108 protein-coding genes and 3 pseudogenes (2 of these 111 only partly in view) are annotated in these 111,250 nt (G+C 66.0%); 51 read left to right on the top strand and 60 right to left on the bottom strand.

Going from position 1 to position 111,250, the window contains the following annotated elements; all coding sequences use genetic code 11:
- From ACSQ3Y_RS16970 to ACSQ3Y_RS16940, 7 genes are all read right to left on the bottom strand, one after another.
- Positions 1-614: the 5' portion of a DASH family cryptochrome gene (locus ACSQ3Y_RS16970; protein WP_436178170.1), read on the bottom strand. The gene continues 745 nt to the left of window position 1, outside the view; the window shows 614 of its 1,359 coding nt (coding positions 1-614); its start codon is at positions 612-614; its stop codon lies off the left edge, out of view.
- Positions 611-784, bottom strand: a complete 174-nt coding sequence (locus ACSQ3Y_RS16965) for a DUF2256 domain-containing protein (protein WP_436178169.1) — start codon at positions 782-784, stop codon at positions 611-613. Before ACSQ3Y_RS16965 ends, ACSQ3Y_RS16970 begins: the two co-directional genes overlap by 4 nt.
- A gap of 26 nt (positions 785-810) precedes the next feature.
- A complete protein-coding gene (locus tag ACSQ3Y_RS16960) occupies positions 811-1,836 on the bottom strand; it encodes an NAD(P)/FAD-dependent oxidoreductase (protein ID WP_436178168.1) in 1,026 nt (341 codons plus the stop codon).
- Entirely contained in the window at positions 1,833-2,414 is a 582-nt protein-coding gene (locus ACSQ3Y_RS16955) for a lipocalin family protein (protein WP_436178167.1), read from the bottom strand. Before ACSQ3Y_RS16955 ends, ACSQ3Y_RS16960 begins: the two co-directional genes overlap by 4 nt.
- A gap of 85 nt (positions 2,415-2,499) precedes the next feature.
- Entirely contained in the window at positions 2,500-3,438 is a 939-nt protein-coding gene (locus ACSQ3Y_RS16950; protein ID WP_436178166.1) for a fasciclin domain-containing protein, read from the bottom strand.
- 119 nt (positions 3,439-3,557) lie between these two features.
- Positions 3,558-4,013 carry a fasciclin domain-containing protein gene (locus ACSQ3Y_RS16945; RefSeq protein WP_436178165.1) on the bottom strand — a complete coding sequence of 152 codons (456 nt, stop codon included), beginning with the start codon at positions 4,011-4,013 and terminating at the stop codon, positions 3,558-3,560.
- 136 nt (positions 4,014-4,149) lie between these two features.
- Positions 4,150-5,043, bottom strand: coding sequence for an NAD(P)/FAD-dependent oxidoreductase (locus ACSQ3Y_RS16940; RefSeq protein ID WP_436178164.1), 894 nt, complete (start codon positions 5,041-5,043; stop codon positions 4,150-4,152).
- 226 nt (positions 5,044-5,269) lie between these two features.
- Between ACSQ3Y_RS16940 and ACSQ3Y_RS16935 the strand changes: the two genes are divergently transcribed.
- A complete protein-coding gene (locus ACSQ3Y_RS16935) occupies positions 5,270-5,728 on the top strand; it encodes an Rrf2 family transcriptional regulator (RefSeq protein ID WP_057204491.1) in 459 nt (152 codons plus the stop codon).
- A gap of 137 nt (positions 5,729-5,865) precedes the next feature.
- On the opposite strand, the gene ACSQ3Y_RS16930 is transcribed toward ACSQ3Y_RS16935, so the two are convergent.
- Positions 5,866-6,669, bottom strand: a complete 804-nt coding sequence (locus tag ACSQ3Y_RS16930; RefSeq protein ID WP_436178163.1) for a hypothetical protein — start codon at positions 6,667-6,669, stop codon at positions 5,866-5,868.
- Between ACSQ3Y_RS16930 and ACSQ3Y_RS16925 the strand changes: the two genes are divergently transcribed.
- The 3 genes from ACSQ3Y_RS16925 (at position 6,652) to ACSQ3Y_RS16915 (ending at position 10,304) form a co-directional block, all read left to right on the top strand.
- Entirely contained in the window at positions 6,652-7,785 is a 1,134-nt protein-coding gene (locus tag ACSQ3Y_RS16925) for a hypothetical protein (RefSeq protein ID WP_436178162.1), read from the top strand. The two genes, ACSQ3Y_RS16930 and ACSQ3Y_RS16925, sit on opposite strands and share 18 nt — an antisense overlap.
- A 257-nt stretch (positions 7,786-8,042) precedes the next feature.
- Positions 8,043-8,411, top strand: a complete 369-nt coding sequence (locus ACSQ3Y_RS16920) for a DUF1428 domain-containing protein (protein WP_057265395.1) — start codon at positions 8,043-8,045, stop codon at positions 8,409-8,411.
- A gap of 1,365 nt (positions 8,412-9,776) precedes the next feature.
- Positions 9,777-10,304 carry a hypothetical protein gene (locus ACSQ3Y_RS16915; protein WP_157412638.1) on the top strand — a complete coding sequence of 176 codons (528 nt, stop codon included), beginning with the start codon at positions 9,777-9,779 and terminating at the stop codon, positions 10,302-10,304.
- A 310-nt stretch (positions 10,305-10,614) separates the two neighbouring features.
- Here the strand turns inward: ACSQ3Y_RS16915 and ACSQ3Y_RS16910 are convergent, their stop codons facing one another.
- Positions 10,615-12,297, bottom strand: a complete 1,683-nt coding sequence (locus ACSQ3Y_RS16910; RefSeq protein ID WP_436178161.1) for a hypothetical protein — start codon at positions 12,295-12,297, stop codon at positions 10,615-10,617.
- Positions 12,298-12,548: 251 nt separating this feature from the next.
- On the opposite strand from ACSQ3Y_RS16910, the gene ACSQ3Y_RS16905 reads away from it, so the two are divergent.
- Entirely contained in the window at positions 12,549-13,994 is a 1,446-nt protein-coding gene (locus tag ACSQ3Y_RS16905) for an IS1182 family transposase (protein WP_436178160.1), read from the top strand.
- A gap of 359 nt (positions 13,995-14,353) precedes the next feature.
- Here the strand turns inward: ACSQ3Y_RS16905 and ACSQ3Y_RS16900 are convergent, their stop codons facing one another.
- The 4 genes from ACSQ3Y_RS16900 to ACSQ3Y_RS16885 all read right to left on the bottom strand — a co-directional run bounded on the left by ACSQ3Y_RS16900 (position 14,354) and on the right by ACSQ3Y_RS16885 (position 18,000).
- Positions 14,354-15,154 (bottom strand): amino acid ABC transporter permease, encoded by an 801-nt coding sequence (locus ACSQ3Y_RS16900; protein WP_436178159.1) that lies wholly within the window; start codon positions 15,152-15,154, stop codon positions 14,354-14,356.
- Entirely contained in the window at positions 15,151-15,813 is a 663-nt protein-coding gene (locus ACSQ3Y_RS16895) for an amino acid ABC transporter permease (RefSeq protein ID WP_436178158.1), read from the bottom strand. The genes ACSQ3Y_RS16900 and ACSQ3Y_RS16895 overlap by 4 nt, the downstream gene beginning before the upstream one ends.
- Positions 15,814-15,816: 3 nt before the next feature.
- Positions 15,817-16,719: a glutamate ABC transporter substrate-binding protein gene (locus tag ACSQ3Y_RS16890; RefSeq protein WP_436178157.1), complete on the bottom strand. Its 903-nt coding sequence runs from the start codon at positions 16,717-16,719 to the stop codon at positions 15,817-15,819.
- A gap of 375 nt (positions 16,720-17,094) precedes the next feature.
- Positions 17,095-18,000 (bottom strand): LysR substrate-binding domain-containing protein, encoded by a 906-nt coding sequence (locus ACSQ3Y_RS16885; protein ID WP_436178156.1) that lies wholly within the window; start codon positions 17,998-18,000, stop codon positions 17,095-17,097.
- A 115-nt stretch (positions 18,001-18,115) separates the two neighbouring features.
- Between ACSQ3Y_RS16885 and ACSQ3Y_RS16880 the strand changes: the two genes are divergently transcribed.
- Positions 18,116-18,508 (top strand): RidA family protein, encoded by a 393-nt coding sequence (locus ACSQ3Y_RS16880; RefSeq protein WP_428001027.1) that lies wholly within the window; start codon positions 18,116-18,118, stop codon positions 18,506-18,508.
- 93 nt (positions 18,509-18,601) lie between these two features.
- Here ACSQ3Y_RS16880 and ACSQ3Y_RS16875 read toward each other — a convergent pair whose 3' ends face one another.
- Together ACSQ3Y_RS16875 and ACSQ3Y_RS16870 are read right to left on the bottom strand one after the other, a co-directional pair.
- Complete coding sequence (locus tag ACSQ3Y_RS16875; protein ID WP_436178155.1) at positions 18,602-19,246, bottom strand: NADPH-dependent F420 reductase; 645 nt, start codon at positions 19,244-19,246, stop codon at positions 18,602-18,604.
- Between the two features lie 159 nt (positions 19,247-19,405).
- Positions 19,406-19,852 (bottom strand): Rrf2 family transcriptional regulator, encoded by a 447-nt coding sequence (locus ACSQ3Y_RS16870; protein WP_436178154.1) that lies wholly within the window; start codon positions 19,850-19,852, stop codon positions 19,406-19,408.
- 444 nt (positions 19,853-20,296) lie between these two features.
- Between ACSQ3Y_RS16870 and ACSQ3Y_RS16865 the strand changes: the two genes are divergently transcribed.
- Together ACSQ3Y_RS16865 and ACSQ3Y_RS16860 are read left to right on the top strand one after the other, a co-directional pair.
- Complete coding sequence (locus ACSQ3Y_RS16865) at positions 20,297-21,265, top strand: porin (RefSeq protein ID WP_436178153.1); 969 nt, start codon at positions 20,297-20,299, stop codon at positions 21,263-21,265.
- Positions 21,266-21,445: 180 nt separating this feature from the next.
- Positions 21,446-21,988: a tetratricopeptide repeat protein gene (locus ACSQ3Y_RS16860; RefSeq protein WP_057204475.1), complete on the top strand. Its 543-nt coding sequence runs from the start codon at positions 21,446-21,448 to the stop codon at positions 21,986-21,988.
- 139 nt (positions 21,989-22,127) lie between these two features.
- On the opposite strand, the gene ACSQ3Y_RS16855 is transcribed toward ACSQ3Y_RS16860, so the two are convergent.
- Complete coding sequence (locus ACSQ3Y_RS16855) at positions 22,128-23,060, bottom strand: LysR substrate-binding domain-containing protein (RefSeq protein WP_436178152.1); 933 nt, start codon at positions 23,058-23,060, stop codon at positions 22,128-22,130.
- A gap of 127 nt (positions 23,061-23,187) precedes the next feature.
- Between ACSQ3Y_RS16855 and ACSQ3Y_RS16850 the strand changes: the two genes are divergently transcribed.
- Positions 23,188-23,775, top strand: coding sequence for an NADPH-dependent FMN reductase (locus ACSQ3Y_RS16850; protein WP_436178151.1), 588 nt, complete (start codon positions 23,188-23,190; stop codon positions 23,773-23,775).
- Positions 23,772-24,638: a pirin family protein gene (locus tag ACSQ3Y_RS16845; protein WP_436178150.1), complete on the top strand. Its 867-nt coding sequence runs from the start codon at positions 23,772-23,774 to the stop codon at positions 24,636-24,638. The genes ACSQ3Y_RS16850 and ACSQ3Y_RS16845 overlap by 4 nt, the downstream gene beginning before the upstream one ends.
- Here ACSQ3Y_RS16845 and ACSQ3Y_RS16840 read toward each other — a convergent pair.
- The 4 genes from ACSQ3Y_RS16840 to ACSQ3Y_RS16825 all read right to left on the bottom strand — a co-directional run bounded on the left by ACSQ3Y_RS16840 (position 24,635) and on the right by ACSQ3Y_RS16825 (position 28,225).
- Positions 24,635-25,207, bottom strand: a complete 573-nt coding sequence (locus ACSQ3Y_RS16840; RefSeq protein ID WP_436178149.1) for a hypothetical protein — start codon at positions 25,205-25,207, stop codon at positions 24,635-24,637. The genes ACSQ3Y_RS16845 and ACSQ3Y_RS16840 overlap by 4 nt on opposite strands.
- A 20-nt stretch (positions 25,208-25,227) precedes the next feature.
- The gene (locus tag ACSQ3Y_RS16835) at positions 25,228-26,049 is read right to left on the bottom strand and encodes a DUF899 domain-containing protein (protein WP_436178148.1); all 822 of its coding nucleotides are present in this window, start codon (positions 26,047-26,049) and stop codon (positions 25,228-25,230) included.
- Positions 26,050-26,179: 130 nt separating this feature from the next.
- A complete protein-coding gene (locus tag ACSQ3Y_RS16830; protein WP_082604344.1) occupies positions 26,180-26,878 on the bottom strand; it encodes a Vgb family protein in 699 nt (232 codons plus the stop codon).
- Positions 26,879-26,929: 51 nt separating this feature from the next.
- Positions 26,930-28,225 (bottom strand): hypothetical protein, encoded by a 1,296-nt coding sequence (locus tag ACSQ3Y_RS16825; protein ID WP_057204463.1) that lies wholly within the window; start codon positions 28,223-28,225, stop codon positions 26,930-26,932.
- An 89-nt stretch (positions 28,226-28,314) separates the two neighbouring features.
- On the opposite strand from ACSQ3Y_RS16825, the gene ACSQ3Y_RS16820 reads away from it, so the two are divergent.
- Together ACSQ3Y_RS16820 and ACSQ3Y_RS16815 are read left to right on the top strand one after the other, a co-directional pair.
- Positions 28,315-28,794, top strand: coding sequence for a MarR family winged helix-turn-helix transcriptional regulator (locus ACSQ3Y_RS16820; protein ID WP_436178147.1), 480 nt, complete (start codon positions 28,315-28,317; stop codon positions 28,792-28,794).
- Positions 28,795-28,823: 29 nt separating this feature from the next.
- Positions 28,824-29,225 carry a DUF1398 family protein gene (locus ACSQ3Y_RS16815; protein WP_436178146.1) on the top strand — a complete coding sequence of 134 codons (402 nt, stop codon included), beginning with the start codon at positions 28,824-28,826 and terminating at the stop codon, positions 29,223-29,225.
- Between the two features lie 15 nt (positions 29,226-29,240).
- Here ACSQ3Y_RS16815 and ACSQ3Y_RS16810 read toward each other — a convergent pair whose 3' ends face one another.
- The 3 genes from ACSQ3Y_RS16810 to ACSQ3Y_RS16800 all read right to left on the bottom strand — a co-directional run bounded on the left by ACSQ3Y_RS16810 (position 29,241) and on the right by ACSQ3Y_RS16800 (position 30,850).
- Entirely contained in the window at positions 29,241-29,624 is a 384-nt protein-coding gene (locus tag ACSQ3Y_RS16810; RefSeq protein WP_436178145.1) for a RidA family protein, read from the bottom strand.
- 27 nt (positions 29,625-29,651) lie between these two features.
- Positions 29,652-30,047: a VOC family protein gene (locus ACSQ3Y_RS16805; RefSeq protein ID WP_436178144.1), complete on the bottom strand. Its 396-nt coding sequence runs from the start codon at positions 30,045-30,047 to the stop codon at positions 29,652-29,654.
- Between the two features lie 146 nt (positions 30,048-30,193).
- Positions 30,194-30,850 (bottom strand): alpha/beta hydrolase, encoded by a 657-nt coding sequence (locus tag ACSQ3Y_RS16800; protein WP_436178143.1) that lies wholly within the window; start codon positions 30,848-30,850, stop codon positions 30,194-30,196.
- On the opposite strand from ACSQ3Y_RS16800, the gene ACSQ3Y_RS16795 reads away from it, so the two are divergent.
- Positions 30,836-31,111, top strand: coding sequence for a hypothetical protein (locus ACSQ3Y_RS16795; protein ID WP_436178142.1), 276 nt, complete (start codon positions 30,836-30,838; stop codon positions 31,109-31,111). The two genes, ACSQ3Y_RS16800 and ACSQ3Y_RS16795, sit on opposite strands and share 15 nt — an antisense overlap.
- Here ACSQ3Y_RS16795 and ACSQ3Y_RS16790 read toward each other — a convergent pair.
- Positions 31,104-31,496 (bottom strand): hypothetical protein, encoded by a 393-nt coding sequence (locus ACSQ3Y_RS16790; protein WP_436178141.1) that lies wholly within the window; start codon positions 31,494-31,496, stop codon positions 31,104-31,106. The two genes, ACSQ3Y_RS16795 and ACSQ3Y_RS16790, sit on opposite strands and share 8 nt — an antisense overlap.
- 184 nt (positions 31,497-31,680) lie before the next feature.
- Here ACSQ3Y_RS16790 and ACSQ3Y_RS16785 point away from each other — a divergent pair, with 184 nt between their 5' ends.
- Together ACSQ3Y_RS16785 and ACSQ3Y_RS16780 are read left to right on the top strand one after the other, a co-directional pair.
- Positions 31,681-32,721 carry a response regulator transcription factor gene (locus ACSQ3Y_RS16785; RefSeq protein ID WP_436178140.1) on the top strand — a complete coding sequence of 347 codons (1,041 nt, stop codon included), beginning with the start codon at positions 31,681-31,683 and terminating at the stop codon, positions 32,719-32,721.
- Between the two features lie 133 nt (positions 32,722-32,854).
- Positions 32,855-34,465: a tannase/feruloyl esterase family alpha/beta hydrolase gene (locus tag ACSQ3Y_RS16780; RefSeq protein WP_436178139.1), complete on the top strand. Its 1,611-nt coding sequence runs from the start codon at positions 32,855-32,857 to the stop codon at positions 34,463-34,465.
- A gap of 12 nt (positions 34,466-34,477) precedes the next feature.
- Here the strand turns inward: ACSQ3Y_RS16780 and ACSQ3Y_RS16775 are convergent, their stop codons facing one another.
- On the bottom strand, positions 34,478-36,658 hold the full coding sequence (locus tag ACSQ3Y_RS16775; RefSeq protein WP_436178138.1) for a TonB-dependent siderophore receptor: 2,181 nt from the start codon (positions 36,656-36,658) through the stop codon (positions 34,478-34,480).
- On the opposite strand from ACSQ3Y_RS16775, the gene ACSQ3Y_RS16770 reads away from it, so the two are divergent.
- The 3 genes from ACSQ3Y_RS16770 to ACSQ3Y_RS16760 all read left to right on the top strand — a co-directional run bounded on the left by ACSQ3Y_RS16770 (position 36,612) and on the right by ACSQ3Y_RS16760 (position 40,063).
- On the top strand, positions 36,612-37,421 hold the full coding sequence (locus ACSQ3Y_RS16770; RefSeq protein ID WP_436178137.1) for a hypothetical protein: 810 nt from the start codon (positions 36,612-36,614) through the stop codon (positions 37,419-37,421). The two genes, ACSQ3Y_RS16775 and ACSQ3Y_RS16770, sit on opposite strands and share 47 nt — an antisense overlap.
- 59 nt (positions 37,422-37,480) lie before the next feature.
- A complete protein-coding gene (locus ACSQ3Y_RS16765; protein ID WP_436178136.1) occupies positions 37,481-37,960 on the top strand; it encodes a hypothetical protein in 480 nt (159 codons plus the stop codon).
- 252 nt (positions 37,961-38,212) lie between these two features.
- A complete protein-coding gene (locus ACSQ3Y_RS16760; protein ID WP_436178135.1) occupies positions 38,213-40,063 on the top strand; it encodes a M48 family metallopeptidase in 1,851 nt (616 codons plus the stop codon).
- A gap of 33 nt (positions 40,064-40,096) precedes the next feature.
- Here the strand turns inward: ACSQ3Y_RS16760 and ACSQ3Y_RS16755 are convergent, their stop codons facing one another.
- From ACSQ3Y_RS16755 to ACSQ3Y_RS16720, 8 genes and pseudogenes are all read right to left on the bottom strand, one after another.
- Complete coding sequence (locus tag ACSQ3Y_RS16755; protein ID WP_436180128.1) at positions 40,097-42,358, bottom strand: fibronectin type III domain-containing protein; 2,262 nt, start codon at positions 42,356-42,358, stop codon at positions 40,097-40,099.
- A gap of 327 nt (positions 42,359-42,685) precedes the next feature.
- Positions 42,686-43,243, bottom strand: a pseudogene (locus ACSQ3Y_RS16750) (hypothetical protein); the annotation flags it as partial.
- Between the two features lie 324 nt (positions 43,244-43,567).
- Entirely contained in the window at positions 43,568-44,887 is a 1,320-nt protein-coding gene (locus ACSQ3Y_RS16745; protein WP_436178134.1) for a hypothetical protein, read from the bottom strand.
- Between the two features lie 226 nt (positions 44,888-45,113).
- Complete coding sequence (locus ACSQ3Y_RS16740) at positions 45,114-47,135, bottom strand: ATP-binding protein (protein WP_436178133.1); 2,022 nt, start codon at positions 47,133-47,135, stop codon at positions 45,114-45,116.
- Between the two features lie 7 nt (positions 47,136-47,142).
- The gene (locus tag ACSQ3Y_RS16735; protein ID WP_428001051.1) at positions 47,143-47,919 is read right to left on the bottom strand and encodes a response regulator; all 777 of its coding nucleotides are present in this window, start codon (positions 47,917-47,919) and stop codon (positions 47,143-47,145) included.
- Between the two features lie 168 nt (positions 47,920-48,087).
- Complete coding sequence (cutA, locus tag ACSQ3Y_RS16730) at positions 48,088-48,486, bottom strand: divalent-cation tolerance protein CutA (protein ID WP_436178132.1); 399 nt, start codon at positions 48,484-48,486, stop codon at positions 48,088-48,090.
- Between the two features lie 790 nt (positions 48,487-49,276).
- Complete coding sequence (locus tag ACSQ3Y_RS16725) at positions 49,277-50,377, bottom strand: IS5 family transposase (protein ID WP_436178131.1); 1,101 nt, start codon at positions 50,375-50,377, stop codon at positions 49,277-49,279.
- 183 nt (positions 50,378-50,560) lie between these two features.
- On the bottom strand, positions 50,561-51,466 hold the full coding sequence (locus tag ACSQ3Y_RS16720) for a LysR family transcriptional regulator (protein ID WP_436178130.1): 906 nt from the start codon (positions 51,464-51,466) through the stop codon (positions 50,561-50,563).
- 70 nt (positions 51,467-51,536) lie between these two features.
- On the opposite strand from ACSQ3Y_RS16720, the gene ACSQ3Y_RS16715 reads away from it, so the two are divergent.
- Together ACSQ3Y_RS16715 and ACSQ3Y_RS16710 are read left to right on the top strand one after the other, a co-directional pair.
- Positions 51,537-52,859 carry a sulfatase family protein gene (locus ACSQ3Y_RS16715; RefSeq protein WP_436178129.1) on the top strand — a complete coding sequence of 441 codons (1,323 nt, stop codon included), beginning with the start codon at positions 51,537-51,539 and terminating at the stop codon, positions 52,857-52,859.
- Positions 52,860-52,930: 71 nt separating this feature from the next.
- Positions 52,931-53,962 (top strand): Bug family tripartite tricarboxylate transporter substrate binding protein, encoded by a 1,032-nt coding sequence (locus ACSQ3Y_RS16710; protein ID WP_428001055.1) that lies wholly within the window; start codon positions 52,931-52,933, stop codon positions 53,960-53,962.
- An 836-nt stretch (positions 53,963-54,798) separates the two neighbouring features.
- Here the strand turns inward: ACSQ3Y_RS16710 and ACSQ3Y_RS16705 are convergent.
- Together ACSQ3Y_RS16705 and ACSQ3Y_RS16700 are read right to left on the bottom strand one after the other, a co-directional pair.
- Positions 54,799-55,605: a class I SAM-dependent methyltransferase gene (locus ACSQ3Y_RS16705; RefSeq protein ID WP_057265531.1), complete on the bottom strand. Its 807-nt coding sequence runs from the start codon at positions 55,603-55,605 to the stop codon at positions 54,799-54,801.
- Positions 55,606-55,946: 341 nt separating this feature from the next.
- Positions 55,947-56,846, bottom strand: coding sequence for a LysR substrate-binding domain-containing protein (locus ACSQ3Y_RS16700; protein ID WP_436178128.1), 900 nt, complete (start codon positions 56,844-56,846; stop codon positions 55,947-55,949).
- Between the two features lie 185 nt (positions 56,847-57,031).
- On the opposite strand from ACSQ3Y_RS16700, the gene argH reads away from it, so the two are divergent.
- The 4 genes from argH (at position 57,032) to ACSQ3Y_RS16680 (ending at position 61,376) form a co-directional block, all read left to right on the top strand.
- Positions 57,032-58,570: an argininosuccinate lyase gene (gene argH, locus ACSQ3Y_RS16695; RefSeq protein ID WP_436178127.1), complete on the top strand. Its 1,539-nt coding sequence runs from the start codon at positions 57,032-57,034 to the stop codon at positions 58,568-58,570.
- Positions 58,570-59,544, top strand: coding sequence for a Bug family tripartite tricarboxylate transporter substrate binding protein (locus ACSQ3Y_RS16690; protein ID WP_436180127.1), 975 nt, complete (start codon positions 58,570-58,572; stop codon positions 59,542-59,544). Before argH ends, ACSQ3Y_RS16690 begins: the two co-directional genes overlap by 1 nt.
- 141 nt (positions 59,545-59,685) lie before the next feature.
- Positions 59,686-60,759, top strand: coding sequence for a porin (locus ACSQ3Y_RS16685; RefSeq protein ID WP_436178126.1), 1,074 nt, complete (start codon positions 59,686-59,688; stop codon positions 60,757-60,759).
- A gap of 38 nt (positions 60,760-60,797) precedes the next feature.
- Entirely contained in the window at positions 60,798-61,376 is a 579-nt protein-coding gene (locus ACSQ3Y_RS16680; protein WP_436178125.1) for a hypothetical protein, read from the top strand.
- Between the two features lie 122 nt (positions 61,377-61,498).
- Here the strand turns inward: ACSQ3Y_RS16680 and ACSQ3Y_RS16675 are convergent, their stop codons facing one another.
- Both ACSQ3Y_RS16675 and ACSQ3Y_RS16670 read right to left on the bottom strand, forming a co-directional pair.
- Positions 61,499-61,873, bottom strand: a complete 375-nt coding sequence (locus tag ACSQ3Y_RS16675) for a hypothetical protein (protein WP_436178124.1) — start codon at positions 61,871-61,873, stop codon at positions 61,499-61,501.
- A gap of 429 nt (positions 61,874-62,302) precedes the next feature.
- A complete protein-coding gene (locus tag ACSQ3Y_RS16670; protein ID WP_436178123.1) occupies positions 62,303-62,698 on the bottom strand; it encodes a hypothetical protein in 396 nt (131 codons plus the stop codon).
- A gap of 246 nt (positions 62,699-62,944) precedes the next feature.
- Between ACSQ3Y_RS16670 and ACSQ3Y_RS16665 the strand changes: the two genes are divergently transcribed.
- Positions 62,945-64,066, top strand: coding sequence for an endonuclease/exonuclease/phosphatase family protein (locus ACSQ3Y_RS16665; RefSeq protein ID WP_436178122.1), 1,122 nt, complete (start codon positions 62,945-62,947; stop codon positions 64,064-64,066).
- 20 nt (positions 64,067-64,086) lie between these two features.
- Here ACSQ3Y_RS16665 and ACSQ3Y_RS16660 read toward each other — a convergent pair whose 3' ends face one another.
- Positions 64,087-64,458 (bottom strand): hypothetical protein, encoded by a 372-nt coding sequence (locus tag ACSQ3Y_RS16660; RefSeq protein WP_436178121.1) that lies wholly within the window; start codon positions 64,456-64,458, stop codon positions 64,087-64,089.
- 163 nt (positions 64,459-64,621) lie between these two features.
- Here ACSQ3Y_RS16660 and ACSQ3Y_RS16655 point away from each other — a divergent pair, with 163 nt between their 5' ends.
- Together ACSQ3Y_RS16655 and ACSQ3Y_RS16650 are read left to right on the top strand one after the other, a co-directional pair.
- Positions 64,622-65,434: a lectin gene (locus ACSQ3Y_RS16655; protein WP_436178120.1), complete on the top strand. Its 813-nt coding sequence runs from the start codon at positions 64,622-64,624 to the stop codon at positions 65,432-65,434.
- Positions 65,435-65,755: 321 nt separating this feature from the next.
- Positions 65,756-66,259: an EF-hand domain-containing protein gene (locus ACSQ3Y_RS16650; protein ID WP_436178119.1), complete on the top strand. Its 504-nt coding sequence runs from the start codon at positions 65,756-65,758 to the stop codon at positions 66,257-66,259.
- A gap of 96 nt (positions 66,260-66,355) precedes the next feature.
- On the opposite strand, the gene ACSQ3Y_RS16645 is transcribed toward ACSQ3Y_RS16650, so the two are convergent.
- The 7 genes from ACSQ3Y_RS16645 to ACSQ3Y_RS16615 all read right to left on the bottom strand — a co-directional run bounded on the left by ACSQ3Y_RS16645 (position 66,356) and on the right by ACSQ3Y_RS16615 (position 72,053).
- A complete protein-coding gene (locus tag ACSQ3Y_RS16645; protein WP_305743225.1) occupies positions 66,356-66,829 on the bottom strand; it encodes a hypothetical protein in 474 nt (157 codons plus the stop codon).
- 59 nt (positions 66,830-66,888) lie between these two features.
- A complete protein-coding gene (locus ACSQ3Y_RS16640) occupies positions 66,889-67,407 on the bottom strand; it encodes a DUF3658 domain-containing protein (protein WP_436178118.1) in 519 nt (172 codons plus the stop codon).
- 239 nt (positions 67,408-67,646) lie between these two features.
- A complete protein-coding gene (locus tag ACSQ3Y_RS16635; RefSeq protein ID WP_436178117.1) occupies positions 67,647-68,090 on the bottom strand; it encodes a hypothetical protein in 444 nt (147 codons plus the stop codon).
- Positions 68,091-68,130: 40 nt separating this feature from the next.
- The gene (locus tag ACSQ3Y_RS16630; RefSeq protein ID WP_436178116.1) at positions 68,131-68,694 is read right to left on the bottom strand and encodes a hypothetical protein; all 564 of its coding nucleotides are present in this window, start codon (positions 68,692-68,694) and stop codon (positions 68,131-68,133) included.
- A 67-nt stretch (positions 68,695-68,761) separates the two neighbouring features.
- Entirely contained in the window at positions 68,762-70,582 is a 1,821-nt protein-coding gene (locus ACSQ3Y_RS16625; RefSeq protein ID WP_436178115.1) for a S8 family serine peptidase, read from the bottom strand.
- A gap of 230 nt (positions 70,583-70,812) precedes the next feature.
- Positions 70,813-71,241, bottom strand: coding sequence for a hypothetical protein (locus tag ACSQ3Y_RS16620; RefSeq protein WP_436178114.1), 429 nt, complete (start codon positions 71,239-71,241; stop codon positions 70,813-70,815).
- Positions 71,242-71,417: 176 nt separating this feature from the next.
- Entirely contained in the window at positions 71,418-72,053 is a 636-nt protein-coding gene (locus ACSQ3Y_RS16615) for a LysE family translocator (RefSeq protein ID WP_235514191.1), read from the bottom strand.
- Positions 72,054-72,150: 97 nt separating this feature from the next.
- Between ACSQ3Y_RS16615 and ACSQ3Y_RS16610 the strand changes: the two genes are divergently transcribed.
- The 4 genes from ACSQ3Y_RS16610 (at position 72,151) to ACSQ3Y_RS16595 (ending at position 74,889) form a co-directional block, all read left to right on the top strand.
- Positions 72,151-72,636: an Lrp/AsnC family transcriptional regulator gene (locus ACSQ3Y_RS16610; RefSeq protein ID WP_057199618.1), complete on the top strand. Its 486-nt coding sequence runs from the start codon at positions 72,151-72,153 to the stop codon at positions 72,634-72,636.
- 74 nt (positions 72,637-72,710) lie between these two features.
- The gene (locus ACSQ3Y_RS16605; RefSeq protein WP_436178113.1) at positions 72,711-73,412 is read left to right on the top strand and encodes a glutathione S-transferase family protein; all 702 of its coding nucleotides are present in this window, start codon (positions 72,711-72,713) and stop codon (positions 73,410-73,412) included.
- 14 nt (positions 73,413-73,426) lie between these two features.
- On the top strand, positions 73,427-73,735 hold the full coding sequence (locus tag ACSQ3Y_RS16600; protein WP_436178112.1) for a hypothetical protein: 309 nt from the start codon (positions 73,427-73,429) through the stop codon (positions 73,733-73,735).
- Complete coding sequence (locus ACSQ3Y_RS16595; protein ID WP_436178111.1) at positions 73,732-74,889, top strand: serine hydrolase domain-containing protein; 1,158 nt, start codon at positions 73,732-73,734, stop codon at positions 74,887-74,889. Before ACSQ3Y_RS16600 ends, ACSQ3Y_RS16595 begins: the two co-directional genes overlap by 4 nt.
- Positions 74,890-74,901: 12 nt before the next feature.
- Here ACSQ3Y_RS16595 and ACSQ3Y_RS16590 read toward each other — a convergent pair whose 3' ends face one another.
- The 5 genes from ACSQ3Y_RS16590 to ACSQ3Y_RS16570 form a co-directional block, all read right to left on the bottom strand.
- The gene (locus ACSQ3Y_RS16590; protein ID WP_436178110.1) at positions 74,902-75,228 is read right to left on the bottom strand and encodes a hypothetical protein; all 327 of its coding nucleotides are present in this window, start codon (positions 75,226-75,228) and stop codon (positions 74,902-74,904) included.
- 13 nt (positions 75,229-75,241) lie between these two features.
- The gene (locus ACSQ3Y_RS16585) at positions 75,242-75,826 is read right to left on the bottom strand and encodes a hypothetical protein (RefSeq protein WP_436178109.1); all 585 of its coding nucleotides are present in this window, start codon (positions 75,824-75,826) and stop codon (positions 75,242-75,244) included.
- 36 nt (positions 75,827-75,862) lie between these two features.
- Positions 75,863-76,465: a hypothetical protein gene (locus ACSQ3Y_RS16580; protein ID WP_428001076.1), complete on the bottom strand. Its 603-nt coding sequence runs from the start codon at positions 76,463-76,465 to the stop codon at positions 75,863-75,865.
- Between the two features lie 66 nt (positions 76,466-76,531).
- Positions 76,532-76,810 (bottom strand): hypothetical protein, encoded by a 279-nt coding sequence (locus ACSQ3Y_RS16575; RefSeq protein WP_428001077.1) that lies wholly within the window; start codon positions 76,808-76,810, stop codon positions 76,532-76,534.
- A 208-nt stretch (positions 76,811-77,018) separates the two neighbouring features.
- The gene (locus ACSQ3Y_RS16570) at positions 77,019-77,681 is read right to left on the bottom strand and encodes a gamma-glutamylcyclotransferase (protein WP_436178108.1); all 663 of its coding nucleotides are present in this window, start codon (positions 77,679-77,681) and stop codon (positions 77,019-77,021) included.
- A 295-nt stretch (positions 77,682-77,976) separates the two neighbouring features.
- Between ACSQ3Y_RS16570 and ACSQ3Y_RS16565 the strand changes: the two genes are divergently transcribed.
- A complete protein-coding gene (locus ACSQ3Y_RS16565; protein WP_436178107.1) occupies positions 77,977-79,362 on the top strand; it encodes a TAXI family TRAP transporter solute-binding subunit in 1,386 nt (461 codons plus the stop codon).
- A 52-nt stretch (positions 79,363-79,414) separates the two neighbouring features.
- On the opposite strand, the gene ACSQ3Y_RS16560 is transcribed toward ACSQ3Y_RS16565, so the two are convergent.
- The 7 genes and pseudogenes from ACSQ3Y_RS16560 to ACSQ3Y_RS16530 form a co-directional block, all read right to left on the bottom strand.
- The gene (locus ACSQ3Y_RS16560) at positions 79,415-80,404 is read right to left on the bottom strand and encodes a hypothetical protein (protein ID WP_436178106.1); all 990 of its coding nucleotides are present in this window, start codon (positions 80,402-80,404) and stop codon (positions 79,415-79,417) included.
- A 326-nt stretch (positions 80,405-80,730) separates the two neighbouring features.
- Positions 80,731-81,132 (bottom strand): hypothetical protein, encoded by a 402-nt coding sequence (locus ACSQ3Y_RS16555; protein WP_436178105.1) that lies wholly within the window; start codon positions 81,130-81,132, stop codon positions 80,731-80,733.
- A gap of 348 nt (positions 81,133-81,480) precedes the next feature.
- Positions 81,481-81,885 (bottom strand): hypothetical protein, encoded by a 405-nt coding sequence (locus ACSQ3Y_RS16550; RefSeq protein ID WP_436178104.1) that lies wholly within the window; start codon positions 81,883-81,885, stop codon positions 81,481-81,483.
- A 14-nt stretch (positions 81,886-81,899) separates the two neighbouring features.
- The gene (locus tag ACSQ3Y_RS16545; RefSeq protein WP_436178103.1) at positions 81,900-83,000 is read right to left on the bottom strand and encodes an RHS repeat-associated core domain-containing protein; all 1,101 of its coding nucleotides are present in this window, start codon (positions 82,998-83,000) and stop codon (positions 81,900-81,902) included.
- Between the two features lie 558 nt (positions 83,001-83,558).
- Positions 83,559-83,891 (bottom strand): annotated as a pseudogene (locus ACSQ3Y_RS16540) (toxin); the annotation flags it as partial.
- Positions 83,892-84,168: 277 nt separating this feature from the next.
- Positions 84,169-84,361 (bottom strand): annotated as a pseudogene (locus tag ACSQ3Y_RS16535) (toxin); the annotation flags it as partial.
- A gap of 46 nt (positions 84,362-84,407) precedes the next feature.
- Positions 84,408-85,292 carry a LysR substrate-binding domain-containing protein gene (locus ACSQ3Y_RS16530; protein ID WP_436178102.1) on the bottom strand — a complete coding sequence of 295 codons (885 nt, stop codon included), beginning with the start codon at positions 85,290-85,292 and terminating at the stop codon, positions 84,408-84,410.
- Between the two features lie 110 nt (positions 85,293-85,402).
- Here ACSQ3Y_RS16530 and ACSQ3Y_RS16525 point away from each other — a divergent pair, with 110 nt between their 5' ends.
- From ACSQ3Y_RS16525 to ACSQ3Y_RS16460, 14 genes are all read left to right on the top strand, one after another.
- Positions 85,403-85,633, top strand: a complete 231-nt coding sequence (locus ACSQ3Y_RS16525; protein ID WP_436178101.1) for a hypothetical protein — start codon at positions 85,403-85,405, stop codon at positions 85,631-85,633.
- A gap of 243 nt (positions 85,634-85,876) precedes the next feature.
- Positions 85,877-86,560: an RraA family protein gene (locus ACSQ3Y_RS16520; RefSeq protein ID WP_428001087.1), complete on the top strand. Its 684-nt coding sequence runs from the start codon at positions 85,877-85,879 to the stop codon at positions 86,558-86,560.
- Positions 86,561-86,562: 2 nt separating this feature from the next.
- Positions 86,563-87,795 (top strand): aminotransferase class I/II-fold pyridoxal phosphate-dependent enzyme, encoded by a 1,233-nt coding sequence (locus ACSQ3Y_RS16515; RefSeq protein ID WP_436178100.1) that lies wholly within the window; start codon positions 86,563-86,565, stop codon positions 87,793-87,795.
- Positions 87,796-87,831: 36 nt separating this feature from the next.
- Positions 87,832-88,656, top strand: a complete 825-nt coding sequence (locus ACSQ3Y_RS16510) for an ABC transporter substrate-binding protein (protein WP_057203292.1) — start codon at positions 87,832-87,834, stop codon at positions 88,654-88,656.
- Between the two features lie 66 nt (positions 88,657-88,722).
- Positions 88,723-89,415 (top strand): amino acid ABC transporter permease, encoded by a 693-nt coding sequence (locus ACSQ3Y_RS16505; protein WP_057203291.1) that lies wholly within the window; start codon positions 88,723-88,725, stop codon positions 89,413-89,415.
- Positions 89,408-90,097, top strand: a complete 690-nt coding sequence (locus tag ACSQ3Y_RS16500; protein WP_428001088.1) for an amino acid ABC transporter permease — start codon at positions 89,408-89,410, stop codon at positions 90,095-90,097. The genes ACSQ3Y_RS16505 and ACSQ3Y_RS16500 overlap by 8 nt, the downstream gene beginning before the upstream one ends.
- Before the next feature lie 21 nt (positions 90,098-90,118).
- Positions 90,119-90,853 (top strand): amino acid ABC transporter ATP-binding protein, encoded by a 735-nt coding sequence (locus tag ACSQ3Y_RS16495; RefSeq protein WP_436178099.1) that lies wholly within the window; start codon positions 90,119-90,121, stop codon positions 90,851-90,853.
- A gap of 41 nt (positions 90,854-90,894) precedes the next feature.
- A complete protein-coding gene (locus ACSQ3Y_RS16490; RefSeq protein WP_436178098.1) occupies positions 90,895-91,914 on the top strand; it encodes a LysR family transcriptional regulator in 1,020 nt (339 codons plus the stop codon).
- A gap of 172 nt (positions 91,915-92,086) precedes the next feature.
- Positions 92,087-93,100 (top strand): glycosyltransferase family 2 protein, encoded by a 1,014-nt coding sequence (locus ACSQ3Y_RS16485; protein WP_436178097.1) that lies wholly within the window; start codon positions 92,087-92,089, stop codon positions 93,098-93,100.
- Entirely contained in the window at positions 93,090-93,827 is a 738-nt protein-coding gene (locus ACSQ3Y_RS16480; RefSeq protein WP_436178096.1) for a class I SAM-dependent methyltransferase, read from the top strand. Before ACSQ3Y_RS16485 ends, ACSQ3Y_RS16480 begins: the two co-directional genes overlap by 11 nt.
- A 5-nt stretch (positions 93,828-93,832) precedes the next feature.
- On the top strand, positions 93,833-94,195 hold the full coding sequence (locus ACSQ3Y_RS16475; RefSeq protein ID WP_436178095.1) for a GtrA family protein: 363 nt from the start codon (positions 93,833-93,835) through the stop codon (positions 94,193-94,195).
- Positions 94,192-96,054, top strand: a complete 1,863-nt coding sequence (locus ACSQ3Y_RS16470) for a glycosyltransferase family 39 protein (RefSeq protein WP_436178094.1) — start codon at positions 94,192-94,194, stop codon at positions 96,052-96,054. The genes ACSQ3Y_RS16475 and ACSQ3Y_RS16470 overlap by 4 nt, the downstream gene beginning before the upstream one ends.
- Positions 96,055-96,058: 4 nt before the next feature.
- Positions 96,059-97,963: a hypothetical protein gene (locus ACSQ3Y_RS16465; protein WP_436178093.1), complete on the top strand. Its 1,905-nt coding sequence runs from the start codon at positions 96,059-96,061 to the stop codon at positions 97,961-97,963.
- 136 nt (positions 97,964-98,099) lie between these two features.
- Positions 98,100-99,929, top strand: a complete 1,830-nt coding sequence (locus tag ACSQ3Y_RS16460; RefSeq protein ID WP_436178092.1) for a hypothetical protein — start codon at positions 98,100-98,102, stop codon at positions 99,927-99,929.
- 53 nt (positions 99,930-99,982) lie between these two features.
- Here the strand turns inward: ACSQ3Y_RS16460 and ACSQ3Y_RS16455 are convergent, their stop codons facing one another.
- Positions 99,983-102,622, bottom strand: a complete 2,640-nt coding sequence (locus tag ACSQ3Y_RS16455; RefSeq protein ID WP_436178091.1) for a DUF1631 family protein — start codon at positions 102,620-102,622, stop codon at positions 99,983-99,985.
- Positions 102,623-102,839: 217 nt separating this feature from the next.
- Entirely contained in the window at positions 102,840-104,501 is a 1,662-nt protein-coding gene (ettA, locus tag ACSQ3Y_RS16450) for an energy-dependent translational throttle protein EttA (RefSeq protein WP_057203301.1), read from the bottom strand.
- Between the two features lie 253 nt (positions 104,502-104,754).
- Here ettA and ACSQ3Y_RS16445 point away from each other — a divergent pair, with 253 nt between their 5' ends.
- The 5 genes from ACSQ3Y_RS16445 to ACSQ3Y_RS16425 all read left to right on the top strand — a co-directional run bounded on the left by ACSQ3Y_RS16445 (position 104,755) and on the right by ACSQ3Y_RS16425 (position 111,160).
- A complete protein-coding gene (locus ACSQ3Y_RS16445; RefSeq protein ID WP_428001097.1) occupies positions 104,755-106,620 on the top strand; it encodes a DEAD/DEAH box helicase in 1,866 nt (621 codons plus the stop codon).
- 112 nt (positions 106,621-106,732) lie between these two features.
- Positions 106,733-107,287: a nucleoside-diphosphate sugar epimerase gene (locus ACSQ3Y_RS16440; protein WP_436178090.1), complete on the top strand. Its 555-nt coding sequence runs from the start codon at positions 106,733-106,735 to the stop codon at positions 107,285-107,287.
- Between the two features lie 312 nt (positions 107,288-107,599).
- Positions 107,600-108,214, top strand: a complete 615-nt coding sequence (locus tag ACSQ3Y_RS16435) for a hypothetical protein (protein WP_436178089.1) — start codon at positions 107,600-107,602, stop codon at positions 108,212-108,214.
- Positions 108,215-108,273: 59 nt separating this feature from the next.
- Positions 108,274-110,001, top strand: coding sequence for a hypothetical protein (locus ACSQ3Y_RS16430; RefSeq protein WP_436178088.1), 1,728 nt, complete (start codon positions 108,274-108,276; stop codon positions 109,999-110,001).
- 61 nt (positions 110,002-110,062) lie between these two features.
- Positions 110,063-111,160 carry a toll/interleukin-1 receptor domain-containing protein gene (locus tag ACSQ3Y_RS16425; RefSeq protein ID WP_436178087.1) on the top strand — a complete coding sequence of 366 codons (1,098 nt, stop codon included), beginning with the start codon at positions 110,063-110,065 and terminating at the stop codon, positions 111,158-111,160.
- Between the two features lie 86 nt (positions 111,161-111,246).
- Here the strand turns inward: ACSQ3Y_RS16425 and ACSQ3Y_RS16420 are convergent, their stop codons facing one another.
- A protein-coding gene (locus ACSQ3Y_RS16420) for a hypothetical protein (RefSeq protein WP_436178086.1) crosses the window boundary here: on the bottom strand, positions 111,247-111,250 show its 3' portion. The gene runs 1,253 nt beyond the window's last position; only the last 4 of its 1,257 coding nucleotides appear in the window; its start codon lies beyond the right edge, outside the window — the gene reads right to left on this strand; the stop codon is at positions 111,247-111,249.

Below are 111,250 nucleotides of genomic sequence, written 5' to 3'. Positions count from 1 at the left end.
CCCTGCCCTTGCGCCGCACCCACGGCGCCGGCCATGTGCAACACCTCTTGCCACACGGCATCGGTCAGCGCTGCGGGCGGTGGCAGCAAGGCCGCAGGCGCCGGCAGCGGCTGCGGTGGCTGTATGCCGGCCTGCTCCACCGCCTGCCGAAAGGTGGTGAACACGCCAGGCAGGTCGCCCACGGGCCAGGGCAGATCGCACGGCTGCAGCAGGCTGCTGTGCCACACGGTCTGCACCTGCAGGCCGGCGGTGCGCAGGGCGGCCACCTCGGCCTGCTCATGGGGGGCGGCAATCTCCTCACACACCACGGTGGTGGCGCCCACGGCGCTGGCCAGCGCGGGCAGCACGGCGGCGGGCTGGCCCTGGCACTGCAGCAAGGGGTTGCCCAGCCGGGCCATGCCGGCCGCCAGGTCGCGCAGTGCGGCGCCCTCGAAGGCGCGGCGGTGCAGGCCCCTGCGCGCAAAGCCCCAGGGCGCGGCCTCGTCGGCCGGGGGCTGGCAGTGCACGGGCACCAGGTGGGTGGCGCCGCTGCCCAGGGCGGCGGCCAGCGCCCCCTGGTCGTGCAAGCGCAGGTCGCTGCGGAACCAGAAGAGCACGGTGTGGGGGGCGGTCACGGCGCGCCCCCGGTTCGCATGTTTCCGGTGGCCTTGCGCTCGTTGCGGCAGCGGTCGGAGCAGTATTTGACCGCGTCCCACACCGTCTCCCACTTCTTGCGCCAGGTGAAGGGCAGGCCGCAGTGCTGGCAGGTTTTCTGCGGCAGCTCGTGCTTCTTGCGCATGCGCATGGCGGGCGATCTGTGGCGTGGGCAGGTCAGGCGGGCAGCAGCATCTGGTGCGCCAGCGCGCGGCCGCTGAGCCATGCGCCTTCGACCTTGCCGCCGTGCAGCCAGTCGCCGCAAGCACCCAGGCCCAGGGCGCAGCTCCACCAGCAGCCTTGCTGCAGCGCGGGCTCGGTGTCGGCATAGCGCCAGCGGTGGGACGTGGCGGCCACGGGCGGCGGCCCGCCCAGGGCGGCAAATGCGGCCAGCAGGGCGGCGGTGACCGACTCGGCGCTGTCTTCGATGTGCGCCTCGCTCCACTCCGGGCTGGCGTGCAGCAGCCAGGTCTCGGGCCCGGTGCGGCCGGGCTTGCTGCTGTCGCGGGCCACCCAGCGCAGCGGGCCGGCGTTGATGAAGGCGCCGTCCCAGGGCAAGGCCACGGGTGCGGCATAGCGCAGCATCACCGCCCAGCTGCCGCGCATGCGGGCACTGGCAGCCAGGGCAGCGCCATCGGGCGCCACGGGTGCGAGCAGCGCCGCAGCCTGCGGCGCGGGCATGGCCAGCACCACGCGGTCGTAGCGCGCCGCATGCAGACCCTGCTCTGCCGAGGTGATGGCCCAGCCCTCGCCGGTGTGCTGCAGCCGCTGCACGGTGGTCTGCCACTGTGTAGCCGCGTTGTCGCCAAGGCCCTGCTGCACCAGCGAGGCGGCCGGCGCGGTCATGCGCGGCGTGCCCACAAAGCGCTCCAGCGGGGTGTGCGGCGTGGTCCAGGCCGTGCCGTCAAAGCTGGCCAGGCGTGCAGGCCATGGCGCAGCCACGCCGGCCGCCTGCCAGCGTGCCACCTCGGCGCGAAAGGCCGGGTCGCGTGCGGTGAAATACTGGGCGCCATGGTCGCACTGCCAGGCACCGGTGGCCTCGTCTTGGGCCCGCCGCGTGGCCATGCGGCCCGAGGGGCCACGGCTCTTGTCCAGTAGTTGAACGGCATGGCCGGCCTGCAGCAGTGCCTGCGCGCACGACAGGCCCGCCAGCCCTGCACCGACCACGGCAATCTGCAGGCGGGTGTGTGCGGCTGCGCTCATGGCTGCGGGTCGGTGCGTTGCTGGGTCACCCAGATCAGCGCCTGGGTGTCGATGCCCAGCGCGCTGGCGCGGGCGATGAGCTGCTCGCGCACACCCGGTGCCAGTTGCTTGCTGCGCGACAGGATCCAGCAGTAGCTGCGATCGGGCCCCACCACCAGGGCCCAGCCGTAGTCGGCGTCGAGCGCGGCCACATGGTAGCCCCCGTAGAACGGCCCGAAGAACGACACCTTGAGCGAGGCGGTCTGCGCATCGCCCGTGAACAGCGCCTTGCCCACGGCCTGCCGCCATTCGCCGCCCTGGCTGCCCTTGGTGGTATCAAAGCCCCGGTTGAGCACGCGCACGCTGCCATCCGCCTGGCGCTGGTACGTGGCGCTCACGTCCGTCATGCCGCGCTCGAAGGAGTGGTCGAGCCGCGCCACCTCGTACCAGCGGCCCTCGTAGCGCGCCAGGTCGAACGGCGTGACGGGGGTGATGCCGGGCGGCGGGGCGGTGGATGAACAGGCGGCCAGGGCCAGTGCCATGGAGGCCAGCAAGGCCAGTGCGACGCGGCGAAGCCAGGGGGATGCGGTGGTGGGCATGGGCGATGAACTCAAAAAACCTTTGCGGCCCCCAGAAGCCCTTCGGAGATGGCTTCTGGGAAACTGCGCAAAGGGTGCGGCCAGCCTACTTGGGCAAAAGCACCCGGTCCACGGTATGCACCACCCCATTGCTGGCAAACACATCGGTGCCGATGATGCGGCTGGTGCGCAGGCTCTGGTCGGTGATCACGAGGCTGGGGTTGACCGTGAAGCTTTGGCCCTGCACGGTGGCGATGGCGGTGTTGACGGGCACCTCGGCTTTCAGCACCCGCGCCGGCACCACATGGTAGGTGAGCACGCGGGTCAGCAAGGCGGTGTCGGCCAGCAGCGCCTCCTTGGTCAGGCCCAGCTCGGCCAGCAGCGCCGCAAAGGCGGCATTGGTGGGCGCGAACACGGTGAATGGGCCGGGGCCTTTCAGCGTGGCCACCAGGCCGGCGGCAGCCACGGCCTCGACGAGGATGCTGAAGTCGGGCACGGCCATGGCGGTGGCCACGATGTCCCTGTCCGCCGGCAGCAGCACGCGGTCCACCAGGTGCACCACGCCATTGCTGGCCTGGATGTCGGTGGCAGTGATGGTGCTGACGCGGTTGCGCCCATCGGTGATCTTGAGGCCGTTGGCAGACTCGATCTTGAAGAAGCCGCCCGACACCGGGGTGATGGCCTTGCCCAAGGGTACGTCTGCGCGCACCACCCGGCTGCCGAGCACGTGGTAAGTGAGCACGGCGGTGAGCAGGGGCTTGTTGGCCAGCAGCGCCTCTTTGCTCAGGCCCAGCTCGGACAGCAGCGCGGCGAAGGCCGCGTTGGTGGGGGCAAAGACGGTGAGGCTGCCGGTGCTCAGCGTGGGCGCCAGCCCCGCTGCCACCACGGCCTCGACCAGGATGCTCAGCTCCGGGGTGTTCTGCGCCAGCTCGACGATGTTGCGCTGGGGTTCGTCGTCGCTGCCCCCGCAGGCCTGGAGCACGCTGGTGCTGGCACCCAGGGCGGCGGCCAGAAGGACGGTACGGCGGTTGAATGCAGTGTTCATGGGAATCTCTCCTCGCTGTCAGACAGTGGATGAAAAGAGAGGGGGCCTGCCGGACAGGCCCCCTTGAATCTGCGCCACCCGGTGGCTTTGCACGGGCAAGCGCGCAAACGGTGGGCCGCTTACTGGGGCATCAGCACCGTGTCGATGGCATGGATGACGCCATTGCTGGCGGCGACATCGGTGGCGATGACCTTGGACTGGTCGACCATCACGCCCATGTTGGTGGACACGGTGATCTCCTGGCCTTGCACCGTCTTGACCTTGCCGGCCTTGACGTCCTTGGCCATGACCTTGCCGGGCACCACGTGGTAGGTGAGCACCTTGGTGAGTGCGGCCTTGTCCTTGAGCAGGCCGTCGAGCGTGGCCTTGGGGATCTTGGCAAAGGCTTCATCGGTGGGCGCAAACACGGTGAACGGGCCGGGGCCCTTGAGCGTGTCCACCAGGCCGGCAGCCTGCACAGCAGCCACCAGGGTCTTGAAGTTACCGGCCTTCACGGCGGTGTCGACGATGTCTTGCGCCATTGCGCTGAAGGTGGCTCCTGCGGTAAGGGCCAGGGCAACCAGGGTCTTCTTCATGATTTCATTCCTCAATGTGGGGATGGAACTCACACGCCAAGATGGGCGCGACCGGATTGTATGACCGTTTGGTAATTATTTCTACTAATTAGTTTTATTAAAACCCATTGGTTTCATCCGGTCACAAGACGCCCTTTCAGTGCCCACCAAAGATCAGCGATTGGTGCGTGGCCGCGCCCGCCATCGTGCCGTCTCCCACCACCAGCGGCAGCGAGCCGCCCTGGCGCGCCGCGTCGCCGCAGGCATACACGCCGGGCACGGTGGTGGCCTTCATGGCGTCGGTCTTGATGGTGCGGCCCAGGGGCCCGTCTTCGAACTCGCAGCCCAGCGCCTGGGCAATGGGGCTGGCCACCTCCACACGGGTCAGGGTGAACAGTCCGTCTTGCGGGATCACGCGGCCGTCACGCATCACGATGTCCATGGCGCCTTCGATGCGGTCGATGAGCCCGCGCTCCAGCACCACGCCGCGTGCCTGCAGTTGCGCCAGTTGGTCCGCATCCGGCTCGAAGGCACCGTTCAGGAAGAAGGTGGTCTGGCCCCAGTCGGGCAGCATCAGCGCGACATGCATGGAAAACGGCGACACGCCCAAGGCGCCGATGCGGCCCTGGTTCAGCTCGTAGCCATGGCAGTACGGGCAGTGGAACACATGGCGCCCCCAACGCTCGGCCAGCCCGGGCACCTCGGGCAGGTAGTCGATGACACCGGTGGCCAGCACCAGGCGGCGCGCTTCGATGGCCTCCACAGCGCCATCGACCTCGACGCGAAAGCCCTGCCCTGCCCGCTCGGCCGTGGTCACCTGGCCCTCGCGCCACTGCACCGTGGGGTAGGCCATGAGCTGCGCGCGCCCCTGGGCTGCGATGTCGGCTGCAGGCGTGCCATCTTGCGTGAGAAAGCCGTGCGAGTGCTCGGCAAAGCGGTTGCGGCGCTGGCCGGCGTCCACCACCAACACACGCCGGCGCGCCCGCGCCAGTTGGGTTGCGGCGGCCAGGCCGGCGTAGCTGCCGCCGATCACGATGGCGTCGTAGTGCATGTGGGGTTCCTTTTGATTCACGATACTTTTGAAGTTTCATGATAACGCGCCACCCAATTTCATGCAACTTACAATGATTCAAGAATCACACCCCAGCGGCTCACAACACTCAGCGAAGCGGTTCTGGCTAGGCGCTGTGTCGCAGGCAGTACGAGCAGTACGACAAGACGCAGCAACGACGCCAGAAGAGTGTTTTGAGGCGCTCCATCCAAGGACCAAAAAGCTCATGCGCAGTGATAGCCGCTTGTCCCGAATGCTCCACGTGCTGTTGCACATGGCGCGGCACGATGCGCCCTTCACCTCCGAGCAGATCGCCACCATGCTGCAGACCAACCCCGTGGTGGTGCGCCGCACGATGGCGGGCCTGCGCGATGCGGGCTATGTGCGGTCAGAAAAGGGCCATGGCGGTGGCTGGACGATTGCCTGCGACCTGGCGAAGGTGACGCTGCTCGACATCCACAACGCCGTGGGCGGGCCGCACCTGTTTGCCATCGGCAACGGCAGCGACAACCCCGAATGCGCGGTGGAGCGCGTGGTCAACGCCGCCCTGGACGACGCCCTGCGCCAGGCCGAGGCGCTGCTGATCGCGCGGCTGGGCTCGATTGCGCTGGCCGACCTGGCAAAACAGTTCGATGCGGAGTGCGTGGCCAAGGGGTGGGCGGTTCATGGGCCCGCAGGGCATTGACCCGCGTCCATTGGAACCGGAGATACGACTCCGCCAGGGCAAGCCCGTACATTTGGAGGTTTGCGTGCAATACGCCAAGCGGCGCTTGAACGGCCGCTCATGGCTGGGGCAGGCTCTCCCCAGCAGCGAGGCAATCCTCAGAAAGAATAGCGCTCTGTCAACCAGCTTTTCTTGCTGTTCTTGTAGGCACTGAAGAGAAACAGCGCTGCAATCACGCCGCCGACCAACAGCGTGCCCTTGGGGCCCAATGTGCTGGCGATGGAGTACAGCAGCTTTTCCTTGCCGGCATGCTTGCCTGAGGCCTCGACCGATGCATTGCCCATCGACGACACGACGAAGTAGAACAACCCGGTGAGCACCAGCGTGGCAATGGCAAGGAAGATGGATTTTCCCGACCGCTGCAAGAGCCCTGGCCGCAGCTGTTCGGCCTTGCCGCTCTGGCCCATCAGCGCCTGAACGCTGGCCACGATGCGCTTTTGGGCGGCCTCCGACAGGGCATGCACGCCGATGTCGTCGCCCAGGCCCTTCGCGGTGATCACCGTGGTGAACCGTGCATCCTTGGCCGCATGCACCGAAGCCACCTTGTCCTTCTCGATCAACCTGCCGTGCTCGCCCAATTGGGCTTTTTCCTTCTTGCCGAGCGTTGCCAGAGCACGTGGCTCAAGATCTTTTTGCGTGCTGAAAAACACCGCGCGATCCGACACACCCACCACCCCACCGTTGACTTCAATCATTTTTTCCTCCCTGTTGATATTGTTGAGGCTTGAACCATTCAGCAAGGGTTCAAACCGGTTGAGCACTGCAACTGCAGGCGAAAGTCTAGCGCCTGCGGACATGCTGGCACTGGACAAAGTGTCCAGTGCCAGGACTTGGCAGCCGCTTAGGATGCGCATGCATTTAAAAGTCTCTGCAAGGAATTGAGAATGGGTATCGCGTTTCACCAGACTGACATCAACATCAAGATTGCCAAGAAACATGCGAAGGAGATTTCCAAGCTCCTGCTGGACAAGGGCTGGATTGATGAGGACATGCCATTCGATGCCGCACTGGCGGCGATAGGCTGGCATGGCAAGGGCCAGAAAACCGTGCTGGAAATCGACGAGATCGATGTCGACAAGATCACCGAGCGGGTATCCCAACGCTTGGAGGCGCTGGCGCCCTTTGTGCGCGATGGGAGCTTTGTCCGCTTCGAGTCCGAGGAGAGCAGCAAGGACTACGCGCTCTGTGTTTTCGAGGGGGGCAAGGCCCATGGATATGGGTGGCTGGGCGCGCCAGCAAAATCATCGACTGCCGCCGCCATCGGAGCCGCGCCGAGCGGTGCCTGGAACGAGTACATCCATGACGAATCCCCCTCGCAGGAGAAGCTGACAGACCACCGCTACTGGGCAGTGGCGGCTTGGAACATGGCGCAGAACATCGGGTTCATTGCCCAGAGCTCCAAGCGCTTCGGTGCCAAGGACGCAGACCAAGCCTACTGGATCATGCGGGCGTGCGAAGAGGCGCGGACGGCGCTGCAAGGGGAGCGCTACCTGATCGTCCAGGACATCCAGATGTACGGAAAAGAGGTGGGCAAAATCCCCCAGACCCTTGCGGACCATGCGCAGGAAGTCAAGCTGCGCTGGCTCAAAGGGCCCCGCAAGAAGCTGGCCGAGCTGCCTTTCGCCATCGAGGCGGATGAGCTCACAGCCCTGCTCCCCTACCGCGAGACGTTTGCGCCCGGGCGGGATATTCTGATTGATGGGCAGGAGGGTGCATTCCAGCCCGAAGTGCTGTCCTTCTTCGAGCACCTGCGCAAGGCATCGTGGTACCGGCAGGTCGGCAGCCTGGAAAAGGACGGCAGTGCCTACCGCGAGGTGATCACGGATTTCAAAGGAATGATGTCCGACGTGACGGAATCCGCCGATTTGAAGGAGAGCCTGCTCTTTCTGCACCGGATGACCTCCGTCAAGGATGGGAGCGATGCCATCACCCCTGGTGTGGACAGAGAAGACGTTCCGGACCGCGCCCCGGGGATCCACAAGGCGATGGCAAGAATCAGCCAACTGACCGCAGCGTAGGCCAACCGGCTGTCACCCCCGTGGGGCCGTGCTCTGGGTGGCGATGGGGTTGCTCGCGGGGACATGGGCACCTTGCCGAGAACGCAACGCGGCGGCCGACGCAACAGGCGTCCTGCAGTGGCATCGCTCCAGTCACTGGTAAAAAAACGTGTCTTTCCAGGCGCCCCATGTCGATTGGGCGTACTGTCGTTCGTCGTGTGATGACGGGGTGCCCACGGGCGGGCGCGCCGCATGGTCAACCCAACAGGAGTCAAGACATGTCTTACATCGACGGTTTCGTGATCGCAGTACCCACCGCCAACAAGCAAAAATTCATCGAGCACGCGCGCAAGCTCGACCCGATCTTCATCGAGCTGGGCGCCATCCGGGTGATCGAGGGCTGGGGCGATGACGTCCCCGACGGCAAAGTCACCGATTTCCGCCGCGCGGTCCAGGCCACGGCCGAGGAAACGGTGGCGTTTTCGTGGGTCGAATGGCCGGACAAGGCCACACGCGACGCAGGCATGAAGAAGATGATGGAAGACCCGCGCATGGACCCGTCCGCCCCCGGCAACCCGCCCATGCCCTTCGACGGCAAACGCATGATCTTCGGCGGCTTCGAACAGGTGGTCGAAGTGAAGGCTTGAGCAGTCCCCAACGTCGCGCAGCGCGCACGCTCCCCGGTGCAACTCGCGGGCTGGCAGTGGCAGGGTCCGGTCGCAGCTCGAACACTGCCAGCCTGCCACGCTGCGCATGTGGTCGAGGGCTTCAGGTGTCGCTGATAAAGTTGCAAGTGCGTATTTCGGTCGCTGCTGGACAGTGGGGACGAACTGAGCTGGACAGCTGGAACGGCGGGAGCTGGACACTCAGTTCGGCGCTCGTGGTCATTTCCAAATCGGGGACGTGAGCATCTGTGCAGCTTTGTCCAGTCGCCTTCTTGGGTGATACAGGGCGCTGGAGCCACCAGCTAGACTTCCGCTATCGGCCGAGGCTGTGTGAAAACGTCGATGGCTGACTTTTGCGGGGGTACTTCAACCATTGCTCGCATCGAGATCGAGCGTTGTAGGCCGTTCTGAGCGGTCGATTTCTGAGAAGACCAGCAGCACCAGGGCATATGGCGCGTTTTTACACAGCCTCGGCCAAGAGTGGACGTTGGAGTCCGGCACTTAGACAAAATGCACCCTTCTTCGATGATCAATCAGCTGCTCGAGGCTGTCTGGATATGTCCGCCAAGGAAGACACATCCTGCTTGGGTAGACCAAACAACAGCGGCTATTGCAACTGACCTTGTCAGATTGACTATCGCCGAATCCCCGACGGTCCAAGTTTCACCATGCGAGGTTTCAATACCAGGTGCCTACCCAGCCCTGGGCATCAAACTGCAGGAAGTGTCGAGTTCGACAAGGATGCCAGCGGGCTGGCCGGAAAACTGGAGGGCGTCCGAGCAAATCGACGCGGTTCGGAAGTATTTACCCGCAGTGATTGCAGAAGTTCGCGTTTGGGACGCCTTGGGCGAAGGCCCTGATTCAGCTATCCAACTTGTCTTCGTAACTGGCCTGGCACTCACTGTAAGGCATCAGTATCCCCCGATGACCTTGGGCGTGGACATAAGTCGTCGAGGCCATCTGTAGGATGCGGCTAAGGTTCACACGGGAAAGCTGTGCCGCTGCTGCGGCGGCATACGGCCGAGGCTGTGTGAAAACGTCGATGGCTGACTTTTGCGGGGGTATTTCAACCATTGCTCGCATCGAGATCGTGCCTTGTAGGCCGTTCTGAGCGGTCGATTTCTGAGAAGACCAGCAGCACCAGGGCGTATGGCGCGTTTTTACACAGCCTCTGCCATAAGCGAACATGTAACGACTGCCTCTTTTCACAGGATTTTTAATGAGGTTAGAGCTTGAAGAGCATGGCAGAAAGCTCAGCAATTTCAACGGTTTACAGCCGAAACGCAAGCCGGCGCTGGGCGCAAGCGCGGCGATAGATAGCGGCGTGAGCCCCATAAGAATTTAGCCATGCAAGCGCGCCGCCTTCGTAATCTATCAAGCATTCGCCAAACCGAGTTGCGGAGTCAGTACCCCTGGCTCAAAACAGTAGTCTGGAACGAAGAGAACCGCTTTGGCATCCCGAGAGGGGTGGCGATCACCGTCTTCGATCATTGGCTTACGCGCGACGAAGCCAATAGACTTTTGGAAAATGTCCCACGAGAGGAGCAGCAAATTCGGAACGCATGTCACGCTGCGTTCTGTGCTTTGCTTGTTGCCGAAACACCTGTCCTGTCCTTTACTTTTCGCAGGCGCGCGCATGACCGCACCACATTTCGCGAGTTCATCTCCCCAGAGGCGCTATCAAATTACTGCACGCCGAATGGTGGCCAAACTCTTAGGCACCGTCATTTTCAAGTCGTCCTACCCGAGCTGGACTGCGCATTTTTGGAAAGCTGGGATGACACGCATCACTTCTATTTCAACAATCCCGCGTGCATTGAACCCGTTCGTGAATGGGCCGAGAGATGTGGCCTGTATCTACTTGAGCATCGCTAACCAGTCGCTCGAGCCGACTCAGGTCGGCAGGCCGTCGCTCGCGGCTCAGCTTCACCATTGAACGACTGCTTTGCGGAATCTTGAACTTCCGCTGTGGGCCGAGGTTGTGTGAAAACGTCGATAGACGAATTTCGGGGGGTACTTCAACCATTTCTCGCATCGACATCGTGCGTTGTAGGCCGATCTGAGCGGTCGATTTTTGATTCGGCTGGCAAGTCAAGGGCGTAAAGCGCGTTTTCACACAGCCTCGGCCCAAAGCGGACTTTCGACCAGATTCAACCCAATGCAATTGGACATGGTCAAGTCAAACTCATCGTGCGGAGGCGACGGTCCGCTCCATGCTGGCAATCAAGACCGCATCGACCTCGTCCGGATCCTGCGCCTGCCGTTGCCGGAGGCGTTCAAGCACCGTGCCTGTTGCGGCATGGTCTCGCCACGCTTCGATGGTCCAGTCGCCACGCAGATGGACTACCCAGTTTGTCTCGTTCATCATGGCGTCGAGCAACTCGCCTTCGGTATCCGGGTTGGCTCCGTGGCTCAACAGCAGCTCGACAAGTGGCAGGCAGATCGAACGCATCTCCGTGCCTCGACCGCACAGGAGCAACGCGACGGCACCGAGAAGAGGGCCGCGCCAATGCAGGCTCTTGTAGCTACCCGCCGCGCCTCTGCCTTTGCTCGACAGCTTTTCCACGCACAGGCGCACCGTCATGTTTGCGTCCAGGCCTCGGGCAAGCAGCCCGCCAATGAAGTTGGCGACCAGGTTGGCATCGCGCTGCGGGACAAAACGGCGCTCGTCGCTTAGCGTGGCATCGGTTATCCAGGCCAGATTATCGGTATCGAAAAGGCCCTTTAGCACCTCGTCCTGAAACGCATCTGGCTCCATCCAGAATTCAGCGCTCGCACCGCTTGCGAGAAGTTCGTTGGCCAGGGTCAGCGGTCTGCATCCCATCGTGGGGTGACGAAACAAGTTGCGCAGCAAGGAGATGGGGCGGTGATCCCACAGCGGTGTGTCCAGGTCCACCCCCGCGGCGACCAGCTCGGCAATGGTGTCGGCGTCGCGTTCCTGAAAGTACATTCGCTCGAGGCGGCGTTGATCACTCATGGTCGGCGGCGGTACGGAGCGCGCCCCCAATGCCTCCAACACGGCCAGTACGCCTGGCCGGTTGTCGAATAGAAATCTGCTGTTGAAGAGCAGACTCCCCTCCAGTTGGCCCTTGTGGGCCCAGCGGATCTGCGCGTTGACGTCAACGCCCTCGCGCGACGCCAGCAAGGCCAATAGCTCAGGATACTCGCAGAGCACAAGCAGCACATTTGCGGAACGCCACAGCGCCGAGGGATCGGCCTGCGGCGCCTCGACGAGCGTGCGCAGCAGTGCGGGTGCCGCCTTGCCGCCGTGGCGCTTAATCGCCCCAGCGATCTCGTCGACCCAAGCAAGGCAAGCGATCACGTCAGCTCCGGCGTTCAACAAGGCCGACACCGCCTTGCCAAGGCTGGCCTTGGCCGCATGTACCAGTAGCGGCGCGCCGTCGACGAGCGCGTCCTTCGGTGCGCCGCCCTTGATGGCCTTGGCGAAGGCTGCTTCCTTGCCCTCGAGCAGCAACTCCAGCAGCTGCTCCTCCTCGGTCAGCGTCGGCGCCGGGAAGGCCTTGGCCGCAACCTTCTTGCCGCCCTGGTAGTGCAGCGTTCGCGTTTCGCCGACCTGCCCGTACCAGATGCGTACCCGGATGTGCGTCGCGCCAGCGTCGTGCAATGCCTGGATGTGCGCTTTCTCCAGTTCGTCGCCGGATGAGCTGTCGACCACGAAGCGCAGTGTCTCGCCGCGCAGCGACGCACTGGTCAAGAAGGGCTTCTCCCAGTCGTCGAAGCAAACCTGCAGTGGCGCGGGCCACTGGTCAGCAAACTTGCCGACGGCGATCTGAAGGTGATCGTGCAGCGTGGAAAGCTTGAGAGCGTCTGCACCTACGCAAGTAAAAGTCAGGATGTTGGAAGACATGAGGGTGGTGTAGAAAAGCGAAAAGGCGTCTGAGGCGCCATTGTGTCCAGGCGCGGTGCCCGCTGGCTTGACAAATTGTCCACAGACCCATATTCGGTCTTTCCGACCTTCAATCGACGCTGCAAATTCGGTTTTTGGCTTGGCTATCGCAAAAACGCAATGGCCGCTCTTGGCCGAGGCTGTGTGAAAACCCTTCCTACAACCGCAGCCCAAAACTAAAATAACGGCACCCGATTGAAGCGAGGTGCCCCATGAAGCGATTCATCGAAGGCGAAGACCGGCAACAGGTCACCATGCTACCGGAGTGCCTGGACGACTACATCGCAGAAGACAACCCGGTGCGCGTTGTCGATGTGTTTGTCGAAGAGCTCAATCTTCGGGCACTCGGTTTCGATGGGATCAATCCGGCGGTCACTGGCCGGCCTGCCTACCACCCGGCCGTACTGCTCAAGCTCTACATCTACGGGTACTTGAACCGCATCCAGTCAAGCCGCCGGCTGGAGCGCGAAGCCCAGCGCAATGTCGAGCTGATGTGGCTGACCGGACGCCTTGCACCGGACTTCAAGACCATTGCGGACTTCCGTCGAAGCAACGGCGCTGGCATCCGCAACGCCTGCAAGCGCTTCATCGCCATGTGCCGACAGTTGAACCTCTTCTCGCGGGCCATCGTGGCGATTGACGGCAGCAAGTTCAAGGCCGTCAACAGCCGTGATCGCAACTTCACCGCTGGCAAGATCGAAGCCCGCCAGCAGCAGATCGAGCAGAGCATCCAGCGTTACCTGGACGCGCTGGAGACCGCAGACCGCACGCAGCCCGCTGAGGTCGAAGCCAAGACAGAACGACTGCAGGAGAAGCTAAAAAAGCTGCGCGAACAGATGCGGCAACTTGATGGGCTCAAGGAGCAATTGAAGAGCCTGCCCGATGGCCAGGTCTCCCTCGCCGACCCCGATGCACGTTCGATGGCCACCCAAGCGAAGGGCTCAGGCGTGGTGGGCTACAACGTGCAGACTGCTGTCGATGCCAGGCACCATCTGATCGTTGCGCACGAGGTAACGAACGTGGGCAATGACCGGGCACAGCTGCACAACATGGCCTGTGCCGCAGACCAGGCCATGGGGGGCGAGAGCCTGCAGGCCTTCGCCGACCGGGGCTACTTCAGTGGCCCACAGCTCAAGGCCTGCGAAGACGCAGGCATCACGACCTTCGTGCCCAAGCCGATGACATCCAACGCGAAAGCCGAGGGGCGCTTCGACAAAGGCGACTTCATCTACATCGCCAAGGATGACGAGTACCAATGCCCTGCAGGCGAGCGTGCGATCCATCGGTTCAGAACGGTTGAGAAGGGCCTGAGCCTGAGTATCTATTGGTCAAGCGCCTGTCCGCACTGCCCACTACGCGAGCAATGCACGACCAGCAAATACCGACGTGTCCGGCGATGGGAACACGAAGAAGTGCTGGAGCGCGTTCAGCAACGGCTGGACAGCAACCCCGAGGCAATGACATTGCGCAGATCAACGGTGGAGCATGTCTTCGGCACGCTCAAGCACTGGATGGGCTCGACGCACTTCCTGATGAAGACCCTCAAGCACGTAGGCACCGAGATGAGCCTGCATGTGCTGGCCTACAACCTCAAGCGGGTGATGGGCGTGATGGGGATCGCGCAGATGATGCAGGCAATGCGGATGGCGAAGGCGTGAGGCCTTTGTTGGCTTTTTACAGGCCGAGAAAGGCTTCAGGAAGGCGTCAAAAGGCCCCAGGTGCGCCAAAACCGGCTGTGCAACAGCACTGGTGGAAAATGCGGCTCAGTGCGGCGGGATGGGGCCGGCTCGCCTGCTCGTTGAGCGTTTCCACACAGCCTCGGCCGATGGCAGCCATCGTATCAGCGGCAGTCTCGGGCCCATTGCCGTCCTCGCCCAGCGAGTCTGAACGAAGGCTGTTCACCGGATACGGCCAGTCGCCCCATGTCTGACTACAGCCCGCGTCGGCCATGACCCGACCCACTTCTCTTTTCTTGCCAGAGCGCCGCGTCGCCGCCCGGTGAGCAGCCTGGCGACGGTCAATGCATCGGCTGCCCGAGCCGCTTGCTGGCCCTGGAGATTGCGTAGTTCACCAGGCAGTAGAGCGCCGCGACAACGAGGTACACGGGCACCAGTGAGTTGTAGTTGGCGATGAGCACCTTGGCGTTCTGCATCAGCTCGCCATAGGTGACGACATAGCCGAACGTGGTGTCCTTGACCACGATGACCAGCTGCGCGACCAGCGCCGGCACGATGTAGCGAAGGGCCTGGGGGAAGACGATGTGCAAAAAGACCTGGGCTTCGGTCAGCCCCAGGCTTCGCGCGGCATCGGTCTGGCCGCGGGGAACGGCGAGCACGCCTGCGCGATAGACCTCGGCCACCACCGCGGCGGTGCTCAGGCCGACGGGCAGGGTCAGCATCCAGTAGGTGGCGAGCTTGATGCCCACCGATGGCAGCGCCAGGAAGCACACGTAGATGAGCAGCAGCGTGGGCGTGCCGCGCAGGAACTCGATCACCGCGATGCTCGGCCAGCGTACGAGCCGGGGCTTGGCCAGCCGCCCCAGCAGCAGCACCAGCCCCAACGCCAGCGCGATGGCGGCCGCCATCGCCGCCGATGCCAGCGTGCCGAGCAGGCCTTTGCCCAGGAAGGCCCAGGTCGTCGGCCGGGCGAAGAATTCCCACAGGCGCGGCTCGAGCTGCCCTGCCGAGTGGAAGCGGAACACGACGGCTGCAGCCATCAGCACCAGCACGGCGGCTGCGACCACGCTCACCACGCGCGTCAGCTTGCGGGCCTGCGGGCTGGGCGCGGCGAAAAGGATGTCTTCCAGGGCGCGGCTCATCGCAGGATCCGCACTTTCTTTTCCAGCGTGGCACCGGCCCAGGCGATGAGCAAGCCGCTGGCCACGTACATCGCGGCGGCCACGGCGAATGCGGCCATGCCGGCGGCGGAGTCGGTGGCGATCTTGGACACGAGCGCGGTGAGCTCGCGCCCCGGCAGAGGCACCTGCGACGCCAACGAGGTCGACAGCATCAGCGCAATGAGCAGCGAGGTCATCGGCTGCACCACGGCGCGCAGCGCCTGCGGCAAGACCACCGCAGTGATGACGCGCATCGGGCGCATGCCCAGGCTGAGTGCGGCCTCGGCCTGGCCACCGGCAACGGTGTTGATGCCCGTGCGGACGTAGTCCGCCGTGAATGCAGAACAGACCAGGGTCAAGGTGAGGACCACGCTCGGCTCATAGTCGATGAGGACGTTGAGATCGGGCAGTGCGAACACGATGAAGATCAGCAGCGCCACGCTGGGAATGTTGCGAAAGATCTCGACGTAGACCGTCATGGCCAGGCGCAGCGGCCCAACGGGCAGCAGCCTGAGCACCGCCACCACCATGCCCAGCGCGAAGCCGGCCACAAAGGACAGCGCGGTGAGCTTCCACGTGAGCAAAAGGGCCTGCCCGAAAGCAGGCCCGTAGTCAGCCAGGAGCCGAGAAACCCCGTCCATTGTTTACGGGAGGGCGGGCGGCTTGGGCACGTCGGTGCTGCCGGTGCGCTGGCCGATGGACACGGTCCACAGCTTGGCCCAGGTGCCGTCGGCTTCGATCTTCTTCAAGAAGGCATTGATGAAGGCTACGCCATCCGAGCCCTTGGTCAGGCCGATGCCGTAGGGATCTTGCGCACCGAAGGGGGCGCCCGCCAGCTTCGCGTCGCCGGTGCCCAGGCTCAGGGCGTTGAGCAGCAGCGTGTGGTCGGTCACATAGGCATCCACGCGCCCCTGGCGCAGTGCGTCCAGGGCCTCCTGGTGCGTCTGGAACTCTTGCACCGTGGCCTTGGGCGCGACCTGCGCCAGGATGGCAGGCCCGGTGGAGCCGGCCTGCGTGGCGGTCTTCTTGCCGGCCAGGTCGTTGTACGACTGGATCGCCTTGTTGTTCGACTTGACCAGCACCCCGGCCTGCGAGGTGTAGTAGGGCCCTGCGAACGCAATTTTCTCGGCGCGTGCGGGGGTGATGGAATACGTGGCGAACACCATGTCCACCTGGTCGTTGATGAGCACCTGCTCGCGGGTGGACGAGTTCACCTGCGTGAACTGGTACTTGGCCCCATCGCCCAGGATGTAGCGCGTGACGAGTTGGGCCAGGCCTGCGTCGAAACCGCGAATTTTGCCGTCCTTCTCGTTGAGCAGCGAGAAGAGATTGGAGGTCTGGGTACCGCCCAGACGCAGCGTGCCGGCCTGCTTGACCTTGGTGGCCCAGGTGCTCGATGCAATGGTCGCCGCATCGGCGACGGGGCCCTGCGCTACCAGCGCGTCAAACGCCGCCGCGTTGATGGGTGTGCCCTGTGCAAGAACAGACCCGCCGGTGGCGAGCACCAGTGCGACAACGGAGAACTTCAGAGTGGATGTGATCGACATGCGGCCTTCTTCTTGGAGGTGTGTGACGTTGTGCAATGTATAGCAATTGTGCAATGCGCCGGTTGTCGTTCACGGCTTCGCTTCAAGCCACAGCTTATGGCTGCGGCTGTGTGAAAACGCGCGTTACGCCCTTGACTTGCCGGCCTGCCAAAAAGTCGACCGCTCAGATCGGCCTACAACGCACGATCTCGATGCGAGCAATGGTGGAAGTACCGCCGCAAAAGTCTGCTATCGACATTTTCACATGGCCCCGGTCGATAGCTGCCATCGCAGCAGCGGCAGCAATGGATCTGAAGGGAGCCGCCCTACCTTCGGTGCTTGCCCACGTCTCTTCAAACGACACCGCCTCACCGACGGCTTCGAGAACGATGCCGGCTACCCGCCACGCGGCGCATGCACTGCCATAAGCTCCACGATCCAGTCGATGAACACCCGCAGCTGCTTGCTCACATAGCGGTTGGGCGGGTAGGCCACATACAGGGGCATGGCATCGATGCGCCAGTCCGTGAACAGCGGCACCAGCGCACCGCTGGCGACATGCTGCCGGGCCATGTAATGGGGCAGCCACAGCGCGCCCAGGCCGGACAGGCCTGCGGTGAGGTAGGTGTTGCCGTCGTCGATGGCCAGCACGTAGCGCCCGCCGACCTTGGCCGTCTCGCGGCCCTTGCGCATGGCGTAGGGCAGGTCCCCGTCCCACCGGTAGCGCACGATGCGGTGGCGCGGGTCGCGCAGTTCATCGGGGTGCACGGGCGTGCCCGCCTGCGCCAGGTAGGCCGGCGCGGCATACACGCCCAGTTGCAGGTCGCCCACGTGGCGCGCGACCAGCCCTTGGTCCTTGATCTCGCCGCCGCGCACCACGCAATCGACGTTCTCGCCGATCAGGTCGACCTTGCGGTCGCTGGCGCCTATGTCGAACTGGATGTCGGGGAAGCGGGCATGGAAGGCGGGCAGCGCCGGCACCAGGAGGATGTTGGCCAGGGGGCTGGGCACGTCCACGCGCAGCAGGCCGCGCGGCGCCGTGGGGGCGCCGGGGAGATTGCCTTCGATGTCATCGAGCTCCGCCAGCAGGCGCACCACCCGCTCGTAGTAGACGGCGCCGTCGGTGGTGACGTTGACCCGGCGGGTCGTGCGGTGCAGCAGCTTGAGCTGCAGGCGCGCCTCCAGCTGTTGCACCAGCTGGGTCACCGTGGTGCGGCTCCAGCCCAAGTTGTCGGCGGCCTTGGTGAAGCTGCCCGACTCGACCACCCGCACGAAGGCCCGCATGCCGTCAAACCTGTCCACAGGGCTCTCCCAAAGATTGTCCTTATTTTACAAACAGTGATGCAGGAGGCGGTGGCTTTATCCAAACAATCGCCAGGGCTACAGTGACTGCACCAACCCACCCATGGAGCCCCCAATGAGTCAAAGCAAAGCCATTTTCCCCGCCGGTCGCCAGGATCTGTATGCCAACCACCGGTACTCGGCAGCCATCCAGTCCGGCGATCTGCTGTTCGTCTCTGGCCAGGTCGGCAGCCGCAGCGACGGCTCGCCCGAGCCCGACTTCGAAGCCCAGGTGCGCCTGGCCTTCACCAACCTGCAAGCGACGCTGAAGGCAGGCGGCGGCAGCCTCAGCGACATCGTGGATGTGACCACCTTCCATACCGATCCGCAGAACCAGTTCGAGACGGTGCTGGCCGTGAAGAACGATGTCTTCCCCAGCGCGCCCTACCCCAACTGGACGGCGCTCGGGGTCACCTGGCTGGCAGGGTTCGACTTTGAGATCAAGGTCATCGCCCGGATCCCCGGCTGACGGGGCTGTGCGGGCTGCGGCTGGCAGAAATCGCCATGCCAAAGCTGCACAGGGCCTTGAGCAAAACCGCAGCCCGGCGTGCGCCGTGACAGCCTAGATCCTCACGAGGTTGTGCATCGACAGTGCGCCAAAAGGCAGCGAGGCGAGCGGCCCACCGACGTCGAGCGCGCCCAGGTCGATCGGGAAGAAGCCGGTGGCTTCGATGATGCCGCGCACCTCGGCCTTTGCTGCGGCATCGTCGCCCGAGTAGAACAACACACGCTTGCCCCCTGCCACCGCAGGCTGCTGCAGCACGTTGACGTCCAGGTGGTTGAACGCCTTGACGACCCGGGCCCCTGCTGCAAACTGCTGGATGATCTGGCTGGAGTGCTTTCCTCCCAGGTCCACGGCCTTGATGCCATAGGCGGCAAGGGGATTGCTTGGGTCTTTGGCGTCTGGCGATGCCGGGTCGATGAATTCCACCGGGTTGGTGCCATCGATCACGATACGGCCGTTCCAGGCCGGCAAGCCGCCCAGCACTTTCTGCGCGTCGGTCCAGCGCACTGCAACCATCACGATGTCTGCGCTTGCAGCCTCTTGCACGGTGCCTGCCTTGATGGAGGACCCGATCTCTGCGACCAGCGCTGCCAGCGATTCAGGCCCGCGGCTGTTGGCGATGGTAGCGGAGATGCCGTTTTTGGCGAGAGCGCGGGCGAAGTTGGAGCCCAGGGCGCCGGAGCCGATGATGCCGATAGTCATTTGATTTCCTTTGAAGGTATGCAGGGGGATGAAAAACCGGAGCTGCCCGCCCCTCGCAATCTGGGCAGCTCCCTCCATGAAAACCAGGCAGACCTGGCTTTTAATGAATGTGTGTCACCGTCGCTATGACATTTTGAACAAAAAATAGGCCGTCCGAAGTCACCAGACGAGAGGGATGGAGAACTTGCCGAGCCGGGCCACTTCGGCAGCGACATCTGCAACGGTGGTCTTGGCGAGCTCTTGCTCCAGGGCGCCGCGCGCCCGGGCCAAGGTGGGTTGCAGCGCCTGCAGAATATTGCCGCCCACCGCGCAGTTCTCGCACGGCGGCGTGCGATGGAGCGAAAAAAGCTCGGGGTCTTCGACGGCCTCGTACACATCCAGCAGCCGGATGTCGGCAGCAGCCTTGGCCAACATCGCCCCGCCGCCAGCGCCCAGTTGCGAACGGGTGAATCCGGCTTCGCCCAGCCGCGACAGCAGGCCCCGTATCACCACCGCGCTGGTGTTCACCGAGTACGCGAGATCTTCGGATCGCATGGGCGTTCCATCGCTGACGGCCAAGGCGGTCAGGACGTGCACTGCTACGGCGAAGCGGGTACTGGTGGGCATGGAGAAAATTGGATTCGTTTGTGCTTGTGTGTAAATGACTTTATTACATATATTTTTGATTGTCAACGGGCGAACGGAAACAGCGGCACCGGGTGCGATGGCATTTCGGCAACCGCTGCGCCTGCAGCAGCCGCTTCGTGCGCTGCCGACGTGCAAAGCAGTGCCCGAGTTGGCGTCATTGCGGTGCAGGCCCGCACTCCCGCCCGCGGCCTGGTGCCATGTGCCACATTGCCTGTCACATGACAGTCACTGTGGGCCAGCGGTACTTACCCCTGTGGCGGCCCGTGGCAAGGGCCCCTAGCATCCCTCTTCGTTGCAACCTGCAACGATCACATCGTCCTCGGCACCAAACTTGCTGATAGGGACGGCCAGAAAATGCCCACCCGCATTGTCTGGCCTGTGAATATTGTCATCAAACACAATTTGATTGAGGGAACCTTGCCAATGAAAACGATGAATCGCTGCGCCATTGCAGCGCTGGCCCTGGTGGGCACGTCTGCTGCGTTTGCCCAGAGCAGCGTAACCCTGTACGGCCGGATCAACACCACGTTCGAGCGCCAGAAGGATGGCGACGTGTCCAAGACCGGGCTGTTCAACAACTCCTCCCGCTTCGGCTTCAAGGGTCAGGAAGACCTGGGCGGCGGCTTGAAGGCGGGCTTCCAGCTGGAAAGCGGCTTTGACTCCAGCACCGGTGCCACGGACTCCCGCGGTGTCTTCGCCCGCCAGAGCGAGGTGAACCTCTCCGGCGGCTTCGGCATGGTGCGCATGGGCAACTTCACCTCGGAGTCGTACTACGCCACCGCCGACTACATCAGCAACCACAACCACGACACCGGTTCGTCGGCAGATGCGCTGTATGCCTACCCGGCCCGCGACGTGAACAAGATCGCCTACCGCACACCGAGCTTTGGTGGCGCCACGTTCGAGGCCGGCTGGGCCATGCACGAGAAGGTGAGCGGCACCGGCGGCAAGAACAGCGTCGACCTGGCCGCCAACTACGCCATCGGCGCGTTGGGCCTGGGTGCCGGCTACTCCAAGCTTGACGACCAGAGCCAGTTTGCCGTGCGCGCTTCGTATTCGACCGGCCCGTTCGTGCTGGGCGCCTATGTGCAGCGTGACAAGAACGCCTTCATCGCCAATGGCGGCAACCGCACCAACGTGCGCTTGTCGGCTGCCTACATCGTGGATGTGTCCGAGTTCCACCTGAACGTGGGCCGCGCAGGCGACTACTCCCGCGTGGACAACACGGCCGCCACCCAGTACACGCTGGGCTACAACTACCACCTGAGCAAGCGCACCAAGATCTACACCTACTACACCCGCATCAACAACAACCAGGCCGCCAACTACGGCGTGTCGGCCGCCGGCAACGATTTCAGCTCGTTTGCCATGGGGGTGCGCCACAACTTCTGATGGCGTCATGCCCGCTGCTGCCCTGACTGGTGGGAGGGCAGAGACACAGCTACTTGGCCCGCACTTCTTTGGGGAGTGCGGGCTTTTTTACGCCAGGGAGATGGCGATTCGCCTTGCGCTCAGCGGCAGGCAGGGGCATGCTGTGGCGCTACGGCACAACGTCACCCCGAGGAACACGCCATGACCACCCAGACCACACGCACGCTGCTGGCCCTGTCTGCCCTTCTGATCCAGGCGGGCGCCACTGCCTATGCGGCAGACATGCCACCGACACCGCCGCCGCCGGCACCCACCCGCCCCGCCAGCCAGCCGCCTGCGCATACGCAAGCCCCGGCAGCAGACAAGCTGGCCCAGGCGCGCTACTTCACCCGCTCGCTGCAGTGGTCTGCGGCGTTCGAGGAGCTCAAGCGCATCAACGACACGGGCAGCGCCGACTGGCACAACCTGATGGGCTACACGCTGCGCCACAGCAAGAAGCCCGACCTGGTTGCAGCCGGCAAGCACTACGATGAAGCGCTGCGCATCGACCCGCGCCATCGCAACACGCTCGAATACTCCGGTGAGCTGTACCTGATGAAGGGGCAGCTCGGCAAGGCGCAGGCGCGCCTGGCCACCCTGGGCAGCGAGTGCGGCGCCAGTGGCTGCCAGCAATACGCACTGCTGCAGTCCGCGATAGAGAGCTATAAGGCGGCGGGCAACAAGTACGTGCCGTCGACCTGGTAAGAGCGGCTAACAAAACTCTTCTGGCGTCGTTGCCGCGTCTTGTCGTACTACGCGTACTGCCTGCAAGACATCTGATGTGTAGCGCCTAGCCAGAACCGCTTCGCTGAGTTTTGTTATCCGCTCCAAGTAGCCTGCATCGTCAGCACCGCCCCTCGGGCGTCTTCTCCAGCTCACCCAGCTTGTCCACCACCAGCGCGATGAAGGCAGACACCGCCAGCGGCAGGTGCCTGCGGCTCGGGTACAGCACGGTGAGGCCCTGGCCCTTGCGCTGGTACTGGGGCAGCACGGGCACCAGCAGACCGGCCTGCACATCGAGCCGGGACATGCCGGCCGGCAGCAGCGCAACGCCCAGGCCGGCCACGGCGGCGCGGCGCAGGGCCTGGGCGGTGTTGGCGCCAAAGCGGCCGCTGGCCTGCTGCACCTCGTGCACGGCGCCATCGGGCCCCACCAGACGCCAGGTGCCGCTGCTGCCCGCATGGCTGGCCATGATGGCGTCGTGCCCGGCCAGCTCCGCCAGCGTGGCGGGCATGCCGCGCGCGGCCAGGTAGGCGGGGCTGGCCACCAGGCAGTCGCCCCGGGCCCCGAACAGCTGGCGGCCCACATAGCCCGAATCACCCACCTCCCCGCCGCGAAACGCCACGTCGATGCGCTCGGCAATCAGGTCCGACCGCCCATCGCTGAGCACGAAATCGAGCCGCACGCGCGGGTGCGCGGCCAGGAAGGCGGCGATCCACTCCATGGGAAAGAAGTCGAAGAAATCCGCCGGCACCGCCACGCGCACCGAGCCGGTGGGCTCGTCGCTGCCCAGGCGCAGCTCTTGCCCGGCCTCTTGCAGGCCATCGACGGCACCCGCACAGCGCTCATGGAAGGCCTCGCCCGCGCTGGTGAGGGTGAGCTTGCGGGTGGAGCGCTGCAGCAGGCGCGTGCCCAGCTGCGATTCGAGCTGCTGCACGCGCCGGCTCACGGTGTTGGGCGGCACGCCCAGGCGGCGTGCGGCCTCGGCAAAGCTGCCGCAGCGCACCACCTGCACGAACAGGGCGACGTCATTGAGGTCGAGCGCAGGTGTGGTCACGGATACCTTGCATGGATGGATGAGTGCAATCCCATTGTGCCATCTAGTCAACCAATTGGGTACGCCCTAACCTTCAAGGCATCGGGGTGCACTGCCCCTCCACCACTCCCAGGAAGGACTCCCACCTATGACAATTTCGCAATTGCCCCATATCGGCATCGTGATCGGCTCCACCCGCGAGGGCCGCTTTGCCGATAAGCCGGCGCAGTGGTTCCACGGCATCGCCAGCCAGCGCACCGATGTCTCGGCCGAACTCATCGATCTGCGCGACTACCCCATGCCCTTTTTCGACGAGGCACTGTCGCCTGCCTGGGCACCGGTGAAGAACGAGGCCGCGCAGCGCTGGGCCGCCAAGCTGGCCACGCTGGACGGGCTGGTGGTGATCACCGCCGAGTACAACCACGGCCCCACGGCCGTGCTCAAGAACGCGTTTGACTACGCGTACAAGGAGTTCGCGCGCAAGCCCATCGGCTTTGTGGGCTATGGCGGCGTGGGTGCGGCGCGGGCCGTGGAGCAACTGCGCCTGGTGGCCACCGAGCTGCAGATGGCCCCCGTGCGCAATGCCGTGCACATGGGCATGGTCGAGTTCCTCGGGGTGTGGCAGCAGGGCAAAAGCTTCGAGGACTACCCGCACCTGGCGCAGTCGGCCAAGGGCTTGCTGGACGACATGGCCTGGTGGGCCAAGGCGCTCAAGACCGCAAGGGAGGCTGCATGAACACAGCATTGGCCGAAGCACCGGTTGCCTCTGTGGCAAGCCGTGCCATTGCCTACCGCACGCGCGGCAGCTCACATGGGCCCATCACGCGCCTGGTCAGCCCTGGCGATGTCGGGGAGTGGATCAAGCCCTTTGTCTTTCTGGACCTGTTTGCATCGGACTCGCCTGCGGCCTTTCGCGGCTTTGGCATGCACCCGCATTCGGGCATTGCCACGCTGACCTACCTGATGGCGGGCGATATGTCCTATGAGGACACTACGGGCAAGAGCGGCACATTGCACGCAGGCAGCGTGGAGTGGATGCGCGCGGGCAACGGCGTGTGGCATACCGGTGCGCCCATGGGCGATGCGCCTTCGCTGGGCTTTCAGCTCTGGGTGGCCTTGCCTGCCGCGCTGGAGAATGCGCCTGCGCTGAGCCAGTACCTGGCGCCGCAGCAGATCCCGCAGGCCGGCCCAGCCCGCGTGCTGCTGGGCAGCCATGCTGGGGTGCTGAGCCCCATCGAGGCGCCCTCGCCCATGACCTACCTGGCCGTGCAGCTGCGCAACGGCGAGCACTGGCGCTATGTGCCGCCCGCAGGCCACACGGTGGCCTGGGTGGCGGTGGCAGCGGGCGCGCTGGATGCGGGCGCAGTCGCGGGTAGCGTAGACACCGGCGAGCTTGCGGTGTTCGAGGAGTCGAACGGCGCCATCGACTTCGTGGCCCGGGGCGACACGCATTTCGTGCTGGGCTCGGCCGCCAAGCACCCGCACGAGCTGGTGATGGGCCGCTACTCGGTGCACACCAGCCGGGCCGCGCTGGCACAGGGCGAGGCGGAGATCCGGCGCATCGGCACGCAGCTGCGGCAGGAAAAGCGCCTCGGTTAGAGCTTGGCAGGTGTGCGCCGGCGCAGCGCCACCCAGCGGCACACGCCCGTGGCCACCAGGCCGGTGACCGCGAGCATGGCCGCCATGTGCACTGCCACCGCCGCCAACGCCCACCACAGTGGATCCGCTGCACCGGCGCCCTGCCCCACCGCACCGCTGCCCAGGCACAGCGGTGCCAGCGCCGGCACCAACATGAGCCCCGCGCCGTGCAGCGTGGATGCCAGAAACGCACCCAGCACCAGCCCCACATGCCCGGCCGATGTGCGGGCTTTGCGCGGTGCACGGCGCCACAGGTACACCGCCACAGCTGCGGCCAGCAGGCAGCCTGCTGCGGCCTGCAGCACGCTGCGCGGCAGCGCCCAGCCCCACACCACCGCAGCCACCACCAGTGCCACCGACGCGGCATGGCCGATGGCAATGGGCAGCAGGGCGCGCAGCGGCTGCGCCTTTACCCGATTGCCGCCAGAGCGCAGGCCCCAGGCGGTTGCGCAGGCCCAGCCGGTGGCGGGGTTGAGCCCGTGCAGGGCGCCCGTGCCGGCCATGGCAAGCCAGGGCCACAGCGTGTCCATCCGTGGGCTCCCGGCCTGCGTCAGGCCTGGGCGTGGCAGCAGCCGCCGGCCGTGGCCGCGGCAGCGGGTGCTGCCAGGGGCGATGGCGCGGGCTGGAAGGGCACGGCGCCTTCGTAGCGGTCGTGGTGACGCACCCAGTCCATCGTGTACTCGGGGTTGGGCTCGTTGCGGCCTGTGGGGGTCAGGTCGATCAGGGGGTAGGCGCCCATCATCACCTCGACCCCGCGGCCGTAGGTGGAGTAGGTGTGGAACACGTCCGCACCCTCGCCCGGCTCCTTGTGGAACACGCTGATGCCCGGCGCCTCTTCGGCCGGAAAGCGCTGCACCGTGTAGTTGTAGGGCACCTCGCCACGGGCCACCTGCTCGGTGCTGAAGCTCACGCCGTAGTCGTGGTTGAAGTCGCTGCCGAGCGATGACACCCCGTGAAAGCGCCAGCCCATGCGCTGGCGAAAGCGCTCGATCTGCGCGAGCGGTGCGCGCGAGGCCACCACCAGCGTGATGTCGCGGTGGGCCAGGTGGATGTTCATGCCGTCGATGTGATCGGCCATGTACGAGCAGCTCGGGCAGCCTTGCTCCCAGCCGGGGCCGAACATGAAGTGCTGCACCAGCAGCTGGCGCCGGCCGTCGAACAGGTCGGCCAGCGTGCGCGGGCCGGTGGTGGTGTCGAACAGGTAGGGCTTGTCCACCCGCACCCAGGGCAGCGCGCGGCGCTCAGCGGCGATCTGGTCCTGCTGGCGCGAGAGTTCTTTTTCGCGCAGCAGCAGGGCCTGGCGCGCGGCCAGCCAATCGCTGCGCGGAACGACGGGGTGGTGGAGTGAGGGGTTTTGGATGGCGGTGGTCATGCGGTGCTCCTTTGGGGGTTGTCAAACAGGGCACGCCCATGCGGCGGCTTCAACCGCCGCCTGGGGAAGCGGTTGTTGCACAGGGCGTTGGGTGGGTGGGAGATGGCGGGTGCTGACCACCCGCCGGGCATCAGGCCCGCGCGGTCTTGGGCCGGCGAACCGCGCGAACCTTGCCGCTCTCGCCGCCACCGGCATAGAACAGACCGGCGCCGTCGGATTCGAGCCCGCTCACGCCCATGCCGGCCGGCATTTCCAGGCGCTCGATCACGGCGCCGCTGGCGGGGTCGATGCGGCGGATGTCGCTGGCATCACCCTCCCAGGTGCCGTGCCACAGCTCGCCATCGACCCAGGTCACGCCGGTCACGAAGGCGTTGGATTCGATGGTGCGGCGGATGGCTCCCGTGGCGGGGTCGATCTGGTGGATCTTGCGGTCGCGGTACTGGCCCACCCACAGGCTGCCCTCGGCCCAGGTCAGGCCCGAGTCGGCGCCCTTGCCCGGCGCGGGGATGGAGGCCACCACAGCGCCCGTGGCCGGGTCGATCTTGTCGATGCGCGACTCTGCAATCTGGTACAGGTGCTTGCCGTCGAACGCGGTGCCGGCATCGCAGGGCAGGCCCAGGGTGCGCGTGGTCTCGCCGCTGGCGGGGTCGAAGGCGACCAGGCTGGCGCCTGTGGCGGCCCATACGCGCTGGCCGTCGTGCGTGACGCCGGCCACGGTGCGGGCGCCGGCAAAGGGGCCGTATTCACTAACGATCTCGGCGGGACGGGCGGGGACACCGGTCGGTGCAATGCGGCTGGCGCTGTCGGGGCTGCAGTCGGTGATGGGCATGGTGTGGTCCTTTTCGGTTCGGCCCCGGCTCAGGAGGTCGATGGGTGAACTCTATTCAATCGGCAGCGCAGCGGGGAGTAACAAGATTGGCGTGAATCCTGCCAGGGGCGGTGCCAGCCAGCGCTGAGCACGCGCCTGGCCGATGGAGCGCACGCGGCTTTGCTCCTGCAGCTCGGCCAGGGCGCGCTGCACCGTGCGCTGGCTGTCGCCCAGCGCCAGCGCCAGGGCCGAGGTGGACCACGCCGCACCATCCGCCAGCAGGGCCAGCAGCGAGGCCTGCTCGCCCGCGATGGGCGGCGCCAGCACCACCACCGCGCGCCCGCCATCACGCCCATCCAGGGGCCGCAGCGCAAAGCCGCGCGCCGTGGCCTCGATGCGGGCCCAGGGCTTGACCAGTGCGCGCAGGCGGCCCAGCTCCACGCGCAGCCGGGCGCGGTGGGTGTCGTCGGGGTGCCGGGTGCGAAAGGCGCTGGCGATCAGCGCGTCGCGCTCGGCATCGCCGGGCCAGGCCTGGGCCAGATCGTAGGCGAGAGCGAACAGGATGGGCCGGCGCGCAAGGGACAGCCAGGTGGGGGCGGCACCGCTGCCCTCCTGCGCCCCCACCCATCCCGATCCCAGCCGGTGCCGGCAGGCATCGACCACCAGCACATCCGAGGCCAGCAGCGCCGCGACGTCGTCCAGGCGCAGCAACTGCTCGCGCGCCACGCCGCCGCCATCGCCCTCGCTTGGCAGCAGGCGCCGCGCGGCGGGGCGCTGCAGCGCGGCCAGGGCCTCGTCGACCTCGGCCAGCAGCGCAGGCACGCGGGCGCGCGCTGCCGCTTCGCGCGCCTGGGCCAGCGCATCGCGCGCCGCGGCCACGCGCAGCGAGCGCAGGGCCAGTTCGGCCAGCGTGAGCCCCGCCACCGCCGCCAGCGCGGGCGGCATGCCTGGCTCCTGCAGGTCGATGGTGGCCAGCAGGGCCGCGGCTTCGCCCAGCCGGCCCATCAGCAGCCATTGGCGCGCAGCGATGAGCCTTGCCTGCAGTGCGTTGGCCCGGTCGCCGCGCACCGCCAGCGCCGCCGCAGCGGCCACCAGGGCATGCGGCGGGCCGTTCAGGTCGCGCTGGGCCAGGGCCACCTCGGCTTCGGCCACCACGCAGCGGGCGCGGGCCAGTTCCTCGTGCGCGCCAAACCCCTTGGCCGCGCGGCGCAGCAGCTCGCGCGCCCGGGGGTGCTCGCCCAGCTGCGCCATGGCAATACCGCGCAGCGCCAGCGCAGGCGGGTCATCGCGCAGGGCCACCCGCTGCAGGGCGCCCAGCGCATCGCCGGCGGCAAGCGCACGGGCGGCGGCGGTGATGAGCGAATCCATGGGATGGCAGGCTACACGACTGCGGCACTTGCAATTTGTTTCTTGGGAAACTATATTTCAGCCACAGATAGTTTCCGCAGAAACAAAACATGAAGAAAAACCCATCGCCCCACCCCAGCCCGCTCGAAGCCCACCTGGGCTACTGGCTGCGCTTTGTCTCCAACCAGGTGTCGGCCGGGTTCCAGCAGGCGGTGGAGGCATCGGGCGTGTCCGTCACCGACTGGGTGGCGCTGCGCACACTGTTCGATGCGGACGGTGGCGACAACCCCGCCACCCACGCCACGCTGACCCAGGCCCTGGGCATGACCAAGGGCGCCGTCTCCAAGGTGGTGGCACGGCTGGAGGACAAGGGCCTGGTGGCTCGCGCGGATGCACTGCAGGACGCGCGCAGCCACACCCTGTCGCTCACCCCGGCCGGCCGCGCCCTGGTGCCCGTGCTGGCCGCCAAGGCCGATGCGAACGACGAAAAGTTCTTTGGCCACCTGCCTGCGGCCGAGTGCCAGCGGCTGGCGCGCCTGCTGCAGGAGATGGTGCGCCTGCACCAGTGGCAGGAAGTGCCGCGCAGTTGAATCCGAGACCTCATCCCAGAAAGATGCCCATGAACGAAACGACCATCGCCACCATCGAACGCTGCGCCCAATCATCCGAGGACGGCACGGCCCATTTCGGCGCCATCGTGCTGGCCCTGAGCGAGGCCGGCGTGGAGGCGTATTTTGCCGACTACCGCAGCAACGCGACCACCTACTACGTGCCCAGCGGTGAGACACATGCCGTGGCCCTGCATCCGCCTGCCACGCCCATCGCACAGGGCTTCGACGCGGCAGGCGTGCAGGCCGCCATCCACGGCGCGCAGCGCGGAGAGGTGATGTACCCCGAGTTCCTTGAGCTCTCCCGCGCAGCGGGCTGTGTGGGCTACGTGGTGTGGCTGGCAGGGCGGCATGTGAGCTACTTCGGCCGCAAGGGGGAGGTGCATGTGGAGCGGTTTCCGGACTCCCCCTGAACGCAACCAATACCCTCACGCGGCTGCAATGGCTTCGATCTCCAACAGCCACTCCTCGTCATATATGCCGGCGATGATGACCGTGAGCGCTGGTGCATGGCTCCCCAGCGCGCGCCGCCGCGCATCGCCGTTCTCATCGGCGTATTGCCGCGATGAGAGAAACGTGGCCACCTTCACCAGGTTGGCCACGCCCAGGCCTGCGGCATCGAGCTGGGCCAGGATGTTGGCCCACACCAGGTCGGCCTGCTCGGCGAAGCTCTCGGGCACCCCGCCGGCCCGGTCCACGGGAATCTGCCCGCTGATGACCAGCCAGCGCGTGGCGCCCCGCACGTCCAGGGCCTGGGAGTAGCCACCGGAGGGTCCAGGGGCCAATGGGGAGTTGACGGGGGTGGATTGCATGGGCAGGTCTCCAGAGTGCAGAACAGCTTACGCAGCCTGTGCAGGGGGAGCCATGGGCTGCGAGAAGATATTCACCAAACTTCCATCTGGATCGCGCAGCAAGGCCGAGCGGTTGCCCCAGGGCATCACCGTGGGCGGCATGACGACCTCGGCGCTGGCGTCGCCACGCATGCGCGCCAGTGTGCCGTCCACGTCGGCCACCTCGAATTCCAGGATGGCCGAGTGGTTCGACGCGGCCGTTGCGGCCCCCTGGTTGAACAGCTGCACGAGGCGCTCCTCGGAGATCGCCAGCGTGGCGCCTTCGAGCCGCACTTCCGCAAAGCCATCGGCCAGGCGGGTGGCAGCGGTGCCCGACAGCAGGGTGTAGAACGCGACGAGCGCTTCGAATTGCATGGTGACGAGGAGGACGGATGCAAACTTCATGCGAAGCTCCTTGGGTAAGAAAAGAAAGGAGCGAGGTTAGAAGGAGGTGCTGCCAGGTTCTGGCAGCATGCTGTGCCCGTTTGCCCGAGCCTGCTGGCGCAGGCCTTCAGCAGCGCCTGGTGAAGCGCGAGGTCGAGCCCACAGGCTCACCCCTCGGAGCGCAGGTACTTCGCCAGAAACCCCAGCACCCGGCGCTCATACGCCCCAGGGCCGTAGGCATGCAGATCCACATGCCCAGCCCCCTCTACACGCCAGATCTCCTTGGGCCCGGCCGCCGCATTGAAGAGCCGCTCAGTTTCGGCCCAGGTGGTATGCCTGTCCTGGGCGCCAGAGGCAATGAGCGCGGGCGCCCCAAGGCGGGCGATGCGCTCGATGGGCCGCAGGTCACTGGCCGATACATCGGCGCGCAGCGGCAGCTGCCACAGCAAGGGCCCGGCCAGCACCGCGCCCGCAGGGCCCAGCACCATAGTCAGCCGGTTGGTCACGGCGTCTTCGATGGTGGGGTACATGGATTCGAGCACCACGGCATCCGGCGCGGGGGAAGGCAGTGTCAGCACGGTGGCTGCGGCGCCCAGGGAGACACCGATGACCGCGGTGCGCTCGCCCGGACTTTCGCGCCGCAGAAACTCAAGGGCTGCCTTCACCCCTGCCGCCTCGCGCGCTCCAAAGGTGATGCGGTCGCCAGTGCTCTGGCCGTGCCCAGGCAGATCGATCAGCAAGGCGGCATAGCCCGCCCGATTCAGGAACCTGGCGCGGCCCAGCATCTGAGTGCGGTCGGAGCGAACGCCGTGGAGCAGCAGCACGGCGCCCCGGCCTCGCTGGCCCGGTGCAAACCAGCCAGCCACATGGCCAACTGGAGCGATGTCGATGCGGACCTCGCGCGCCGAAAAATCTTTCGGTGGCGGGCCTATGGTGCGGGTGGCAGGATGGCTGAGCCATTCGCCGGCGCCCAACGCTGCAACGACGAAACCGAGCAACAGCACCAATGCCCACAGGGCAAGTATCCCAACGCGGCGCCCAACCATCACCGGTACGAACAAGTTCTCTGGACGGGCCTCAAGTGACCCCCTCCACCGACACTGCCTCGAACCCCGGCTCCTGCGCAATGAGCCCATGGAAAAACACCAGGCACGGATCGTCGGCAGCCATCTTGGCCTTGCCCAGCACGCGCTCCTTGAGCGAGCGGTGCTTGGTCAGCGACAGTACCCATTCGTGCTTGCCGTCCGCGCTTTCGTTGGCGGCGGCGCCGACCATGTAGGTGCGGCCCTCCCAGCTCACGTGCGCGTACCAGCCCCAGTCCTCGGCATCCGCGTCGGTCATTTCCAGCTGCGCCGGCACGCGCGTGCGCAGCCATTCGAGCAGCGACTGCCCCCGGATGGGGTTGATGGGATTCTCGGGCTCCAGCGAGACGTCGAAGAGCCGGGTGAGGAAGTGGATGGCAGGTTCCATGGATGAACGAATTGGCAAGGGGACGGGCCAAGCACTCTAGGCGAGCGTATCACCCGCGCGTGACCTCTCCAACCGAATTTTGCCCAGACGCGCAGGCCCAGGGCGGACGAACCTGCGTACCATGCGCCCTGCTGCAGAGCCGATCAGGACGACGACAACAACATTGCAGGAGACAAGTGCCACCATGCAGGCCCACCCCACCACGAGCCCGCCCCAGCCACTGACAGCCCCAGCCTTCGCCCATCTGCGCGCGCTGAGCGCCAGCCTGCTGCAACTGGCCAACGTGGCGCGCACCACGCCGCCGCAGGCCATGCTGCAGGAGGCACTCGACATCCTGCGCACCTCCCTGGTCGGGTTCGACACCGCCTGGTGGGGCGAGGTGTCGGCCGGCCATGCCGATGCGCCGCCGCGCAACTGGCTGCATGGCAGCATCGGCCTGGCCAAGGGCTTTGCCACGGAGTGGAATGCGCTGGCCATGGCCGATATGTTCGCCCAGCAGTCCATGGACCGGCTGGGCGTGGTACTGCGCGAGAGCGCCGACGACCTGCCCCCACAGGGCGTGGAGATACCGCCGGACATCGAGGCCTTCTGCCGGCGCCACGGGCTGTACCACTGCATGGCGATCACGGTGGCCATGCCGCGCAGCGGGCTGATGTTCTTCGTGAGCATGTACCGCGGCCCGGGCCAGCCCAACTTCACGGACCAGGAGGCGGCGCTGTTCGGCGAGTTCGTGCCGCACCTGCTGGGCCACTGGCAGCACCGGCTGGAGCAATTGCAGACGGCGCCCGCAGGCAACGGCCCGTGGGACAGCTATGCGCTGGCCGATGGCGCGGGCCAACTGCTCTTCGTGGGCCTGCGCGTGGGGCTGGCGTTGCAGGCAGCCTACCCGGACTGGTCGGGCACCGCCCTGCCCCCGGCACTGCTGGCGGCACTGCCGGCCACGCTGCCGGGCAGCCTGCTGGTCGGCAAGGCCTGCCGGCTGCGGCTTGAGGCTTGCGGCCCGCTGCTGGCGATCAGCATGCCATCACCGCACGCCAGCAAGCCGCCGCTGGCCCCGCGCGAGCTGAGCGCCGCCACGCTGTACGCGCATGGCCATTCGTACAAGGACATTGCTGCCACCTTGGGCCTGACACCGGCCACGGTGCGCACCTACCTGCGCAGTGCCTATGCGCAGTTGGGGGTGCGCAACAAGGTGGAACTGGTGGCCGCACTCCGGCGGCAATAGGCCGCGCGGCTGGCCGGGTGTTTTCCCTGTCCCTCTGCATTTGCAGAGGCGTCAAAACACCCCCCCGTCCCTATCGTTGCGCCCGGAGCCTCAAGGCTTCGGAAGAACCAAGCAACAACAGGAGACGCATTCCATGCTTTCAACCCCACCGTCCGCAGGCTCGGCCCTGCTCGCGGCCACCATGGGCACCCTGGCCGCACTGGCCCTCACCGCCTGCGGCGGCAGCGACACCAGCGCCCCCGCTGCCAGCCAGCCGCTGGCCCAGGCCTGCCCGACCTACCGCATGGCCACCCTGCCCCATGGCGCGACCATCACCCGCACGGAGCTGCGCGCGGCCGAGGGCCTGCTGCCCGAGGTGTGCATCGTGCGCGGCGAGATCGTCTCGTCGCCCCAGTCCACCATCCACTGGGCGGTGGAGCTGCCCGCGGGCGCGGTGTGGAACGGCAAGACGCTGACCGTGGGCGGTGGTGCATTCGATGGCTTCATCCCTACCGACGACCCGTGGTACCAGCACATCATCGGCGCATCGGCCCACACGTATGTGAAGATGAGCTCCGACTCGGGCCACCTGGCGCCCGGCTTTGCCTGGGGCGCGAGCGACGTGGCGCTGCGCAACCATGCCTTCGACGCCAACCACTTCGTGCTGGAGGTGGGCACGGCTATTGCCGCCGACTTCTATGGCAAGCGCCCTGCGCGCCGCTACCACATCGGCCACTCCAACGGCGGGCGTTCGGCCCTCGCCGCCACGCAGAACTACCCCAAGGACTACGACGGCGTGGTGGCCATGGAGCCCGCCATCAGCCAGCAGGCGCACCAGACCAACCTGGGGCCCACGCTGCTGCGCCACGTTTTCTCCAAACCCGAGAATTGGATGAGCCCTGCCAAGATCGCGCTGTACGCCAAGGCCGAGACGCAGGCATGCGACGGGCTCGATGGCCTCAAGGACGGCATCATCGGCAATGTGGCAGCCTGCAACTACGTGCCCACAGACCTGCTGTGCAAGGGCTCCGACAACGACAGCTGCCTGACCGCCGGGCAGATCGAATCGGTGCGCCTGATCTACGCCAACAAGGACGTGCCCGTGACCCTGTCGCAAGGCGCGCGCGGCTACCCAGGCTATGGGCGCGGCGGTGCCGCCACATCCGACTGGGAGGCCTATGTGTTCGGCCCCAGCTTCGAGGCGCGCGACTCGTTCAACTACATGGCTGCACTGGCCGCAGCACGGCTGGTGGAGGGCAACCCCGCTGCCGACCTGCTCCAGCACGACCCCACCCGGTACCAGGCCCCGTACCTGCGCCTGGCGAACCTGATCGACGCGACCAACCCCGACCTCTCGGCCTTTGCCGACAACGGTGGCAAGCTGCTGATCTGGTACGGCATGGGCGATGCCTGCGTGTCGGTGTACCGCACGGCGGACTACCTGGACAGCTTGCGCCAGCGCCTGGGTGCCAGCAAGGTGCAGGGCTTTGCGCGCATGCTGACCTCGCCCTCCAACGGCCACAACCTCGACGGCCCGGGCACCGACCCGGTGAGCATCGACCTGCTGGCCGCCATAGACGCCTGGGTGGAGCGCGGCAGCGCGCCCGACAAACTGGTGGCCACCCGCTACGAACCCGCCGATCCGCGCGCCGGCCAGCAGACCCCGGTGCTGCAGCGCCCGGTGTGCGAGTACCCGAAGTTCCCGCGCTATGACGGCAAGGGCGACCCGGCGAAGGCGGAGAGCTTCAGCTGCTCGGCGGTGTGATACCGGCGGAGGTCAGTAACTCGCGCGCAGCGTCACGCTCGCATTGCGCGGCTCGCCGAAGAAGTTGCTGCGGCCCGTGGTGTACACGCGCTGCCAGTAGACCTTGTCGGTGAGGTTGTTGAGGTTGAGCGCCACAGTCCAGCGCGGATCGATGCGGTAGCTGATGGCGGCGTTCACCACGCCGAAGCCGGGGCGGTGGGTGTTGGTGGTGGCGTTGCCGCCGCTGGCACTGCTGTAGGCGTTGACGCCTGCGCCGACACTCAGGCCGTCGAGCAGGCCGTCGTTGAAGCGGTACTGCGACCACAGCTTGACGCTGTGGTGCGGCGTGAGCGCGTTGAGCGGCAGGCCGCCGCTCGATGTGTCGCGCACGTAGCGGTTCTCGTTGTAGGCGTAGCCGGCGTAGACATTCCACTGCTTGGTGATGCGGCCCGAGGCTTCGAGCTCCACGCCCTTGCTTTCCACCTCGCCCTGGGCGATGGAGAAGCCGGTGTTGACCGGGTCGGCCTGGGCGCGGTTGACCTCGCGGATGCGGTAGACGGCAGCACTGGTGGTGAGGGCACGGTCGAAGAACTCGCCCTTGACGCCCACTTCGAGCTGCTTACCGACGATGGGGTCGATCACGCCGCCGCCAAAGGCCAGCTGCGTCTGCGGCGTGAAGGCGTCGCTGTAGCTCACATAGCCCGAGACCTGCGGGGTGAACGCATAGGTCAACCCGGCATAGGGGCTGAGCTTGTGGTCCACCTGGCTGGTGGTCCAGGCGCCGGTGGTGGGCAGCAGGTTGCGGCTTCGCGTGTCGTACCAGCTCACGCGGGCGCCGAGCACCACCGTGAGCGGGTCGGCCAGGCGCAGGCGGGTCTGGCCGTACAGGCCGTACTGCGAGGTTTCGGACTGCGCGCGCGCCGTGGCCGGGCGGTCGGGGTACGGCACGGCCGAGTGGTCGGGCGCATACACGTCCTGCACGTAGTAGTTGGCATAGCGGCCCGAGGTGGAGGCATTGGTGTTGCGGCGCCAGTCTGCCCCCACCACCACATCGTGCTTGCGACCCAGGGCGTTGAAGCTGCCGGTGAGGTTGGCGTCCAGCACGTTCTGCTCGATGCGCGTCTGGTTGAACCACAGCATCAGGCTGGTGCGGCCGTTGGTGGGCGTGACCTGGCCGTTGGGCAGGTACAGGTAGTTGGTGGCCTGGTCGTTGCGGTAGCCGCTCCAGTGCAGGCGGGCGCGCCAGTCGTCGTTGAAGCGGTGCGTGAGTTCGGCGTACACGTACTTCTCGTCCTGCTCGGAGCGGTTCCAGTCCGCGCCCAGCCAGGTGGAGCGCGGCACATCGAGCAGCGCGCCGGTGGTGTACGAAGGCAGGCCGCCGGTGAGCCAACCGTCGACTTTCTGCGCGTGCGCGCCGACCAGCAGGCTGGTGGTGGGCGCAAGCTTGAAGTCGAGCGAGCCGGCAATCGCATAGCGGTCGCGCTGGGCGCCGCTCTGGTAGGTGCCGCCCTCCTGCTTGGCGGCCGAAAGGCGGCCCAGGATGGTGCCGGCCTGGTTGAGCGGGCCGGTCACGTCGACCTCGGCACGCTTGGTGGACCATGAGCCGAGCTGCACTGCACCCCGCGCCTGGAAGGTATCTTGCGGGCGCTTGCGCACCAGGTTGACGGCACCGCCGGAGCTGGAGACGCCGCTGAACAGCGCGGAAGGGCCGCGCAGCAGCTCCACCCGGTCGAACAGCACGGAGTCCCACGCGGATGCCGTGCCGGGCGCGGGAACGCCGTCGATCATGTAGTTGTTGATGGCGAAACCGCGCGACGAGTAAGAGGCCGATTCGCTGTCGAAGCGCTCGGACACATAGCCCACGGTCTGCTCCAGCACTTCTTCCACATTGCGCATGTTCTGGTCTTCCATGCGCTGCTGGGTGACCACGCTGATGGACTGGGGGATCTCCTTGAGTTCGGCCGCCGCCTTGCCCACCGTGGCCTGGGTGCTGTTGTAGCGCTCGGTGCCTTCGGTGCTGGTGCGGTCCTGCTGGGCGCGCACCATGACGGGGGGAAGGTTGGTGCTGCGGGTTCCGCTGGCACTTGCGGCAGGCGCCTTGACGTCCGTGTTTGCGGTGGTGGATTCCACGCTTTGCGCGCGGGCAGCGGTGGCGCTGGCGAGGGCCATGACGGCCAGCGCCACGGGCGCGAAGGACAAGGGGGATCGGGACATCATCGAAGGCCTGTGTACGAAAGAGGTGGAGGAATGCACGCCCCCATCTACACGGCAACACTTCGCGCATGAATGCACGGCAGCGCGCGCATGCAGGCCGCTGCACGCAATGGCAGCAACGCGGGGCGGTCGATGGGGGAGCGGGATTGGCTGGCTGGTGCGCAGGTGGATCGCAGCTGGTGCGAACCACCGGACGACCGCGAAGGGCCACCCGGCACTGGCTGACAACACGAATACGGCAATAACCGTAACGAGAATCAGTTCTATTTTAGAAGCATTTCAGAGGCATGCCGACAACCTTGGACCACAAACGGGCATTCGCGCAACACCGGCTTTCACCCATGCCGAGGGCGTTGCGACACCACCCACTGATGGGCACGGCATGTGCCGATTCTGTGCATTGCTTCACGACTGGCGGCATGCATACGCCGCGCAAGGCCGGCCTGCCGCCGAACGCCAACACAATCGCACCTGCCAAGCGCTTCACAACAACAACCAGGCCCTTTTCTTGAAAAAATCCCCTGCACTCAAAGCCCTCCTCGTGGTCCTCATCGGCGTTGCGGCCATCACGCTCTTCGTCGGCAAACGCTGGTACGACTATGTCAGCAAGGCCAAGTCGCCCTATGAGGAGATCGGCATCGAACTCAATTCCCGCGCGCCGGGGCCACTGAACCGCTGGGGCTGCGCGCAGCTGCAGGAGCGGTTTGCCAAGTCCATTCCGCCCTACGGTTGCGCCGCTGGCGACGGCCGGCAGTGGAAGTGATGCGCGCTGCCGCCGAGAACCCCTTGCGCCCCCTCTTCCCTCCCTTGAAACGAGTCACCGTGTTCACCAAAATTCTGGCAGCCTCGGCTGTCCTGGCAGCCTTCACCCTGGGTGCCGCAGGCACTGCCCACGCCCAGAGCTACAAGCTCAACATGCCGCTGCCCGAGGACACCGATACCGTTCTGCGGGACATCACCGTCACGCCCAAGGGCACCACGGTGACCATCGTGGTGGGAAACACCACAGACGAAATCGGTGAGGCGTGCATCCACCCCAACCACCGCCCCGAAGCGTTCACGATCAAGGACCTGGACAGCGGACTGGTGCTCAAGCAACGGGGCGTTACGGGGATCAGGTCGTGCGCGCGAGGGATGGACACCATCCGGCCGGGCAAGCGCAAGATCGTGAAGGTGCAGTTCGAGGCCCTGCCGGCCACCGCGCGCCGGCTGCAGGTGGGCGAGAACAACTGCAAGCAGAAGGAAGACGACGACATGCACTACTACTGCTTTGCCGAAGTCGTGCTGAAAAGCCCGAAGTAATTCGCGATAGCCGGCCAGGCGACCGGCATTGGTGGCTGCAGCCCGGGCAGGCCACCCTTCATTTTTCGCGGCATCCGTGCCAAATTTCACACACCGGTGCTGCCGTTCCAAGTGTTACTTGTTGGCGCGACCACAGCGCGTGCGCGTCTAGATAATCCCCCGCCATGGAGTGAGGAAAAGGGGCACGCTGCGAGCGCACCCCTGGGCTCCATGCTGGACCGAAAAAGCACACACAACCCATCGCGTATCTCTATGAAAATCTCTTCTGCCCTGCGCCTGGGCCTGGCCAAATACCTGGCCTATTCGCTGCTCGCGCTGCTGTTGATCCCACTGGCCGCCTACCTGTTCACAGGGTACGCCCAGCGCGACGAGGACACCCGGTTCATCGCCCGCATCAGCCAGCGCATCGATGCCGAGAAGGCCATGCCCGCAGCCGAGAAGCAGGTGCAGAAAGACTTCTACCGCACCAACCCGCCGTCCACCATCTGCACCAACCAGGACCCCGAGGTGGCGGACTACCGCGAGGCCATGTGCGAGACCTATGGCGAGCTGTGGCAGTTCAACCTGGTGCGCAAGCTGTCGCTGTGGAGCATGGTGGCCGGCGTGGTGCTGCTGGTGGCCGTGCTGGCCCTCGGTGCCCTGGCCTTCGTCAACCGCAGGCTGCAGTACACCAGCTTCGTCACCGGCTGGCACCTGACCACCTGGGCCAGCGCCACCTCGCTGGTGGTGCAGGGGGCGCTGGCGGTGTGGCTGTCGTTCTGGGTGACGGCGTTCTTCATGCACAAGTACTGGCCCAAACTCATCATCCTGGTAGGCATCCTGGTCGCGTGCGGGGTGTTCATGGCGGTGGTGGGCATCTTCAAGCGGGTGCAGCTGAACAACGGCGTCGATGGCGAGTTGCTCACCGAGGCCGATGCCCCCCTGCTGTGGGCGCGCATCCGCCACATGGCCGAGCGTTTGAAGACCGAGCCGCCGCGCAACATCGTGGCCGGCATCGACGCCAATTTCTTCGTGACCGAGGCGCCCCTCACCGTGGGCAACCAGCAACTCACCGGGCGCACGCTGTTCGTCAGCATCCCCCTGCTGCGCCTGCTCGACCAGGCAGAAGCCGATGCCGTGCTGGGCCATGAGTTGGCGCACTTGCGCGGCGGCGATACCCAGAGCAGTGCACTGCTGGGCCCCAAGATCAGCCAGTACGACCACTACCGCCACGCCATGCGCGAGGGCGGGCTGACGGCCGTGTTCCTGCCCCTGATCGATCTGTACCGCACCATTTTCGAGGTGGCGCTGGCGCGCGAAAGCCGCGCACGCGAGTTTGAGGCCGACCGCACTGCCGCCCAGCTCATTTCGCCCGATGCGATTGCACAATCACTGGTGAAGATCGCCGCCTATGCGCGGTACCGCTCCAAGATCGAGAGCGAGCTCTTCGGCCAGAACCGCAAGCACGACGCCGCCGCGCTGGGCATTGCCAGCTATGTGGCCCAAGGGCTGCCACCCTATGCCGCATCGGCCGATTTCCTCTCGGAGATGAGGACGGCCAACGTGCCCCACCCCTTCGACTCGCACCCCGCCATGCCCGAGCGCATGCGCTCCGTGGGCGTGGCGCTGGCCGAGAGCGACTACGGCGCCATCGTCGTGCGCGTGCCGGCCACCACCTGGGCGCAGCAGATCCTCACGGCCGATGCCATCGAGCAGCGCATGTGGGGCGCGTACGAGCAGGCCTTTGCAGCAGAGCACGAACGCAGCCTGGCCTACCGCTACGAGCCCGCCAACGACGAAGAGCGCGCACTGGTGCTGCAGTATTTTCCGCCGGTGCAGTACGCCTTGAAGGGCAGCGACACGGTGACGGTGAGCATCGAAGGCATCGCCACCTCGGCCGATGGCGCGACGGTGGCCTGGGACGCCATCAAGGCGCTGGAATTCAAGGAGAGCACCTGGGGCAATGCCCTGATCGTCACCCACCCCGAAAAAGCCATGATCGGGGCCAAGACAAGCAAGATCAAGCTCGGCGGCCTGAAGAAGGAGAAGGACGCCTTCAACGCCAAGGTTGGCCACTACTGGCAACGCCACCAGATCATGCGGGCGCAGCAGCAGGAAGCCTGAGCCCAGCCCGCCATGCCGGGCGGGCCGCCATGCTCAATCGGAGATTCGCACCCCCTGCACCTGCGCGCCCAGCTTCAGGTACAGCAGGCCATCCGAACCCATCCACCACGGCCCGGCCTGCGGCGGCACCTGGGCCGCGCTGCCGGTGAGCAGCACCCACTGCGGCACCAGGCGCCATGCCTGGCCGGCCAGGGTCAGGGTGAGCACGCCCGTGCTGCTGCCCGCCTGCACCGACAGCACCGCACCCGGCAGCGCCGTGGTGAAAATGCTGCTGGCCTGGGTGGCGTTGAGCAGCGCGGGCAGCAGCCACTGCCGTGCGCCCTGCCCTGTCTGCAGGTAGATGCGGCCTTGCTCGTCCACACCGATCTGCGGCGTGCCTGGGGCCGTTCCGCTGCCCGTCCAGTCCGGCCGCAGCACATAGGTCTGCCCGCCGGTGCGCAGCTGCAGCACGCCTTCGGCGCCGAGCTTCAACGTGACATCGGGCAAGGCTGATGTCACGGCACCCGCAAGGCCAGCGAGGTCGGCCACGGCGGGGGCGAACTGCACCACCACGCCGCCGCGCACCCAGCTCAACAGGCCCAGCGGGGTGAAGCCCATGCCGTCGGGCAGGCGCGCGTCGATGGTGATGGGCTGGGTGGGCAGCAGCTGGAAGACCTGGCCGCCATCGCGCACGAGGAACACGCCCGAGGGCGCCACCTCCAGCCCCTGGGCCATGTTGGCGCCCGAGAGGCGGGCGAGCGGGCCGTTCAAGCGTGCGAAGGCCTTGTTGTCCACCGTGATGGATGCCGGCAGGTTGGCAAACGCCATGGAGTCACCGGCTTGGTTGGTTTCGCCCTTGAGCGAGCCCAGGGTGATGGCGACCACGGCCCCCTGGTCGTTGACCTGCAGGCGCTCGCCAGCCTGCAGGCCCATGCTGCCCACGGCAGGCAGGCTGCCTGTGGGGGCGGTGAGCGAGCCCACCTGCACGGCCACGGCCAGCGGCTGGGCTTCGACGAGGGTGCCTGCACTGCCTGCGCTCAGCAGCACCGGCCCGGCCAGCACCATGGGCTGGCCCACGGCGCTGGATGCCATGGAGGCCCAGCCTTCCAGCACCACCAGCACCAACACGCTTTGCCCATTGACCTCGGCAATGCGCAGTTGCGTGCCAGGCAGTGCCTGCACGGTGAGCGGCTGGCCGTTGACGATGACCTGCAGTGTGGTGGGCGTGGTGCCCGTGCCGGGCAGCACGATGGTGCCGCCGCCCGCGCCCGGGCCCACCACCACGGGCAGGGATGGGTTGGTGATGGTGGTCGTGCTGCCGGGGGTGTTGATGGTTGTTGAGGTCGGTCCGGGGTCTTCGGCGGGCGGGGCGACGACGACCGGTGCGGTGGGCGTGACAGGCGCACTGGCAAGCGATGGCAGGCTGTCGCCCACGGCGTTCGTCGCCTTCACGGTGAAGGTGTAGGGTGTGCCGTTGGTCAGGGTTGCGATGGTGCAAGTGCGGGGCGCGGCTGCGGCCACCGTGCAGGTACCGCCGGGGGTGCCGGTGACGGTGTAGCCAGTGATGGGGCTGCCGCCATTGCTGGCCGGGGCTGTCCAGGTCACGGTGGCCTGGGCATTGCCTGCCGTTGCGGCGGTAGCTGTCGGGGCGTCCGGCAGGGTCATGGGGGTACCGCTTGCCGTTGCCGGGCCGCTGGTTCCGGCTTCGTTGCGCGCGACCAGGCTGAAGGTGTAAGCCGTGCCGTTGAGCAGGCCGGGCACGGTGCAGGTGGTTGCGGTGGTGGAACAGACGGCGGTGGACCCACCACCCGTGGTGTCGGTCACCTCGTAGTGGGGCCAGCCGCCCCCACCGGGCGACCAGGAAAGGGCCAGCGCGGAGTTGCCCGCCGCAGCCACGAAGCTGGTGGGCGAAGCCGGTGCAGCAAGTTGCCGCTGCACCGCGCCCACGTCGCAGCTGCCGCTGGTGGGGCGCGGCGCGCCGCGCTGGTCCACGGCCGACGCGCTGCATGAGCCCGCCACGCTCAACGCCGGGCTGCCAAGGCCGGGCATCATCGTATTGGTGGAGCCTGCGTTGAATGCCAAAAGGCCCAACTGCGGGTCCAGGTTTTGAGCGCCGGTGCAAGTCACGCCGGCCGGGCAGCTTCCCTCCACAATGCCGCCGTCCACCGAGATATTCCCTCCGTTGACAAAGAACTGCGAACCGGTCGCCGCAGTATTGCCCCACACAATGGAAGACTTCACGTAGATGGTACTGCTGGTGATGTGCAACGCCCCTCCGGAAGTGGAGGAGTTACCCACCAAGGTGGATTGGGTCATGGTGACGACACTGGTTCCTCCACCGTCCGAATAGCTTGCAATGGCACCGCCCTTGGCGGACCCTGTTGTCGCTGAGTTGCCATTGAATGTGGACTGCGAAATGAGCGTTGCCGCGTGTCCCAAATTGCCCAGCAGAAAGACGGCGCCGCCGAAGCTGGCCGGCCCTGATACGGCATTTGCGTCAAACGACGACTGCGCAATTTCTGGATTGGCGGTGCTTGCCGACCCCGCCCAGACAAACACGGCCCCACCTCCGTTGATGGCCGTGTTGCCCGTGAATGTGGATTGCAGGATGAGAGGGCTGCTCACCCCGCCGGAGCCGGCCATGCTTGCCAGCGCCCCACCCGAGTGAACGGACGAATTGCCGCTGAACAGCACATTGGACAGGGTCGGGCTGCATACCCTGCCGCTACCAACAGCACTGCAAAGAAGACCGCCACCTTGTGACTCGGAATACTGGCCGATTGAGAAAACGTTTCCGTCGACAATGCTCAGCCCGTCTACCACCGTATCGCTTCGTTGATGGACTCCGTTGCCTGCGGCACCGATGACCACGACGTGGCGGCTGTTGTCCGTGTTGTCCCCAGCAACACCAATATCGCCCGACAGCACTGTCAGCCGGTTGTCGCTGCTGCGCTGCGACAGTGAGGTTTCACCCCCCGCAAATCCTCCATAAAGCTTCAGCGGGCGATTGATCGCAAAACTGATGCTGCGATCCACCGTAAGGGTAGGCAGGTAGGTGCCCTGGCTGGCCCAGATCTCGTCGCAGTTGGCATCCGCCAGCGCGGACTGCAACGGCGCAGCGGCGGCCCAGGTGCTGCCGTCGCCCGTGCCAGCAGGTGACACCCGGCATATCGCTGCATTGGCAGCGCCCGCAGCAGACATCACCAACGCCAGCAACCCCAGCGCGCGCATGCTGCGGCTTAGGCGCGCTGATGGGTTCAGGGGACATGCACAGGCGAGGGATGTGGTCATGGGCAACAGGCGTCTGGTGAAAGCAAAACGATTGCAGACAGCGCCTCCCAAGCGGTACGGTCGTCGAAGCCAGCGCGTGCGATGCAATACAGCAGGCATGCTAGGCCCTTCAATCCGTTTTGTATGTCCTCTAATTAGATGACAAATGCGGTTTTTTTGAGGGCCCGGGCACAGGCTTCACGCGTGGCCGAGGGCCTGCTGGTGACACCGTAACCGGACCCGCAGAGACTGGCTTCAAGGCAGCGAAGCCTGCGCGCGCCGCAGCAGAAGCAGGGCCTGGGTGCCGTTGCCACCGCTGTTGCCGTATCCGGCCAGGGTGCTGCCGGGCGTGGGGTCGGCGTTGATCACGCCCACGCAGTCGGGGCCGGCCGCGCAGCCGCCTTGCAGGATGCTGGCCTGCACGCTGGTCTTGCCGCTGTAGGTGGTGTCCAGCTGCACGCCATGCACGGAGGTGTTGCCCCAGATGACCGAGGACACCACTGCGACCTGACCGCCGCCGCCCGCGAAGTTGAGCGAGGACAGCGCGCCGCCGTAGCCGTCGGACGCATTGCCGATCAGCGTGGACTGGCTGAGCAGGGGGCGGCTCACACCGCTGCTGCCGCTGGACACGCTGGCCAGGGCACCGCCGAAGTCGCCGGCCCAGTTGCTGCTGAAGGTGGACTGCGTGATGCGCGGGCTGCTGGTGCCGGCGTTGCCGTGGCTGGCGATGGCGCCGCCGTAGCGGCCCGACGCGTTGCCGATGAAGGTGGACTGTGCGATGGCGGGGTTGCTGGTGCCGCCCTGGCCCACGCTGGCGATGGCACCGCCGTAGCCGTCCACCGCATTGCCGATGAAGGTGGACTGGGTGATGCCGGGGCTGCTGGCACCGCCGGCCGCGCCGAGCGAGTAGACGGCGCCACCATCGTCGCGCGCCCAGTTGCCGCGGAAGCTGACGTTGGCGATGCTGGGGCTGCACACGCTGCCCTGGCCCGCGCCGTTGCAGTACAGGCCGCCGCCGCTGGCATGGCTGGCGCCGTCGGCACGCCCGTGCACGATGCTCAGCCCGTCGATCACCGTGTCCGCAGGCTGGTAGATGCCGGCCACCGATGCAGCCCTGGCGCCTGCGCCCAGGCCGCCGATGACCACCACATGGTGGCTGTTGTCGGCGCTGACCACCGGCGTGCCGATGTCGCCCGAAAGCACGGTGAGGCGGCTGTCGGCGCTACGCTGGGCCAGCGCGGTCTCGGTGCCGGCAAAGCCGCCGTAGAGCTTGACGGGGCGGTTGATGGCGAATGCGATGGAGCGGTCTGCGCCCTCGGTGGGCTTGTAGGTGCCCTGCTGGATCCAGATTTCGCTGCATGTCGGCCTGGCCAGGGCCGAGTGCAGCAAGGTGGCCGCGGCCCAGGTGCGGCCGTCGCCGGCCTCGGTGCCGGTGCTGCTGACGCGGCACACGGCGGCATGGGCCGATGCACCGGCGGTGAGCAGCAGCATGCAGCCCATGGCAGCGACGGTGCGGCGGGCGGTGAAGGTGGTGCCGGCGGCGGCGGTGGCGGCAATTGAACGGTGGTGTGTCATGGCGAAAATCCCCAATTGAAATTGAACAGGCAGCGCATCGCCCGCCGCGCCTTGTTACGCAGCTATAGAAATAAGAGCTATTGGGTAATGCAGCGGCGATGCTAGGCCTTTCGCACGCGCTTGTATGTCCCCCAACTAGATGACATTTGCCGATTTTTTTTGGGCCCCGCAGGCACCGCCGCTGCGGTGTGGATCCGCAAGCGGAGTGCGGCTTTGGGCTACGGGACTACGCGGGGCCAGGCACCTGGCGAGAAGGCTGCTGCAGGGGCAGCGACAGGCAAAAGACATTGCCTGCGCCAGCCCCGTCCTGCGCACCGCTGCCGGCAGTCCACGTGCACTGCGCACCGATGGCCTGCACGCGCGAGCGCACGTTGCCCAGCCCTTTGCCCCGGCCCGGCACGGTACTGCCCGGCGGCGGGGTGGCGGACGGTGGGCTGAAGGGCTGGCCATCGTCACGCACCAGCACCTGCACGCCCGTGGCGTCCGAGGTGGTGGAGATGCCGATGGACTGCGCACCGCTGTGCTTGATGATGTTGGTCAGCACCTCCTGCAGGATGCGCAGCACGTGCAGGGCGCTCTTGGGGTCGAGCCATTCCAGCGCGGGCACATCCTGCACACCCCAGCGCAGCGTGAGGCCTGCGGCCTGCAGGCGCGGCCCCAGCCGAAAGCGCAGCGCGGCCAGCAGGCTGAGCAGGTCGGCGCCGCTGTGGTCCAGCGAATCGATGGAGAGCTTGAGGTCATCGATGCACTCCTTGAGCACGCGCGCCATGTCGCCCTCGTGCAGGCGCCCGCCTTCGGCCATGCGCAACGCGCTGATCAGCGACGAGCCGATGCCGTCGTGCATGTCCTGCATCATGCGCTGGCGCTCGGCATCCAGTGCGCGCTGGCGCTCCAGCTGGTTCACTTGCGCGTAGGTGGCGGCCAGTTGGGCCTCGCGCTCGGCCAGGCGGCTTTCCAGCCCGGCGTTCAGCGTCTCGACCTCGCGCAACGCGCCGGTGTAGCGCAGGAACACAATGACCAGGAAGATCGCGAACACGCCGATGGAGGCGTAGGGCCCCAGGTACAGCCCTTCGATGGACACGCGGTAGCTGGCCATCAGCGTGTCGTAGATGGATGCGGGCACCGTGAGCGAGACCCACAGGCTGAGCACCATGGCCCAGGGCGAGCGGTTGACCCACGACGCCCACATGCCCGAGGCCGCCACGATCAGCGTGACCCCGACGATGCACAGGTAGATGACGGGCAGCACGGTCTCCACCTTGAGCGGAAGCCACGGCAGCGTGACCACCGAAACGGCAGTGACGAGGGCGATGATGGTGCGCTCCACCCGCGGCATGCGCAGGCCGTGCACCCGCACTGTGAACAGGAACACGCACACCAGCGACCAGCCCAGGGAATTGGCCGTGAGCCAGCCGAACCAGTCGTCGGAAATCGGCAGCGGCACGTCGCCCATGGTGAACTGCACCATGCGCAGCGCGTTGGCTACCGACGTGGCGAAGAACAGCACGTACATCACCTCGCTGCGGCGCACGCACCACACGGCAAAGGCAAAGATGCCGATGACCACGAAGGCGCCCGCCGCCATGGCGGTGAAGTCGGCCTGCAGCCAGCTGCGCACCTGGTAGCGCCACAGCAGCTCGCCCTCGCCGCCCACCCAGGCGGTGGAAATGGCGCCGCCCACGCCCTGCTGGCTGGCCATGCGCACCAGCACCGTGGCCGGTGCAGGCGCACCCTGCGCATCGGCCAGCGGCACCCACAGGGGCCGGTTGAAACTGTTCCACACCCGGCTGCCGCGCGAGCGGTGTACCAGCTGGCCATCGGCATACACGGCAATGCCGCCGATGGTCTGCCAGCGCGGCAAATACAGGAAGGTGCCGTCGGCCGGCGCGGCGCCGGCAGGCACCTGCAGCCGGTACCACACCACCTGGGGCAGCGCGGTTGCCGTGTCGCTCGATTCGGCCATGCTGCGCGGGCGGCTGTGGGGCAAGGCCACGTCCTCCCAGGGTACGCTGCCGTGGAGCACCTCGGGCGGCGGCGCGGCGGGGGCCTGCCAGCCGGCACCCGCAGGCTCGGGCCAGAAGCCTGCCTGCCTGAGGTGGCTGGCGCCAGCGCCCTCTTGGGTGGCCGGCTGTTGTGCCTGCGCGCCCGCCACCGCCATGGCCACGAGTGCGGCCGAAGCCAGCCACAGCAGCACCAGCCAGCGCAGGGAGGGTGAAGGCGAATGCCGGCGAGAGGACGGCCGGCGCATCCGTGTGTCAGTCGGCCAGAAGGCCATGGCGGCGCGCAACGTCGATGGCGCCGGCCCGCGAACGGACCTGCAGCTTGGCGTAGATGCGCCGCACGAAGGTACGCACGGTGGAGGTGGAGACACCGAGCGTGGCGGCCGCCTCTTCGGTGTTGAAGCCCTTGCTCACCAGTTGCAGCACGGCGCGCTCGCGCACCGACAAGGCCACCTCGTGGGATGGCAGGCCGGGCTCGCCCAGTGCCAGCGCGCCCGCCCTGGCATCGGCCGGCGGGGCCGCCTGCGCCACCAGCGAGGGCGGCAGCGGCAGCACCATCGCCCGCGCCAGGATCTTGCGCGCCACCATGGGGCTGATGGGGCTGCCCCCGGCATGCACGCTGCGGATCTCGTCAACCAGGCCCGGCGCACTGCTGTCCTTGAGCAGGTAGCCCGTGGCACCCGCCTCGATGGAGGGCAGCACATGCGCCTCGTCGCCGAAGATGGTGCTGACCAGCACGTTGCAGTCCGGCCACCGGGCACGCGCGGCGACGATCACGTCCAGGCCCGAGCCATCGGGCAGGCCCAGGTCCACCAGCAGCACATCCACCGCGTGCAGGGGCAGCAGCGCGAGCGCCTCGGCGCGGTTGGTGGCCACCAGCACCAGCTGCATGTCGGGCTGGGCCGTGATGTGCTCGGCAAAGGCCTCGCGTTCTTCGGGCTCGTCTTCCACCACGCCCACGCGAATGCGGTGGCCCGCGCCCAGCCAGCCGCAGGCGGCGGCAGGGGGTGCAGGCGCGTCGACGACGCCCATGGAGGAATTGCTGAATGGAGCCACGCGGCGGATTATGACGAGGTGCGGCCCGCTTGTACCTCATTCAATTGCACTAGAAACAACGTTGCAGTGCGGTTGGGCCTCCCTGCCCGCGCCAAGGGTGCGCCCGCTGCACGCGCTTGCGGCGGTGCGCGCGCCGCCCTTGACTCAGGCCATTGCCATCGCAGGCTGGCGGGCGGGCTGTTGCTGCATCAGTTGCTCATCGACCCAGCAGCCGTATTCGGCCGAGGCCTGCACCGGCTGCACCACCAACTGGGGCAGTGTGTAGGGGTGCTGTTTGCGCAGCAGGGCCATCAGCGCGGGCATGGCGCTCGCGGCAGTCTTGCAGGCCACGCGCAGTTCGCGGCATGCTTCCAGGGCGCCTTCCCAGTGGAAGTAGGCGGTGATGGGTTCCACCTGCACGCAGGCGGCCAGGCGGGCGTGCAGCACCGCGTGGGCGAGGCGTTTGGCTTCGGCTTCGGTGGCGACCGTGGTCGTGACCATGAGGATTTCGCGAAGGGCTGGTGCCGTTGGCGTTGCCGCTGTGCTCGGAGGGGTCATCATCATGCTGGTCTCCCGAAGGGGCTGTGATGGAGCTGGGTCGGGCAGTCTGCCACAGGTGGGGGGTGCAGGTCCAGTGGTCCTGGTACTGGTCCTTGGGCGATGGTTGCTGTGTGCTTTGGGCGAGGGCGGAGGCCGGGGTGTGCGCCCGGCGGCGCACCTACCTTCTTTTGCTTCGTCAAAAGAAGGTAGGCCAAGAAAAGACGACCCCGCTGCCCGTGTCCCCCTCGCCGGAGGCGAGGGGGCAGCCTGCGATGCTCGGTCCTGGGGTGACGCCGAAGAACTCCCTGCGCTGCCTCTGCGAGGCAGCTCCGGTCAAACAGCTTCGGCGAGCCAGATGACGAGGCGCGTGTCCTTCGGCACGCGCTCACCCCAGGCCCTGCGCTTCTCGGCACGGTCAGAAGGGGGTGGGAGCGGGCTCCACTCGGGCCATCGCTGCGCTTGGCCTGAGCAGGGAGATCGCGCCCAACCCGTCGGCAGCGCGCAGCGCGCGCGTCCCCGACCCCAGGCGTAGCTGCGCAGCAGCAGCCGTCAGGTACCAGCTCCCCACCCCTGCTGGCTGCGCCGAGAAGCGCAGGGCCTGGGGTGGGTGCGTGTGCCGAAGGACACACGCACTTCGTGATCTGGCTTGCCGCAGCTGTTTGAGCGGAGTTCGAAGAACGCAGCGAGTTCTGCGGCACCACCCCAGTTCCGAGCATCGCAGGTTGCCCCCGTTCGCCCGACAGGGCGAACGGGGGACGCAGACTGGGGGTCGCCTTCTCTTTGGTGACTTTCTCTTGGAGGGTGTAGAAGAAATCTATTGCAGTCGCCCCAACAACATCCGGGCCTGCGCAAGCCACACCCACGCCGCCGCATAGAACGGCTTGCGGTCGTGGTGCATCACCAGCCTGCGGTTGCGCTCCAGCCATGCATGGGTGCGCTCCACCACCCAGCGCTTCTTGTAGATGGTGGCCGGCTGCTCTTCGCTCCACAGCGGCTGCTGGGCATCGTCCCAGCGGTGGCGGGCACTGTGGCGCACGATGCGCACCTGCACCTGGTGCGCCTTCTCGATCTGCTGCGCGCATTGCCCAGCGTACGCGCTGTCGGCCCACAACGTCTTGAACGAGCCGTCCGTGCGCTTGCACGCCTGCGCTACAGCTTGCGCGGCCGCGTCGCGGTCCTGCACGGCTGCGCTGGTGACTACTACCGCAAGCAGCAGGCCCAGCGTGTCCACGACCAGATGGCGCTTGCGCCCCTGCACCTTCTTGCCCGCATCGAAGCCCAGCGTGCCGCCTTGAGGGCTACCCCGGTTGGATTGCGAGTCGATGATGGCCTCGCTGGGCTGCGCAGCGCGCTCCAGGCGTTGGCGCCATTGCTGGCGCAGACGCTCGTGCAGCGCTTCGAACTTGCCTTGGCGGGCCCAGTTGACGAAGGCCTTCTGCACGGATTGCCAGGGCGGATAGATCTGCACCGGCAGGTTGCGCCAGGACGTGCCGGTGCGCAGCACATAGCAGCAGGCATCGACAACGCTGCGCCGCGAGTAGGTGGCCGGTCTGCCGCGCGAGCCCGGTTGTTGCTCGAACAGGTCTTGCGCCAGAGCCCATTCGGCATCCGTCAGGGCTCCTGCGATGGAGCTGCCCGCTGGGCTGGTGGGTCGATGCCGGGCGTTGTAGCCGTAACGGGTGCCAGGCTGGCCAGGCTGCGAGCGAGACAGCTGCGGCTTGGGCCGCGTTCGCTGCAGGCCGGCAGCCTTCAGTGCCGCACGCAGAGTCACCGTGCTGGGTGCGCTGCGGCCCATGTGATCGGCCCAGGCCAGCGCCAACTCGGGCAGCGTGGCCTGCGGGTTGTCGCGTACTACCTCGCGCAAGATGGCGTACTCGCCAGGGGGGATCACGGGTGGTCGGCCTGTCTTTGCCATTGCGTTGCTCCTGCTTGGTCAATGCGGCGCTATTATAATTTATTTCTTCTACACCCTCTTGACGACGCAAGAGAAAGTTACTGCGCCGCCGGGCGCACATCCCGGCCTCCGCCCTCAACCCAGGCACGCAACCCAAACAGACAACGAGAGACCACGCCAACCATCACCCGAAGCGATGATCCTTCATGAACGCCCACTCGCATGCGCCAGGATGAAGTCCTTGACCAACACCATGGAGGCGTCTTCCAGCAACGCACTGCGGCACCACAGGTAGATGTCGCGCGGGGGCGGCACCACCGCGACCGGCAGGGCCAGCTCGACCAGGCCGTAGAAAGGCGCCAAAAATCCCAGCGGATAGCGCGGCAGCACTGACAGGTGGCGCCCCTTGGAGAGGATCTCCAGCACCATATGGGCATCGCCCATCACGGTGACCTCGGTATGGCGGGCTTCGACCCCGGCCTCGCGCAGCATGTCGCGCACAGGCGCATCGAACGGGGACGCCGTGCCCATGCCCAGCCAGTCCACATCGCCGCCCGCGGCCAGAACGCCCGTGCGCGCCAGCGGGTGCGCCTGGCCGCAGAAGACGCCCACCGTATCGTGCACCAGCAAGAAGCGCTCGATGCCCGCAGGCGGCTTGTCCAGCCACGAGGGGGCGATCACCAGCTCGTGCCGGCCGTCCACCAACTGGTCCACCAGCAGGTGCGGGCGGTCGCTCTGCACCGAGAAGGCGCGGCCCGGCGCCACGGCGGCCAGCCCGGCCACCAGGCCTGGCACCAGCGCGGCCCCCACCAGCGGCCCCGTACCCAGCCGGATGGTGTTGCGAAACCCGCCGCGGTGGCGGGCGCAGGCCTCCTCGGCATCGCGCACGCTGCGCGCAATGGCCCGGCCTTCGCGCGCCAGCACCTCACCCAGCGCGGTGCTGCGCACGCCGAAGCGGCTGCGCTCGAACAGCTGGCCGCCCGCGCGCGACTCCAGGGCCTGCATGTTGTGCGTGAGCGTGGGCTGCGTCAGGTGCAGCACTTGGCTGGCCTTGCTGATGGAGCCGCATTCCAGGATGGCGGACAGTTGCAGCAGATGCCGGGGATCCATAGATTTATTTAAGTTGAAACACCCAAATTTCAATTTTACAAAGAATGGAGCTGCCGCTAACGTCAGGGACATGCAACCCAACATCATCTACATCGTGGCGGACGACCTGGGCTTTGCCGACCTGGGCTGCTACGGCGGGCGCCAGGCGCAGTTCGGCGCGGTGTCGCCCCACATCGACGCCCTGGCTGCGGGCGGGCTGCGCCTGACGCAGGGCTACGCCAACTCGCCCGTGTGCTCACCCACGCGCGTGGCCCTGGCCACCATGCGCTACCAGTACCGTGTGCGCGCCGGGATGGAGGAGCCCATCAACAGCCGCAGCAAGGGCAGCACCGTGCTGGGCCTGCCGCCCGAACTGCCCACCCTGCCCTCGCTGCTGCGCGAGGCGGGCTATGCGACGGCCCTCATCGGCAAATGGCACCTGGGCTACCCGCCGAGCTTTGGCCCGCTGCGCTCGGGCTATGACGAGTTCTATGGCGTGATGGCTGGCGGCGTGGACTATTTCAGCCACTGCGCCGGGCGGGGTGACCACGACCTGTACCTGGGCGAGGAGGAGCACCACGAGCCCGGCTACCTCACGGACCTGCTGTCGGACCGGGCCGTTGGCCATGTGGGCCGCATGGCCGAGGGCGCGCGGGCGGGCAAGCCCTTCCTGCTGAGCCTGCACTACACGGCGCCCCACTGGCCATGGGAAACCCGCGACGACGCGGCCCTGGCGGCGCAGGTCAAGGACAACCTGTTCCACCTGCACGGCGGCAATGTGGAGACCTACCGCCGCATGATCCACCACATGGACGAAGGCATCGGCCGGCTGGTGGCCGCGCTGCGCACCGAGGGCCTGCTGGATAACACGCTCATCGTCTTCACCAGCGACAACGGGGGCGAGCGCTTTTCGGACAACTGGCCGCTGGTGGGCGGCAAGATGGACCTGACCGAGGGCGGCATCCGGGTGCCGTGGATCGCCCACTGGCCGGCCGTGATCGCACCGGGCGGCACCAGCGTGCAGCAGTGCATGGGCATGGACTGGTCTGCCACCCTGCTGGAACTGGGCGGCGGCGTGCCGCACCCGCAGTACCCGCTGGACGGCGTCTCGCTGGCCCGCATCCTGCGCGACCCGGCGGACACGTTCGAACGACCGCTGTACTGGCGCATGAACCACCGCACCCAGCGCGCCCTGCGCCGGGGGCCGTGGAAGTACCTGAAGGTGGACGAACACGAGTACCTTTTCCACGTCGAGAACGATGCGCGCGAGCGCGCCAACCTGGCCCGGCACGAGCCCGCGCGCTTTGCGCAGATGCGCGACGACTGGCTGGCGTGGAATGCCTCAATCGCCGAGATACCGGCCGATGCCACCGTGAGCCTGGGCTACTCGGCCAAGGACATGCCGCAGAGATAGATAGGCAGGCGCGCAGACAGACAGACAAAAACCGAGACAGCCCTCAGAACAATACCCAAGGAGACAAGACCATGACCCTCACCCATCCATGCCTGCAGCGTGGCACCCGGCACAGTGCACTGCGCCCTGCTGCCCTGGCAGCAGCGTCGCTGCTTGCCTTGCAACTGGCTGCGCCCGCCCATGCGCAGGACACGGCCAAAACCGCCTGGCCCAGCCGCCCCGTGACCCTGGTCGTGGGCACGCCGCCCGGCGGCGCCATCGACGCCTATGCACGCGCGCTGGCCCACGAGCTGGGCAAGGTGACGGGCGGCACCTTCATCGTGGACTACAAGCCCGGCGCCAACGGCAACATCAGCGCCGAATACGTGCAGAAGGCCGCGCCCGACGGGCACACGCTGTGGATCGGCACGCAGGCCATGGTGACCATCAACCCCAGTGCCTACGCCAGCCTGCGCTGGAAGCCGGCGGACTTTCGCCCCATCGCCAAGGGGGTGGAGGCGCCGCTGGTGCTGGTGGCCCACCCCTCGGTGCCGGCGCGCAGCTTTGCCGACCTGGTGAAGTGGACGGCGGCCAACCCGGGCAAGGTGTCGTACGGCTCGTACAGCCCGGGAACGCCCTCGCACTTTCTGGGCTTTCAGATGAACGAGCGTTTCAAGACCGACATGGCGCACATTCCGTACAAGGGCTCGGCCCCGCAGGTGGTGGACCTGGTGGGCGGCCAGGTGCCGCTGGGCTTTGCGCAGATGCAGACCGCGTTGCCCCAGGTGCAGGCCGGCAAGCTCAACGCGCTGGCCGTGACAAGCCCCGAGCGCTCGCGCCACCTGCCCCAGGTGCCCACGCTGGCCGAGCTGGGCTACAAGGACCTGAACACCACCATCTGGTTCGGCCTGCTGGCCGCCAGCGCCGTGCCCAAGCCGGTGCTGGACGCCATCGAGGCCGCGACTGTCAAGGCGCAGTCGGCGCCGGACTACCGCAGCAAACTCGATGCGCAGGGGTTTGATGTGCCCACGGAGCACGGCGATGCATTCGCCCGCACGATCGCTGCGGAAACGGCGCGGTGGGCGGGGTTGGTGAAGGCTACGGGGTTCAGGGCCAACGATTGATTGGGGTGGGCTTGGTGGATGGTGCCGCAGTCGCTTGTCGTCGATGGTGGCTGTGTGCTTTGGTTGAAGGCGGGGGCCGGGGTGTGCGCCCGGCGGCGCAGTAACTTTCTCTTGCGTCGCCAAGAGAAAGTCACCAAAGAGAAGGCGACCCCGCTGCCCGTGTCCCCACTCGCCCTTGCGGGCGAGTGGGGCAGCCTGCGATGCTCGGGCCTGGGGTGACGCCGAAGAACTCCCTGCGCTGCCTCTGCGAGGCAGCTCCGGTCAAACAGCTTCGGCGAGCCAGATGACGATGCGCGTGTCCTTCGGCACGCGCTCACCCCAGGCCCTGCGCTTCTCGGCACGGTCAGAAGGGGGTGGGTGCGGGCTCCACTCGGGCCATTGCTTCGCTCGGCCCCAACTGCCTCGCTGCGCTTGGCCTGGGCAGGGAGATCGCGCCCAACAGTCGGCAGCGCGCACTGCGCGCGTCACCGACCCCAGGCGCAGCTGCGCAGCAGCAGCCGTGTGGTACCCGCGCCCCACCTCTGCTGGCTGCGCCGAGAAGCGCAGGAGCTGGGGTGGGCGTGTGTGCCGAAGGACACACACGCTTCGTGATCTGGCTTGCCGCAGCTGTTTGAGCGGAGTTCGTAGAACGCAGCGAGTTCAGCGACGCCCACCCCAGATCCGAGCATCGCAGGTTGCCCCATCGCCCACCGGGCGATGGGGGACGCAGACTGGGGGTCGTCTTCTCTTTGGTGACTTTCTCTTGACGACGCAAGAGAAAGTTACTGCGCCGCCGGGCGCACATCCCGGCCTCCGCCCTTGAGCACGAGCATGCCGCCAGCAAAGGCAGCAAAAACTCAACGGGCCACTACCAACCGAAGCGACCCTTCATAAACCGCCTGCCTGCGCAAGGCCCCATACCGCGGATCCCAGACACCACTGACCAGATCAGCACGCAACGCCGCCACACTCGCCGCAGCCGACTCGGCCGACACGAAACCCCATGCCGAACAAGCCGTCCGCGCAGCCGGCACCAACAGCATCTCCGGCCGCCCGTAATACGCCTCGTTGAACCCATCCCTGCAATCCCAGGGAATCGGCACCGGCAACACCTCCACCCGCCCACCGAGCGCCGTCGCAATCCGGTCCATGGCTGGATAGCGCCGCGCCTCGGTGGCCAGCACCTCGGGTGCATAGTCGACCAGCCAGAAGTCCTGCACCGCGCCCGGGTCGCAGGTGAGGATCACCACCGGCCCGCGCGTCACCCGCCGCATCTCGCGCAGGCCAGCCTCCACGTCGCTCCACTGGTGGATGGAGAAGGTGGCCATGCTCGCGTCGAATGCGCCATCGGCAAACGGCAGTTGCTCGGCCACACCATCGACGGCGCGCGGCAGGTGCGCTGGCCGCTGGTCGCGCATGGACTGCGAGGGCTCGAGCGCCGTCACCCTGCGACCTGTGGGTTCGTACGATCCGGCCCCTGCGCCCACATTGAGCACGGTGGTGGCCGCATCGCCCAGGGCCTGCTCGATCAACGCTGCAATGCGCGGATCGGGCTGGCGGTACGACGAATAAGTGCTGCCCACGGCGCCGTAGTCGACATCGCCTGCACTGCCGTCAGCGGCCCGGGTGGTGCAGGTTTTAGTGGTGCTGGTCGTTTTCGGCATGGTGCCCTCCCCCTGGTTGGTTAAGGGCCCTATGGTCCCTGCCGACCCCCATGCGGACAAACGAGAATTGCGATCTGCATGCGTGAGAAAAACGCACATGGTCCACTGAAACCGAGAAATCGGCTGTGCGTGAGGGTCTGGCAGGGCCGCAATCCAGGCAGCGGGCGCATCGCGGCGTTGCGGGCTTTGCCAAGGCGGCCAGCCTTGGCAAAGCCCGCGCCTTGCGCTCAATCCCGCGGCCACCCCGGCGCACAGTCGATTTCTCGGTTTCAGTGGACTACTGGGGAGCGGGAGACGCTGACGGGGTGGGCGGTAAGCATCTGAGAAGGCCAGTGCCGGCATCAGCCACGGCGGCTGGTCGTTGCCGTGGCCTGGAAAGACGAGCGCATGCACGACGCGAAATGGCCGGCGTGCGTGTCGCGCGCAGCGAGCTGGGCGCGCAGCATGTAGCTGCGAAACGGAATGTCCGGCCGGAAGGCGACCGCCACCACGCCGGGCAGGCGCATGGTGCGCACGACGATGGGGTTGACCAGCCCCACGCCCAAGCCCTCGCTGGACATGCGGCAGATGGTGGCCGCGTGCGAGGTCTCCAGCACCATGGTGCGGCCGTCGTCCACAAAGGCCGCGTCCACGGCGCGGCGCGAGGCGCTGCCGCTGGGCAGCGAGATGAAGCGCTCTCCATTCAAATCCTGCGGTTGCACGAAGCGCTTGCGCGCCAGCCGGTGGCCCGAGGGCATGACGCAGACCGCGCTCTCGGTGTGGATGACCGAGGCCTTCACGCCCGGCTTGTCGGGCACGTAGCTGACAAAGCCCACATCGCAGTTCTGCGTGGCGATCCAGTTGGCGATGATCGACGACTCGCTGGTGGCCACGACGATGCGCACGCGCGGGTAGCGCTCGCTGAACAGGCGGATGGCCAGCGGCAGCACGCTCATCGATATCGATGCCGCCGCCGCCACGCGCAATGTGCCGGCGCCCAGGTCGCGGATCGCCCGCGCGGATTCGGACACGCTGTCGAGGCCGATGAAGGCGCGCTCCACGTCCTTGAACAGCGCCTCTGCCGCCTTGGTCGGGACGACCCGCCCGGGCGTTCTGTCGAACAGCTCGAAGCCCACCTCAGCCTCCAGCTTGCCGACGATGCGGCTGACGTTGGGCTGCGAGGTGTGCAGCTGCTGCGCCGCCACGGTCATGGAGCCTGTGAGCATGACGGCACGGAAGGTCTCGAGCTGCTTGAAGTTCATGGCAATGGTGGAGGTGGGTGCGCCGCAGCATACGCCGCACACGGCGCCCGGGCAATGCACTGGCGCCGCATTGCAGGGGGCATATCAATTCGGTATGTGCAGGGGAAAAACTGTCATTTGCCAGCATCGACGCGGCTTTTGATACTTCGTTCCATACCAACCAGGACGGATGTATGGAATCGACAATGAAATCAAAAATCAGCCACCGGCTCAAGGAGCCGCTGGCACCCGAAATCTGCGAGCACATCTATGGCCCGCGCCTTGCACGCGACTTCGAGCGCGTGTTCCCCAGCCTCGGCGAGGTCAACCAGGCGCACCTGCTGATGCTGCACAAGACCGGCATCATTGCACCCGACGTGGCCAGCGCGCTGGCCCGGGGGCTGCTGCGGATGGAGGATGAGGGCCCCGCGGCGGTGGAGCTCGACCCTGCCAAGGAAGACCCCTACTTCAACTACGAGGCCCGGCTCATGGAGATCACCGGCCGCGACGTGGGCGGGCGGCTGCACACGGCGCGCAGCCGCAACGACCTGGCGGTGACGATGGACCGCATGCGGGCCCGTGCCGTGGTGCTGGACGTGATCGAGGCCCTGGGCCGCGTGCGCCGCAGCGCGCTGCGCCGGGCCGTTGAATGCGCGGACGCCGTGATGCCTGGCTACACCCACCTGCAGCCGGCGCAGCCCATCACCTTCGGCTTTTACCTCAGCGGCGTGGCGCAGGCGCTGGGGCGCGACATGGAGCGCCTGCAGGGCGCGCTCGAACGCATCGACGCCTCGCCCCTGGGGGCCGGCGCACTGGCGGGCACGCGCTTTCCCATTGACCGCGGCATGACGGCGGCGGCGCTGGGCTTCAGTGCGGTGCTGCCCAACACGCTCGACGCCGTGGCATCGCGGGACTTTGCGTGGGAGTCCATGTCCGCCATGGCCATCGTCGCGCTGACCTGGGGCCGCGTGGCACAGGACCTGCACATCTGGTCCACGCCCGAGTTCGGCCTGGTGGCCTTTCCCGACCGGGTGGCCAGCACTTCGAGCATCATGCCGCAGAAGAAGAACCCGGTGGTGCTGGAGTACCTGCGCGGCAAGAGCAGCCACATCATCGGCCTGCTCACGGCCTCTCTGGTGGCGGTGAAGGGCACGAACTTCAGCCACGCCGGCGACAGCAGCCGCGAGAGCATGCGCAGCTTCTGGGAATGCACCGAGGAGACGCTGCGCTCGCTCGCGCTGTTCGGGCTGATCATCGACAGCGTGGAGCCGCGCACCCGCACCATGCTCGATCGGGTGCGTTCGGACTTTTCGGTGGCGACCGACCTGGCCGATGGCCTGGTGGCAGAAGGCGGGCTGTCGTTCCGCGACGCCCACCATGTGGTGGGCGGCCTGGTGCGCATCGCACTGGATGCGGGCCAGCGGGCCGACGAACTCACGCCCGCCATGCTGGACCGTGCCGCCGTCGATGTGATCGGGGTTGCGCTGGGCTGGAGCGAGGAAAAGCTGCGCAGGTACCTGGACCCCATCGAGAGCGTGCATGCACGGCGCAACGGCGGCCCCGCGGCAGCGGAGGTGGCCCAGGCCACGGCGGCGCAGTCGCGCCACCTCGATGCCATCGTGGCCGAGGCCGGTGCGGTGCGCGAGCGCCTGGCCGCGGTGCGCCGCCGGCTGGCGCACGACGTCGCGGTGCTCGCGGGCGTTTCGGCGCACACTGTTGCCAACCCCCAAGGGGCCACACCATGATGAAGAACCTTGCCAAGGCGCTGATCGTCTGCGCCGCCCTGGCCGGTGCCTGCCATGCCAGCAGCGCCGCAGCCGCCACCTACCCGGAGCGTCCGGTGCGGCTCGTCGTGCCCTTCGCCTCGGGCGGCACGGTGGACATCGTGGCGCGCATCCTGGCCGAACGGCTGTCGCGCACGCTGGGCCAGCAGGTCATCGTGGAGAACAAGCCGGGCGCGGGCGGAACCCTGGGCGCGGACTTCGTGGCCAAGGCGCCGCCCGATGGCCACACCCTGCTGCTGGCGGCTTCGTCCCACCAGTCGTTCCACCCCCTGCTCTACAAGCGCCTGCCGTACGACGCCAACAAGGCCTTCACTCAGGTCGCCTTGTTCGCCACGGTGCCCAATGTGCTGGTGGTCTCCAACAAGATGCCGGCGCGCAGCGTCAAGGAATTGATCGCGCAGGCCCAATCGGGCAAGCGCTTCTTCATGGGCTCGTCGGGTACGGGTGGCGTGAACCACCTGCTCGGCGAGATGTTCGAGCTCAGGACCCAGGTGGAATTCGAGCACGTGCCCTACAAGGGCGCCGGCCCGGCCAACAACGACCTGCTGGGCGGGCAGATCGACCTGATGTTCGTGAACCTGCCCACGGTGCTGCCGCACATCCAGGGCGGCAAGCTCCGGGCGCTGGCCATCGCCGGGGCGGAGCGCTCGCCCTCGCTGCCCGGCGTGCCTACCATGGCCGAGGCGGGCGTGCCCGATTTCGTGGTGGATTCCTGGTCGGGCGTGCTGGCCCCGGCCGCCACCCCGCGGGCCATCGTGGACAAGCTATCGGCCGAGATCAACCGCATCGCCCGGGACAAGGCGACGGCCGACCTGCTGGCCGTGCAGGGTGCCGTGCCCCGGCCCGGCACCAGTGACGAGTATGCGGCCCTGGTCCGCTTCGAGACGCAGCGCTGGACCGAGGTGATCCGCAAGGCCAACGTCTCCCTGGACTGAGACCACCGGCCAGCCGGGCCTCCGCCGGCCCCCTCCCTTCCCCCGCACGGCGCGCCGCGCCACCCCACTCCGGGCTTCCGCAAGGAAGGCCGGCGGGCGCAGCCCTGCGGCTGACCTTTTTGCCACCACCCAGAGACCACCATGAAGAAGAAACACGCACTCACCCCGCTGGCACTGCTGGCCACCTGCAGCCTGGCGGCAGCCCAGTCCTCCGTCACCCTGTTCGGCATTGCCGATGCGACTCTGCAGTACGGCGCGGGCAGCACCGCCAACCGCACGCAATTGGGCTCGGGCGGCAACTCCTCGTCACGCATCGGCGTGCGCGGCACGGAGGACCTGGGCGGCGGGCTGTCGGCCGGCTTCTGGCTGGAGGCCGGGCTGACGCTGGACAGCGGCACCTTCGGCACCACCAACACCAGCAACCAGGCGGCGGGCACCAGCGGCGGCGGGGGCCTGGTGTTCGGACGCCGCTCCACCGTGAGCCTGGCGGGCACCTGGGGCGAAGTCCGCCTGGGCCGCGACTATGCTGTGCAGTACTACAACCGTTTCGAATTCGACCCGTTCGGCAACAACGGCGTGGGTTCATCGCAGACCAATGTGGGCTCGCTGGGCGGACCGGTGTCCTCACGGGTGTCCAACGCCATCATGTACTTCCTGCCATCGGGCCTGGGCGGCCTGTACGGCGAGCTGCAGCACTACCGGGGCGAGAACCCGGGCAACGCCGGCCCCACCGCGGACGATGGCACCGGCAGTGGCGTGCGCCTGGGCTACCGTGCGGGGCCACTGAACCTGTCGGCCGCGCATGCGCGCACCCGGTTTGCGCGCACCGCGACCACCGGGGACATCACCTCCAGCAACCTGGGCGCACGCTACGACGCCGGCCCCTTCACGGCCATGGGGGGCATCTACCGCGACCGGGTGGAGACGCTGGGTGGGCTGGTGGGCCGCGGCGTGCAGGTGGGCGGCGTGTACCGCGTGGGCACCGGGGAGGTGAAGGCGCAGTGGTCCCAGTACCAGACCACGGCCAGCGGCACGCCGCAGACGAAGAAGCTGTCGCTCGGCTACGTACACGGCCTCTCCAAGCGGACGGCGCTGTACGCGACCTATGCCCGTGTGCGCAACAGCGGCGGGGCCACCACCGCGCTCAACGGCGCCGCCACGGCGGCCAACCAGGCATCGTCGGGCGTGGACCTGGGGGTGCGGCACACGTTCTGAGTAGTACATCCGGTTCGCCTCGCACCGACAGCGGCACAATGCGACACCACCGCATTCCACATCAGACCATGGCACGCTCCACGATTCCACCCAAGGCAAGGCGCCTGCTCACAATCGCTGCGCTGGCCCTTCCCGCAAGCAGCGCCTTCGCCGCCGATATGCCCGCAGACATTCTGGAGTTGCACACCCGCTGCGTTGCCGGCACGGCCGGCATCGACCTGGTGTTCGGGCTGCGCAACCGCAGTGAACGCACGGTCTGGGTGTCGGCCGATACGGCGCCGTGGACGCCCTCCTCTCGCAGCCTGCGCATCACGGCGGAGCGCCAAGGCGCGAATGCACAGCCGCTGCAAGGGCCAACGGCGGCCGGGCCATCGGCAGCTTCCAGCGCGGTCAGGGTGATGCCCTCCGGCACTGCCGAAGGAACGATCTCGCTGTCGCGCACCTTCCCCGATCTGGCGCAGGCGGCGCAGCAGGCCCCGGTGCGCATTCGGTGGACATGGCAGGGCTTGATGGGGGAATCGGCAATGGCAGGGGCATGGGGGCCTACCGCCAGGTTCGAGGGGGAAGTGACGGTACAAGGAGCGGCCTGCTCGCAGGTGCGTGCCAGACGGCTTTGAGCGTTGGCTCGCGCCGTCTCAACCGTAGCACCCGACCCCATACCGCATCGTCCAAAATCCGGCGCTTATGGACTCAGCGCGATGCAGGTCCGCTACATCGCTATCGACCTAGCAAGCACCCTTCAAAGCTGTGTGATGGTCGGCTCGTCAGTCGCTAGAACGTCAATGCAATCCACGTCCGTAATGATGGCGAAATGCTTAACGGTACGAAACTGCCTCGCTGAATCCGCAATGAAACGTGCTTGGTATTCGGAACCATGAACACGATAAAAACAACCCCGACCAAGCCCGTCGGAACGGGCTGCTTCACCATCGAGGTCGCCTTCATCACGACATTGAAAGGCAACCTGCGAGTTAAAGCCAATGCGGAGCATTCGATCTGTTTCATGATCTCGCAGCAGTATTCGAAATCCCTCCCAATCGTCGATCACGCTCTCTACCGACACGCGAGCAACACGCCCGGGTAAGACATCCCAAATTTCATACGTTTGACGCATCTTTTGCTCACGAATAGCAACGAATTTTGATCTGAAGACCGTTTTCTGAAATACGCGACCCGCACACCCTCAGTTCTGGCTTCACCGGAACGCACGCCATGCCGCAGGCTAGACCGACACAACGGTATGCGAGTGAACCAGTCAATCCTCAATCCTGGCACGCAACCATGCAGAAGAAGCGTCGGCGCGCTCGGCCTCCCAGCCCGGACCAAGATCCAACTGATCTACAAGGCCACGATCCCGATTCAGCACGTGTCCCAAGCCCACCACGCGGTAGGAATCAGCACTGTTTTCGTGATCATTGCCCCCACACAGAAAGCACCAATCTCCATCCGGCCTGCTCACCAGCAAAACGGGGCGACTGCCTTCAAAAACGTGGGTACAAACGTAGGACTTTTGGTACGAGGGCGGCATGCTGGCTGAACTCGGCTACAGATCTTCTATTTCGGACAGAACTCTATGCGCCGCATCTATGTACTGGTCGCTGGAAAAGTCAGCGTCTGTCTCGGCGAATGGAGTCTCTTTCGCGATGGAAATTATTTGCTCGCACTTTTCCTTCGCAGCTCCATGCCTTCCCATCTTGGCAAGGAACTTCGCATGGTCCAGCTTTGCCAGCAATGAACCCGTGTCGATGAACTCAGAGAATTCATGCAGCGCAATCGCGGCTGCCTCATCGCCCTGCGCGAAGAGGATTTCTCCCAGCCGCTGGGCACACCCCGCCAACATGGGCCGTGAGTCCATTTGCCTGGCATGGGACGTCATGGTCAGAAGATGCCTTTTTGCATCCTCATAGCACTTGTCGCCCATGGACAGAACGTAGTCCAACTCACCCGGGTATCCAGCCATCCTGATCTCTCCAATCGTTCTTCAAACCAACAGATGGCCGTGCTTCCCGCTCCTGGGCCAAGTCTTTCGCATTCTGCCCAGACCAGGTGGAAATGGAGCGTCTGGCCCGACAACGCCCGCCCGCACTGATTGGAAGCCATGGCAATTTGAAGATTGCACAGGCAGCCATCCGTCCGCATACTGCGCGCCAATGCGGTCGCCCAGCAACCCACGGAGAAACTTCCCATGTCCAACATGTACGCCGGCCTGCGCCGCGATATCGAAGACGAGGACGCGCGCAAACGCTGTGCCGACCGGCTGCTCGCACTGCGGCAGCGGCTGGCGCCCCTCAAGGGGCGCAGGAATGACAGCAACCTGCTGCTGGCGACCTGGAACATCCGGGATTTCGACTCCAACAAGTTCGGCTTCGGCCCCAGGCTTGCCGAGACCTTCTACTACCTTGCAGAAGTCATCTCGTGCTTTGACCTGGTGGCCCTGCAGGAGGTGAACCGCGACCTGGGCCCGCTGGAGAAGCTGGTCCGCATTCTGGGACGCGAATGGGATTACATCGTGACCGACACCACAGAGGGCACGGGCGGCAATGGCGAGCGCATGGCGTTTCTCTACAACCGCGAAAAGGTGTGGTTTCGCAAGATCGCCGGAGAAATCGTGCTGCCCGACGGGCAACTGGTCGTGTCGCCCAAGACCGTGAAAGTCGATGGGGAGACGGTCGACACCGAAGCCAAGCAGCAGTTCGCCCGCAGCCCCTTTCTGGTGGCGTTTCAGTCCGGGTGGTTCCGTTTCAGCCTGTGCACGGTGCATATCTACTATGGCAAGGAATCGGGCGCGCAGCTGCAGCGGCGCATCGATGAGATCCAGAGCCTTGCAAAGTTCTTTGCGCAGCGGCAGGACCAAGCCAGCAAGCAGGAAAAGGACAGCCGGGGCGCCGTGGAAAACTATGTGCTGCTGGGCGACTTCAATGTGGTGAGCCCCGAGCACGAAACCATGGCCGCACTCAAGAGCCACGGGTTTGCAGTACCGGCGGCCATTGATGGCGACAAGGTCCGCAAGAAGGGCATGCATTTCTACGACCAGATTGCGGTGCGGGTCAAGGACGAGCGCTTTCAGGTGCGCAGTGGCGGCATCGTGGAAATCTTCGAGGACGTGTTCCGCGATGAGGACCTGCCGGTCTACCAGGCCCACATGCCTGCCAGGGACCCGGAGAAGGGAGCCACCGCCGCCAAGACACCCGAGAAGCTGTACCAGAAATGGCGCACCTGGCAGATGTCGGACCACAGCCCCCTGTGGATCGAGGTGCAGACGGACTTTGCGGACACCTACCTCAAGACCCTGGCGAGCAAGGGCTGAGGCCGCAATGGCGGGCGGACTCACCCCTGCCCGCGCGCGGCAAGCACCAGCCCGCCGACCAGCAAGAACACCACCCACGACAGATGCCTGCCGCGCGTGAAAACCAGCGGAAATACGGCAGACACCAGGGCGGTGATGCCGATGACCAGCAGCAGCTCGTCCCTCCCCACCGGGCCATGGCCCAGCGCAAACACCAGGTACGCCAGGGCCCACCAGGCCACCGTGGTCAGGTGCCAGGCAAAGCGCAGCGTGCCGGCCGTGAAGGCCGTGCTGTCCAGCACCTTGGGCAGGCTGTCCTCGCGCCGCAGCAGGCGCATGAAGATGTAGCGCTCGCCCAGGATGGAATGGGCCAGGCCGGTCAGCCAGATCAGGGCCGCAGCAACAGCGAGCATGGGTGATATCTCATAAGGACACGATGATAGTTACCACGCGGGTGCCAACCAAGCGCCCCGGCGACACGCCAAGCCCACATAATGCCGACGAAGAGATGCTGGCGCGCCCTGGCTGCACCGGCACGATTGCAGTAACCCAATGCAACAAGGAGGAAAGAAACCTATGAACACACAACCCGTGATCCGTCTGCGGCACGCCTGGCTGCTTTGCGTGCCGCTGATGCTGGCCACCCAGGCCGCGCAGGCGCAGGAGCAGTTCGTGGACCTGCGCTCCAACGGCGGCTACACCTCGGCACGCCTGGCAGACGATGTGACCCAGGTGGACCTGGCCGAGCAGACCCAGGGCGCCTGCCGCTTCAACCGCACCTGGGGCTACGACCTCACCAACCGCGAGCTGTGGACCAATGACGGCTGCGGCGGGCGCTTCAAGATCACGCGCACCTATGCCCAGGGCAATAACAACAACAGCTCCAACAACGCAGGCGCAGCCGTCGCGGCCGTGGCCGCCATTGCCGGCATTGCGCTGCTGGCCAACCACAACAAGCACGACGACGACCGCCGGCCCGACTACCCGGACTACGGCAATGGTGGCGGCGGCGGCCGGGGCGGCGAGATCCGCGTCAATGGCAACCTGTGCCTGGACGTGAGCAAGGGCAATTTCCGCCCTGGCAACGCGCTGCAGGTGTTTGCCTGCAACGGCACGGATTCGCAGCGCTTTCGCGTAGGCCGTGGTGGCGAAATCCGCGTGCGCGATTTTTGCCTGGACGTGGAGCGCGGCGACCCGCGCGACGGTGCCCGGGTGGTGCTGTGGTCGTGCTCGGGCGCCCCCAGCCAGAGCTGGACGACGCGCGGCGGGCAGATCGTGAGCCAGCTGTCCGGCAAGTGCCTGGATGTGGTGGACGGCCAGATTCGCCAAGGGCAGCCGGCCATGGTGTGGCAGTGCAACCGCAGCCCAAGTCAACGCTGGTGGTGGTAGGAGCGCCTTAAAAAACTCTTCTGGCGTTGTTGCTGTGTCTTGTCGTACTACTCGTACTGCCTGCGACACAGCGCTTGGTGCGCTGTCCCGCAAATACATGCCCATAAAACCGAGTCTTTCACGCCATGGCGGCGTTGCAAATCCTCGCGATAGCTACGGCTATCGCTGCGGTTTGCGCCTGGCCCTGGCGCGAAATCCATCAGTTTTATCCGGGCATCCATTTGCGGGACAGCACACCGCCAGAACCGTTTCGCTGAGTTTTTTCAGCCGCTCCACAGCGGCCTTCACGATCTAAGCAGCAACAGCCAAGAGGATCACCTCATGACACTGAAAAACCGATTTGTACCCCTGCTTTGCGCAGTGGCCTGCAGCCTGACCTTTGCGACGGCAGCCACCGCCCAGACCGCTGAGGCACCCGCTGCCGCCAAGCCCGCCACAGCAGCACCCCAAGCCCACAAGAAGGGCGCCGGCCGCTCCCCTGGCGACCGCCTGCAGGCCATCTGCACGGCGGCCGACCTGGACCACGATGGCAATGTCTCGCTCGACGAGTTCCACCAGGACATCGTGCAGAGCTGGCACAGCCTGGGGCCCGACGCCAGCGGCCACGTCGTACTGCTCGAACTGGCCCAGGTGCCGCGCATGGGCAAGGGCCGCATCAAGCGCCTGGCCGCCGCCGACAAGGATGGCGACGGCAAGCTGTCGTTCAAGGAAGTGGTAGAGGCGCGCATGGCCTACTTCGAGGCGGCCGATGCGGACAACAACGACCTGCTGTCGGTGCCGGAGTGCGTTGCGTTTGAGAAGAAACGGCGGGCTGCCAAGCCCTAAGCGAAGACACCCTTCAGAATGAACAACGGGGCTTCGCAGCCCCGTTTTCTTTTGTTCCTCTTGTTTTGCCTGCCAGGCATGCGCTTGCCGCGCCGCTCACACGTACCCCTGCGCGGCCAGCAGCCACCAGAGGGCGCCCGCGCCGGACCACAGCGAGGCCGCTGCGAACAGCAGGGGGCGAATCGGCACGGGGCGCCAGAACACCAGGGCGTACAGGCCGCCCACGGCAAACGGGGCGCAAGCCAGCACGGAGAGACGCCCCTCGAGAGATTCGACCAGCGGGCGCCCCATGAACATCCACGCCAGGCCCGCGGCGCACAGCAGCAGCGCCAGGAACACCTTGGAAGCGCGCTGGCCCCGCGCCGCCCGCCTCTGGGCAGTCTGCTCCGCCCGGGCTTCCCATACCAACCCCGCCACGGGCGACAGAATCACCATCGCCAGGCCCATGCCACCGCTGAACCAGGGCACATGGGTGGCCAGTGAGACTGCAGCGACGACCCCAGCGACCAGCGACACCAGCACGCGCGGCGCGGCAAGCATGTCCAGGAGAGGGTCGAGCAGTTCATTCATGGGGTTTCACCGGGCTACGCGTGTGGGGAATGGCAGCCGAGATTGCGCGGCGGGCAGCATCAGAAACTTTCTGCTTTGCTGGGCAGGCGAAACTCGCTGAAACGCATGTAGTGCAGGTTCCCTTGCGCTTCAAGACTGCCCGCCTTCACAAGCGCAATCACGCGCTGGGCGTAGTAGCCAACGGGTACATCGGGAAGCTCCTTGGAGAGTGCCAGCCAGGCCGAGCCGACGATACGCGCGGACTTGCGCCACCCGGCCGCGCAGTCGGCCAGCAATTGCGCATCGATGCACTGTATCTGCTCTGGCTTCAGCCGGTCCACGGCCTCCTGCTCCTCCGCATCGAGCAATGTGTCCGGCTCGCCTTCAGTGCGCTCGGTGGTATCGAGCTCGGGGTACTCTTGAACCAGCGGCGCACGCAGAGAAGAAAGTATCTCGACCATGGCCTGACCGTAGCTGCGCAAAGCAATGCGCCGTTCTTCTTCGTCGGGCAATCCCAATATCAACGGCTCCGCCTCCGACAGCACTTCCAGCGCGCGCTCATAGATTGCGTGAATCGCTGCGGCCTCTTCCTGTTTCATATCACTGCTCCAGTGGAGTTGTCTGCCCTTGCTCGGCATATGTGCCAGTGTAGAGGGACCGAATGGCTCTACACGACGCCACATCCAGGTTCAACTCGAGGTGTGCGGCACCCTGGCCCCAGACGACAGGGCGCAGGCCATGAAGGCCGCGTGAAGCCAGCGCATGGGACGCTGGTACCTCAGGCCCACAGGTCCGCCACCGAAAACGGAGTCACGGAGAGCGCTGCGGTACCAGCCGATCAGTTCAAGATGGCGCCCGAATCGGGATCAATCGTTGCCAGATAGCCAAAGGAAGACGCCCGCCCGCCCGTGTGTTTTACAGAAATGTGGACACGCCAATAGAACTTGTCAACGTCGTACGGCTTGAGTTCATCAAGGCTGCGACGTCCCTTGTTCAAATCAGCGCCCGCCGCAAGCTTCACATTGATGCCTGCAAAAAACTGATCGCCCTCGGGTTGGAACTTCTTCAGCGCAATGGCAATTGCGGACGCGGCGTCCACCTTGGGTGCAATGCTCTGTGAGAAGGCCGGACAGCCGAGCGCAAGCAAAGCCAAGGCCACAATGATTCTCTTCATGACGCGCCTTTTGGAGATGATGAAATACAGTAGGACCATCATCGCAGAGATACCCCTTTTTCCAGGGTAGACGCAATCGGCCGCCATCTCGCAGAGCGACACAGCCACGCCCCTTGCTAGAGGCGTGGCCGGCCCTTCAACGGTCAGCTCAACGCGCTGCGGTCTGCTTCCACCAATTGGGCATGGCCGCCAGCACTTCGCCGCCCGCCTTGAGGCTGTTGGCCAGCTCCAGTGCCGCGCTGCCGGGGGCCGTGGCGATCAGGTACCAGTTGCTGGTGGTGCCCAGACGCTGGGTAACCGCCAGGCCCTTGGCTTGGGCCCACGCGCGCACCTGGGCGTCGGTCCAGTCGGTGTTGAACTTGACGACCACGCCGCCGGGCAGTGCCATCAGCCGGCCCGCGGGGGAGTTGCCCTCGCGGTACACGGGTGAGGTGTGCGTGCCGGCGCCCTTGGCCACGGGCTGGTTGGCGGGCTGCAGCTGCACCAGGGGTGCGGGGCTGGCGCCCTCGCCCACGCTGCGCGCCTGCGCACTGCCGGTTTCAGGGATCGGGGTGATGACGGCGACCAGGCTCGTGTCGAGCGTGATGGTGCGCTGGGTGTCGCCGTCGAAGTAATGGGCTGTGGAGGCGGCCAGGGCGCCGGTGGCGACGGCGCAGGCGGCCAGGACCACCGCGGCACGGCGCAGGGTAGTGAGTGGGGAGAGCTTCTTCATGGTGCGGGACCTCGGCAAGTGTTCGGGTGAATGGAATGGGGTGCTGCAGGGCATGCGGTGCAACCCATCAGTAGCCATAGGCCTTGATGCTCCAGGCCGAGACGCTGCCGGTCTCGCCCGTGCGGCCGTCGCGCACGGACAGGGTCCAGTTGCCGTCGGCGGCCTCACCCATCAGGCGCGCGATGCCGAAGGTGAAGCCCCCTTCCAGCGCGGCGCCGCAGGTGACGGCGTTGGCCGCTGTGTCCTTGCACTCGCGCACCACCGATACCGTGCTGCGCGTGCCGGCGGGGCTGGTGAGCGTGATCTCCAGGTCGCCCACGTTGGTGTGGTTGGAGGTGATGGCCAGGTCCACGAATTCGAGCTTGCCGATGCCGCTGCCCTGCAGGGTGAGGCTGCTGGTGGCGGCAGCGCCGTTGTCGGCAATGGCCAGGGGGCTGCCCAGCGTGGCGGCCTGGGTGGCGGCTTTCTGCGCGGGCAGCAGGGCCCAGCCCGGGGCTGCGCGCACGGCGGCCAGCGCGTCGATGGCGCCGTAGCCGTACTCATGGTTCACGTGCAGGCCGCCGCCGTTGGTCACCCAGCCGGCGTTGGCCGGGTCGGTCTTGCGCGCGGTGCGGGCCAGGATGGCGCGCACGTCGCGCCAGCTGAGCGCGGGGTTGGTCTCCAGCAGCAGCGCGGCCACACCGGCCGCCTGCGGCGTGGCGGCCGAGGTGCCGTTCATGCAGCGCGTGTAGTTGGGGCTGCCGGTGATGTCCTGCGGCTTGTTGCCGTCGTTGTAGCCGCCCGCGCCCGATACGTCGGTGGTGGTGGTCGTCTGCGTGGAGCAGAACTCGCCGCCATAGGCCGTGACCAGCAGGTTGGAGCCGGGCTCGGAGTAGGAGGAGCGCTGGCCCTGGTCGTTGAGCGCGCCGATGGCCAGCACGCCCTGGAAGTTGGCCTGGCCGTCGTAGTCCGAGCGGTCCTCGGGCGCACCGTTGCCCGCGGCCCAGGTGTAGACGGCGCCCTTGCCGCCGCGCCCGGTGCTGATGCCGGTGCGGATGGCGTCGCGCCACAGCTCGTCGGCCGGGGCCAGCAGGCCGTTGCTGTCGGCCGCGCCGTAGCTGTTGGTGTAGATGTGGTTGCTGGCCAGGTCCTTGGTCACCGCGTCGGCGCCGAAGGCACCGGTGGTGGCCGAGAGCAGGTTGTAGCCCACCAGGCGGGCGTTGAAGGCCACGCCCGTCACGCCCAGGTTGTTGTCGCCGATGGCTGCCGCCAGCCCGCCGCAGCTGGTGCCGTGCGAGCTGGTGGACGACGATGGGTCGCCATAGGCATTGGTGCGGTAGTCCCAGCTCTTGCCGGCCACCACGCGCAGGTCTTCGTGAAAGATGTCCAGGCCGTCGTCGATCACCGCGATTTGCACGCCCGTGCCAGTGGCCAGCTGCCAGGCCTTGCCGATATTCAGGTCTTCGCCCGCCAGGGCGGCCGGGCCGCCCGCGCCGCTCTGGCCCGTGTTCTTGAGGTGCCATTGGCGGCTGAACAGCGGGTCGTTGGGCACCAGGGCCGGCAGCGCACCGCCCCCGCCCACGCTGACCAGCCCGCCCACCGTCACCACCACGTCATAGAAGGACTGGCTGCCCACCGTCAGCGTGGCGATGGTGACCTGCCCGTTGGACGGGTTGAAGCTGTCGTAGGTGCGGTTGGGCCCCGTGGCGCTGAAACCCAGCACGTTGCCCACGGTGATGACGACGTTGTCGTACTTGGTGTCCCCCACCACCAGGCTGCCGATACGCACCTCGGTGGGGCGGTCGGGCGACCAGGTGGTGGCCGCACCGGCCAGCCCGCAGGCGGCCAGCATGGCGGTGACAAGCGCCAGGCGCGCAGGCCTGCGGATGGTGGATCGTGGGAGACGCATGGAAGACACCCCTGTTGGTTTTGGATTTGACGGCGACGGCACCCAAGCCTGCACCGCCACACGATTATCGAAACCGCCCGGGGTTTGCGCCAGCGAAATATGGCGGCGCGGCCCGATACCGCGCGGCAGCACGCCCTTGGCTGCACCGTTCTCTGGCCGCAGTGCACGCAGCAGTCTTCCGGGGCACCTGCTTCGGCTGCGCTTCGGCGGCTCCCGTCAACCATCACCCATCACCCATCAATGACGTTGGCGCTGAGCCCCTGCACCCGCCGCAGGATGAAATAGACCCCGTAGGCCGCCATGCACAGGCAGCACGAGATGATCGCGTGCAGCCAGAACATTGCCTGGAAGCCACCCCATCCCATGAAGTCCCGGGTCAGGCCCATTTCTCCCGCCATCCAATGGACGGTGGCCTGGGCCAGCGGAAACAGCACCAGCCCGCCCAGCATCCACGCCAGCGGGTTCAGCGTGCGAAAGCCAAACCAGATGCACAGGAATGCCATCCACTGCAGCAGCCACCCCATGGTCGCCAGCCCTTCGGGCTTGGGATACGGCGTTGCATACCACTGCACCGAACAGGCCACGCTCGCCGAAGCCAGGGCCGCGAGCAGCAGGCAACGGGCGATCAGGCCCACGATGAATCCCACGGACATGTGCATGCGCATTCTCCCGGTCAAGATGGTGGCGCCCAGCGTAATGGCGGTGGCCTGCACCGTGAGGAAGGCACTGCAGAAGAAGCCTCTACGGCTACTCCACGGAGCACCTGGCGATACCTGCGGCGCTCCCCCCGCAGGCATGCGTCAGCGCAAAAAGGCAAGCCGCTGCCAGGAGGCATTCAGCGAATGCCAGCTGCCAGCCGCCCTCCCAGCCCAACCAGGGCCACACCCGCAATCCGTATGGCCAGGCGCCGGGCGCCGGGAAACGCCTTCAGACGCACCGCCACCAGGTTGCCCACCAGCACCAGGGCGGCCTGGTAGGCGAGGCTCAGCACGGTGACGTGCAGCATCATCAGCGCCAGCGTGGTGCCGGAGGCACCGGGCTTGAGGAACAGCGGAAAGAACGCGACGAAGAACAGGATGACCTTGGGGTTGGTCAGGCTCACCATGAAGGCACGGCGAAAATACACCCCTGCCGTCTGCGCGCGTGCGGGCTCTGCGCCCGCGCCGCCGGGCTGGCTGCGCAGCAGTTGCACGCCCAGCCAGCACAGGTAGGCGGCACCAAACCACTGCAGCCCCTGAAACGCCAGGGGCTGCGCCTGCAGCAGCGCGGCCAGGCCGGCCGCAGCCGCCAGCATGAACAGGCAATCCCCCGCGAGGGTGCCCAACACAGCAGCCATGCCCGCGCTGCGGCCGTCGCGTGCCGTGGCGTCGAGGATGGCGATGGTGCCAGCGCCTGGAACGGCCTGGAACACCAGGATGGCGGCGATGAAGCTGGCGTAATTCTGTATGTCGAACATGGTGCAAATAGGCATGGGTTGGAGATACACGATCATCTGCCGCCAGACCCCCGGTGGTACAGTGGATTGCTACGGCCCATCGGGCCCGGACCCCGCTTTTTTCTGGTGAAACATGGCTGTGACAAGAACCCAGGCACACGAGCTGGATGATGCTGCCTGGCGCCTGCTGGGCGCACTGCAGCGCGACGCGCGGGCACCGCTGAAGGTACTGGCCGAGGCGGCCGGCCTGTCCGTGGCCGCCACCGCAGAGCGGCTCAAGCGGTTGCTGGATGCGGGCATTGCGCAGGGCTTCACGGCGCAGTTGGATGCCGCCAAGGCGGGCTACCCAGTGCAGGCCACCATCGGGATCACCGTGGCCCAGCCCGCCAAGAAACCCCTGCTGGACCGATTGCGCGCGGCCCCCGAGGTGCTGGAGTGCCACCACGTGGCGGGCGCTGATTCGTACGTGATGACCGTGGTGGCCACCAGCCTGGCCGACCTGGAGCGCTTCATCGGCACCATCAACAAGTACGGCGAGACCCGCACCTCCATCGTGTTTTCCACCCCCATCGCGCGGCGCGGCCTGGTGCCGCCGGGCACGACCAGGCGCGCGCCGTAGAGGCAAGAAAACCGCCCGCTCCCGCGTGGTACCGTGCGCCTTCGATCCACCTTCACCCCCAGGAAGAGACCCGGATGAACCAGCCCGCCCCACATGAACCCCAGGCCCCCGCAGCAGCGCCGCTCGTGCTCTACGGCCACCCCTTCTCGTCGTACACGCAGAAGGTGCTGATCGCGCTGTACGAAAACGCCACGCCTTTCGGGTTTCGCGTGCTGGGGCCCGATGCGCCGGAGCATGCGGCCGCATGGCTGGCGAAGTGGCCGCTGCGCCAGTTTCCGCTGCTGGTGGATGGCGCGCGCGACGTGGTGGAGACCAGCATCATCATCGAGTACCTGCAGCTCAAGCACCCAGGCCCCATGCGCCTGATCCCCAGCGACCCGGTAGACGCGCTCGACGTGCGCTTCATGGACCGGTTTTTCGACCTGCATGTGATGAACGCCATGCAGCTGGCCGTGAACGGCGCGCTCACGGGCGATGCGGTCAAGCGCCAGGACGGCATGGCCCTGGCCGAGGAAAAGCTCAATAGCGCCTATGCCTGGCTCGACACCCGCCTGGCCGGCCGCACCTGGGCCACGGGCGAGCACTTCACGCTGGCCGACTGCGCGGCGGCGCCCTCGCTGTTCTATGCGGACTGGACGCACCCGATTGCCGAACAATACCCCGTGCTGCGTGCCTACCGCGCGCGGCTGCTGGCGCGGCCTTCGTTCGCGCGTGCGGTGGACGAGGCGCGGTACTTTCGGCCGTACTTTCCGCTGGGCGCGCCGGACCGGGATTGAGCTTGAGCGACCCCATGCAAGTCATCGACCACGAACCCGCCAGCTGGATCCTTGTGCAGCACGGGTCCTCGCTGCTGCTCGACGTGAACTGCAGCCACAGCTTTGTGTCGTACAGCTTCCTCCTGCAGCTGAACGAGGCCGAGACCGCGCTCTATGCCGAGCGGGGCCGGGACTGCCTGCACGAACTGGCGCACGCCATCCACCATTCGGCGCCCGGTGTCGCAGCGAGCCGGTCGCCCTACAAGGCACGCAATGTGGACCGGGAGTTCGGCATACAGGTGTTGGCCGCAATCCAGGCGCACCGGGCGGCGCAGGGCGCATGAAGCCAACCCGGACATCACGCATCGCAACCCTCATGGGCGCGGGCATGCTGCTGGTGCTTGCCAGCGGCTGCGCCATCCCGCCACCCGCAGTCACTGCAGCACCCGCCTCGCATGCGGCCTCCGTCGCCGCCCCCACCTTTCCCGCCGCCACGTGGCAGGCCTGGCCCGCACCCGGGGTTGGCAGCACCTGCCAGCGCGAGCTGCAGGCCGCGCGCGACTACGTGCACACGCTGGACACCACGGCCCTGATGGCTGTGCGGGATGGCCGCGTGCTGTTCAGCGAAGGCCCGGTGGAGCGGGTCAGCATCGTGTTCTCGGTGCGTAAAAGTATTCTCTCGATGATGTACGGCAAGTACGTGGCCAGCGGCGCCATTGACCTCGACCGCACGCTGGCCGATGTGGGCATGGACGACGCTGTGGGCGGCCTGCTGCCCATCGAACGCCAGGCCCGGCTGCGCGACCTGCTGGCCGCGCGCTCGGGTGTGTACCACGCGGCGGCCAATGGCGGCGACGATGCGGCTGCGGCCCCCGCGCGCGGATCGCAGGCGCCGGGCAGCTACTTTCTGTACAACAACTGGGACTTCAACGCCGCCGGCACCGCCTTCGAGCGCCTGACCGGGCGCAGCATCTACCAGGCCTTCGCCGACGACCTGGCCACGCCCCTGCAGCTTCAAGACTTTGCGCCTATGCGCCATGCCCGCAGCGGCGATGCCCGCAAATCCGAGCACCTGGCCTACCCCTTCTACCTATCGACGCGGGACATGGCCCGGCTGGGCCTGCTGGCGCTGAACCAGGGCCAATGGCACGGCCAACCGCTGCTGCCGCCCGGCTGGGTGGCGCAGATGACGGCGCAGACCACGCCTGCCGCGCATATGCACCCGGCACGCACCGCCCGGCGCGGGTTTGGGTATGGCACCCTGTGGTGGCTGCTGGAGAAGGAGCCCGCAGGCTCACCGCTGCACGGCGCCTACATGGCCTGGGGCGTGCACGGCCAGTACATCCTGGTGGTGCCCGCACGGTCGATGGTGATCGCGCACAAGCGCGAGGTGCCGGTGGCCGGCCACTGGAATGTCAGCTGGGTGGGGCCCACAGAGTTTTTGCGCGCGGCGCGCATGCTGGTTACTGCGCGGTGTGGGTCTGACGACACAGGCTGAACTGGCAGCCGCTCAGCGCCCCCGCCCCAGCCACAGCGCCACGGGCAATGCCAGCAACTGGGCCATGAAGCCCACCGGCGCCCAGTAGGTCTGCCAGCCCAGGATACGAATGTCGCGCAGGCCCAGGGACCGGGCCGTCCCCGCTGGGGCATACACCAGGATCAGCGCTGCAAAGGCGATGCCGAACACCACCAGCAGGCTGGCAGCCCGCCAGGGGCGCAGGCCCATGCGCTGGCCAAAGCGCGCATGCACGGCATACAGCACCAGCAGGCCCAGCACCAGCGCAGGCGCCACCAGCCACAGGCCGAGCACCATGAGTTCGGTGGGGTAGATGGTCATTGAACCAAGGATCTCACAACCGCCCCGACTCCACCCACAGCCGGTCAGCCCCTACCCGCCCATACCAGGCATCGAAGTCGCGCCGGTGGCCCTCCCACGTCTCGGCCAGCGGTGTGCGCGGGTCTTCGCTCAAGGCATAGGCCATGCCTTCCACCCACCACGTGGGCTTGAGCAGGCGAGGCAGAAGGCCCAGGCGCTGGCCCTGCAGGTGGTGGATGAGCTCATGGCGCACATAGTGCGGCGCCCAGGCGCGCGGGCCGATGACGGTGCCCCAGGTGCCTGCCGTAACGGCAGAGCGGACGCCCAGGCCGAAGGTGTCGGCACAGGCCCGCGTGGAGCAGAACACGAAGCGTGGCGAGCCCTCCACCGGCGCGATGTGGCTGGCGACAAAGGCCATGCCTTCAGCCAGCAGTTGGCGGGCTTCTGCTTCGCGCGCCGGGTCTTCCACGCACACCGTGGCGCCCTGTCTGCAGCCGATGCCGGCCAGGCCCGGTGCCAGCACGCGCACGGGTTTCACCAGCGCCCAGGCGGCCACGGGCACGACGACCAGCAGCAACAGCGCCAGGCGCGCGGCAGATCGGCGCAGCGCCTTTGTCATGCAGGGTGCGCCCACGGGCGGTGGGCAGCCTGGCGGCTAGAACGCATCCTTGTACATGTTGGTGGCCAGCTCCAGCGCCAGCGCCTTGCCGCCCACGGCGCTGAGTACGTTGGCCATGTCCTGCGATGGGTCGGCGTAGAACCAGTCGATGGTGAAGCGCAGGGTGCGGCCCAGTTGCTGGTCGCCCGCCACCATGGGGGGCAGGCCGATGGTACGGATCTGCATGTTCTCGCCGCCGCGCGACTGGTCGCGCACCCACCACGACAGAAACTCCGCAGCGCGCAGCCCGGCCTCGTTGCGCTGGATGCGAAACTCCAGCGACAGCAGCAGCTCGTTCTCCAGCGCGCCATTGGACCGGCGCAGCGCGGCGATGGGCAGGTCGGCATAGGGGCCCGGCAGGGACAGGTCGGACACCGCCACCTCAGGCAGGTAGGTGTTGTCCAGCTGCGCCTGGGTCACGCCGGGTATGGCGGTCAGGGCCGCGATCAGGCGCACCACCTCGGGGGGCGCATCCTGGTCCGGCTCGGCGGGCTCCCCAGAGTCGCCAAGCCCTGCGGGCTGCGTGGTGTCCGCGGATTCGGTGAGGTCCGCAGGCTGCGTGATTTCCAGTGGATCGTTGGGGTCGATGGGCTCGGTCATCGCAAAGTCTTCTGGGTGAGTAAAAAGTGCAGGGTGTATTGATTGTCAACGCGATGGGCTGCGGCATCAGCCTTCAGTGGCGGCCCACTCCTGCGCCTCGACGCCAAAGGCATCGGCCGCAAAGGCCTGGGCCTCGCCGAGCGAGGCGAACCAGTGGTCGGCGGCCAGCCGGCCGTCGAGCGACGCGCACACCAGCAGGCAGCCGCTGCCGCCGTCATCGGTGATCTCCAGACGAAAATCCACGTCCGCCGAGCCCGGCGTGCCATCGTCCGCCAGGGACCAACTGCCATCGGGGTCGACGGCGATCAGGAGGGTGCGGCTGGGGATCAGGGCGTGGATGGGCATGGGTGAACGAGCGAAAGCGGGTGGTGGTTGGGACACGGGGCCAGCCCGCATTGTCTCTTGGCCGGCGGCCAGCAGATACGAAAAAGAGCCTGGCAGCACCCCTCATACGGATTTGCATTCAATCGTATAACTAGGCGGGAAGCCGCAGACAGTGCTGTAGCACGGCAAGGCGGACCAACGAAGTTAGACGGTTGAAGGCAAATCCGTATCACCCTTCGGCTTGCGCCTCCCTGATGCCCCGCACGATCGCCTCCACATACGGATCGTGCAACCCGCGCTCGCGCAGCGCCTGGTCCAGCGACAGCACGTAGTCGATGTTGGGCCCGAACACGCCCTTGGCCACCGCCACCAGGCGGGCCACGGTCTCGGCACAAGCGTCCTGCTCGTGCTGCGGGTGGTCGGGGTTGGCCACGAAGGTGATGGCGGTGACGCTGCGGCCATCCTCCAGCTGCACGTCCTGCCACTGGGGGTGGTAGCCGCCGCCCGTCATCTCGCGCGTCCACAGCATGCGCACCTCGTCGCGCGCATCGGCCTCGGGCAAGCGCAGGGCCACGCCCTGCACGGCACCGCCGGGCATGAGCGACAGCACGCGACCCGGCCGCTCGGGGCTGCCGCGCCCGGAGATGGAGCGCAGGCAGAAACTGCGGTGCCAGCCCGCCAGCGTGGCCGTGTGCTGCTCTTCGAAGGGCATCAGCGGGTTCCAGATCAGCGAACCGTAGCCGAACACCCAGGTGGGCCCCTCGGGCCGGCTGTCCCAGGCGTGGGCAAAGGATTCTTCCACCCGCTCGTCGGACCACCCCGGGTGGGCAACCAGATTCATGCGGCGGCGCAAGCTGCCGTTGCGGAGGTTCTCGCGGGTCAGGATGGTCATCTTCAGTGAGAAACGCCAAAGGTGGGGCAAGTTTGCCATGCTGCAGGACCCAACGACCCACCCCGTGCAAAATCCGGGCCCTGGAGACACACGGTTACGTCAGTATGGGTCGATCCGGCCACAGCAGAGCGGGTTCCTACCAACGGATACGTTGATCCCGCTGCGCCAGGCACCCTGCCCGCTGCGTGCACGGATAATCGCGAAGTCCGCAAGGCCAGCCAGCAAGCCCTGCATCCCTGGCGCATCAGCCCCAGCCAGCTCACCCGCCCTCTACCAACACCCCCACCCGCTCTTCATGCCCCAGGCCTTCCGCAACACCTTCCTCACCCTGCGCGACCTGATCCTGTCTGCCGGGCCGCTGGCCTTTCTGGCCGTGGGCCTGCTGGTGGCGGCCTACTGGTGGCTGGACCCCAACCCGCCCAAGACGGTGACGCTGGCCACCGGCCCCGCGCAAAGCGCGTACGAAGAGTTCGGCAAGCGCTACCAGAAGGCGCTGGCGGCCGATGGCATCGAGGTGGTGCTCAAGCCCAGCGCGGGCTCGTCGCACAATTTGCAGCTGCTGCGCGATGGCGAGGCGGACCTGGCCTTTGTGCAGGGCGGCACGGCAGAGCTGCTGCCCGATGACCCGGACAACCTGGCATCGCTGGGCAGCCTGTTCGTGGAGCCCATCTGGCTGTTCTACCGCGCCGAATCGGCCCTGCGCGTGAACGCCGCGGGCCGGCTGGATAGCCTGCGCCAGCTGCGCGGCCTGCGCGTGAACGTGGGGTCTGAAGGCAGCGGCGTGCCGCGACTGATGGAGCAACTGCTGGAGGCCAACCGCGTGGAGCCCAAACAGGTGCGCCTGTCGCAGCTGGAGCAGACGCCCGCCACCGTGGCCTTTCTGGACGGCAAACTCGATGCCCTGGTGTTCGCCTCGGCCCCCGAATCGCTGATGGTACAGATGCTGCTGCAGACCCCCGGCGTGCACCTGATGGACTTTGCCCAGCACGAAGCCTACGCGCGGCGCTTTCCGTACCTGACGCCCGTGACCCTGCCGCGCGGCGTGGTGGACTTGGCCAGCAACATCCCGCCGCTGGACGCGCGCCTGGTGGCCACCACCACCTCGCTGCTGGCACGCGATGGCACCCACCCTGCCCTGCTCACGCTGTTCGCGCAGAACGCGCAAAAGCTGCACAGCGGCGCCAGCTGGTTCAACCGCGCCCGCGAGTTCCCCAGCACCCGCCACAGCGAACTGCCCATCGCCAAGGAAGGCGAGCGCGCCATCAACGAGCCCGTGCCCATGATGCAGCGCTATTTACCCTTCTGGATCGCCAACGTCATCGACCGCATGTGGCTTGTGATGGGTTTGCTGATCGCCGTGCTGCTGCCCCTGTCGCGCATCGTGCCACCGCTGTACCAGTTCCGCGTGCGCTCACGCGTGTTCCGCTGGTACGGCCGCCTGCGCGAGATCGAGGACACCCTGGAGACCAACCCTGCCGGCCACCCCGAGATGCTCAAGGCCCTGGACGGGCTGGAGGCGCAGGTGGAGAAGATCAGCGTGCCGCTGTCGTATGCGGATGAGCTGTATGCGCTGCGCAACCATATTCAGATGGTGCGCAGGAAGTTACTCAGGGTGCAGGCGGGGGGTGTGGTGGAGGAAGGGCCTGCGGCAACGCCGCAACCTGCAGAGCAGGCGGGCTGAAAGCAGATGCCCAACAGGCAGCCATCGCCCCAATGTGGAGGGAGCGTTGCCGCTATCGGCCCCTTTCCACCTTCGAATAGATTTCTCCGGTGGCCTTGTTGATCACAGCGACCATGTCGAGCTTGCCGTAAAGCGCGAAGTAGTTGTCGGTTTCATCGAACGGATCGCTGCGCGTGGGACTCGTGCGCTCCTGGTACGTCACCACCCAGGGCGCGGCGAGCGATGCGACATACAGGCAGCCAATGTCCTTTTCCAGCGACCGTGCCATATCCCTCGGCATCTTCACGGACTGCCGGTAGTAGTAGAAGTCGTGCAGATAGCCCGAGAGCACGGAAGAGCTGGCACCCCGCGCCAAGGCCGACGAAGGCTCATTGCCAGGGATTCCCGAGAGCACCAGGGCATAGTTGTCACTGGTATTTCGCAAGACCTTGGTGATGGCGCCATAGGCATTGCTGGCCTCGTACGAATCGGTTTTTTCATTCGCCTTGCCCAGCGTCACCCGGCGCAGATTCAGAGCTTCGGGCTTGCTATGGGAGCCGTCGATATCGCTTTTCACGGGTGCGGCAAGCGCTTTGACTTCGTACGTCTCATAGGCAATGTTGTAGTCCAGAATGCAGCGGCCGATGATGGGAATCGCTCCGAGCCCTCCCATGCGAGCGGCCAGCGCAGCGTCGTAGGCACTGCGTTCGTCCAGGCTGGAAAACTTGTCAGGCTTGCCAGAGACTGACACCAGTTGCTCCACCACCCAGTCGTAAACCTTCCTGGGTTCATTTTGAACGTATTGAAGCGCAGGGGCCGCGGGGTCAAAAAACACCGGCGCAAAGGGCTTAGGCATGGCTGCGGGTGGTGCGACCGGGGCTTCTGCGCGAGCCTCCACCGGAGCAGCAGGCTCAGCCACCTTTTCTGCGGGCTGTGGCACGGCCTTCACCGTTTTCTTGCCGGGTGGCTGAGTCTGGGCAAAAACAGAAACGGACAACAACGCAGACAGCAAAAGCAGCGCCGCATTGGATTGATGCGAGCGCCTGGCAGTATTGAATTTCATCGACTGTTTCAAAATCAGAATTTACTGGCGGCAGGGCCTCGAAAGGGCCTCCGGGAGATGCTGTAGCGTTTGGAAGCGCCCGCCCTATCCGCCCTCTTCTATCCCCCTCATCATATCGGCCATATGCACCGTTCATGGCCCTTACCCAAGCAACTGTGCGTGTGTGCATAGGACGGGAAGATCGCCGTGCTGCGGCCCCTGTCGCGCATCGTGCCGCCGCTGTTCCGCGTGCGCTCGCGCATGTTCTGCTGGTATGAGCGCCTGCGCGAAATCGAGGACACCTGAGAGACTCCAACCCCGCGTGCTCAAGGCCCTGGATGCGGCAGTTAAACCCACTTTCCTTTCACCTTCGACAACTTCGGAAAGCCCAACTCTTTGGCTCGTTGAATAGTTGCTTCAATCTCGGCGGGAAGAGCCTGTAGATCAAAGATCACCCAGCCTATCTCCCTCGCCTCATGAACGCAATACACGCGACCCTCATCATTATCAGGATTCGGATCTGACGTCTCGTCAGCGGGTTGCACTTCTTGCCCCCACCGGACGCCCACTCCAAACCGCACTACAGAGACCACATCCTGGAAGTAGTAATTGGCCGATTCATCAGAAGGTGGGTCAGATATGTTCATGCCTGCGTACACCAACGGCTCAATGCCCGGCATAGTTTGAGAAACGTCCGCGTATGTAATTCGATAGTAGGTTGCGCCTATCTCAAGCGAATTGGCTTCCATTTTTTCTTTCAATAGCAGGCAACAAATTTCAGGTTTTTACCTTTTTCCAACTCCCAAGTCCGGTCGCAGTTATTTCGCGAACTCTGGCATCCAAACCCTAAAAACGCCCAGCAGATTTTTGCGATCACTATTGTCCAGCACGATGGGCTCACCCCGCTCACCCCGCTCACCCCGCAAGGTAACTTGGTAAACGCGCGGGGGACCCCGATTCGCAATGGCCTTGCCATTTTCAGAATCTCCGAAAACTGACGGCTCAGTTTGATGATGGCGGTTGGCGTCTATGCTTTTTGGGGACAAAAGGCAAGACCTGACCCATTTATTACTCTCATATTATTTTCGCAGATTTTATCAATCGGAGTACTCAACCTCAACTCGCTCGCACAGTGACGTCAATGAGCAGCCATACGAGGGATTTAGCGTCACAACCGTGAGCGCGCCACTAGCAACAAGGTCAACCACTTCGGTCAGAAATTTTTGGTTTTCGGGTTTGACCCCATACGCAGCGGCCACGTCCCTTATGCTGACTTTGGATCCTGTCACCACTGCGACGTCAAGCAAAATATTACCCTCTCTGAAATTGTCGGCCACCAATCGCTGGACTCCGAATAGCACCAGCCTCAGTGTCTTTCTGTCTGCCGTTTCGAGCTCGATGACAGCGTCTTTTCCTCTGAGGAGGATTCCGATGAGCTTCGCATCGTGGACGTCAGGCTCAATGACATCGCCGTCCGCGGACGTTTGTAGCTTGTGTCGCATTCGTAAATATCCTACTAGGGTATTCCGGGATCGCCGGGACGAGGTGGTCGAGGAGGCTGACGGTCGCCATGGGTCGGTGCACTGCCATCAGCGGGTCTTGTCCACTCGTGCACGTGAGGCGCAGGCAAGCCCAGATGGGGGTGATCCCAGTCAGTATCAGCCTCAGGATAGCCGTCAGCGCCGTAACGACGAGTCTGCTTCTTGTTGCCGCTCTTGTTTTCGCAGGCCTGCTCGCTCCCTGGTTCACCGGTCAGTGGATTTGAGTTCGTCAGCATAGGACCGGTGATGTACCACCCTACTGCGGCTCCTATCCCCGCTCCAATAAGACCCCCAGCTGCAGTTCCAATCGGGCCGAATGCGCTCCCAGTTACTGCCCCCAGCCTCCCGCCGTTCAAAGCACCCAAAAGTGGGTTGAGACCTCTTGGGTCCGTGTAGCGGAGCGGATTCCCCTCCACATACCCAAACCGATTGAACCCACCCTCCAGCCCAATAGGATCCGCCTGCGTATACCTCCCTCGCTCCGCACTGTAGCTGCGGAAGTAGTTGTAGTGCAGGTTGCTTTCTTTGTCGTAGTACTGCCCCGGATAGCGCAGGTTTAAGGTCACCTCGGGGATGGGGGTGCTGCCCGTTGTGGGGTTGGTGGTTTCGTTGGTGAAGCGCTTGGAGCCCAGGGTGGGTTGTTCGTCGCCGGAGGCGCTGTAGGCCCATTGCCAGGCCACCTGGCCGTCGGCCTGGGTGAGCTTGCGCGGGGTGTTCAGGTGGTCGCTGTGCACGGCATACGCAACGCCATTGACGATGGCGGCAATGGGCATGGGGCCGTTGGCGGTGGGCAGGTAGATGTACTGGGTGGTGCCGGTGCTGTTGCTGCCGCCCATGCCGTATTCGCCCAGCAGGGTGCCGTCTTGGCCGTAGACGTAGGCGAAGCCGAGCTTTTGCGCGTCGCTGCTGCCGGGGCTCCACAGGCGGGTGAAGAATTCGTAGGCGGTCTGGATCAGGCCCTTGTCTTGCTCGGCTTCCTGGTCTTCGGGGTCGGCCAGGAGGTTGTTGAGGTTCTTGCCGCTGGTGGCCGATCCTGATCCGCTACCGCTGGCAAACAGCGGTTCGGTCTTGAACACGCGCTGGCCCAGGGCGTTGTGGGCGTACTGGGTGCTGGGGGAGTCCACGCCCGTGCCGGTGGTGACTTTTTCCAGGCGTTCCTGGCTGTCGTACTGGTAGGTGCGCAGGCCATCGGTCAGCAGGTCGCCGGCGGTGTTGTAGCCGTAAGTGACGGTGGTGTTGGCGGTGCTGGCACCCGTTTGCGTCTGGCTGAAGCCGGTCTGGCGATTGCCGGTGACGGTGTAGGTGCGGTTGGTGGTGGTGCCTGCGCGCTGTTGGCTACTGGTGAGGCGGTTGCCGTTGGCGTCGTAGGTGTAGGTGACGGTGTTGGCAGGTCGGCTTCAGGGCCGATGGGCTCCTTGGCGTGTGCGCCTGCCATTGCCAACACGAGGGTGGCAAGGGCTGCAGTACGTGGAACGCGGCTCTGGCCTGCGCGCTGCATGAAGGCGCCTGCTGTGGCTGGGGCGTGGGAACCGGCGGTCGGGAGGGGCATGGAAAGCTCAGACGGTTGATCGGCTGGCGGTGGAAGAACCGGCGCGATAGAGGATCGTATTTTCAGTCCTCCGAGGTTGCCTGATTCAACCATCGGCGCGTGCGTGCACCCTTATGAACGCTCGCGCACGTGAAGGCTTGGTGATCTCGGTCCACTCCAGATGCCCATACGCAGACTCCTCACGCAACCCCGCGAACTTCGACTGGTTTCTGGCAAAGGTGGAGTACGACCACCAAAGCACCGAGTCGCGAGAGAAAAACGCCATGCGCAGCGATTCGCGGTTGCCGTGGGACAGCCGTGTGCGCAGCAGCCCACGGCTCAGCGTGCGCCAGAGCACACGTGGGAAAACAATACTGCGCCCATAGTTGAGCCACACGATGTGCGTAGCCCGAGCCCACAGCACATCGCGCACGGCGGTACAGGGCCTGTTAACACTCATTTCGGGGATCGCGTTGCCCGGCCTGGGGGCTGGATGCAAGGCGCACGTGCGCAGCAAGGTAGGCACCTTGCAAGCGCGGGCAACGCCGCAAACGGCCCCCAGGCCGGGCAACCCGAAGGGAAGGCCCTTGCCGGCGCGCCACTCGTCGTTGCGTTCCTTGCGTGTGCAAGAGCACACGCGGCGTCGCGCGCCTAGGTTGGCACGCCGGCAAGGGCCTTCGCGACCCCGAAATGAGTGTTAACAGGCCCTGGTTGCAATCGGCCACCCAGCACTCACCCTCGGTCGCGCTGCGCACGCGGGCCTCGAACTGCTCGTGAGGCACGGCCGTCCACCCGGGGCCCCAGTACAGGGCATCGAGCTCGATGTGCGGGCTGCCGGTAGCACTGCGCCAGTGCGGCAGCAAAAGTGGACTTGCCGGCACCGCTGGTGCCGACGATGACGTAACGCATGCTGTGTGGGTTCGCTCGTTTCAATGGCCCGATGGTGCCATGGGGGTCAATCGGCCGTGCCAGGTACCAGCCGCCCCGCCACCACTTCCTGCACCACCGCCTGCAGATGCTCCACCGCAGGGTTGTTGGCACCGCCCACGCTGTCGCGGTGCAGTGACACGGCCACCCACGGCAGCACGGGCAGGCCCAGCGGCTTGCCCACCGCGGCCAAGCCTGCAGGAATCTGTGCAGTGGCACGGGGCGCTACGCCCAGGCCGGCCTGGGCGGCGGCCCAGATGGCCGAGACGCTGGCGCTGGTGAGCACGGTGTGCCAGGGCCGGCCCGTGCGCTCCAGCGCGGCGATGGCGGCCTGGCGAAAGCTGCAGGGCTGCTCCAGCAGCAGCAGGGGCACGGATTCGCCGGGCGGCAGAGGCAGGCCTGGCTGCGCGATCCACTGCGTGGGCAGGCGTGCGATGGTTTGGCCACCAGCCTGCCCACCCGAGGGCTCGCCAAACGCCAGCACCAGGTCCACCTCGCCGGCCTGCAGCTGGGCCAGCAGCGCGCTGCTGCGGTCCACGCGGATGTCGATGCGCACGGCGGGGTGCGCACGCGCAAAGCGGGCCAGCGTGGCGGGCAGCCAGCCGTCGGCAAAGTCCTGCGGCATGCCGAAGCGCACGGTGCCTTGCATGCGCGCGCCCTGCAGCGAGAGCACGGCTTCGTCGTTGAGCGCGATGAGCCGCCGCGCATGGCCCACCAGCAGCTCGCCCGCCTCGGTCAGCGCCTGCTGGCGGCCCTGCTTGCGAAACAGAGGCGTGCCCACGCGCTCTTCCAGCGCCTTGATCTGCAGGCTCACCGCGCCGGGCGTGCGGTGCAGGCGCTGGGCGGCCTTGCCAAAGCCGCCCAGCTCGACGGCGGTGACCAGGGTTTGCAGGGAGGGCAGGTCGAGCAGCATAGGTTAGCCATTTTAACTATTTATGTAAAAACAATTCGATTGTTTAAAGCAATGGCAGTTTTTACAGTGCATGCATCTCAACTCTGCCCCACCCCTGAAGGACACCTGACATGCAGCAGCGGCACGTTGGCAAAGGCTTGATGCAAGGTAACTTCGTCAGGCCTTGCCCAGCCATGCGCGCGCAAAGAAAACGCCTGGGCGTTCAGGAACCAGGCAAGCCGCACTGCCGATTGGCACTGCGGCAGATTTTTTTGGCCCGGGCGCATGCACCGGCTGCGTGCCTGCTTGCACCAGCAGGCAGCAGCGCCATGCCCGCGCCGCCCTTTGGCGTCTGGCCGTGAGGGCTGCATTGGCCCAGCCCCTGCGGCCAACACTTTCGGCCCGGGGCGGGGCTTTACTGCGCAATCGGGCCTGATCTGGACACGGCCAAGGGGGCAACTTCCAGGTCAACCTGGCGATGCACTGGTGTGGTGCAAGGGTGTATCACGAATTTTTTTCGTGATGCAGGCCGAATTTATATCGTTTGGCCGATGGGTAGGTGCGCGACTTTAATCAAGTTCCGTTCAATTTCCTGTCACAAATTCATGTCTTCCGTCGGTTTTCGTATCAACGAGCGGCCCGCCGCCCGCATCAGCGCCGAGGCGCTTGCGCAGTTCGCCACCGTGGGCTCCGCGCAGATCAGTGACTGCATGGGCCGTCTGTACGGCGTGGTGGGCCTGGCGCCGCGCCATGCCGCCAACGCCCTGCGCATGGTGGGCCTGGCGGTGACCGTGAAGGCCCGGCCGGGCGACAACCTGATGATCCACAAAGCGATTGCGCTGGCGCAGCCGGGCGACGTGATCGTGGTGGATGGCGCAGGCGAGGCCACCAATGCGCTGGTGGGCGAGCTGATGGCCATGGATGCCGAGGGGCGCGGCGTGGCCGGCTTCGTGATCGACGGTGCGATCCGTGATGCGGATGTGTTCGCTCAGGGTGCGTTCCCTTGCTTTGCACGCTCCGTGTCGCACCGGGGGCCCTACAAGGACGGCCCGGGTGAGATCAATGTGCCCGTGAGCATCGGCGGCCAGGTGGTGTGCGCCGGTGACGTGGTGGTGGGCGATGCCGATGGCGTGATCGCCATCCCGGCGGCCATTGCCGAGGACGTGCTGGCCCTGGCTCTGAAGAAGGAGGCGGACGAGGCCGGCATCAAGGAGCGCATCCGCGCGGGCACCTACACCAAGCCTTGGGTGGACAAGACCATTGCCGCCAAAACCGCGGGAGGCGCATGAGCATGACCAACGCCGCCGCCCTTGCCAACAGCCCCAGCATCGTTTCCGGGCGCATCCAGCGCATCAAGCTCTCGCCCAGCGTGGCGGTGCGCACCATCATTGCGCAGTTGCGCGAGCAGGGCCGCCGCATCATCGACCTGACCATCGGCGAGCCCGATTTCTCCACGCCCGAGCACATCTGCGCGGCCGCCACTGCGGCCATGGCGCGGGGCGAGACCAAGTACCCCGCATCGCAGGGCACGCCTGCCCTGCGCAAGGCGGTGGCGGCGCGCATGCAGGCCGACTGGGGGGTGAGCTACCCGGTGGGCCAGATCATCGTGAGCACCGGCGCCAAGCAGGTGATCTACAACGCGCTGGCGGCCACGCTCAACGAGGGCGATGAAGTCATCATCCCCGCGCCTTTCTGGGTGTCGTACCCCGACATGGTGGTGGTCAACGGCGGCACGCCGGTGATTGCCAATGCCACGCCCGAGCAGGGCTACAAGCTCACGCCCGAGGCGCTGGAGCGCGCCATCACGCCGCGCACCAAGTGGCTGATGATGAACTCGCCCAGCAACCCCACGGGCGCGCTGTACACCCGCGAGGACCTGGAAGGCCTGTGCGCCGTGCTGCTGCGCCACCCCCACGTGTGGCTGATGACGGATGATATCTACGCCCGCCTGAACTTCACCGGCAGCCCTACCGTGCACCCCATCCAGGTGGCGCCCGCGCTGGCCGCGCGCACGCTGCTGGTCAACGGTGTCTCCAAGGCCTATGCCATGACGGGCTGGCGCATCGGCTTCGGGGCCGGCCCCGAGCCGCTGATCCAGGCCATGGCGGTGCTGCAGTCGCAAAGCACCTCGGGCGCATCGTCCATCAGCCAGGCTGCGGCGCTGGAGGCACTGACCGGCCCGCAGGACTGTGTGCAGCAGTTTGCCGCCACCTTCCGCGAGCGGCGCGACGTGGCGGTGAGGCTGATGTCGGGCATTGTCGGGCTGAAGGTGGTGGTGCCCGAAGGCGCGTTCTACGTATTCCCTGACTGCAACGGCCTGATGGGCAAGACCACGCCCACGGGCGAGGTGCTGCGCACCGATACCGACCTGACCAACTACCTGCTGCGCGAAGCCGGCGTAGCACTCATCGATGGCACGGCGTATGGTGCCCCCGGCACCTTCCGCCTGTCGTTCGCGGCGTCCATGGACGCCATAGCGCAAGGCTGCGAAGGCATCCGTGCCGCATGCGCAAAACTGATTTAACCCGCCCCGCCCTTTGACAACCTCTAGGATTCAGCCATGAAGCAAATCAAATTCCTGATCGGTGCATGCCTTGCCCTGCCGGCCCTGACCGCCAGCCTCGCCGCCCATGCGGACCAGTTGGCCGACATCAAGCAAAAAGGCGAACTCGTCTGCGGCACGCTGGGCACCTCGCAGCCCTTCAGCTTTCAGGACGGTGCCACGCGCGAGCTGGTGGGCTATGACGTGGACGTGTGCAAGCTGGTCGCGGCCAAGCTGGGCGTGAAGGTGCAGTTCAAGCTGCTGTCGGTGGCGGCGCGCGTGCCCGAGCTGAACGAGTCGCGCGTGGACATTTTGGCCGCCAACCTGGGCTACTCGCCCGAGCGCGCCGAGCAGATCGCCTTCTCGCACGCCTACTTTCAGAGCCCGCAAAAGCTGCTGACGCGCGCCGAGTCCAAGTTCACCAAGATCGAAGACCTGACGGGCAAGCGCATCAGCGCCACCAAGGGTTCGAGCTCGGAGCGCGAGATCAAGGCGCGCCTGCCGGGCTCGCAGGTGCTGGGCTTTGCGGACAGCTCGGCCGCCTACCTGGCGCTGCAGCAAAAGAAGGTGGACGGGCAGTTCGCTTCTGAGCTGGTGCTGGCCCGCCTGGTGCTGCAAAGCCCACCCACCTCGCCCGTGGTGATCATGGACAAGGCTGTGTTCGACGAACCCTGGGGCCTGGGCATGCGCAAGAGCGAGACGGGCTTCATCGCCGCCGTGAACAAGGTGCTGGAAGAGGCCGAGAAGTCCGGCGAAGCGGCTGCCATCTTCGACAAGTGGATGGGCGCCGCCAGCCCCTACAAGCTCAAGCGCAGCTTCACCGTTGCGCCCATTCCGCGTTGATCCGTTCTTGTTGCTGATCGGCAAGCCGCCGTCCGCCGGCGGCTTGCCCGAGAGAAAAATGGCCCCATGAAATTCCTAGACTCCGCCCAGCTGCTGCAACTGGCTTCCGGCATGGTCACCACGCTGCAGCTGTTCGCGGTGGCCTGGGTGCTGGCCTTCACCATTGCGCTCACGCTCACGGTAGTGCGTACGGCCAACGTCCGGGCCACCACCTTCATCGTGGACGCGTATGTGGAATACCACCGCAACGTGCCCCTGCTGGTGCAGGTGCTGTTCTGGTACTTCGGCATGCCCGAGCTGCTGCCCGACGGGGTGCGCGCCTGGCTCTATCAGCACAACGCGGAAATGTCGCTCGCGGCCATCGCCCTGGGCCTGGGCTCGGCCGCCTACATCGCCGAGGACATCCGCAGCGGGCTGCGCGCCATCCCCACCACGCAGTTCGAAGCGGCGCGCGCACTGGGCTGTAGCTACCTGCAGTGCATGCGCCTGGTGATCGTGCCGCAGGCGCTGCGCATCGCCATACCGCCGCTGGTGGGCCGCGCCCTCCTGCTCTTCAAGAACACCAGCGTGGCCATGGCCATCGGCGTGGTGGAGCTGACCTACCAGACCCGTGAAATCGAAAACGAAACCTACCGCACCTTCGCCACGTTCGGGGCGGCGACGATCATGTATTTGATCGGCTCCTTCCTGCTGATGTACGTCGGCTCGCGCATCCAGGCGCACTACAGCCTTGCGCGCAAGGAGGGCCGCCGTGCTTGACATCATTCGCGAATACTGGCCCCTGCTGTTGGTAGGCCAGTACCCCCACGGCCCGCTGGGCGGCCTGGCGATGACGCTCATCGTGGCCGGCCTGGGCCTGCTGCTGTCGCTGCCCCTGGCGCTGATGATCGCCATCGCCCGCGTCAGCCCCTACCGCTGGGTTGCGCGCTGCGCCGCCGCGCTGGTGCATGTGGTGCGCGGCATGCCGCTGCTCATGCTGATCTTCTGGGCCTATTTCGTGGTGCCCAAGGTCACGGGCCATGCGGTGAGCGGCTTCACCACGCTGGTGTGCGCTCTGGTGATCTATGAAAGCGCCTACCTTTCGGAGGTAATCCGCTCAGGGATAGAGGCCATCCCCAGGGGGCAGATCGAGGCCTCGCGCTCGCTGGGCGTGGGCTACTGGCGCACCATGTTCAAGGTGGTGCTGCCGCAGGCGCTGTTCAACGTGCTGCCCAGCATGACGAGCCAGTTCGTCTCCACCGTCAAGGAGACCTCGCTGGGCTATGTGATCAGCGTCAACGAGCTGACCTTTGCCGCCAACCAGGTGAACAACCTGGTGCTGACCAAGCCGCTGCAGGTGTTTGGCGTGCTGGCCATCATCTACTTCATCGTCTGCTTCACCCTGAGCCGCGGCGTGAGCCTGCTGGACGCCCGGGTGCGCCGCACCCGCGCCATGCGCTAAACCCCTTTCTGATCGATCGCCATGATCCAACTCGAACAAGTCAACAAGTGGTTCGGTGAGAACCACGTCCTCAAGAACGTGGACCTGCGCATCGCCGCCGGCGAGGTCGTCGTGGTCTGCGGGCCCTCGGGCTCGGGCAAGTCCACGCTGATCCGCACCATCAACCGGCTCGAACCCATCGAGAAAGGCCGCATCACCGTGAACGGCCAGGACGTGTACGCCAAGGGCCTGAACATCAACACGCTGCGCGCCGGCATCGGCTTCGTGTTCCAGAGCTTCAACCTGTTTCCGCACATGAGCGTGCTGGACAACGTGATGTTTGCGCCCCAGAACATTCGAAAGACCCCGCGCGACACGGCCATGGCCGATGCCAAGGTGCTGCTCGAACGCGTGGGCCTGTCGCACAAGCTCGATGCCTATCCGGGCAACCTCTCGGGCGGGCAGCAGCAGCGCGTGGCCATTGCCCGTGCGCTGGCCCTGAAGCCGCCGGTGATGCTGTTCGACGAGCCCACCAGCGCGCTCGACCCCGAGATGGTAGGCGAGGTGCTGCAGGTGATGAAGTCGCTGGCGAAGGACGGCATGACCATGGTCTGCGTGACACACGAGATGGGCTTTGCCCGCGAGGTGAGCGACCGCGTGGTGTTCATGGACGCGGGCGAGATACTGGAGAGCGATACGCCGGCCAATTTCTTCAGCGCGCCCAAGCATCCGCGCGCGCAGCGCTTTCTGTCCGACATCCTCCCGAGCCACGGCTGACCAGCCCCTTGGTACTGTCCGGCAGGGGTATGCTTTCCGGGATGTACACCCTCAAGCAGATGGAGGCGTTCTACTGGAGCGCGCAACTCGGTAGCTTCAGCGCTTCGTCCCGCAAGCTGCACACCACGCAGTCGGCCATTGCCAAGCGCGTGGCCGAGCTGGAGGCCTTCAGCGGCATGCCGCTGCTGGACCGCAAGACCAAGCAATTGGTGCTGACGCCACGCGGGCGCCAGATGATGGAGCTGGCGCAGGAGACGCTGGAGCTGAGCAGCCGCGTGGTGCAGCAGCTCGCTTCGGCCCAGAGCTTCGAGGGCGTGGTGCGCCTGGGCGTGACCGAGCTGGTGGGCCTGACCTGGCTGGCGCCGCTGATCGACCAGGTCAGCCGCAGCTACCCGCAACTGACGCTGATGCCCGAGATCGATGGCGGCGTGACGCTGTACCGCAAGCTGGCCGAGGACACGCTGGACATGGCCATCATGCCCGGCCCGTTCTGGAGCTATGAATACGACTGCGTGCCCCTGGGCTCCATCCGCAACGAGTGGATGGCCAGCCCGGCGCTGGGGTTCGACCCCTCGGTGACGCTGGCGCCGCGCGACCTGGTGGCCCACCCGGTGATCACCCAGCCCACCAACTCGGCCCTGTCGCACCTGTACGACGCGTGGTTCACCGAGCAGGGCTTGGCCGTGAACCGCGTGCTCACCTGCAACAACATGGTGGTGGTGGCGCGCCTGACCATGCTGGGCCTGGGCATCAGCTACCTGCCCCCGGCCCTGTTCTCCCCCATGGTGGAGCGCGGCGAGCTGGTGCAGCTGCGCGTGAGCCCCGACCTGCCGCGCGTGCACTACTACGCGGTGTTCAGGAAGAACGTGGTGAGCCCTACGGTGGCCAAGGTGATCGAGATCGCCCAGGCGGTATGCGATTTCGACGCGCAGGAGCAGCAGGGCAGCCAGTGGGTGGCCACCATGCCGTCGGCCACGCCGAAAGCACCTGCGCCTGGCAAGGCCAATGCGGCGCTGGCCCGGGCATTGGCGCGGGCCAAGGGCGGTAGAAAGGACGGGTGATCCCCGTCACGAACGCCTCCTGGCAACCTACAGGCAAGGCCCGCTGCATGGTGTATCTTCAGCGGTCCGCGCCCTGCGCCTACCGCGACCTGCGGAGGCCTTCCCAGGGCGAGCCAATCTTGAAGCACCATTGATCGACAACGCCCTTTCGCCCTCTCTGCCAGCCAACCAAATGGACAGCAGCAACGCCAGCGCCCCCGCACTGCTCTCGGTGGTGTGCCCGATGTACAACGAAGAGGCCGCGCTCGACCTGTTTTTTGCGCAGCTGCTGCCGGTGCTGGCGCAGACCGGCCTGGCCTTCGAGATCGTCTGCGTGAACGACGGCAGCCGCGATGGCACGCTGGCGCGGCTGCAGGCGCTGTGCCGCACGGTGCCGGGCCTCAGGGTGGTCGACCTGTCGCGCAATTTCGGCAAGGAGGCGGCGCTGACCTGCGGCATCGACCATGCGCTGGGCGCGGCCGTGGTGCCGATCGATGCGGACCTGCAGGACCCGCCCGAACTCATTCTGGAGATGGTGCGGTTGTGGCAGCAGGGTTTTGACGTGGTGCTGGCCCAGCGCACCGACCGCAGCGCGGACCATTTGCTCAAGCGCAAGACCTCGGAGTGGTTCTACCGGCTGCACAACCGCATTTCCGACTCGCAGATACCGCCGAATGTGGGCGATTTCCGGCTGATGGACCGCCAGGTGGTGGATGCGCTCAAGCGCCTGCCCGAGCGGCGCCGGTTCATGAAGGGGCTGTTTGCCTGGGTGGGTTTTCGCCAGGCGACGATTCCCTACACCCGGCCAGCCCGCGCGGCTGGGGACACCAAATTCTCTGGCTGGGGCCTGTGGAACCTGGCGGTGGAGGGGGTGACCTCGTTCTCGACCGTGCCGCTGCGCATCTGGACCTACCTGGGCCTGGCCGTCGCGCTGCTGGCGTTCGGCTATGGCCTGGTCATCGTGGGCCAGGTGCTGCTGTTCGGGCGCGACGCGCCGGGCTATGCGTCGCTGATCACGGTGGTGCTGTTTCTGGGCGGGCTGCAGCTCATCGGGCTGGGCGTGCTGGGGGAGTACCTGGGCCGGGTGTACATGGAGTCCAAGGGGCGGCCGATCTACCTGGTGCGCGAGCCTGCCGAACCGCCGCAACATACGCCACCCGCGCAACCGGCCGCGCAACACGAACCACCCCATCACCATGCGCCCTGAACTGCTTGCCCAGATGGCCGCAGTGCAGCAGACCCACTGGTGGTTTGCTGCACGGCGCGACATTCTTTCTTCCGTCATCGACGGCCTGGACCTGCCGGGCGCCCAACCCCGCGTGCTGGAGATCGGCTGCGGCCCTGGCGGCAACCTGGCCATGCTGGCGCGCCACGGCAGCCTGAGCGCCATGGAATACTCGCCCGAGGCACGTGCCGCTGCTGCCAGCCTGGGGCTGTGCCCCGTGGAGGCCGGCGGCTTGCCCGAGCCCGTGCCGTTTGCTGATGGCAGCTTCGACCTGGTCTGCCTGCTCGACGTGCTGGAGCACGTCGAGCACGACGACGCTGCGCTGGTCCGCGTGGCCCGGCTTCTCAAACCTGGGGGGCGGCTGCTGCTCACCGTGCCTGCGTACCAGTGGCTGTGGTCGGACCACGACGTGGACCACCACCACCACCGGCGCTACACCGCCAGCCGGCTGCGCTCCAAGGCCACAAAGGCCGGCCTGGTGGTGCACCGCGCGGGCTACTTCAATACCGTGCTGTTCCCGCTGATCGCGCTGGCCCGTCTGGTGGGCAAGCTGACGGGGCGCACAGGCGGCGATGCCGACACTGCCCTGCCCGCACCCTGGCTCAACGCCACCTTGCGCACCCTGTTCGGGGCTGAGCGCCCGCTGGTGGCGCGCATGGGTCTGCCATTCGGCACGTCGGTGATCGCGGTAATGGGTCGTTCCTCTTGACCAGCATGCGTCGCTCTGCCCTCGGCTTTGCCTTGGTGGGGGTGCTGTCCACGCTCACGCATGTGTGCGTGGCAACCGTGCTGATTGAGTGGCTGGGCGCGCGAGCGCCGCTGGCCAATGGTGTGGCCTTCGTGGTGGCCACGCTGCTGTCCTATGTGGCCAACACCCGCTGGAGCTTTGGCGCGCGCCTGGGCATGGCTACAGCCGGGCGCTTTGCGCTGGTGGCCGGGACGGCAGGCCTGATGAGCATGGGTATCGCTTGGCTGGTGGAGCGCGTTGGCGGGCACTATGCGCTGGGCATTGCGCTGGTGGTGGTTTTCGTGCCCGCTTTCAGCTTCGTCGGCCATCGGAGCTTCACGTACCGATGAGTACCTCGCTGACCCCGCCCCGACCGGCGTGGCGCACGGGCCTCCTTGCCGCGGCCCTGCTCTGCGCCCTGGTGCTGGTGCTGCATGGCAGCGCCCTGCAAGCCGGCTGGCGCTGGGATGATGGCACGCACCTCTTCAATGTGACGCAGTACACCCCCTGGTCGGTGTTCCTGGACCCCGAGGTGACGCGCGCGGTGTCGGGCAACCAACTGGCACCGTGGAACCTGTTCATCTACCAGCTCAACACGTCCCTCTTCGGCCTGCGGCCGCAGCTCTTTTACCTGCATCACCTGCTGTCGCTGGCGGCCGCCGCGCTCGCGCTGTACCTGCTGCTGCGCCAGTGGCTCAGCCCCTGGAGGGCGCTGCTGCCCGCCACCCTGCTGCTCCTGGGTGCCCCGGCCTTCCACATGGCGCAGCAGTTGATGGTGGGGCACTACATCGACGGCCTGACGTTCGCCTGCCTGGCGCTGTGGGCCTACGTCCGCGCGGTACGCCTGGGCCAATGGCGCTGGGCGCTGCTGGCAGCAGTGTTCTACCTGCTGTCCACGCTGTGCAAGGAGGTCTATGTCCCCTGGATCGCGCTGACACTTTTCGTGCCGCTGCCCGGGGGGTCGCCACCCGAATGGCTGGCGCGCTGGCGCTATGCCCTGCCCAGTGTGGCGGTGGCCTTGGGTTATGCGGTGGTGCGCATCCAGGTGTTCGAGGGCGCGGGCGGTTACCACAGCAGTGCGTTGACGGGCTGGCACGACCTGCCCGGGGTGCTCACCACCGTGGCCCGCATGCTCACCGAGGGGCTGCTGGGTGCCGGAGCGCCGGGCCTCGTCGCTACTGCCCTGTGCCTGGTCTGCGCGGTGGCCAGCCTGGCGGCCCAGCCGGCACAGTTGCGCATGCGGGCTGCGCTGGGCATGGCAGCGGCTGCCACGGTGGTGGTGTTTCCGCTGCTGTTCGTGGCGCGCCCCGGTTTTGAATGGATGCTGCACGCGCGCATCCTCTGGGTTCCCTGGATGTCCCTGTGCGTGCTGTGGTGCCTGCCCTGGCCCAGGCGCCTGGCACGCTGGCACGTGGCGGCATTGCTTGTATTCAGCGCGGCGGCTGCGCACCAGGCCTGGGTGCAGCGCCAGCATGACCGCCCGATCGAGGCGATGTTCGATGCGCACTACGGCTTCGTCCTTCAGCCTCCGGCAGGCCAGGCGCTGCTGCCCGCCGAGTTCAACTCGCCCGGCTATCTGACTGCAGTGACCATGGGCGCCCATGTGGCGCGCCAGCGGCTCGCGCCCGCCACGGCGCACCCGGCGCCGGCGTTGGTGCGCCAGGAGCCCGCAGACGCTGCCGAGCGGACCCGCATCCTCGTCTGGCAGGAGCGCTGCCGCTGCCTCATGCCCTTGGGCGACCTGCCACCCGCGCAGCAGCAGGCGGCGCTGCAATCGCAGCTGGACAACCAGGCATTCGCCATTCCGCTGCGTCGGCCGCTGCCCTACATCGCCAATGAGCAGGGCGGCGCAATCGACACCATCACCGTGGTCGGCCAGCAGGTGCACCTGACGGGCTGGACCCCCACCATCGGGCCGGGCCGCAAGCTGTTCATCACCGGCTTCGACGAGGTTCCCCTGGTGGAGATAGCCAGCGTGCAGCGCCCCGACGTGGCCAGCCAAATGCAGCGCCCGGACATGCTGGGGGCAGGCTTCGAGGCCACACTGAGCTTCAGCAGTGCACAGGCGGCGCAAACCGCCAGCACCGAGCTGTGCGCCGTAGCCCCTGGCCATTTGCCTGGGCAGCAGCACCAGTTCCTGCTGCTGCCGATAGCCGGCAGCAAGCAGTGCCAGGGGGTGCTCATGCCCGCGGCAACCCGGCACAGGTGACGGTATGGTGGGTCCGACGAAACCAGCATGGCGGGCAGAACTGGCAGCACTGGGCGTGCTCTGCCTGCTGACCTTCGCGCTGCACGGCAGCGCCCTGCAGGGCTACTGGCGCTGGGACGACGGCCTGCACCTGTTCAACGTGAGCATGTACAGCCCGTGGTCGTTGTTCTTCGACCCGCAGGTGACGCGCGTGGCATCCGGCAACCAGGTGGCGCCGTGGAACCTGTTCATGTACCAGGTCAACTACGCCCTTTTCGGCCTGAACCCTTTCCCCTTCTACCTGCACCACCTGCTGTCGCTGGCCTGCGCAGCGGGCGGGCTGTATCTGCTGCTGCGCCACTGGCTGGGGCGCTGGCAGGCGCTGCTGCCTGCGGCCCTGCTGCTGATTGGCGCCCCATCGGTGCACATGGCCCAGCAGTTGATGGTGGGGCACTATCTGGACGGCCTGCTGTTCGCCTGCCTGGGCCTGTGGGCCTATGTGCATGCCGTGCAGCGGGCGCAATGGCGCTGGGCCGTTCTGGCAGCGGGGTTTTACCTGCTGTCCACGCTGTGCAAGGAGGTGTATGTCCCCTGGGTGGCGTTGACCCTGCTGCTGCCGCTGCCTGCTGGCTCGCAGTCTGCGGCTGCAGGCTCGCCTGGGGCGGTGGGCTCGCCCTGGGGCATGGCGCGTTGGCGCTTCGCGTTGCCTACACTGGCAGTGGCGCTGGCGTATGCGGTGGTCCGCATCAGCGTTTTTTCAGGCATGGGGGGATACCATGGGAGTGCGCTGGGCGACTGGCAGGCCCTGCCGGTCTTCATTGGCAACCTGGCCCATATGCTGGCCCAGGGCCTGCTTGGAAGCGGTGCGCTGGGCATGGCTGCAATCCTGGCGTGCCTCGTGTGCCTGGTGGCGGGGGTTGCCGCACAATCCACGCCGCACCGCCGATGGATGCTGGTGGGCTTGGGCGCCGCTGCCGTGGTGATGGTCTTTCCGTTGCTTTTCGTGGTGCACCCGGGTGTGGATCTGATCGGGTATACGCGTTATCTCTGGGTGCCCTGGGTTGCCCTGTGCGTTCTCTGGAGCCTGAAGTGGCCCGCCCGCATTGCGCGCTGGCGCGCAGCCGCCCTGCTCGTTTTCGTGGTGGCGGTGGTGCAGCAGTCCATGGCCCAGCGCGAGCATGACCGCCCCGCCAACGCGGTGTTCGAGGCCCACTATGCATTCGCCCTGAATCCGCCGCCAGGTCAGATCCTGGTGCCTTACGAGTTCTTCTCGCCCATTTCCACAGTCACCCAGATCATGTACGCGCACGCAGCGCAGCAGCGCCTGGAGCCCGGCCGACTCCATCCCGAGCCAGCGCTGCTGCGCAAGGCGCCCGCCGATGCAGCCGAGCGCGCGCGCATCCGAACGTGGAATGACAAGTGCCTGTGCCTGGTGCCATTGGACAGCCTGCCGCCCGAGCAGCAGGAGGCCGTCATCCAATCCCAGCTGGCCAATGTCGGTCACGCTTTTTCCATGGACAAGCCGCCCCCGCGCGTGGCGCATGGCTACGGCGGCTCCATCGACGCCATCACCGTCGAAGGCCGCCAGTTGCACATATCCGGCTGGACTCCGACCCTCGGAGCCGGCCGAAAAATGGTGATGGCTGTGCCCACCCCGGGTGCCCAGGTCAGCCTGGACGCATTGGTCAGCACAGAACGGCCCGACGTCGCGCAGTCCTTTCAGCGCCAAGACATGCTGCTGTCAGGGTTCGAGGCCATCCTGGGATTTTCGGACGAACGCATGGCCCAGGCGGCCAGCAGAATGCGTTGTGCCATCGTCCTGGGCCACCTGCCGGGACAGGAGCACCAGTTCCTGCTGCTGCCCGTGAAGGGCAAGCAGGGCTGCAGCGATGCATTGATACCCGACGCGACCAGAGCGGAGGGGGGATGACCGCTGACGGCAAAGGGTTTGGGCGGCCAGGCCATCCGTGCCACCAAGCTGCCTGCGCCAACCCGGCGCATGCAACAGGATGAAAATGCCGAACCAGACCAGAACACACCAAACCACATGGAACCGCGATCTGGCAATGCTGGGCGCCTTGTGCCTGCTGACCTTCGCGCTGCACGGCAGCGCCCTGCAGGGCTACTGGCGCTGGGACGACGGCCTGCACCTGTTCAACGTGAGCATGTACAGCCCGTGGTCGTTGTTCTTCGACCCGCAGGTGACGCGCGTGGCATCCGGCAACCAGGTGGCGCCGTGGAACCTGTTCATGTACCAGGTCAACTACGCCCTTTTCGGCCTGAACCCCTTGCCCTTCTACCTGCACCACTTGCTGTCGCTGGCCTGCGCAGCGGGCGGGCTGTATATGCTGCTGCGCCACTGGCTGGAGCGCTGGCAGGCGCTGACGCCCGCCGCCCTGCTGCTGATTGGCGCCCCATCGGTGCACATGGCCCAGCAGCTGATGGTGGGGCACTACCTGGACGGCCTGCTGTTCGCCTGCCTGGGCCTGTGGGCCTATGTGCATGCCGTGCAGCGGGCGCAATGGCGCTGGGCCGTTCTGGCAGCGGGGTTCTACCTGCTGTCCACGCTGTGCAAGGAGGTGTATGTCCCCTGGGTGGCGTTGACCCTGCTGCTGCCGCTGCCTGCTGGCTCGCCTTCGGGCATGGCGCGCTGGCGCTTCGCCTTGCCCACGCTGGCCGTGGCCCTGGCATATGCCGTGCTGCGCATCAGCGTGTTTTCCGGCATGGGCGGGTACCACGGCATCGCACTGAGCAGCTGGCAAGACCTGCCGGTCTTCGCCAGCAAACTGGTCCATTGGCTTGTCCAGGGCCTGATGGGCAGCGGGGTGCTGGGCGCCACTGCGGTCCTGTTGTGCCTGGTGTGCCTGGTGGCCGGACTTGCGGCACAGCCGGAGCGGGGCCGCCTGGCGATGCTGGCGGGGCTGGGTGCGGTCGCACTGGTAGTGGTCTTCCCGCTGGTGTTCGTGGTGCACCCCGGTGTTGACCCGGAGGGCCATACGCGCTACCTGTGGGCGCCCTGGGTCGCCCTGTGCGTTCTGTGGAGCCTGAAGTGGCCTGCCTCGCTGGTGCGCTGGCACACCGCGGCCTTGCTGGTCTTCGCCACGGCAGTGGGGCTGCAGTCCCTGTCACAGCGCGAGCACGACCGTGCCGCCAACGCCATGTTCGATACCCACTACGCCTTCGCGCGGACCCCCCCGCCCGATCAGGTGCTGGTGCCTTACGAGCTCGCCTCCGCTACCTCCACCGTCATCCAGATGATGTATGCGCACGCGGCGTTCAAGCGCCTGGAGCCCGGCAGGCCCCATGCAGAGCCGGCGCTGGTGCGCTGGGAACCCGCCAATGCAGCCGAGCGCGCAAGTATCCGGGTGTGGGAAGAAGACTGCCTGTGCCTGGTGCGGCTGGACAGCCGCCCACCCGGGGAGCAAGAGTCCATTCTGCACAACCACCTGGCCAACTCCACCACGGCACTGCCCATGCACGGTCCGCTCCCGCGCATGGCGCACGGCTACGGCGGATCGATCGATTCGATCACCATCGAGGGCACCCAATTGCATGTGAAAGGCTGGACACCGACCCTGGGGCCCGGTCGCAAGATGGCCTTGGGGGTCTCAGCCCCAGATATCCGGGTACGCCTGGATTCGCTGGTCAGCACCGAGCGTCCCGACGTGGCGCAGGCTTTCAAGCGGCCAGACATGCTGATGTCAGGCTTCGAGGCCACCCTGGGTTTTGCGGACGAAAAGATGGCCCGCACGGCCAGCGAGATGCGCTGCGCCATCGTGCTTGGCCATTTGCCAGGCCAGCAGCACCAGTACCTGGTGCTGCCCGTGAAGGGAAAGCAGGGCTGCGACGATGCGCTGATACCCGAGGCGACCAGGACTGAAAGCGACAGCGGCTGAGCGCAGTGCTTCGGCGGTAAAAAATCCGCACCCGCCGTCCGAGACAGCCCCGCCTACCGCCCCTTGGCAGGTGGCTTGCCGCCCAGCGGTGCCTGCCTGCTGCTGGGTGCGCTGCCGAGCTTGCCGCGCGAGGTTTCCAGCGGTGCGGGCAGACTGCCCCGGGTGGTGGCGATGCCGCCGGCGCGCGTGGCGGTGGCTGCAGCGGCCGGGGGCCGGGCCTTGGGGGCGGGCACCACGCGCAGGGCGCCTTCGTCGGCCAGTTTGTCGCGCATGCGGCGCGTCATGGACTGGGTGCTGTTGTCCGGCGCGGTAAACAGGAACAGCGTGCCATGCGGGCTGGACCAGGTGAGCTGGGTGTGCACGGCGCGGCCGTTGCTGATGAGCTCCACCCAGGCGCCCACCACGAATTCGGCGTAGGGCTCGGCCTTGGTGGGCGCGGCAGCGGCCGGTTCGGGCTGGCCGATGTCCACCAGGGCCTGGGCGCTGTCGTCGTAGCCGGCGACGGCCGCCACGGAGTCGTTGGGGTCGCGCGAGTCCTGAACCGAGTCCTCGGGGTCGAGGGTGATCTTGGCGAAGGCGGCGCGCTCGAAGGCGTCCTGGTGCAGGCCCACCAGGCGCTCCAGGAAGGCGCTGGTCTTGGCCGCCGGGTGGTCGATGGTCTGCAGGCCCTCGCGCAGCTTGACGAGCAGGCCGGGAATGGCTTCGGACAGGCGGTCGGGCTCGGCGCGGGTCAGCTCGGGCTGGGCGCTCCACAGCAGCAGGGGCACCAGGGCCAGGTAGCCGCCGGGGTCGTCCTCGCCGCCAGCGGCCTGCGCGACGACCTGGGCCAGGGCCACCACCTCGGCCCAGGGGCCGGCGGCAAAGTCGAGCACGTCGGCGGGCACGCGCTCCAGGTCGGGCAGTTTGCGGATGTCGGCGGCGATCTTGCCGGCCAGCATTTCGCGCTGCTCGGCCTGCAGCGCAGCCTTGTCCTTCTCGGCCTGGCGGGCCTTGGCCTTTTGCACCTGCGAGTTCCAGGCGGCCTGCAGGGCCTTGAGCACGGTCTCGAACGGGGTGGCGTCCTTGATCTCGATGCCGGCCAGGTAGCCCACGGATTCGTTGAGCAGGCGGATGAAGCGGGCAAAGCCGGGCGCCTTCTCGTCCGGGAAGGCCAGGCTGCGCTGGGTCATCTCGTCGAGCAGCACGCGCGCGGGGTGCGCAGGCTCCGTGAAGAAGGTCTGGTCGCGGCGCACCAGGTGCTTGAGCGCGGGCTCCAGGTTCTGCACCGCGCGCTGCACCGAGGGCAGCAGCCGCGAATCGCGTGCGATGTTCTCCATCATGCGGCCCACCACCTCGGCGGCCATGGCCGGCGGGTCCTGCGGGGCCACCACGGGCACGGTGTAGATCTGCTGGTACGGCATGCCCGGCACCGTGTACAGGTGCTGGGGTGCCGTGCCCGGCGTGGTGGGTGCCCAGCCGCCCTGGGGAACCTGGTGCATCACCTGGGGCACGGCCTGCGGCACGCCGGCCAGGCGGCCCACCAGGCGTTCGAGCTGGGCCATGTCTTCCATGGCCTCGGCCACCGCGTTGCCGGGGTGGTAGGCACCGCCCAAGCCTGAATGCATGCTGGCCGCACCGCTGGCAGCACCGCCGCCGCCGGCCCACGCCGACTGCATGGCGGCGGGTTGCGAGGGCACGCCACCACCCATGCCGCCGTAGCCGCGGGGGTCGAACGGGTCGCCGCCGGCCAGCATCTGGCGCAGGATGCCCACGGTGAGCAGCGCCTCTTCGGCAGCCGCCGCCTGCGGGGACATCATGGGCGCGGGCATCTGGGCCTCGCCGCTCCAATTGTTGTTCGGGTCGCCACTCCAGTTGTTGTGTTGGCCGCCGCCCATGCCGCGGCCATAGCCCGTGTTGCCATAGCCGGCGTTGCCGTAGCCACTGGGGCCGCCCATAGGGCCGCCATAGCCCGTGCCCGCGTAGCCGCCGCCATAGCCGGTGTTGCCACCGCCACCACCCTGCATGCTGCCCCCCGTGCGCGCGCCGGCGCCGGGTGCGCCCAGCACGGCGTAGCCCACGGGCTCCACGCCGTTGTCGCGCAGGGTTTTGACCATGGTCTTGTATTCGTCGACCAGCAGCTTGCCCAGCAGGTCGCGCATGTGCTGCATCCACAGCCCGCGCACCTCGGCGTTCACGCCGGTCTCGCCCACCACCTGCTGCAGGGCGCGGATGTAGCTTTCGGGCCGCAGGGGGTTGCGCTCGGGCTGCACGCTGCGCAGGCCCTGGGCCGAACTGACCAGAGTGTTGAGCTCGGCCAGTATCGCCTCGGTGGCGTGCGAGGCCAGTTGCTGGGCGCGGGCCAGCTCCACCTGGCTTTGCATCTCGCTCTCGTCCATGAGCGAAAGCTCGCCAAAATCCAGGGGCGAAGCGTCTGCGGAGCGGGATTTGCCCGCCGCGGCGGGCGGGCCTTCGGCAAAGATCTCCAGCAGGGCCATGGAGTAGCCCTTGACCAGCGCGGCCTCATGCTGGCCCAGCAGGCGCAGGCTGTCACTGGCCAGGTTGCGCTGCTGGATGTTGCGCACCGTGCTCTCTTCGGCCGTCAGCGCACTGCGGGTGACCGCAATGAGCTTGTCCATGAGCGCCTCGCCCCCACGCACTGCGTTGACGACACAGGCACGGAAAACGGTTTTCGAAGAAGGCGCAGCCTGGGACATGGTGGGATGGGGATGGGAAAAAGGTTTCCAGCTGCAATGCTACTTGACCTGAGGGCCATCTGCACAATTCCCTGCCAGTCGGCTGCGGCACGGCATTGGGCGGTCGGCCAGGTTTAGTTGGGTGCCGATAGCCGGGCTATTGGCACCCATAACACCCCGGCCGCCGGTCCGAACCGCCGCTGCCGTGCGCAAGGTCACGTACAGGGGCCCCGGCGCCTTACTTCAGCGCCTTGAAGCGCATGCGCTTGGGCTTGGCACCCTCTTCGCCCAGGCGCTTCTTCTTGTCGGCTTCGTACTCCTGGTAGTTGCCGTCGAAGAAGGTCCACTGGCTGTCGCCCTCGCAGGCCAGGATGTGGGTGGCGATGCGGTCCAGGAACCAGCGGTCATGGCTGATGACCATGATGGAGCCGGCGAACTCGAGCAGCGCGTCTTCCAGCGCACGCAGGGTTTCCACGTCCAGATCGTTCGAGGGTTCATCGAGCATCAGCACGTTGCCGCCTGCGATCAGGGTCTTGGCCAGGTGCAGGCGCCCGCGTTCACCGCCCGACAGCATGCCAACCTTCTTTTGCTGGTCGCCGCCGTTGAAGTTGAAGCGGCCGCAGTAGGCGCGGCTGGCCATCTGGAACTTGCCCACGTTCAGGATGTCGAGGCCGCCCGAGACGTCTTCCCACACGGTCTTGTCGTCCGAGAGGTCGTCGCGGGTCTGGTCCACGAAGGCCATCTTCACGGTGGAGCCGATCTTGACGGTGCCGCTGTCGGGTGCCTGCTTGCCCGCGATCATGCGGAACAGCGTGGATTTACCGGCGCCGTTGGGGCCGATGATGCCGACGATGGCACCGGCGGGCACCTTGAAGCTCAGGTTGTCGATGAGCACGCGGTCGCCGAAGGACTTGGTGACGTTTTCGAACTCGATCACTTCATGGCCCAGGCGGTCGGCCACGGGGATGAAGATTTCGTTGGTTTCGTTGCGTTTTTGGTACTCGAAGTCCGACAGTTCCTCAAAGCGGGCCAGGCGGGCCTTGCTCTTGGCCTGGCGGGCCTTGGGGTTCTGGCGCGACCATTCCAGTTCCTTCTTCAGGGCCTTGGCGCGCGATTCCTCGCCCTTTTGCTCCTGCTCCAGGCGGGCCTGCTTCTGGGTCAGCCAGTCGCTGTAGTTGCCCTTGTAGGGGATGCCGGAGCCCCGGTCCAGTTCCAGAATCCACTCGGCCGCGTTGTCCAGGAAGTAGCGGTCATGGGTGATGGCCACCACGGTGCCCGAGTAGCGCTGCAAAAACTGCTCCAGCCAGTCCACGGATTCGGCGTCCAAATGGTTGGTGGGTTCGTCAAGCAGCAGCATGTCGGGCTTGGAGAGCAGCAGGCGGCACAGCGCCACGCGGCGCTTTTCACCGCCGGACAGCATGCCCACCTTGGCGTCCCACGGGGGCAGGCGCAGGGCGTCGGCGGCGATTTCAAGCTGGTGCTCGGAATCGGTGCCGGCGGTGGCGATGATGGCTTCGAGCTCGGCCTGCTCGGCGGCCAGGGCGTCGAAATCGGCGTCTTCTTCACCGTAGGCGGTGTACACCTCTTCCAGGCGGGCCTTGGCGGTCATCACCCGGCCCATGGCGGCTTCCACGCTTTCGCGCACCGTCTGGTCGGGGTCGAGCTGGGGTTCCTGGGGCAGGTAGCCGATGTTCAGGCCGGCCATGGGGATGGCTTCGCCCTCGATTTCCTTGTCCACGCCGGCCATGATCTTGAGCAGGGTGGACTTGCCCGAGCCGTTGGTGCCCAGCACGCCGATCTTGGCACCCGGGAAGAAGCTCAGGGAGATGTCTTTGAGGATCTGGCGCTTGGGCGGCACGATCTTGCCGACGCGGTTCATGGAAAATACGTATTGGGCCATTTGCTTGTCTTAAAACTTGCGGAAATTGGGCAGAAGAATTCTGCTTTCAAAACACCCATTATCGGGCCATGCGACAATACGCACCGTGACGGGCTCCAGTTGCCCGCCACATCAGCACACCGCTGGGGACGAAGGAGGCATTCCAACCTCTGGGCTCCCACCCTTGAACCTCGTCGGCTTGAGACTGGCTCGGCAACCCCCCGGTTGTACGACAGGCCGATACCCAGCGCCCCGGATGGGCGCATTCAACGACATGACATTTGACGAACTGAACCTGGCTCCTGCCATCCTGAAGGCCGTGCACGAAACGGGCTATGAGACCCCCACGCCCATTCAGGCCCAGGCCATTCCCGCCGTTCTCGCAGGCCACGACCTGCTGGCCGGCGCGCAGACTGGCACCGGCAAGACCGCCGCGTTCACCCTGCCCCTGCTGCACCGCTTGTCGCAAAGCGCTGCCCCCAAGAACAAGTTCGGCGGCAAGGGCATCCGTGCCCTGGTGCTGACCCCCACCCGTGAGCTCGCCGCCCAGGTGGAAGAGTCCGTACGCGAATACGGCAAATACCTCGATATCAACTCCACCGTCGTCTTCGGCGGCGTGGGCATGAACCCGCAGATCGACCGCATCAAGCGCGGCGTGGACATCCTGGTGGCCACCCCCGGCCGCCTGCTGGACCTGCAGCAACAGGGCTTCCTGGACCTGTCGACCGTGCAGGTGCTGGTGCTCGACGAAGCCGACCGCATGCTGGACATGGGCTTCATCCACGACGTGAAGAAGGTGCTGGCCCTGGTGCCCCGCGAAAAGCAGAGCCTGCTGTTCTCGGCCACCTTCAGCGACGAAATCCGCGACCTGGCCAACACCCTGCTCAAGAACCCCCAGAGCATCCAGGTCACGCCGAGCAACACCACGGTGCAGCGCATCACCCAGGTGATCCACCCCGTGGGCCGCGGCAAGAAAAAGCAGGTGCTGCTGCACATCATCCAGCAGCACAACTGGAGCCAGGTGCTGGTGTTCACCCGCACCAAGTTCGGCGCCAACAACGTGGCCGAGTTCCTGACCAAGAACGGCGTGAACGCCATGGCCCTGCACGGCAACAAGAGCCAGAGCGCCCGCACGCAGGCGCTGGCCGGCTTCAAGAGCGGTGACATCCGCGCCCTGGTGGCCACCGACATCGCAGCCCGCGGCATCGACATCGACGAGCTGCCGCACGTCGTGAACTACGAAATCCCGAACGTCTCGGAAGACTACGTCCACCGCATTGGCCGCACCGGCCGCGCCGGCAACAGCGGCGAAGCCGTGAGCCTGGTCTGCATGGACGAAGAAGGCTTCATGATGGACATCGAGCGCTTCACCAAGCAGCAGATCCCTGTCCAGATCATCGAAGGCTTCGGCCCCGACGCCGGCGAGAAGGCAGAGCCCATCGCCATGGGGCGCCAGACCATCTGGGGCGGCGCAGGCAAGCCCCCGAGCCGTGACGTGATGCAGGCCGCCGCCAAGGCCGCCCGCAGCGAAATGATGGAACGCATCCGCACCAACAAGGCCGGCCAGGGTGCTGGCGGCGGTGGTGGTGGTGGCGACCGTGGCCCCCGCCCTGCCGGCGGTGGCAATGGTGGTGGTGGCGGCGGCCGAGGCGGCCGTGCCGGTGGCGGCGCAGCAGCTGGCGGCGGCGGTGGCGGCAATGGCCCGCGCGGCGGCGCCCGTGCCGGTGGTGGCGGCGGTGGCCAGGGCGGCGGCGCACGCGCCGGTGGCCAGGCACCTGCACGCGGCCGTTCCGGCGGCGGCGGTGGTGGTGGTAATTCCGGTGGCGGCGGCTACGAAGGTGGTGGTGGCGGCAACCGCTACGACGACCAGCCACCACGCCCCAACGCCCACCTGGGCACGCAAATGGGCCACGCCAATCCCAACCACCGCAGCTCCGGCCATGCCGGTGGCGGTGCCGGTGGCCAGCCCGACCCGATGCGCACCAGCGTAGACAGCATGGGCGGCGGCCGCCGTGGCGGTGGCTATCGTGGTGGCAACTCTGGAGGTGGCGGCTATGGCGGTGGCGGCACGGGTGGTTCTGGTGGCCGGGGCAACGGGTCTCGTGGGCCGGGCGGTTCTCGCGGCTCTTTTGGCCGCTGATCCGTCGGCAGCCAAAAGCACTACACCAAGCAACGCAAGCGCAGCGCCCGGCAACGGCGCGCTGCCACCCGAGGTGCATGCCCTGCATGCCCTCGGCCGGCGCACGCCGGACATGTCACACCCACGGCTGCACCTGCATGCCGTGGATTTTGCCGTTCTGGGCGCCAAGCCCGTGGTCCCGGCCCTGCCGCATGTCGATGACGTCTACATCACACTGGGCACCACCATCAAGGCCGCAGGCAGCCAGGATGCGTTTCGCGCCGTAGACCTGGATGCCGTGATCGCCACGGCGCGCACGGCCCTCGCGGCCGGTGCCACCCGCTGCGGCGTGGTCACCGCCATGGGCGCCGATGCCCACTCCAAAATCTTCTACAACCGCGTCAAGGGCGAGGTCGAGCAGGTACTCAAGAGCCTGGGCTTTGCCACGCTGGTGATTGCACGCCCTTCCCTGCTGCTGGGCGAACGCCAGGCCCTGGGCCAGGCGCCGCGCGCAGCCGAGTCTTTCTCGATCAAGGCCTTCAAGCTGCTGGACCCGATCATCCCCGCCAACTACCGCGCCCGCCCGGGTGCGGATGTGGCGCGGGCGCTGGTGCGGGCCGTGCAGGCGGGGCAGACGGAGGGGGTGCCTCAGGTGCGGGTGTTGATGGGGCGGGCGCTGGAGGGGTGAGCTGGGAGTGGTCGTTCTGTGCCTTGGCGAGGTTTCAGCACGTCGAGGGCGGCCAGACTTACGTTATCACTCGAAGCTGTGCAAAAAACACACGTGGCGCGCTCGATTTCCCGGCATGCTCAAAAATCATCTTTCAGATCAGCGCGACAACGCGCAATCTCGATGCAGACAATTAAAGAACTCTCGCAATAGCCAGCTCAACACATTGAAGGCACCCATCATTGGTGCCAAGGCGGAGCAACAACCGCAAGCGCTGCTTGAAATTCACTTCATATGACTTGTGACAGAATGCATCAATCTGTCGGGAGCACCATGACCAAACGCCAAGATCAAGACAATGGGCAACTTCTTATTCTGATCGCGATAGTCTTCTTCCTGCCTTTTGCGCTGATTTCGTTCTTTTGCTTTAAGCACCTGCAGCGCAGGTACCCACAGACGAGTAGTTCGCAGCGAGTTTTCGATTCTGGGGTGATTTTTAACACCTTACCCTTGTGCGGTGGAGCACTGCTTATCGGCGCTTACCTGATCCATCTCACGTGGTATGGGCTCCATCCCGTTGTGAGCGTGGCAGTGTTCGGCCCCATGACCGCATGGCTTTGCTACAAGCTGGCAAAGTTGCTTGCCGCCAAATACCAAGGCGTCACCGCAGATTCGGCCACAGACATCCTGTCCATGCCGTTTGATTTCGCCAACCTCTCTATTGTTGAGTACATCCAACTGAGGTTCTTGACCAGGCTTGGGGAGACGGAAGAAATCGCCATCTCCAGCATCGACCGAATCACCCGCGAGGCGGGCAAGAGCCTGCATATACACGGCAGGTTCGGCTCAAGAGGAATCCACTTCAGCAACAAGCAGAAACGCGATGAATGCCTTGCAATGCTCAGGCGTTATACCAAGGCACAGATCATGTTTGACGGCGGCAGTTGAACAACCATGCCGCCAATCCGTCGATAACGTACTCGCCTCCTTACGCGCACCAGCCATCCATGAACAAACTCGACCAAAGCACGCGTCCACAGAATTTTGGTCAGTTCGGCGGCACAGTTCCCATGAACGTTGCCGTCACGGGGCACCGAGATCTCTTTCCTGAAGACCTTCAAGCGATCAAATTGGCGCTCGCGGAGTACGTCAAAGTCCTGCGCAACCGGTTTCCTCACACGCCGATCCGCCTGCTCAGCGGGCTGGCAGAAGGCGCCGACCAGGTGGCGGCAGAGGTTGCACTACAGGAGCAGTGCGAACTGGTGGCCGTGTTCCCGTTTCCCCAAACGGTGTACGAAGAAGACTTCGACAACCCCCGCTCGCTCGATGCCTTTCGCGCCATGCACGCAAAGGCGGCCCAGACCATCGTCGTCCCCGCGCCCGCCAACGCTGGCGATTTGCCACGGGACCTGGGCTACGTGCGGCTGGGCCAATACCTGGCGCAACACGCTCAGATCGTGATCGCAATCTGGAACGGCGTTGTCGAGCAACCGCTGGCCGATGGAACCCTGGGCATCCTGCCCGGTGGCACGGCAGATCTGGTGCGGCTGTGCCGCACGGGCGTAGCCAGCGAGGCGGCAGACATCATCTCGCCCCCGGAGGTCACCCACCTCGCCCACCTTTATGCGCGTCGAAGGAAGCCGCAGGCAGAGCCACACCGCGTGCCCCTGACTACGGGCGACTGGGTGGAGGGTCAAATCAACGCACAGACGCCTACAGCAGAACAGATCCGGGCGGTGCTCTCGGCCATGGACAAGTTCAACGAGGCCTGCGTGCGCATGCCACGAGAAGCGAGCAACCAGTCGCGTGAGTGGCTCACAGGCAAGTCGCCACCGGCCGTGTGCTGCGCGCCGTGCATGTCGCCGCTGCTCACGGCCTTTGCCTGCGCCGACGCTGCCTCGGTCAAGCGCAGCCAGCAGAGGACCAAGGCGATCAAGGCCATCTCATTCATGACGGCGTTGTCTGTCATTGCGCAGCAAATCTACTCAGGTCCCGACATGCGCTGGGAATGGCTGCTTGCGCACATAGGCTTGGCATTGCTGGCTTTTGTGGCCTTCCTATATTTTTTTCGGGGCAACAGCCCCCGAGAAACGCAATACATGGACTGGCGCGCGCTGGCAGAAGGACTGCGGATCCAGGTTTTCTGGCATGCCGCGGGCGTGGACAAGTCCGTTGCCGACTACTACCAACTCACAGACCGCTCAGACGTCAACTGGATACGCCATGCCATTCGCAACCTGCGCCAGTGCTCGGGCATCGACCACCTGGCTACCGACCTGAAGTGGGTACAGGACGCATGGGTCAGCGACCAAGCCCGCTGGTTTGAGAAGAAATGGCCAATCCACCAACGGATTTTTCAGCGCCTCGGTGCAGTAGCCAAAGCGCTGCTGGTCTCCGGCATGCTGCTGACTCTGCTCACCCTGGCGGCGCACCTGGGCAATGCAGCGTCAGAGACCCTGAACTACCTAGTCCTGGCATCTGGCGTTTCGCTGCTCTGCTCGGCCATCGTTAAGACTTACACCCACCAGATGGGATATCAAGAACACTGCCAGCGCTACCGCGCGATGGGCCCGATGTTCGCCCACGCCAGCCAGAAAATCTCGATGGCCCTTGCGGCCAAAGATCCGGGCTCAGCCCAGCCGGTGGTACACAGTTTGGGCAAGGAAGCCCTGTCCGAAAACGCTCACTGGTTACGCCTGCACCGCCAACGCCAATTCGATTTGGACCTAGGCTGACACGTAGCCCGGCGCGATCCACAGCGCGAATTTTTTCACCCTTATCACCCCCACCTCGACCATGAGTAACAAAGACGTTTTCATCAGCTATAGACGCCAGGACGGCGCCACGGCAGCCCGGCTTCTGTGCGACATCCTTGAGCGACGCGGTGTCACGGTTTTTTTCGACCGCGAATCCATAGGCTCTGAGAATTTCGATGATGCAATCGAGAAGAACCTAGATTCATCGCGCAACGTGCTTGTGATCGTGTCGCCCGAGATTTTCAGCAGAGGTCGCAATGCCGACGGCAGTTACAACCCACGGGCCGTGAGCGATGACTGGGTATATCGCGAACTGCGACTGTCTCTCGAAAAAAAGAAAAACATCATCCCTATCTTTGTTAATGGCGCAAATGGATTTCCTGCAAACTTGCCGGTAGAAATCTCAGGAATTTCGCGACGGGACGCACTCACCCTGAATCATGAAAATTTTCAGGAAAACTTGAACAAACTGATTGGCAGGCTAGTCACGCCCAAACATCAGCTTCTTGAGCAATACTTCCAGAACCTAAACGAAGAAAGGTCTTTAGAATTTTTAGTCAAAGACTGCGCAAAATTTTCCGAGGCATCGAAACTGGAAGTCAAAGAACTTTTGCTGAATCAAATCAGAAAATACTGGACAGGCATGACGGACTCAAGCAAAGCCCTTGAGATACTGCTTGCAGACACAGACGTAGAATTTACAAAAGATCTTTGCAGAAATCTCGGAATTAATCATAGGGGCGGCATGGCGCGCCTAAGCTTAACTCTTCAGGAATTTCTCGAAGGTAAATCCTCATCCTTTTGCCACAAGGATAGTAAGCTTGAAGAGGATCAAGATAGGCTGGAGAAACTGGCAGAATCTTTTGGACTTGCTTATCGATCCATTGATGATCGTCAGAATGCGCTAGAATTACTGAAAAAATTAAAAATTGATTTTGACACCACTCGAAGCAGCAGGTGGATTTTTGATCAGGTATTGGCAGAGTTCGATATTGAAGAGTTATTCGAAAATGTTAATTTTCCCGAAAAAGATATAAAATACGTTTGCCAGTTACTTTTCGAAGACTACGAAGGATCGGTTGGCAGAAAGGCAACTCTTATTTCTAGGATCTGCGACTATGTAAACTACGTGGACTAATGCCTCACAACTATTAATAAACGATAGGTGTCGCATCCCGGATGATCATATGGCCGCCGCCGGCTGATAGCCGGCCAGCGGCAATGCTAC

It is taken from the genome of Acidovorax sp. LjRoot66, from assembly GCF_964253305.1.
Lineage (GTDB): Bacteria > Pseudomonadota > Gammaproteobacteria > Burkholderiales > Burkholderiaceae_C > Acidovorax.
Note: the sequence above shows the minus strand (reverse complement) of the source record. Positions and strands in the feature narration are given on the sequence as shown.

Coding starts and splice junctions, on each gene's coding strand:
- ACSQ3Y_RS16555 (WP_436178105.1), bottom strand. CDS start 81,132: ATGGAAGCCAATTCGCTTGAGATAGGCGCAACCTACTATCGAATTACA.
- ACSQ3Y_RS16935 (WP_057204491.1), top strand. CDS start 5,270: ATGCGCAGTGATAGCCGCTTGTCCCGAATGCTCCACGTGCTGTTGCAC.
- ACSQ3Y_RS16780 (WP_436178139.1), top strand. CDS start 32,855: ATGCTTTCAACCCCACCGTCCGCAGGCTCGGCCCTGCTCGCGGCCACC.
- ACSQ3Y_RS16655 (WP_436178120.1), top strand. CDS start 64,622: ATGAACACACAACCCGTGATCCGTCTGCGGCACGCCTGGCTGCTTTGC.
- ACSQ3Y_RS16445 (WP_428001097.1), top strand. CDS start 104,755: ATGACATTTGACGAACTGAACCTGGCTCCTGCCATCCTGAAGGCCGTG.
- ACSQ3Y_RS16910 (WP_436178161.1), bottom strand. CDS start 12,297: ATGTCTTCCAACATCCTGACTTTTACTTGCGTAGGTGCAGACGCTCTC.
- ACSQ3Y_RS16955 (WP_436178167.1), bottom strand. CDS start 2,414: ATGCCCACCACCGCATCCCCCTGGCTTCGCCGCGTCGCACTGGCCTTG.
- ACSQ3Y_RS16590 (WP_436178110.1), bottom strand. CDS start 75,228: ATGACCATCTACCCCACCGAACTCATGGTGCTCGGCCTGTGGCTGGTG.
- ACSQ3Y_RS16460 (WP_436178092.1), top strand. CDS start 98,100: ATGCTGGGCGCCTTGTGCCTGCTGACCTTCGCGCTGCACGGCAGCGCC.
- ACSQ3Y_RS16690 (WP_436180127.1), top strand. CDS start 58,570: ATGAAGAACCTTGCCAAGGCGCTGATCGTCTGCGCCGCCCTGGCCGGT.
- ACSQ3Y_RS16905 (WP_436178160.1), top strand. CDS start 12,549: ATGAAGCGATTCATCGAAGGCGAAGACCGGCAACAGGTCACCATGCTA.
- ACSQ3Y_RS16815 (WP_436178146.1), top strand. CDS start 28,824: ATGAACGAAACGACCATCGCCACCATCGAACGCTGCGCCCAATCATCC.
- ACSQ3Y_RS16940 (WP_436178164.1), bottom strand. CDS start 5,043: ATGCACTACGACGCCATCGTGATCGGCGGCAGCTACGCCGGCCTGGCC.
- ACSQ3Y_RS16965 (WP_436178169.1), bottom strand. CDS start 784: ATGCGCATGCGCAAGAAGCACGAGCTGCCGCAGAAAACCTGCCAGCAC.
- ACSQ3Y_RS16560 (WP_436178106.1), bottom strand. CDS start 80,404: ATGAAATTCAATACTGCCAGGCGCTCGCATCAATCCAATGCGGCGCTG.
- ACSQ3Y_RS16825 (WP_057204463.1), bottom strand. CDS start 28,225: ATGGATTCGCTCATCACCGCCGCCGCCCGTGCGCTTGCCGCCGGCGAT.
- ACSQ3Y_RS16735 (WP_428001051.1), bottom strand. CDS start 47,919: ATGGGCGTCGTCGACGCGCCTGCACCCCCTGCCGCCGCCTGCGGCTGG.
- ACSQ3Y_RS16510 (WP_057203292.1), top strand. CDS start 87,832: ATGAAGCAAATCAAATTCCTGATCGGTGCATGCCTTGCCCTGCCGGCC.
- ACSQ3Y_RS16700 (WP_436178128.1), bottom strand. CDS start 56,846: ATGAACTTCAAGCAGCTCGAGACCTTCCGTGCCGTCATGCTCACAGGC.
- ACSQ3Y_RS16435 (WP_436178089.1), top strand. CDS start 107,600: ATGACCAAACGCCAAGATCAAGACAATGGGCAACTTCTTATTCTGATC.
- ACSQ3Y_RS16600 (WP_436178112.1), top strand. CDS start 73,427: ATGCAAGTCATCGACCACGAACCCGCCAGCTGGATCCTTGTGCAGCAC.
- ACSQ3Y_RS16895 (WP_436178158.1), bottom strand. CDS start 15,813: ATGGACGGGGTTTCTCGGCTCCTGGCTGACTACGGGCCTGCTTTCGGG.
- ACSQ3Y_RS16860 (WP_057204475.1), top strand. CDS start 21,446: ATGACCACCCAGACCACACGCACGCTGCTGGCCCTGTCTGCCCTTCTG.
- ACSQ3Y_RS16645 (WP_305743225.1), bottom strand. CDS start 66,829: ATGAATGAACTGCTCGACCCTCTCCTGGACATGCTTGCCGCGCCGCGC.
- ACSQ3Y_RS16610 (WP_057199618.1), top strand. CDS start 72,151: ATGGCTGTGACAAGAACCCAGGCACACGAGCTGGATGATGCTGCCTGG.
- ACSQ3Y_RS16790 (WP_436178141.1), bottom strand. CDS start 31,496: ATGGAACCTGCCATCCACTTCCTCACCCGGCTCTTCGACGTCTCGCTG.
- ACSQ3Y_RS16785 (WP_436178140.1), top strand. CDS start 31,681: ATGCAGGCCCACCCCACCACGAGCCCGCCCCAGCCACTGACAGCCCCA.
- ACSQ3Y_RS16550 (WP_436178104.1), bottom strand. CDS start 81,885: ATGCGACACAAGCTACAAACGTCCGCGGACGGCGATGTCATTGAGCCT.
- ACSQ3Y_RS16530 (WP_436178102.1), bottom strand. CDS start 85,292: ATGCTGCTCGACCTGCCCTCCCTGCAAACCCTGGTCACCGCCGTCGAG.
- ACSQ3Y_RS16820 (WP_436178147.1), top strand. CDS start 28,315: ATGAAGAAAAACCCATCGCCCCACCCCAGCCCGCTCGAAGCCCACCTG.
- ACSQ3Y_RS16485 (WP_436178097.1), top strand. CDS start 92,087: ATGGACAGCAGCAACGCCAGCGCCCCCGCACTGCTCTCGGTGGTGTGC.
- ACSQ3Y_RS16740 (WP_436178133.1), bottom strand. CDS start 47,135: ATGCGCCGGCCGTCCTCTCGCCGGCATTCGCCTTCACCCTCCCTGCGC.
- ACSQ3Y_RS16465 (WP_436178093.1), top strand. CDS start 96,059: ATGGTGGGTCCGACGAAACCAGCATGGCGGGCAGAACTGGCAGCACTG.
- ACSQ3Y_RS16745 (WP_436178134.1), bottom strand. CDS start 44,887: ATGACACACCACCGTTCAATTGCCGCCACCGCCGCCGCCGGCACCACC.
- ACSQ3Y_RS16470 (WP_436178094.1), top strand. CDS start 94,192: ATGAGTACCTCGCTGACCCCGCCCCGACCGGCGTGGCGCACGGGCCTC.
- ACSQ3Y_RS16505 (WP_057203291.1), top strand. CDS start 88,723: ATGAAATTCCTAGACTCCGCCCAGCTGCTGCAACTGGCTTCCGGCATG.
- cutA (WP_436178132.1), bottom strand. CDS start 48,486: ATGATGATGACCCCTCCGAGCACAGCGGCAACGCCAACGGCACCAGCC.
- ACSQ3Y_RS16845 (WP_436178150.1), top strand. CDS start 23,772: ATGAACACAGCATTGGCCGAAGCACCGGTTGCCTCTGTGGCAAGCCGT.
- ACSQ3Y_RS16630 (WP_436178116.1), bottom strand. CDS start 68,694: ATGAAGAAGCTCTCCCCACTCACTACCCTGCGCCGTGCCGCGGTGGTC.
- ACSQ3Y_RS16660 (WP_436178121.1), bottom strand. CDS start 64,458: ATGCTCGCTGTTGCTGCGGCCCTGATCTGGCTGACCGGCCTGGCCCAT.
- ACSQ3Y_RS16755 (WP_436180128.1), bottom strand. CDS start 42,358: ATGACCCAATCCACCTTGGTGGGTAACTCCTCCACTTCCGGAGGGGCG.
- ACSQ3Y_RS16515 (WP_436178100.1), top strand. CDS start 86,563: ATGACCAACGCCGCCGCCCTTGCCAACAGCCCCAGCATCGTTTCCGGG.
- ACSQ3Y_RS16685 (WP_436178126.1), top strand. CDS start 59,686: ATGAAGAAGAAACACGCACTCACCCCGCTGGCACTGCTGGCCACCTGC.
- ACSQ3Y_RS16490 (WP_436178098.1), top strand. CDS start 90,895: ATGTACACCCTCAAGCAGATGGAGGCGTTCTACTGGAGCGCGCAACTC.
- ACSQ3Y_RS16715 (WP_436178129.1), top strand. CDS start 51,537: ATGCAACCCAACATCATCTACATCGTGGCGGACGACCTGGGCTTTGCC.
- ACSQ3Y_RS16725 (WP_436178131.1), bottom strand. CDS start 50,377: ATGGCAAAGACAGGCCGACCACCCGTGATCCCCCCTGGCGAGTACGCC.
- ACSQ3Y_RS16920 (WP_057265395.1), top strand. CDS start 8,043: ATGTCTTACATCGACGGTTTCGTGATCGCAGTACCCACCGCCAACAAG.
- ACSQ3Y_RS16760 (WP_436178135.1), top strand. CDS start 38,213: ATGAAAATCTCTTCTGCCCTGCGCCTGGGCCTGGCCAAATACCTGGCC.
- ACSQ3Y_RS16810 (WP_436178145.1), bottom strand. CDS start 29,624: ATGCAATCCACCCCCGTCAACTCCCCATTGGCCCCTGGACCCTCCGGT.
- ACSQ3Y_RS16640 (WP_436178118.1), bottom strand. CDS start 67,407: ATGAAACAGGAAGAGGCCGCAGCGATTCACGCAATCTATGAGCGCGCG.
- ACSQ3Y_RS16880 (WP_428001027.1), top strand. CDS start 18,116: ATGAGTCAAAGCAAAGCCATTTTCCCCGCCGGTCGCCAGGATCTGTAT.
- ACSQ3Y_RS16455 (WP_436178091.1), bottom strand. CDS start 102,622: ATGTCCCAGGCTGCGCCTTCTTCGAAAACCGTTTTCCGTGCCTGTGTC.
- ACSQ3Y_RS16805 (WP_436178144.1), bottom strand. CDS start 30,047: ATGAAGTTTGCATCCGTCCTCCTCGTCACCATGCAATTCGAAGCGCTC.
- argH (WP_436178127.1), top strand. CDS start 57,032: ATGAAATCAAAAATCAGCCACCGGCTCAAGGAGCCGCTGGCACCCGAA.
- ACSQ3Y_RS16620 (WP_436178114.1), bottom strand. CDS start 71,241: ATGCACATGTCCGTGGGATTCATCGTGGGCCTGATCGCCCGTTGCCTG.
- ACSQ3Y_RS16960 (WP_436178168.1), bottom strand. CDS start 1,836: ATGAGCGCAGCCGCACACACCCGCCTGCAGATTGCCGTGGTCGGTGCA.
- ACSQ3Y_RS16495 (WP_436178099.1), top strand. CDS start 90,119: ATGATCCAACTCGAACAAGTCAACAAGTGGTTCGGTGAGAACCACGTC.
- ACSQ3Y_RS16835 (WP_436178148.1), bottom strand. CDS start 26,049: ATGACCACCGCCATCCAAAACCCCTCACTCCACCACCCCGTCGTTCCG.
- ACSQ3Y_RS16705 (WP_057265531.1), bottom strand. CDS start 55,605: ATGCCGAAAACGACCAGCACCACTAAAACCTGCACCACCCGGGCCGCT.
- ACSQ3Y_RS16840 (WP_436178149.1), bottom strand. CDS start 25,207: ATGGACACGCTGTGGCCCTGGCTTGCCATGGCCGGCACGGGCGCCCTG.
- ACSQ3Y_RS16850 (WP_436178151.1), top strand. CDS start 23,188: ATGACAATTTCGCAATTGCCCCATATCGGCATCGTGATCGGCTCCACC.
- ACSQ3Y_RS16615 (WP_235514191.1), bottom strand. CDS start 72,053: ATGCCTATTTGCACCATGTTCGACATACAGAATTACGCCAGCTTCATC.
- ACSQ3Y_RS16565 (WP_436178107.1), top strand. CDS start 77,977: ATGCCCCAGGCCTTCCGCAACACCTTCCTCACCCTGCGCGACCTGATC.
- ACSQ3Y_RS16650 (WP_436178119.1), top strand. CDS start 65,756: ATGACACTGAAAAACCGATTTGTACCCCTGCTTTGCGCAGTGGCCTGC.
- ACSQ3Y_RS16900 (WP_436178159.1), bottom strand. CDS start 15,154: ATGAGCCGCGCCCTGGAAGACATCCTTTTCGCCGCGCCCAGCCCGCAG.
- ACSQ3Y_RS16595 (WP_436178111.1), top strand. CDS start 73,732: ATGAAGCCAACCCGGACATCACGCATCGCAACCCTCATGGGCGCGGGC.
- ACSQ3Y_RS16830 (WP_082604344.1), bottom strand. CDS start 26,878: ATGCCCATCACCGACTGCAGCCCCGACAGCGCCAGCCGCATTGCACCG.
- ACSQ3Y_RS16770 (WP_436178137.1), top strand. CDS start 36,612: ATGACGGCCAGCGCCACGGGCGCGAAGGACAAGGGGGATCGGGACATC.
- ACSQ3Y_RS16570 (WP_436178108.1), bottom strand. CDS start 77,681: ATGACCATCCTGACCCGCGAGAACCTCCGCAACGGCAGCTTGCGCCGC.
- ACSQ3Y_RS16720 (WP_436178130.1), bottom strand. CDS start 51,466: ATGGATCCCCGGCATCTGCTGCAACTGTCCGCCATCCTGGAATGCGGC.
- ettA (WP_057203301.1), bottom strand. CDS start 104,501: ATGGCCCAATACGTATTTTCCATGAACCGCGTCGGCAAGATCGTGCCG.
- ACSQ3Y_RS16865 (WP_436178153.1), top strand. CDS start 20,297: ATGAAAACGATGAATCGCTGCGCCATTGCAGCGCTGGCCCTGGTGGGC.
- ACSQ3Y_RS16425 (WP_436178087.1), top strand. CDS start 110,063: ATGAGTAACAAAGACGTTTTCATCAGCTATAGACGCCAGGACGGCGCC.
- ACSQ3Y_RS16775 (WP_436178138.1), bottom strand. CDS start 36,658: ATGTCCCGATCCCCCTTGTCCTTCGCGCCCGTGGCGCTGGCCGTCATG.
- ACSQ3Y_RS16585 (WP_436178109.1), bottom strand. CDS start 75,826: ATGACAAAGGCGCTGCGCCGATCTGCCGCGCGCCTGGCGCTGTTGCTG.
- ACSQ3Y_RS16680 (WP_436178125.1), top strand. CDS start 60,798: ATGCGACACCACCGCATTCCACATCAGACCATGGCACGCTCCACGATT.
- ACSQ3Y_RS16575 (WP_428001077.1), bottom strand. CDS start 76,810: ATGCCCATCCACGCCCTGATCCCCAGCCGCACCCTCCTGATCGCCGTC.
- ACSQ3Y_RS16440 (WP_436178090.1), top strand. CDS start 106,733: ATGTCACACCCACGGCTGCACCTGCATGCCGTGGATTTTGCCGTTCTG.
- ACSQ3Y_RS16950 (WP_436178166.1), bottom strand. CDS start 3,438: ATGAACACTGCATTCAACCGCCGTACCGTCCTTCTGGCCGCCGCCCTG.
- ACSQ3Y_RS16475 (WP_436178095.1), top strand. CDS start 93,833: ATGCGTCGCTCTGCCCTCGGCTTTGCCTTGGTGGGGGTGCTGTCCACG.
- ACSQ3Y_RS16625 (WP_436178115.1), bottom strand. CDS start 70,582: ATGCGTCTCCCACGATCCACCATCCGCAGGCCTGCGCGCCTGGCGCTT.
- ACSQ3Y_RS16875 (WP_436178155.1), bottom strand. CDS start 19,246: ATGACTATCGGCATCATCGGCTCCGGCGCCCTGGGCTCCAACTTCGCC.
- ACSQ3Y_RS16580 (WP_428001076.1), bottom strand. CDS start 76,465: ATGACCGAGCCCATCGACCCCAACGATCCACTGGAAATCACGCAGCCT.
- ACSQ3Y_RS16605 (WP_436178113.1), top strand. CDS start 72,711: ATGAACCAGCCCGCCCCACATGAACCCCAGGCCCCCGCAGCAGCGCCG.
- ACSQ3Y_RS16925 (WP_436178162.1), top strand. CDS start 6,652: ATGGGTATCGCGTTTCACCAGACTGACATCAACATCAAGATTGCCAAG.
- ACSQ3Y_RS16480 (WP_436178096.1), top strand. CDS start 93,090: ATGCGCCCTGAACTGCTTGCCCAGATGGCCGCAGTGCAGCAGACCCAC.
- ACSQ3Y_RS16525 (WP_436178101.1), top strand. CDS start 85,403: ATGCAGCAGCGGCACGTTGGCAAAGGCTTGATGCAAGGTAACTTCGTC.
- ACSQ3Y_RS16890 (WP_436178157.1), bottom strand. CDS start 16,719: ATGTCGATCACATCCACTCTGAAGTTCTCCGTTGTCGCACTGGTGCTC.
- ACSQ3Y_RS16520 (WP_428001087.1), top strand. CDS start 85,877: ATGTCTTCCGTCGGTTTTCGTATCAACGAGCGGCCCGCCGCCCGCATC.
- ACSQ3Y_RS16945 (WP_436178165.1), bottom strand. CDS start 4,013: ATGAAGAAGACCCTGGTTGCCCTGGCCCTTACCGCAGGAGCCACCTTC.
- ACSQ3Y_RS16665 (WP_436178122.1), top strand. CDS start 62,945: ATGTCCAACATGTACGCCGGCCTGCGCCGCGATATCGAAGACGAGGAC.
- ACSQ3Y_RS16430 (WP_436178088.1), top strand. CDS start 108,274: ATGAACAAACTCGACCAAAGCACGCGTCCACAGAATTTTGGTCAGTTC.
- ACSQ3Y_RS16915 (WP_157412638.1), top strand. CDS start 9,777: ATGCAAGCGCGCCGCCTTCGTAATCTATCAAGCATTCGCCAAACCGAG.
- ACSQ3Y_RS16675 (WP_436178124.1), bottom strand. CDS start 61,873: ATGCGTCAAACGTATGAAATTTGGGATGTCTTACCCGGGCGTGTTGCT.
- ACSQ3Y_RS16710 (WP_428001055.1), top strand. CDS start 52,931: ATGACCCTCACCCATCCATGCCTGCAGCGTGGCACCCGGCACAGTGCA.
- ACSQ3Y_RS16870 (WP_436178154.1), bottom strand. CDS start 19,852: ATGCCCACCAGTACCCGCTTCGCCGTAGCAGTGCACGTCCTGACCGCC.